The sequence below is a fragment of the Neoroseomonas alkaliterrae genome (genome assembly GCF_014199195.1).
Lineage (GTDB): Bacteria > Pseudomonadota > Alphaproteobacteria > Acetobacterales > Acetobacteraceae > Neoroseomonas > Neoroseomonas alkaliterrae.
The window spans coordinates 608,510-692,816 of the sequence record NZ_JACIJE010000001.1 but is presented as its reverse complement, the minus strand read 5'-3'; the positions used below and the strand labels follow the sequence as shown (position 1 = coordinate 692,816).

General features: G+C 74.0%; 87 protein-coding genes and 1 other RNA gene (1 of these 88 only partly in view). 47 read left to right on the top strand and 41 right to left on the bottom strand.

The genetic code is table 11. The annotated features are described in order from the left end of the window. Positions 1-92 precede the first annotated feature (92 nt). Positions 93-1,358, bottom strand: coding sequence for an MgtC/SapB family protein (locus FHS88_RS03350; RefSeq protein ID WP_184481246.1), 1,266 nt, complete (start codon positions 1,356-1,358; stop codon positions 93-95). 79 nt (positions 1,359-1,437) lie between these two features. Here FHS88_RS03350 and FHS88_RS03345 point away from each other — a divergent pair, with 79 nt between their 5' ends. The 8 genes from FHS88_RS03345 (at position 1,438) to FHS88_RS03310 (ending at position 8,282) form a co-directional block, all read left to right on the top strand. After that, complete coding sequence (locus FHS88_RS03345; RefSeq protein WP_184481244.1) at positions 1,438-2,262, top strand: HesA/MoeB/ThiF family protein; 825 nt, start codon at positions 1,438-1,440, stop codon at positions 2,260-2,262. Beyond that, positions 2,259-2,963 carry a 3-oxoacyl-ACP reductase FabG gene (gene fabG, locus FHS88_RS03340; RefSeq protein WP_184481242.1) on the top strand — a complete coding sequence of 235 codons (705 nt, stop codon included), beginning with the start codon at positions 2,259-2,261 and terminating at the stop codon, positions 2,961-2,963. Before FHS88_RS03345 ends, fabG begins: the two co-directional genes overlap by 4 nt. 70 nt (positions 2,964-3,033) lie before the next feature. Then, positions 3,034-3,759, top strand: a complete 726-nt coding sequence (locus FHS88_RS03335; protein WP_184481240.1) for a cyclic nucleotide-binding domain-containing protein — start codon at positions 3,034-3,036, stop codon at positions 3,757-3,759. Between the two features lie 31 nt (positions 3,760-3,790). Then, complete coding sequence (locus FHS88_RS03330; protein WP_184481238.1) at positions 3,791-4,339, top strand: carboxymuconolactone decarboxylase family protein; 549 nt, start codon at positions 3,791-3,793, stop codon at positions 4,337-4,339. 42 nt (positions 4,340-4,381) lie between these two features. After that, positions 4,382-4,798: a DUF4149 domain-containing protein gene (locus tag FHS88_RS03325; protein WP_184481236.1), complete on the top strand. Its 417-nt coding sequence runs from the start codon at positions 4,382-4,384 to the stop codon at positions 4,796-4,798. Positions 4,799-4,892: 94 nt separating this feature from the next. Beyond that, positions 4,893-6,122, top strand: a complete 1,230-nt coding sequence (locus FHS88_RS03320) for an MFS transporter (protein WP_211842723.1) — start codon at positions 4,893-4,895, stop codon at positions 6,120-6,122. A 67-nt stretch (positions 6,123-6,189) separates the two neighbouring features. Continuing rightward, positions 6,190-7,281: a TRAP transporter substrate-binding protein gene (locus tag FHS88_RS03315; protein ID WP_184481234.1), complete on the top strand. Its 1,092-nt coding sequence runs from the start codon at positions 6,190-6,192 to the stop codon at positions 7,279-7,281. Positions 7,282-7,478: 197 nt separating this feature from the next. After that, a complete protein-coding gene (locus FHS88_RS03310; RefSeq protein WP_184481232.1) occupies positions 7,479-8,282 on the top strand; it encodes an undecaprenyl-diphosphate phosphatase in 804 nt (267 codons plus the stop codon). A gap of 12 nt (positions 8,283-8,294) precedes the next feature. Here the strand turns inward: FHS88_RS03310 and FHS88_RS03305 are convergent, their stop codons facing one another. Next, positions 8,295-8,579, bottom strand: a complete 285-nt coding sequence (locus FHS88_RS03305; protein ID WP_184481230.1) for a hypothetical protein — start codon at positions 8,577-8,579, stop codon at positions 8,295-8,297. A 311-nt stretch (positions 8,580-8,890) separates the two neighbouring features. Here FHS88_RS03305 and FHS88_RS03300 point away from each other — a divergent pair, with 311 nt between their 5' ends. From FHS88_RS03300 to FHS88_RS03285, 4 genes are all read left to right on the top strand, one after another. Continuing rightward, positions 8,891-9,556 (top strand): peptidase associated/transthyretin-like domain-containing protein, encoded by a 666-nt coding sequence (locus FHS88_RS03300; RefSeq protein ID WP_184481228.1) that lies wholly within the window; start codon positions 8,891-8,893, stop codon positions 9,554-9,556. A gap of 109 nt (positions 9,557-9,665) precedes the next feature. Continuing rightward, positions 9,666-10,625 (top strand): Bug family tripartite tricarboxylate transporter substrate binding protein, encoded by a 960-nt coding sequence (locus FHS88_RS03295; RefSeq protein WP_184481226.1) that lies wholly within the window; start codon positions 9,666-9,668, stop codon positions 10,623-10,625. Between the two features lie 192 nt (positions 10,626-10,817). Further along, on the top strand, positions 10,818-11,540 hold the full coding sequence (gene phbB / locus FHS88_RS03290) for an acetoacetyl-CoA reductase (protein WP_184481224.1): 723 nt from the start codon (positions 10,818-10,820) through the stop codon (positions 11,538-11,540). Between the two features lie 50 nt (positions 11,541-11,590). Next, positions 11,591-12,229: a YciI family protein gene (locus FHS88_RS03285; protein ID WP_184481222.1), complete on the top strand. Its 639-nt coding sequence runs from the start codon at positions 11,591-11,593 to the stop codon at positions 12,227-12,229. A 201-nt stretch (positions 12,230-12,430) separates the two neighbouring features. Here the strand turns inward: FHS88_RS03285 and FHS88_RS03280 are convergent, their stop codons facing one another. The 4 genes from FHS88_RS03280 to FHS88_RS03265 all read right to left on the bottom strand — a co-directional run bounded on the left by FHS88_RS03280 (position 12,431) and on the right by FHS88_RS03265 (position 16,561). Continuing rightward, positions 12,431-13,201 carry an SDR family NAD(P)-dependent oxidoreductase gene (locus FHS88_RS03280; protein WP_184481220.1) on the bottom strand — a complete coding sequence of 257 codons (771 nt, stop codon included), beginning with the start codon at positions 13,199-13,201 and terminating at the stop codon, positions 12,431-12,433. Further along, positions 13,201-14,157: a D-2-hydroxyacid dehydrogenase gene (locus FHS88_RS03275; RefSeq protein WP_184481218.1), complete on the bottom strand. Its 957-nt coding sequence runs from the start codon at positions 14,155-14,157 to the stop codon at positions 13,201-13,203. The genes FHS88_RS03280 and FHS88_RS03275 overlap by 1 nt, the downstream gene beginning before the upstream one ends. A gap of 54 nt (positions 14,158-14,211) precedes the next feature. Continuing rightward, positions 14,212-14,976, bottom strand: a complete 765-nt coding sequence (locus tag FHS88_RS03270) for a Crp/Fnr family transcriptional regulator (RefSeq protein WP_246419220.1) — start codon at positions 14,974-14,976, stop codon at positions 14,212-14,214. Between the two features lie 79 nt (positions 14,977-15,055). Next, positions 15,056-16,561 (bottom strand): S8/S53 family peptidase, encoded by a 1,506-nt coding sequence (locus FHS88_RS03265; RefSeq protein ID WP_184481216.1) that lies wholly within the window; start codon positions 16,559-16,561, stop codon positions 15,056-15,058. A 103-nt stretch (positions 16,562-16,664) separates the two neighbouring features. Between FHS88_RS03265 and FHS88_RS03260 the strand changes: the two genes are divergently transcribed. Together FHS88_RS03260 and FHS88_RS03255 are read left to right on the top strand one after the other, a co-directional pair. Further along, positions 16,665-18,461: an adenylate/guanylate cyclase domain-containing protein gene (locus FHS88_RS03260; RefSeq protein WP_184481214.1), complete on the top strand. Its 1,797-nt coding sequence runs from the start codon at positions 16,665-16,667 to the stop codon at positions 18,459-18,461. 25 nt (positions 18,462-18,486) lie between these two features. After that, on the top strand, positions 18,487-19,500 hold the full coding sequence (locus FHS88_RS03255; RefSeq protein WP_184481212.1) for a phosphatase PAP2 family protein: 1,014 nt from the start codon (positions 18,487-18,489) through the stop codon (positions 19,498-19,500). A 157-nt stretch (positions 19,501-19,657) separates the two neighbouring features. On the opposite strand, the gene FHS88_RS03250 is transcribed toward FHS88_RS03255, so the two are convergent. From FHS88_RS03250 to FHS88_RS03235, 4 genes are read right to left on the bottom strand one after another with little or no spacing between them, the layout of a single operon-like run. Further along, a complete protein-coding gene (locus FHS88_RS03250) occupies positions 19,658-21,028 on the bottom strand; it encodes an MmgE/PrpD family protein (RefSeq protein WP_184481210.1) in 1,371 nt (456 codons plus the stop codon). A 10-nt stretch (positions 21,029-21,038) separates the two neighbouring features. Further along, positions 21,039-22,013, bottom strand: a complete 975-nt coding sequence (locus FHS88_RS03245; protein WP_184481208.1) for a hydroxyacid dehydrogenase — start codon at positions 22,011-22,013, stop codon at positions 21,039-21,041. 10 nt (positions 22,014-22,023) lie between these two features. After that, the gene (locus tag FHS88_RS03240; RefSeq protein WP_184481206.1) at positions 22,024-22,626 is read right to left on the bottom strand and encodes a thiamine pyrophosphate-dependent enzyme; all 603 of its coding nucleotides are present in this window, start codon (positions 22,624-22,626) and stop codon (positions 22,024-22,026) included. Positions 22,627-22,630: 4 nt separating this feature from the next. After that, positions 22,631-23,182, bottom strand: a complete 552-nt coding sequence (locus tag FHS88_RS03235) for a thiamine pyrophosphate-binding protein (RefSeq protein WP_184481204.1) — start codon at positions 23,180-23,182, stop codon at positions 22,631-22,633. A 146-nt stretch (positions 23,183-23,328) separates the two neighbouring features. Here FHS88_RS03235 and arfB point away from each other — a divergent pair, with 146 nt between their 5' ends. Further along, positions 23,329-23,754, top strand: a complete 426-nt coding sequence (arfB, locus tag FHS88_RS03230) for an alternative ribosome rescue aminoacyl-tRNA hydrolase ArfB (RefSeq protein WP_184481346.1) — start codon at positions 23,329-23,331, stop codon at positions 23,752-23,754. Between the two features lie 34 nt (positions 23,755-23,788). Here arfB and FHS88_RS03225 read toward each other — a convergent pair whose 3' ends face one another. Both FHS88_RS03225 and FHS88_RS03220 read right to left on the bottom strand, forming a co-directional pair. Further along, on the bottom strand, positions 23,789-24,949 hold the full coding sequence (locus FHS88_RS03225; RefSeq protein WP_184481202.1) for an MFS transporter: 1,161 nt from the start codon (positions 24,947-24,949) through the stop codon (positions 23,789-23,791). After that, complete coding sequence (locus FHS88_RS03220; RefSeq protein WP_184481200.1) at positions 24,946-25,692, bottom strand: dienelactone hydrolase family protein; 747 nt, start codon at positions 25,690-25,692, stop codon at positions 24,946-24,948. Before FHS88_RS03220 ends, FHS88_RS03225 begins: the two co-directional genes overlap by 4 nt. 94 nt (positions 25,693-25,786) lie before the next feature. Between FHS88_RS03220 and FHS88_RS03215 the strand changes: the two genes are divergently transcribed. Continuing rightward, positions 25,787-26,386, top strand: coding sequence for a glutathione S-transferase N-terminal domain-containing protein (locus FHS88_RS03215; protein WP_184481198.1), 600 nt, complete (start codon positions 25,787-25,789; stop codon positions 26,384-26,386). 25 nt (positions 26,387-26,411) lie between these two features. Here the strand turns inward: FHS88_RS03215 and FHS88_RS03210 are convergent, their stop codons facing one another. Both FHS88_RS03210 and FHS88_RS03205 read right to left on the bottom strand, forming a co-directional pair. Further along, positions 26,412-27,137, bottom strand: a complete 726-nt coding sequence (locus tag FHS88_RS03210) for a transporter substrate-binding domain-containing protein (protein ID WP_184481196.1) — start codon at positions 27,135-27,137, stop codon at positions 26,412-26,414. A 68-nt stretch (positions 27,138-27,205) separates the two neighbouring features. Continuing rightward, entirely contained in the window at positions 27,206-28,177 is a 972-nt protein-coding gene (locus FHS88_RS03205; RefSeq protein ID WP_211842420.1) for a tripartite tricarboxylate transporter substrate-binding protein, read from the bottom strand. Positions 28,178-28,317: 140 nt separating this feature from the next. On the opposite strand from FHS88_RS03205, the gene FHS88_RS03200 reads away from it, so the two are divergent. From FHS88_RS03200 to FHS88_RS03180, 5 genes are all read left to right on the top strand, one after another. After that, entirely contained in the window at positions 28,318-29,121 is an 804-nt protein-coding gene (locus tag FHS88_RS03200) for an IclR family transcriptional regulator (protein WP_184481194.1), read from the top strand. 26 nt (positions 29,122-29,147) lie between these two features. Continuing rightward, a complete protein-coding gene (locus FHS88_RS03195) occupies positions 29,148-30,956 on the top strand; it encodes a thiamine pyrophosphate-binding protein (RefSeq protein ID WP_184481192.1) in 1,809 nt (602 codons plus the stop codon). A gap of 82 nt (positions 30,957-31,038) precedes the next feature. Beyond that, complete coding sequence (locus tag FHS88_RS03190; protein WP_184481190.1) at positions 31,039-31,365, top strand: NIPSNAP family protein; 327 nt, start codon at positions 31,039-31,041, stop codon at positions 31,363-31,365. 12 nt (positions 31,366-31,377) lie between these two features. Then, positions 31,378-32,157 carry an enoyl-CoA hydratase/isomerase family protein gene (locus FHS88_RS03185; RefSeq protein WP_184481188.1) on the top strand — a complete coding sequence of 260 codons (780 nt, stop codon included), beginning with the start codon at positions 31,378-31,380 and terminating at the stop codon, positions 32,155-32,157. Continuing rightward, positions 32,157-33,494, top strand: coding sequence for an NAD(P)/FAD-dependent oxidoreductase (locus FHS88_RS03180; protein ID WP_184481187.1), 1,338 nt, complete (start codon positions 32,157-32,159; stop codon positions 33,492-33,494). Before FHS88_RS03185 ends, FHS88_RS03180 begins: the two co-directional genes overlap by 1 nt. A 140-nt stretch (positions 33,495-33,634) precedes the next feature. Here FHS88_RS03180 and FHS88_RS03175 read toward each other — a convergent pair whose 3' ends face one another. The 7 genes from FHS88_RS03175 to FHS88_RS03145 form a co-directional block, all read right to left on the bottom strand. Continuing rightward, on the bottom strand, positions 33,635-34,144 hold the full coding sequence (locus tag FHS88_RS03175; RefSeq protein ID WP_184481185.1) for a hypothetical protein: 510 nt from the start codon (positions 34,142-34,144) through the stop codon (positions 33,635-33,637). A gap of 125 nt (positions 34,145-34,269) precedes the next feature. Next, complete coding sequence (locus FHS88_RS03170) at positions 34,270-35,049, bottom strand: enoyl-CoA hydratase-related protein (protein WP_184481184.1); 780 nt, start codon at positions 35,047-35,049, stop codon at positions 34,270-34,272. Next, complete coding sequence (locus tag FHS88_RS03165; protein ID WP_184481182.1) at positions 35,046-36,173, bottom strand: CaiB/BaiF CoA transferase family protein; 1,128 nt, start codon at positions 36,171-36,173, stop codon at positions 35,046-35,048. Before FHS88_RS03165 ends, FHS88_RS03170 begins: the two co-directional genes overlap by 4 nt. A 35-nt stretch (positions 36,174-36,208) precedes the next feature. Next, a complete protein-coding gene (locus tag FHS88_RS03160) occupies positions 36,209-36,985 on the bottom strand; it encodes a DUF1698 domain-containing protein (RefSeq protein ID WP_184481180.1) in 777 nt (258 codons plus the stop codon). Then, entirely contained in the window at positions 36,982-37,971 is a 990-nt protein-coding gene (gene lpxK, locus FHS88_RS03155; RefSeq protein ID WP_184481178.1) for a tetraacyldisaccharide 4'-kinase, read from the bottom strand. Before lpxK ends, FHS88_RS03160 begins: the two co-directional genes overlap by 4 nt. After that, positions 37,971-39,341: a 3-deoxy-D-manno-octulosonic acid transferase gene (locus FHS88_RS03150; RefSeq protein ID WP_184481176.1), complete on the bottom strand. Its 1,371-nt coding sequence runs from the start codon at positions 39,339-39,341 to the stop codon at positions 37,971-37,973. Before FHS88_RS03150 ends, lpxK begins: the two co-directional genes overlap by 1 nt. Then, positions 39,338-40,015: a lysophospholipid acyltransferase family protein gene (locus FHS88_RS03145; RefSeq protein WP_184481174.1), complete on the bottom strand. Its 678-nt coding sequence runs from the start codon at positions 40,013-40,015 to the stop codon at positions 39,338-39,340. The genes FHS88_RS03150 and FHS88_RS03145 overlap by 4 nt, the downstream gene beginning before the upstream one ends. Before the next feature lie 152 nt (positions 40,016-40,167). Between FHS88_RS03145 and FHS88_RS03140 the strand changes: the two genes are divergently transcribed. The 3 genes from FHS88_RS03140 (at position 40,168) to trxA (ending at position 44,912) form a co-directional block, all read left to right on the top strand. Next, positions 40,168-41,334, top strand: a complete 1,167-nt coding sequence (locus FHS88_RS03140) for an efflux RND transporter periplasmic adaptor subunit (RefSeq protein ID WP_184481172.1) — start codon at positions 40,168-40,170, stop codon at positions 41,332-41,334. 4 nt (positions 41,335-41,338) lie between these two features. Then, positions 41,339-44,500 carry an efflux RND transporter permease subunit gene (locus FHS88_RS03135; protein ID WP_184481170.1) on the top strand — a complete coding sequence of 1,054 codons (3,162 nt, stop codon included), beginning with the start codon at positions 41,339-41,341 and terminating at the stop codon, positions 44,498-44,500. Between the two features lie 79 nt (positions 44,501-44,579). Next, a complete protein-coding gene (gene trxA, locus FHS88_RS03130; RefSeq protein WP_184481168.1) occupies positions 44,580-44,912 on the top strand; it encodes a thioredoxin TrxA in 333 nt (110 codons plus the stop codon). A 31-nt stretch (positions 44,913-44,943) separates the two neighbouring features. On the opposite strand, the gene FHS88_RS03125 is transcribed toward trxA, so the two are convergent. Then, positions 44,944-46,008, bottom strand: coding sequence for a glycosyltransferase family 4 protein (locus tag FHS88_RS03125; protein ID WP_246419211.1), 1,065 nt, complete (start codon positions 46,006-46,008; stop codon positions 44,944-44,946). A gap of 6 nt (positions 46,009-46,014) precedes the next feature. After that, positions 46,015-46,824 carry a UDP-2,3-diacylglucosamine diphosphatase gene (locus tag FHS88_RS03120; protein ID WP_184481166.1) on the bottom strand — a complete coding sequence of 270 codons (810 nt, stop codon included), beginning with the start codon at positions 46,822-46,824 and terminating at the stop codon, positions 46,015-46,017. A 216-nt stretch (positions 46,825-47,040) separates the two neighbouring features. On the opposite strand from FHS88_RS03120, the gene FHS88_RS03115 reads away from it, so the two are divergent. Further along, positions 47,041-47,922, top strand: a complete 882-nt coding sequence (locus FHS88_RS03115) for a diacylglycerol/lipid kinase family protein (RefSeq protein WP_246419208.1) — start codon at positions 47,041-47,043, stop codon at positions 47,920-47,922. A gap of 39 nt (positions 47,923-47,961) precedes the next feature. On the opposite strand, the gene FHS88_RS03110 is transcribed toward FHS88_RS03115, so the two are convergent. Then, complete coding sequence (locus tag FHS88_RS03110; protein ID WP_184481164.1) at positions 47,962-48,927, bottom strand: Tim44 domain-containing protein; 966 nt, start codon at positions 48,925-48,927, stop codon at positions 47,962-47,964. A gap of 150 nt (positions 48,928-49,077) precedes the next feature. Here FHS88_RS03110 and FHS88_RS03105 point away from each other — a divergent pair, with 150 nt between their 5' ends. The 6 genes from FHS88_RS03105 (at position 49,078) to FHS88_RS03080 (ending at position 54,740) form a co-directional block, all read left to right on the top strand. Further along, a complete protein-coding gene (locus FHS88_RS03105) occupies positions 49,078-50,277 on the top strand; it encodes a hypothetical protein (RefSeq protein WP_184481162.1) in 1,200 nt (399 codons plus the stop codon). Next, positions 50,274-51,455 (top strand): hypothetical protein, encoded by a 1,182-nt coding sequence (locus FHS88_RS03100; protein WP_184481160.1) that lies wholly within the window; start codon positions 50,274-50,276, stop codon positions 51,453-51,455. Before FHS88_RS03105 ends, FHS88_RS03100 begins: the two co-directional genes overlap by 4 nt. Before the next feature lie 93 nt (positions 51,456-51,548). After that, positions 51,549-52,298 (top strand): ABC transporter ATP-binding protein, encoded by a 750-nt coding sequence (locus tag FHS88_RS03095; protein ID WP_246419204.1) that lies wholly within the window; start codon positions 51,549-51,551, stop codon positions 52,296-52,298. After that, positions 52,295-53,122 carry an ABC transporter permease gene (locus tag FHS88_RS03090; RefSeq protein ID WP_184481156.1) on the top strand — a complete coding sequence of 276 codons (828 nt, stop codon included), beginning with the start codon at positions 52,295-52,297 and terminating at the stop codon, positions 53,120-53,122. The genes FHS88_RS03095 and FHS88_RS03090 overlap by 4 nt, the downstream gene beginning before the upstream one ends. A 56-nt stretch (positions 53,123-53,178) precedes the next feature. Continuing rightward, the gene (locus tag FHS88_RS03085; protein WP_184481154.1) at positions 53,179-53,817 is read left to right on the top strand and encodes a histidine phosphatase family protein; all 639 of its coding nucleotides are present in this window, start codon (positions 53,179-53,181) and stop codon (positions 53,815-53,817) included. Between the two features lie 107 nt (positions 53,818-53,924). Beyond that, entirely contained in the window at positions 53,925-54,740 is an 816-nt protein-coding gene (locus FHS88_RS03080; RefSeq protein ID WP_184481153.1) for a lipid-binding SYLF domain-containing protein, read from the top strand. A gap of 230 nt (positions 54,741-54,970) precedes the next feature. Here the strand turns inward: FHS88_RS03080 and FHS88_RS03075 are convergent, their stop codons facing one another. The 3 genes from FHS88_RS03075 to FHS88_RS03065 are packed head-to-tail and all read right to left on the bottom strand — an operon-like array spanning position 54,971 to position 57,949. Continuing rightward, positions 54,971-55,732, bottom strand: coding sequence for a hypothetical protein (locus tag FHS88_RS03075; protein WP_184481151.1), 762 nt, complete (start codon positions 55,730-55,732; stop codon positions 54,971-54,973). Further along, a complete protein-coding gene (locus FHS88_RS03070; protein WP_184481149.1) occupies positions 55,729-56,544 on the bottom strand; it encodes a hypothetical protein in 816 nt (271 codons plus the stop codon). Before FHS88_RS03070 ends, FHS88_RS03075 begins: the two co-directional genes overlap by 4 nt. Continuing rightward, on the bottom strand, positions 56,531-57,949 hold the full coding sequence (locus FHS88_RS03065) for an FAD-dependent oxidoreductase (RefSeq protein ID WP_184481147.1): 1,419 nt from the start codon (positions 57,947-57,949) through the stop codon (positions 56,531-56,533). Before FHS88_RS03065 ends, FHS88_RS03070 begins: the two co-directional genes overlap by 14 nt. Positions 57,950-57,995: 46 nt before the next feature. On the opposite strand from FHS88_RS03065, the gene FHS88_RS20705 reads away from it, so the two are divergent. Genes FHS88_RS20705 through FHS88_RS03050 form a run of 3 tightly spaced genes read left to right on the top strand, consistent with a single transcriptional unit; the run spans position 57,996 to position 61,704 of the window. Further along, on the top strand, positions 57,996-59,720 hold the full coding sequence (locus FHS88_RS20705; protein ID WP_184481145.1) for a hypothetical protein: 1,725 nt from the start codon (positions 57,996-57,998) through the stop codon (positions 59,718-59,720). Then, entirely contained in the window at positions 59,720-60,592 is an 873-nt protein-coding gene (locus FHS88_RS03055) for a DUF2272 domain-containing protein (protein ID WP_184481143.1), read from the top strand. The genes FHS88_RS20705 and FHS88_RS03055 overlap by 1 nt, the downstream gene beginning before the upstream one ends. Further along, a complete protein-coding gene (locus FHS88_RS03050; protein WP_184481141.1) occupies positions 60,589-61,704 on the top strand; it encodes an oxidoreductase in 1,116 nt (371 codons plus the stop codon). The genes FHS88_RS03055 and FHS88_RS03050 overlap by 4 nt, the downstream gene beginning before the upstream one ends. Positions 61,705-61,809: 105 nt before the next feature. Here the strand turns inward: FHS88_RS03050 and phnE (FHS88_RS03045) are convergent, their stop codons facing one another. From phnE (FHS88_RS03045) to phnD (FHS88_RS03025), 5 genes are read right to left on the bottom strand one after another with little or no spacing between them, the layout of a single operon-like run. Beyond that, positions 61,810-62,622, bottom strand: coding sequence for a phosphonate ABC transporter, permease protein PhnE (phnE, locus tag FHS88_RS03045; RefSeq protein WP_456306770.1), 813 nt, complete (start codon positions 62,620-62,622; stop codon positions 61,810-61,812). 7 nt (positions 62,623-62,629) lie between these two features. Continuing rightward, positions 62,630-63,448, bottom strand: coding sequence for a phosphonate ABC transporter, permease protein PhnE (gene phnE / locus FHS88_RS03040; protein ID WP_184481137.1), 819 nt, complete (start codon positions 63,446-63,448; stop codon positions 62,630-62,632). Beyond that, a complete protein-coding gene (gene phnC / locus FHS88_RS03035; protein ID WP_211842638.1) occupies positions 63,445-64,242 on the bottom strand; it encodes a phosphonate ABC transporter ATP-binding protein in 798 nt (265 codons plus the stop codon). The genes phnE (FHS88_RS03040) and phnC overlap by 4 nt, the downstream gene beginning before the upstream one ends. 22 nt (positions 64,243-64,264) lie before the next feature. Further along, positions 64,265-65,242: a phosphate/phosphite/phosphonate ABC transporter substrate-binding protein gene (phnD, locus tag FHS88_RS03030; protein WP_184481134.1), complete on the bottom strand. Its 978-nt coding sequence runs from the start codon at positions 65,240-65,242 to the stop codon at positions 64,265-64,267. 24 nt (positions 65,243-65,266) lie between these two features. Then, positions 65,267-66,247, bottom strand: coding sequence for a phosphate/phosphite/phosphonate ABC transporter substrate-binding protein (gene phnD, locus FHS88_RS03025; RefSeq protein ID WP_184481132.1), 981 nt, complete (start codon positions 66,245-66,247; stop codon positions 65,267-65,269). A 197-nt stretch (positions 66,248-66,444) separates the two neighbouring features. Here phnD (FHS88_RS03025) and FHS88_RS03020 point away from each other — a divergent pair, with 197 nt between their 5' ends. Continuing rightward, positions 66,445-66,675 (top strand): hypothetical protein, encoded by a 231-nt coding sequence (locus tag FHS88_RS03020; RefSeq protein WP_184481130.1) that lies wholly within the window; start codon positions 66,445-66,447, stop codon positions 66,673-66,675. Positions 66,676-66,695: 20 nt separating this feature from the next. On the opposite strand, the gene FHS88_RS03015 is transcribed toward FHS88_RS03020, so the two are convergent. Further along, positions 66,696-67,847 carry an MFS transporter gene (locus FHS88_RS03015; RefSeq protein ID WP_184481128.1) on the bottom strand — a complete coding sequence of 384 codons (1,152 nt, stop codon included), beginning with the start codon at positions 67,845-67,847 and terminating at the stop codon, positions 66,696-66,698. 109 nt (positions 67,848-67,956) lie between these two features. On the opposite strand from FHS88_RS03015, the gene FHS88_RS03010 reads away from it, so the two are divergent. Continuing rightward, positions 67,957-69,174, top strand: a complete 1,218-nt coding sequence (locus tag FHS88_RS03010; RefSeq protein ID WP_184481126.1) for a type VI secretion system contractile sheath domain-containing protein — start codon at positions 67,957-67,959, stop codon at positions 69,172-69,174. A gap of 112 nt (positions 69,175-69,286) precedes the next feature. Here the strand turns inward: FHS88_RS03010 and FHS88_RS03005 are convergent, their stop codons facing one another. Continuing rightward, entirely contained in the window at positions 69,287-69,700 is a 414-nt protein-coding gene (locus FHS88_RS03005; protein WP_184481124.1) for a DUF4214 domain-containing protein, read from the bottom strand. A 54-nt stretch (positions 69,701-69,754) separates the two neighbouring features. After that, positions 69,755-70,195 carry a nucleoside deaminase gene (locus FHS88_RS03000; protein ID WP_184481122.1) on the bottom strand — a complete coding sequence of 147 codons (441 nt, stop codon included), beginning with the start codon at positions 70,193-70,195 and terminating at the stop codon, positions 69,755-69,757. Between the two features lie 102 nt (positions 70,196-70,297). On the opposite strand from FHS88_RS03000, the gene FHS88_RS02995 reads away from it, so the two are divergent. Together FHS88_RS02995 and FHS88_RS02990 are read left to right on the top strand one after the other, a co-directional pair. Beyond that, positions 70,298-70,819, top strand: a complete 522-nt coding sequence (locus tag FHS88_RS02995) for an MbcA/ParS/Xre antitoxin family protein (protein WP_184481120.1) — start codon at positions 70,298-70,300, stop codon at positions 70,817-70,819. Then, entirely contained in the window at positions 70,816-71,493 is a 678-nt protein-coding gene (locus FHS88_RS02990; protein ID WP_184481118.1) for an RES domain-containing protein, read from the top strand. The genes FHS88_RS02995 and FHS88_RS02990 overlap by 4 nt, the downstream gene beginning before the upstream one ends. 187 nt (positions 71,494-71,680) lie before the next feature. Here the strand turns inward: FHS88_RS02990 and FHS88_RS02985 are convergent, their stop codons facing one another. Next, the gene (locus FHS88_RS02985) at positions 71,681-71,857 is read right to left on the bottom strand and encodes a hypothetical protein (protein WP_184481116.1); all 177 of its coding nucleotides are present in this window, start codon (positions 71,855-71,857) and stop codon (positions 71,681-71,683) included. Between the two features lie 139 nt (positions 71,858-71,996). Here FHS88_RS02985 and FHS88_RS02980 point away from each other — a divergent pair, with 139 nt between their 5' ends. After that, positions 71,997-73,397, top strand: a complete 1,401-nt coding sequence (locus FHS88_RS02980; RefSeq protein WP_184481114.1) for a L,D-transpeptidase scaffold domain-containing protein — start codon at positions 71,997-71,999, stop codon at positions 73,395-73,397. A gap of 118 nt (positions 73,398-73,515) precedes the next feature. Here FHS88_RS02980 and FHS88_RS02975 read toward each other — a convergent pair whose 3' ends face one another. Beyond that, positions 73,516-74,205: a substrate-binding domain-containing protein gene (locus FHS88_RS02975; RefSeq protein WP_184481112.1), complete on the bottom strand. Its 690-nt coding sequence runs from the start codon at positions 74,203-74,205 to the stop codon at positions 73,516-73,518. Positions 74,206-74,387: 182 nt separating this feature from the next. Between FHS88_RS02975 and FHS88_RS02970 the strand changes: the two genes are divergently transcribed. Then, a complete protein-coding gene (locus FHS88_RS02970) occupies positions 74,388-76,061 on the top strand; it encodes a M3 family oligoendopeptidase (RefSeq protein WP_184481110.1) in 1,674 nt (557 codons plus the stop codon). On the opposite strand, the gene FHS88_RS02965 is transcribed toward FHS88_RS02970, so the two are convergent. Further along, on the bottom strand, positions 76,062-77,036 hold the full coding sequence (locus FHS88_RS02965) for a Bug family tripartite tricarboxylate transporter substrate binding protein (protein ID WP_184481108.1): 975 nt from the start codon (positions 77,034-77,036) through the stop codon (positions 76,062-76,064). It abuts the gene before it with no gap. 169 nt (positions 77,037-77,205) lie between these two features. On the opposite strand from FHS88_RS02965, the gene FHS88_RS02960 reads away from it, so the two are divergent. The 4 genes from FHS88_RS02960 to FHS88_RS02945 all read left to right on the top strand — a co-directional run bounded on the left by FHS88_RS02960 (position 77,206) and on the right by FHS88_RS02945 (position 81,014). After that, positions 77,206-77,778: a TetR/AcrR family transcriptional regulator gene (locus FHS88_RS02960; RefSeq protein ID WP_184481107.1), complete on the top strand. Its 573-nt coding sequence runs from the start codon at positions 77,206-77,208 to the stop codon at positions 77,776-77,778. After that, positions 77,775-78,815, top strand: a complete 1,041-nt coding sequence (locus FHS88_RS02955; protein WP_184481105.1) for an efflux RND transporter periplasmic adaptor subunit — start codon at positions 77,775-77,777, stop codon at positions 78,813-78,815. The genes FHS88_RS02960 and FHS88_RS02955 overlap by 4 nt, the downstream gene beginning before the upstream one ends. Next, a complete protein-coding gene (gene devC, locus FHS88_RS02950) occupies positions 78,812-80,080 on the top strand; it encodes an ABC transporter permease DevC (RefSeq protein WP_184481103.1) in 1,269 nt (422 codons plus the stop codon). Before FHS88_RS02955 ends, devC begins: the two co-directional genes overlap by 4 nt. 247 nt (positions 80,081-80,327) lie before the next feature. Then, positions 80,328-81,014, top strand: coding sequence for an ATP-binding cassette domain-containing protein (locus FHS88_RS02945; RefSeq protein WP_184481101.1), 687 nt, complete (start codon positions 80,328-80,330; stop codon positions 81,012-81,014). A gap of 68 nt (positions 81,015-81,082) precedes the next feature. Here the strand turns inward: FHS88_RS02945 and nth are convergent, their stop codons facing one another. Then, complete coding sequence (gene nth, locus FHS88_RS02940; protein WP_246419389.1) at positions 81,083-81,727, bottom strand: endonuclease III; 645 nt, start codon at positions 81,725-81,727, stop codon at positions 81,083-81,085. A gap of 111 nt (positions 81,728-81,838) precedes the next feature. On the opposite strand from nth, the gene FHS88_RS02935 reads away from it, so the two are divergent. Next, complete coding sequence (locus FHS88_RS02935; protein WP_184481099.1) at positions 81,839-82,348, top strand: DUF2244 domain-containing protein; 510 nt, start codon at positions 81,839-81,841, stop codon at positions 82,346-82,348. 190 nt (positions 82,349-82,538) lie between these two features. Here the strand turns inward: FHS88_RS02935 and FHS88_RS02930 are convergent, their stop codons facing one another. Next, complete coding sequence (locus tag FHS88_RS02930; RefSeq protein WP_184481097.1) at positions 82,539-82,841, bottom strand: hypothetical protein; 303 nt, start codon at positions 82,839-82,841, stop codon at positions 82,539-82,541. After that, a complete protein-coding gene (nudC, locus tag FHS88_RS02925; protein ID WP_184481095.1) occupies positions 82,838-83,761 on the bottom strand; it encodes an NAD(+) diphosphatase in 924 nt (307 codons plus the stop codon). Before nudC ends, FHS88_RS02930 begins: the two co-directional genes overlap by 4 nt. A 122-nt stretch (positions 83,762-83,883) precedes the next feature. Here nudC and ffs point away from each other — a divergent pair. Together ffs and FHS88_RS02915 are read left to right on the top strand one after the other, a co-directional pair. Further along, positions 83,884-83,976, top strand: an RNA gene (ffs, locus tag FHS88_RS02920) — signal recognition particle sRNA small type. Between the two features lie 51 nt (positions 83,977-84,027). After that, a protein-coding gene (locus FHS88_RS02915; RefSeq protein ID WP_184481093.1) for a DNA polymerase III subunit gamma/tau crosses the window boundary here: on the top strand, positions 84,028-84,307 show its 5' end (the start). 1,640 nt of this gene lie beyond the right edge of the window; the window shows 280 of its 1,920 coding nt (coding positions 1-280); it begins with the start codon at positions 84,028-84,030; its stop codon lies beyond the right edge, outside the window.

Genomic DNA, 84,307 nt, shown 5'->3' with positions numbered 1-84,307 from the left:
GGATCAACGCCAATCTCCATGCCAGAGATCAGCTTGGAATCACGTCCGGCCCCGGCTGGGAATCCCCCCAAGCGCCAGTTTGTCCACGCGGCCTAGCGCTCCGCCGCCGCGATGCCCGCCAGCGCGGCGAGCAGCGCCAGCGCCGAGCCGAGCCCCACCGGCCAGGCATGGCCCCGGCTGCCCAGCACCGCCGCATAGGCGGCCTTGGCGACGATGTTGCTCGCCACCGCGACCGCCACCGCGCGCGCCGCGAGCCGCGGGCTGATCACCTCCGGCGCCAGCAGCGGCACCGAGAGGGTGATGGCGTCCACATCCGTCAGCCCCGTCACCGCCGCGATCGCCACCACCGCCGCGCCGCCCAGCCGCTCGGCCCCGAGCCGCGCCAGCGTGCCGACCAGCGCGAGCAGCCCCGCCATGCGCAGCACGGTGCCGATCTCGAAGGGATTGGCGGGCGCCTTCGCCGCCTCCGCCGCGGTCGCCCGGCGGCCCGCGAGCACCAGTGCCGTCAGCGCCATGGCGAGCGCCGCGGCGAGCAGCGCCGGCGCCACCGCCCGCCCGGTGGCCGGGGCGACGACGAGCGCGAGCACCGTCGTGCGCAGGCAGGAGACGGCGCCCGAGACCAGCGTGCCCGCCGCCAGCGCGCGCGCCGGCCCGCCGCGCCGCGACGCCGCCGCATTGGCCAGCGTGACGGCGGTGGAGGCCACCAGTCCGCCCGCGGCGCCGGCCAGCAGCAGCCCCGCCCGCTCCCCGCCCAGCTTCACCGCGAGGTAGCCGAGGAAGGAGACGCCGGCGAGCAGGATGGCGAGCATCCAGACCTGGTGCGGGTTGACGCCGGCGAGCCACGGGATCGGCTCGTCCGGCACCAGCGGCAGCGCGACCAGCGTCATGGACAGCAGCAGGATGGCCGAGCGCAGCTCCGCCCAGGTGATGCGCGCCATCAGCCCGTGCAGCGATTCGCGCGCCGCCAGCACCGCGGTCATCGCCACCGCCGCCGCGCCGGCCGCCGCCATCTGCCCCTGCACGGCGAGCGCGCCCAGCGCGAAGGTCGCCACCGCCGCGACCACCGAGGTGGCGCTGAAGCGGTTCTCGGCATCGGCCTCGCGCAGGGCGAAGGGCAGCAGCACCGTCACCATGGCGAGCATCCCGGCGGCGAGCAGCACCGCCCCGCCGACCGGCCCCGCCGCCAGCGCGAGCGCGCCCAGCACGCCCCCCGCTAGGCCCACCAGCGCGAAGGTCCGCACGCCGGCGGTGCGCCGGCCCGGCGCGTCCTCGCGCTCCCGCCAGTGGCGCTCGGCGCCCACCAGCAGGCCGATCGCCAGCGCCACCGCCAGCCGGCGGATCAGGTCGTCCCCGTCCATCGGCGGCATTTCGCGCCGGTTGCGGCGGGGCCGCAAGGCGTGGCTTGCCTCCCGCCGCGCCCGGCCCCCATATCGGCCCATGGATCTCGACTTCACCGAGGCGGAGCTGCACCGCTACTCGCGCCACATCCTGCTCAAGGAGGTCGGCGCCACCGGCCAGGCGAAGCTGCGCGCGGCGCGCGTGCTCGTCATCGGCGCGGGCGGGCTCGGCTCGCCGCTCGCGCTCTACCTCGCCGCCGCGGGTGTCGGCACCATTGGCCTCGTGGACGACGACGCGCTGGACCTGTCGAACCTGCAGCGGCAGGTCGCGCACAGCACCGACCGCATCGGCCGCAACAAGGCCGAGAGCGCGGCCGAGACGCTGCGCGCGCTGAACCCCGAGGTCCGCATCGAGGTCCATGCCCGCCGCCTCGACGCCGAGGCCGCCGAGGCGCTGATCCCGCGCTACGACATCGTCTGCGACGGCACGGACAATTTCGCCACGCGCTTCCTGCTCGGCGACGCCTGCCACCTGCTCGCCCGCCCGCTGGTCAGCGCCGCCGTGCTGCGCTTCGAGGGGCAGCTCTCGGTCTTCGCCGGCCATGAGGGCGCGCACCCCTGCCACCGCTGCCTGCACCCCGAACCGCCGCCGCCCGGCCTCGTGCCCACCTGCTCCGAGGCCGGCGTGCTGGGGGCGGTGACGGGCGTGATGGGCACGCTGCAGGCGACCGAGGTGCTGAAACTCATCCTCGGCATCGGGGAGAGCCTGAAGGGCCGCCTGCTGCTGTGGGATGCGCTCGATGCGCGCTTCCGCACCGTGCGCCTGAAGCGCGACCCGGCCTGCGCGCTGTGCGGGCCGGGCGCGACCATCCGCGATCTTTCCGCCCATCGCGGCCTCGCCGGGCCGGTCTGCACCGCGGCATGAGGCGCGCGCTCGTCACCGGCGGCGCCAGCCCGATCGGCGCGGCCATCTGCCGCGCGCTGGCGCGCGAGGGCTGCGCCGTGATCGTGCATGCCCACGCCAATGCCGCCGCCGCCGCCACGCTCGCCGCCGAGATCGGCGGCACCGCGACCACCTTCGATATCGCCGATGCCGAGGCCACCGCGCGCGCCTGCGAGGCGCTGCTCGAACCGGGGCCCATCCAGGTGCTGGTGCACAATGCCGGCACGCACGAGGACGTGCCGATGGCGGCGATGAGCGAGGCGCAATGGCGCCGCGTCCTCGCCGTCTCGCTCGACGGCTTCTTCCACGTCGCGCGGCCGCTGCTGCTGCCGATGATGGGCACGCGCAACGGGCGCATCCTCGCCATGTCCTCCGTCTCGGCGCTGATGGGCAACCGCGGCCAGGCCAACTACGCCGCGGCCAAGGCCGGGCTGATCGGCGCGGTGCGCGCGCTCAGCCTCGAATGCGCGCCGCGCGGCGTGACGGTCAATGCGGTGGCGCCGGGGCTGATCGAGAGCCCGGCCATCGCCGCCGCCGTCCCGCCCGAGCGCGTGCGGGAGATCGTGCCCGCGCGCCGCCTCGGCCGGCCCGAGGAGGTGGCGGAGCTGGTCGCCTTCCTGTGTTCCGACCGCGCCGCCTACATCACGGGCCAGACCGTCTCGATCAACGGCGGCATGGCGTGAAACCGGCCTGCGGGGCCGCGTTGATCTGAATCAACGCCCCCGGCGGGGCGCTTCGCCAGCATTGCTCGATGTGGACGAGACGGCGATGCAGGCGACACGCGGCTCTGGCGGTGTGAAGGTCACCGGCCCGCTGCTGGCCGCCGCGAGCGCGGAGGCGCGCGTGCGGCTGCTGATGAACGCCCACGCCCTCGCCGTGCCGCGCGGCAGGCTCATCATCGCCCAGGATGCGGAAGCGGACCGCCTCTTCATCCTGCTGCAGGGCTCGGTCGGGCTCGGCTTCGCCGACGAGGACGGCGCCGCGACGATGGTCGAGATCCTCGCCCCCGGGGAGGCCTTCCCGCTCTCCGCCGCGCTGCTGCGCCTGCCGCACCCGGTCAGCGCGACGGCGCTCGCGCCCTGCCGGCTGGTCGCCATCCCCGCCGAGGACCTGCGCGAGGCCGCGGCCGCCGATCCCGCCCTTATGCACACGGCGATCGAGCAGATGACGCGCCAGTGGCGGCTGCTGGCGGACCAGGTGGTGGACCTCAAGACGCGGGACGCGACGCAGCGCGCCGCCCGCTTCCTGCTGCGCCGCCTGTCCGCGCCGCGCGGCGCGGTCGAGATCCCCGAGCCCCGCGGCGCCATCGCCGCGCGCCTCGGCATGACGCCCGAAAGCCTCTCGCGCGCCCTGCACGGGCTGGAGGCCGCCGGGCTGCTGCGGCTGCATGCGCGGCGCGTGGACGTGCCCGACCGCGCGGCCCTGCTGCGCGCCGCCCAGCCGCGCGCCGGGGCTTCGCAGGGCGCGCGGCGCGTGTAGCCTGCCCCCGGAACCCCGGGGGAGAGACGCCATGGCCCGCGTGCCCGACATGACGGCGGACAGGCTGAAGGACGCCGACCGCGACCTGCTCGGACGCGACATCGCGCTGCACCGCGCACTCGCCAACAGCCCGAACGCCGCGCGCGCCTTCTCCGGCCTCGGGCAGTTCATCCGGCACAAATCGGTGCTCGACCCCCGCCTGCGCGAGCTCGCCATCCTGCAGGTCGGCTGGCTGGCGCGCTCGCCCTATGAATGGTCGCACCATGTGAAGATCGGCATGGAATTCGGCGTGAGCGAGGCGGACATCCGCGCCCTGATCGCCGAGAGCGAGGGGCGCGCGAACGGCCTGGAGCCGCTGGCGAAACTCGTGCTGCGCGCCGCGCGCGAATGCCATGACGGGCCGGGCGTGAGCGAGGCCACCTTCGAGGCGCTGCGCGCGCATCTCGACGAGGAGCGGCTGGTGGACCTGGTGCTGACCATCGCCTTCTACTGCGCGGTGGTGCGCGTGCTCGCCTCGCTCGACATCCGGGTGGAGCCGGAATACCAGCCCTATCTCGACCGCTTCCCCCTGCCCGCGTGAGGCGCGGCTTGCACGGCGGGCGCGCGGGGCCACCTCGCGCGCATGGTCGTCCTCTCCGCCGTCGCCCTGATCTGCACCGCCATGCTGTTCGGCGGCATGGCCTTCTTCGCCGCCTGCGTCGCGCCGGTCGCCTTCTCGCGGCTGCCGCCGGAATGGGCCGGGCGCTTCGTGCGCGGCCTGTTCCCGGTCTACTATCTCTGGCTGATGGGCACGGCGGCCGCGGCCTCCTTCGCGCTCCTGCCGCTGCGCCCGGCCGATGCGCTGGCCCTCGCCGCGGTGGCGGGGGCCGCCGTCTGGCTGCGCCAGTCCCTGATGCCGCGCATCAACGCGCTGTCGGACGCCGCGCAGGCCGGCGATGCCGGGGCGAAGGCGGGGTTCGAGCGCGCCCACAGGCTCTCGGTGCGGGTGAACATGGGGCAGATGCTGATCGCCCTCGTCGTGCTGGCGCGCTTCGCGTGAAGGGGGTGGCCGCGCGCCCCGCGCATGGCCCCGCGCGCGGCGCGCATGCGGATCGAACTCGACGCGCGGGTGCTTCGCGGGCGACCCTTCGGCCATGAATGCCGCCCTCCGTGCCGGGCTCCCGATGCTGATCGGGGTTTCGGTGATGCTCTCCCTGGCCATGGGCGTGCGCCAGAGCCTCGGCCTGTTCATGGCGCCCGCGACGCAGGAGATCGGCATCGCGGTGGCAGAGTTCACCTTCGCCATCGCGGTGCAGAATCTCGGCTGGGGCTTCCTCACGCCGTTCACCGGCGCGGCGGCGGCGCGCTGGGGCTTCCGGCCGGTGCTGGTGGCCGGCGTGCTGGCCTATGTGCTGGGCCTCGCGGTGATGGCGCTGGCGCAGGGCGCGTTTGCGCTGCTGGTCGGCGCGGGGCTGCTGATCGGCTTCGCGCTGGCCTGCACGGGCAGCGGCATGGCGCTCGCGGTCGCCGCGCGGCCGGTGCCGCCGGCGCTGCGCTCGACCGCGCTCGGCATCGTCTCGGCGGCGGGGTCGGTGGGGGCGCTGATCGCCGCGCCGATCGGCCAGGTGCTGGCCGAGGGCTGGGGCTGGCGCGCGGGCGTCTGGGGCTTCCTGCTGCTCGCGCTCGCCATGCTGCCCGCGGCCTGGGTCGCGGGGCGGGTGGACCGGATGCCGGCGCCCCCGCTCGCGCAGGGGGAATCCCCGCGCATGGGCGCCGCACTGGGCCGCGCCATGACGCATGTCCCGTTCCTGGTGATGGCGGCGGCCTATTTCGTCTGCGGGCTGCAGCTCGTGTTCCTCACCACCCACCTGCCCTCCTACCTCGCGCTGTGCGGGCAGGACCCGATGCTCTCGGCCAAGGCGCTCGGGCTGATCGGCGGGTTCAACGTGCTCGGCTCGCTGTTCTTCGGCTGGGCGGGCGGGCGCTGGAACAAGGGGGTGCTGCTGGGCGGCATCTACCTCACCCGCTCCCTGGTGCTCGGCCTCTATTTCGCCTGGCCGCCGACCGAGGCCTCGACCCTCGTCTTCGCCGCCATCATGGGCTTCCTCTGGCTCGGCGTCGCGCCGCTGGTCGCGGGCATGGTCGCGGAGATGTTCGGCCTGCGCTACCTGGCGATGATCCAGGGCGTCGCCTTCATGTCGCACCAGCTCGGCTCCTTCCTCGGCGCCTTCGGCGGCGGGGTGCTGTTCGACCTCAACGGGGACTACGTGCTGGCCTGGCAGCTCGGGGTGGGGATGGGTCTCTTCGCCGGGGCGGTGCAGGTGGCCTATGCGGTGCGGACCACGGGCCCGCCGGCGCCCGACCCGCGCCCCGCCGCGGCATGACGCTTTTCCCGCGCGCCGCGATCCCGTATGTCCGGCGTCACCGCATTCGTCCTGGGAGGGACCCCGCATGAACCGTCGCGCCCTGATGGGGGCCGCGGCCGCCGCCGCCCCCGCCGCCCTCGCCGCGCCTGCGCTGGCGCAGACCCAGAACCCGGAGGTGCGCTGGCGCCTCACCTCCTCCTTCCCGCGCAGCCTCGACGTGCTGTTCGGCACGGCGGAGGGGATCACGCGGCGCGTCGCCCAGCTCACCGACGGGCGCTTCCGCATCACCGCCTTCCCGGGCGGGGAGATCGCACCGCCGCTCGCCGCGCTCGACGCCGTGCAGTCCGGCTCGGTCGAATGCGCGCATACCGCCTCCTACTACTATGTCGGCAAGGAGCCGGGCTTCGCCTTCTTCACCGCCATGCCCTTCGGCCTCAACAACCGCCAGTACACGGCCTGGTGGCGTCATGGCGGCGGCAAGGACCTCGGCGCCGAGCTGTTCCGCGAGTACAACTGCGTCGGCTTCACCGCGGGCGACACCGGCGCGCAGATGGGCGGCTGGTTCCGCAGCGAGGTGCGCGACCTCGCCGCGCTCAACGGCCTCAAGTTCCGCATCGCCGGCTTCGCGGGGCAGGTGTTCCAGCGCCTCGGCGCCGCGCCGACGCAGGTCGCCGCGGCCGACATCTACCCCTCGCTCGAGCGCGGCACGCTCGATGCCGTCGAGTTCGTCGGCCCGCATGACGACGAGAAGCTCGGCTTCGTGCGCGTGGCGCGCTTCTACTACGCGCCGGGCTTCTGGGAGCCGGGCGCGCGCCTGCACCTGCTGATCAACCAGCGCGCCTTCGATGCGCTGCCCGATGCCTACAAGCACGCCCTCGAGGTCGCCTGCAACGAGGCCGATTCCGAGATGCTCGCGCGCTACGACCACCTCAACCCGCAGGCGCTGCGGCGGCTGGTGGCCGCCGGCGCGCAGCTGCGCTTCTGGCCGCGCGACATCATGCAGGCTGCCTGGCGCGCCGCGCACGAGGTCTATGAGGAGACGAGCGGCCGGAACGCGCGCTTCAAGAAGATCTGGGACGCCTATCGCCCCTACCGGGACGAGCAGTACCAGTGGTTCCGCGTGGCCGAGAACTCCTTCGACAACTTCGCCTTCCCCGCCGCCGCCGCGGCGCGCTGAGCGCGGCGGCCCGGCAACCCTCCGGCCGCGCCGCGCGCGCGGCCGGATGCTGCACCGGGCCGGCACGGCGGCATCCATCTTCCGGGCCTCTCCGTCCCGCCGCGCCGGGTTGCACCTGTCGCGAATGTCATCGGCGCTGCCCGATTCGCGCCATGAGGCGCGGGGCATAAGCGCCCTCCCCCTCTCTGGATCAGGCCATGGATCTCGGTTCGCTGTTCTCCGCCCTGCTCATGGGCATCGTCGAGGGAATCACCGAGTTCCTGCCGATCTCCTCGACCGGCCACCTGATCCTCCTCGGCGAGCTGATCGGCTTCGAGGGACCGCCGGGCAAGACCTTCGAGATCTCGATCCAGCTCGGCGCCATCCTCGCGGTGGTGGTGATCTACCGCCGCCTGCTGCTCGATCTCGCCCTCAACATGTGGCGGCCGGGGCTGCAACGCTACTACGTGCTGAACCTCTTCCTCGCCTTCCTGCCGGCCGCCGTGATCGGCGCGACGCTGCACGGCACCATCACGGGGCTGCTGTTCAACCCCTGGGTGGTCTGCGCCGCGCTGATCCTGGGCGGCGCCGCCATCATCGCCATCGAGCGCGCGCGGCCCGAGCCCTCCATCCGCTCGGTGCCCGAGATCGGGCCGCTCGCCGCGCTGCTGATCGGCTGCGGCCAGGCGCTGGCGATGATCCCCGGCACCTCGCGCTCGGGTGCGACCATCATCACCGCGCTGCTGGTGGGCGTGGAGCGGCGGGCGGCGGCCGAGTTCTCCTTCGTGCTGGCCATCCCGACCATGTTCGCCGCGACCGCCTATTCGCTCTTCAAGGCGCGCAACGACCTCGACTTTTCCGCGGTCGGGCAGATTGGCGTCGGCTTCGTCACCGCCTTCGTCGTCGCCTATTTCACGGTGCGCTGGCTGCTCGGCGTGATCGGGCGCATCGGCTTCACGCCCTTCGGCTGGTACCGGATCGGGCTCGGGCTCGTGATGCTGGTGGTGCTGGCGCTCGGCTGAGCGCCGCCCCCCTCACGCCGCGCGCAGCACGCCGGCCGCGCCGTCCTGATGCGTGACGCGCAGTTCGGTCACGCCGACGACCTGCGCGAGATTGCCGGCGACGAGATGCACCATCCCCGCCGGCATGGCGTCGAGCGCGATCTCGACGCGCATCGCCTCCCCCTCGCGCCGCGCGGCGAGGCGGTCGGGCACCAGGTCGCGCTTGGCGAAGGGTTGCAGCAGCCGCGGCAGCAGGCCGGGCGAGGGTTCGGCGGAGACGGCGAAGCACGTGGCGACGCAGCGTTCGGTTTCGGACATGGACGGGTTCTCGGCAGGCCAGGAAAGGGCGGAGGCGTTCGCGGCCGGAGGCCCGCCCGCCCGTGGCGGGGCCTCAGACGGCCGTGCCGGTAATTCGGCCCGCGAAGGCCCTGCGCTGCGTCATGGCAAAACCTATAGATCGGACGGATGCCTTGCGCCAGCGGTCCCGTGCGGCAGCGCATGGGTGATCCGACCAGAAAGTGATCCGAGTTAACAAAATCGGAATGGACCGGTCTGTCTTTACACATTAACGGTCGGGCAACACATTCGTTCCGGGCCAGTCCGCCCGGAGCCCAGGAGAACGCCCGCCCATGACGCCCCATGCCACCGCCATGCGCCGCTTCGCGGCCGCGCCCGCCCTCTTTGGCCTGCTGCTGCTCGGCGCCTGCGGCACGCGCCATATCGAGGTGGACAACCGCGCCCTGGATGGGCAGCCCAAGCCGGCGGCGTGGAACGGCACCATCACCGTCTCCTCCGATCCGGCCGGCGCGCGCTGCATCGTGACGCGCGACGGGACCGAGGTCGCCCGCATCGCCGCCACCCCCGGCAATGTGCAGCTCGCCCGCGGCAACAGCCCGGCGCAGGTCACTTGCTCGGCGCCGGGCCGCATGGACACCACCGTCACCCTGCGCCCGCTGCGCGACTTCGGCCTGCATCACCACCAGCCCACCGGGCCCTTCGGCGCGATCAACCACCGCGAGGACATCGCCACCGGCCGCGTCCGCCGCTTCGAGAACGTGACCGTCGCGCTGCCACCGGCGAGCTTCGCCTCCGCCGCCGAGCGCGACGCCTGGTTCGCCCAGCGCGCGCAGGCGATCCGCGCCGGATGGGCCGAGCCGATCGCCCGCGCGACGCGCTCGCAGGAGGCGATGATCGACTCCGCCGCCACGCTGCGCGGCTACGAGGCCGAGGACCTCGCCGCGCTCGATCGCCAGCGCGCCGCCGCGGTCGTCGCGCCGTCCGCCCGCCGCCGCTGATGCCGCGGAGGCCGGCCTTCGGGCCGGCCCGCCGCAGGCGGAGCGCTTCCCCGCGCCGGCGGCGCCGCGATACTGTCGCGCAATCGTTCCCCGCCCCGGAGCCCCGCACATGCTGCGCCGCCGCGCCGTCCTCGCCAGCCCCGCGCTGCTCGCAACACCTGCGCTCGCGCAGCCTTATCCGGGGCCGGTGCGCATCATCGTGCCCTTCGCTCCCGGCGGCACCACCGACATCATCACCCGGCTGATCGCCGACGAGATGGCCCGGCGCCTTTCCACCACCATCGTGGTCGAGAACCGGCCCGGCGCGGGCGCGACTCTCGGCACGGGCCTCGTCGCGCGCGCCGCGCCGGACGGGCAGACGCTGCTCGTCTCCACCATCTCGGGCATGGCGGTCGGGCACACGCTCTATCGCGACCGCATCCAGTGGGATGCCGACCGCGACTTCGCGCACATCGCCATCATGCTCGGCACGCCCTACCTGCTGCTGGTGCATCCGGCGCAGCCGATCCGCACGGTGGCCGACTTCATCGCCGCGGCGAAGCGCCCGCCCGGCCTCGCTTACGCCACCAGCGGCATCGGCTCGGTGCCGCATCTGATCGGCCTGCGCCTCGCCCAGGCCGCCGGGTTCGAGCTGCAGCACATCCCCTATCGCGGCGGCGCGCAGGCGGCGACCGACGCGATCGCCGGCGTGGTGCCCTCGGTGATGGACAGCCTGACCGCGGCCTCGGCCTATATCCGCGCCGGCTCGCTGCGCGTCATCGCCTTCACGACGCGCGAGCGCGTGCCCGACTTCCCCGAGGTGCCGACCTTCGTCGAATCCGGCTTCCCCGACATCGTCGCCGATGGCTGGGCCGGCATCGCCGCGCCGGCCGGCACGCCGCGCCCGCTGCAGGAACGCCTCGCGGGCGCGATCCGCGAGGCGATCGCCGCGCCCGCCGTGGCGCGCCGCTATGCCGAGACCTCGACGCTGCCCGGCACGCGCTTCCTCGACGATGCGCAGGCCTTCGTGCGCAGCGAGATCGCCGCCTGTGCGCCGGTGGTCCGCGCCTCGGGGGCGACGCCGGGCTGACACGCCGCGGAAGGCGGGGCGGCGCGCCGCGCGCGGCGGCACCGCGGCGAGAGCGGCCGCCGACGCGCTTCTTTCGCCCCGCATGGATTTCCGCTGGCGCGCCGCGCCGCGACGGGTTTTGATCATCCGCAAGGATCGCCGGTCCGCAGGCATGCGAGGGACCGCGCATCCGCAAACGGGAGGAGAGCAGGCATGGCACGCGTCGCACTTGTCACCGGGGGCCAGCGCGGCATCGGCGCGGCGATCAGCGAGGCGCTGCAGGCCGCGGGGCGCAAGGTCGTCGCCTCCTATGCCGGCAACGACCAGGCGGCCAAGGCCTTCACCGACCGCACCGGCATCCCCTGCTACAAGTTCGACGTGGCCGACTTCGACGCCTGCGCCGAGGCCGTGAAGCGCATCGAGGCCGAGGTCGGGCCGATCGAGATCCTGGTCAACAACGCCGGCATCACCCGCGACGCCACGATGAAGCGCCTGACGCGCGAGATGTGGGATGCGGTGATCGATACCAACCTCGGCTCCTGCTACAACATGTGCAAGCTGACATGGGACGGCATGACGGCGCGCAAGTTCGGCCGCATCGTCAACATCGGCTCGATCAACGGGCAGGCGGGGCAGTACGGCCAAGTGAACTACGCCGCCGCGAAGTCTGGCATCCATGGCTTCACCAAGGCGCTGGCGCTGGAAGGCGCGCGCAGCCAGGTCACCGTCAACGCCATCGCGCCCGGCTATGTGGACACCGAGATGGTGCGCGCCGTTCCGCCCGACGTGCTCGAGAAGATCATCGCGCGCATTCCCGTGGGGCGGCTCGGCCGCGCGCAGGACATCGCGCGCGGCGTGGTGTTCCTGACCGCCGATGACGCCGACTTCATCACCGGCTCGACGCTCTCCATCAATGGTGGGCAGCATATGTATTGAGGCGCCGGCCGGCTGACGCGGCCGGCGCCGCCATCGGGGGGGGGAACCGCATGGGCTACGCCGTCATCGCCTGGGACGGGCCGGATCCGGCGCGCCGTGCGGCCTCGCGCGAGCGGCACCTCGCCGTCATCACGCGCTGGGCCGAGGAGGGGCGGCTCGCGCTCGGCGTGCCGCTCTTCACCCCGGACTGGCGGCCCGCAGGCTCGCTGATGGTCCTCGAGGTGCCGGACCGGGCGGGGCTCGATGCCTACCTCGCCGAGGAGCCCTTCGCCACCGAGGGCGTCTGGGCGCGGTGGGAGGCCCACCCCTTCCGCCTCGCGCCACTGCCCTACCGCCCGCTGCCGCAGCCCGGCGAGGCGGTTTCGCCGACCCGCACCCACACCGTCATCATCGCGCGCGACGGCACGGATGCGGGAGCGCCCGCCCGCCGCATGGCCGTGCGTGAGGCGCATCTGGCGCGCGCCCGCCCGGCGGCGGCGGACGGCACGCTGGCGATGGGCGGGGCCGTGCTGGACGAATCCGGCACGATGCGCGGCTCGATCGCCGTGACGCGCCACGCGACCGACGACGCGGCGCGCGCCTGGATGGCCGAGGACCCGTATGTGACCGGCGGCGTCTGGCAGGAGGTCACGCTGCACGGCACGCGCTTCGCGCCGCTGCCCTATCGCGCGCTGCCGGGCGCGGGATGAGCCGCGCCGCGAGGCTGAGGCAGGCGCGCTGCAGAGAAGGGCCGGTAGGTCGCGGACACCCCGCGAGCCCCACGCGCGACGCCGGCAGACGCAAGGTCCAAGTGTGGACCGTGTGCAGTGGCGACCCACCGCGCCGGACAGCGTGATCCACATCGGCGCCTCCTCGGCGGCGCGGCATGGACCGGTTCCGAAGCGGCATCCCTAGAACAGCGAATACCCGCCGTCGATCACGAGGCAATCGCCCGAATGGTAGGCCGAGGCGTCGCTCGCGAGATACACCGCGATCCCGCCGAAATCCGCCCCGGTCCCCCAGCGCCGCGCCGGGATGCGCGGCAGCACGGCAGCGGCGAAACGCTCATCGGCCACGCTGCCGGCGGTCATTGCCGTCTCGATCCAGCCGGGCAGGACGGCGTTCGCGCGGATGCCGTGGCGTGCGAGTTCCACCGCCAGCGCGCGGATCATCGCCACCATCGCGCCCTTGGTCGCGGCATACTGCGCGTTGCGCGCGGCGCCCTCGATCGCGGCGAGGGACGCCGTGCCCACCAGCACGCCGCCGCCGCCGCGCTCGACCATGTGCCGCGCCGCCGCGCGCAGCGTGTGGAAGGCGCCGTCCAGGTTGACCCGCGTCACGCGGTGCCATTCGGCGCTGTCGAGCTCGGTGAAGCGCATCTTGCGCCCATAGGTGCCGGCATTGGCGAAGCAGGCATCCACGCGCCCCAGCGTGGCGAGCGTGCCGGCGAAGGCCGCCTCCACAGCGGCCTCATCGCCCACGTCGCAGATCTCGGCATGCGCGCGCACGCCGGTGGCCGAGAGCGCCGCCAGGGCCTCGGCGTTCTTCGCCGCGTTGGTGCCCCAGATCGCGACATCCGCGCCCGCCTCCGCCAGCGCCCGCGCCATACCGAGGCCGATGCCGGAATTGCCGCCGGTCACCAGCGCGACCTTGCCGGTCAGGTCGAAGGGTCTGTAGGCCATCAGTAGCCCGCCTTCCGGTCCACGAGCTGGGTCAGCGGCGCGCCCTCGACGAAGCGGCGCAGGTTCTCGACCAGCAGCGCCGCGACCATGGAATCGCGCTGCGGATGCAGCCCGCCGATATGCGGCAGCACCATGATCCTCTCCTCCTCCCAGAAGGGATGCCCGGCGGGCAGCGGCTCGGTGCGGAACACGTCGATGATCGCGCCGGCGATGGTGCCCGCGCGCACCGCCGCGACCAGATCCTCGTCCCTGATCAGCGCGCCGCGCCCGAAATTCAGCAGCCAGGCGGACTTCTTCATCCGCGCCAGCCGCGCGGCGTCGATGAAGTTCTCGGTCTCCGGCGTGGCTGGCAGCAGCAGCACCACGAAGTCGCTCTCCGCCAGCACCGCATCGGTCTCGGCGGGCGCGAAGACGCGCTCGACATGCGGCACCGCGCCCGGGCTGCGCTTCGTGCCGATCACCCGCATCTCCAGCGCCTGCGCCTTGCGCGCGAGCTCGGCGCCGATCGCGCCGAGGCCGAGGATGCCGAGCGTGCTGCCCGCGAGCGTGGCCGAGACGCGCCGCGTCCAGCGCCGCGCGGCATTGTCGGCGGCGATGGCGGCATAGGGCTTGGTGATGTGGAACAGCGCGCCGAGGATGTTCTCCGGCATCTGCACGCGGTGCGTGCCGCGCGCGCAGGCCAGCGCGACATCGGGCGCGAGATCGGGCCGCGACAGCCAGTGCTCGACGCCCGCCGTCAGCGCCTGCACGAAGCGCAGCTTCGGCATGCGCGCGAGGATCCCCGGCGGCGGGCCCCAGGAGAGCAGCGCTTCCGCCTCGGCCAGCAGCGCGTCATCCGGCGTCACGGCGCGCGGCACGGTCTCGACGCGCAGGCGCGCGGCGAGGCCCGCCTCCTCGATCGCGCGCGCATAGGGCTCGGCCCCGTCGGTCCACAGCAGCAGCAGCGGCTTGCTCATCGGCATCCCTCCATCCTGCCGCGAGCCTGCGGCAGGCGGGGATGCGCGTCCAGATCAGGCGGCCGGGGCGCGCAGCTCCGCCGCGACCGCGCGCTGCATCTCGTCGGCGCGCAGGATGCGGATGGCGCGGCGGTCCCGCGAGAGCCAGCCTTCGCGCGTCATGTCGGACAACTCGCGCGAGACCACCTCGCGCCTTGCGCCGATGCGCGCCGCGAGCTCGTGGTGGGGCGGCGGCGGCGAGACCACCCGCTCCCCCGGTGCGCCGGCGCGCGGGCGGGAGAGGCGCAGCAGCTCGGAGAAGAGGCGCAGCCGCACCGGCAGCGCCTCGCGTTCCAGCGTGCGTTCGGTCTGCAGCCGCAGCTTGGCGGCGAGCGTGCGCAGCAGCGCATGGCAGGCCGCGGGCGTGGCGAAGACGAAGTCGAGGAAGGCCCGCGCCGGGATGATGCAGAGCCGCGACCGCGCCACCGCCGTGACATTGGCCGCGCGCGGCATGCCGTCGATCGCGGAGAGCTCGCCGAAGAACTCGCCCGCGCCGAACTCGTTGAGCAGCACCTCCCGCCCCGAGGCGGCGCGGAGCTGCACCCGAACCGCGCCCGCGGCGACGAAGAAGATGTCGGTGGAGGGCTCGTCCTCGTCCACCACCACCTGCCCGGGCTCGACCACCCGCCAGCGCGCTGCGGCGGCGAGCCTCTCCAGCGCGGCCGGGGCGGCGCCGCGGAAGAAGGGCAGGTCGGTCAGCGACGGCGCGCGTCCGTTCTCGGTCATGGCCGGGCGCAGCCAGACAAGGTGCGGATGGACGGGATCCGGGATCGCACGCATCGCAAGCCTCCGCCGGCACCCTGATGGCGCCTTCCGGCGAAGCCTGCGACGAGACGCAGCGCCAAGGGAGTGACCCGCATCACCCGGCGCGCGCCTCCGTCGCGCGGGCCGGGGCCGGCGCGGCGTGGGTCTGCGCGAGGCTCTTCACGACCGCCCGGCAATCGAGGATCCCTTCGCCAGTGCGGTCGGACCAGGTGGTGCTGCCGTCGAGCTGCCAGGCCGTCGCGCGCAGCCTGTCGAACAGCGCCCGCGGCGCGACGACGGTGGAGTTCCATCGCGTCCGCAGCGCGGCGACGACGCCCGCGGCGACGCCGCAGGCCGAGGAGGAGCCGCCCGCGATCAGCCCCGGGCTGTCGAGCACGCGGAACTGCGCCGGCGCCGCCACGTCGGGCTTCAGCCGCGGCTGCGGATCGTGGCCGAAGCGGCCCGGCCCCTGCGAGGAATAGCCGACCCACATCCCGTCCGCCCGCACGCCGCCGACCGTCAGCACATCCTCGAGCAGGTGCACGCCGCGGATGCCGCGGCCGGGGCCGATCACGCTCTCGGCGCAGCGCCGGTCGGGGCAGAATGCGCCGCAATTGCCCGCCGCGAAGACGATGTCGGCGAAGGGCGTCATGGTGTCGAGCGCGAGGGCGAGCCAGTGGTAGCGGTTGTGCGAATACTCGCCCTCCACCGCCTCGCCTCGCGGGTCGTAGATGGACCAGGCGTTCACCAGCACCCAGCGCCCGCGCCAGCGCGCGGGGTTGATCGCGGCGAGGATGCCGATCTCGATGCGCATGCGCAGGATCAGGCCGAACATGTCCGACAGGAAGGTCGGCAGGTTCGAGCCGATGCGCGGCGGGATGATGGGGCAGTCGAAGATCATCGCGCGCGGCGCCAGAGCGAGCACGCGCCGGGCGATCATCGTGCCGTGGGTGTTGTCCGGCGCGGCCTGGCCCGGCAGCGGCAGGCCGGGGGTCCACCACCCGCCCATGAAGGCGGTGCCCGGGGGCAGGCGCGACGCGCTCACGCCCTGGTCGATGATCACCACCTTCACGCCGGAGCCGTCGTACTCCGCCCCGGCGATCGCGTCGGCCCGGATCAGCCGGTGGGCGTCGGGCTCGGTGCCGAAATCCTCGCCCTCGCCCCGCCCGGGGCACCAGTGCAGCGCCGCGCCGAGCGGGATGTCCCCCTCGGCCACCTCCACGCCGGGCGCGCCGGGGCGTTCGCTCGTGCCGAAGGTCTTGCGCAGCGCCTCGCTCAGCCGGCGCGCGATGCCCTCCTCGTCGCAGAGGATGCCGAAGGCCGCATCGGCATCCCTCGGGGCGGGCTGCGCCAGCGCCTTCTTCTCCTCGGGGAAGTCGCCCTCGAGGTCGAGCCCCCAGTCGCGCAGCGGCAGCCGGGTGACCGCAAAAGGCAGCCGCCCCCCCTCCCTGGGCTCGGCGAGGCCCGCGAGCCGCCCTATCGCCCGCGTGACGGCGCCGAGATCGCCCTTGGCATAGGCCTCCTGCAGCTCGGGGCTGGCGCGCTCCAGCCCCTTGCGCACCACGAAGGCGCGGCGGACCGGCTGCGGCGCGGGCTTTTCGGGGGGCGGATCTGCTGGCATGCGGCGGCGCTCCGGTCGTGCTGCACCCGTATCCTTGCACTTGCCGCAGGTTTCGTGAAATCTCCGTGAGACAACTCACGCGCGCAGCCGGAACCCTGGGGCGATGTCCGCCGACAATCTCGCTTGGGCCATGAACGCGGAGGGCGATGTGGGCGAACGTCGCTTCGCCGCCTTCGCCTTCGCCGATGTGGTCGGCTACACGATCCTCATGGCCACCGAGGAGGCGCGGACGCACCGCCGCTGGATGGCCGTGCTCGACGGCGTGCTGCGTCCGCTGGCCGGATCGCATGGCGGGCGCATCGTGAAGTCCACCGGCGACGGCGTGCTTGCCGAGTTCCGCACCCCCCAGGGCGCGCTCGGCTGGGCCCTGCAGGTCCAGCGGCGCCTCGCCGAGGCCGATGCCGCCGATCCCGAGGCCCCCACGCTCGCGCTGCGGATCGCCGCGCATATGGGCGAGGTGACGGCGACCCCGCACGACATCTACGGCCAGGGGGTGAATGTCGCCGCCCGCCTGCAGGAGCACGCCCCGGCCGGCGGGCTGCTGCTCTCCGCCGCGATGGTGGAGGCGCTCGGTCCCGCCCTCCCGCGCCCGCCGCGCGACCTCGGCCTGATCACCCTCAAGCACCTGCCGGAGCCCGAGCGCGCCTTCATCCTCGACCCCGAGACGCCGCCCGCGCGCCTGCCGAGCCCGCCCGACGTCTCGCCGCTGCCCTCGCTCGCGGTGCTGCCCTTCCGCAACCTCGGCGGCGACCCGCAGGACGACTACTTCGCCGACGGCGTGGTGGAGGACATCGTCGTCTCGCTCGGCAACCTGCGCGAACTGATGGTGGTCGCGCGCTCCTCCACGCTGTCCTGGCGCGGGCGCGACGCCGACCCGCGCGAGGTCTCGCGCGCCCTCGGCGTGCGCTACGTCGTCTCGGGCAGCGTGCGGCGCGCCGGGCGCGAGATGCGGGTGCAGGTGGAACTCTCCGACGCGCAGACCGGATCGCGCCTGTGGGGCGACCGCGCCGAGGCGACGGGCGGCGGGCTCTTCACCCTGCAGGACCGCATCGTGGAACGCATCGTCGCCGGCGTCGCGCCGCATGTGCGCGCGGCGGAGCTGCAGCGGGCGATGCGCAAGCGGCCCGAGAGCTTCACCGCCTACGACCTGACGCTGCGCGGCCTCGCGCTGATCCAGGATCTCGAACGCGACCGCTTCGCCGAGGCGCGGGCGCTGTTCGAGCGCGCCATGGCGCACGACCCCGGCTTCTCACTGCCGGTCGCCTGGGCGGCGCGCTGGCACAGCATCAATGTCGGGCAGGGCTGGTCGCCCGAGCCGCGCGCCGACATGGAGCGCGCCGCCGCGCTCTCGGCCCGGGCCATCGAGCTCGACCGGCAGAACAGCCTCGCGCTCGCCACGCACGGGCATGTCCGGTCCTACCTGTTCCACGACTACGACACCGCCCTGGTGTTCTTCGAGCGCGCGCTCTCGGCCTGCCCGAACAGCGCGCTGGCCTGGCTGCTCTCCTCCGCCACGCTCTCCTATGTCGGCCGCACCGAGGAGGCGATCCGCAACGCCGAGCACGGGCTCAGGCTCTCGCCCTTCGACCAGAATCTCTTCTCCTACTACAACCTGCTCGCCATCGCGCATTACTGCCACGGCAACCTCGCCGAGGCGCTGCGCTGGTGCCGCCTCTCGGATGCCGAGACGCCGCACTTCACCTCGAACCTGAGGGTGATGATCGCCGCGCTCTCGGCCGCCGGCATGGCGAGTGAGGCAGGTCACGCCGCGGCGAGGCTGATGCGCCTCGAGCCCGGATTCAGCCTTGCGGAGTATGCCGCGACGCGCATGCCATACCGCGACCCGGCCATCCGCGCCCGCATGCTGGCGGACCTGCGCGCGGCCGGGCTGCCCGAGTGACATCGAGGACGACAGGGAGAGGATCATGAGCGGCATCGGCACGGCGGATTCCTCCGACAGCTCCGATTCGTCGGACAGCAGCGACAGCTCCGACAGCTCCTCCTCGAGCGCGGGCTTCCGCAGCCGCTCGAGCGCGCGCCCGATCGGCATCACGCCGGAGATCTTCAAGGAGACCGGCGAGAGCTGGTTCCGCGGCAACCGCTGGCCGCCGCAGGACCTGCAGGCGATGAAGGGCTGGATCGTCCCGCCGCCGCTGCCTGCCTTCCGCATGGCCGAATGGAGCCCGCCGCATTTCGCCGTGGCGGTGATGACGGAGTTCGCCACGCAGACCGTGCCCGCCTCCTGGACCAGCATCGCCATCCCGCCGCCGCCGGACGCGGCGCAGACCGCCGTCGAGCTCGCCGAGCTGATGGAGATCGCGGAATTCCGGGCCGCCGCGATGGCCGAGGCGATGCTCCAGCGCGACGACATCATCGGCTATTTCCGCGGCGTGCTCACCTTCAAGGCGAGCTCGCATCCCTGGACCTTCCGGCTCTGCCATGCCGCGGTGCGGGTGGGGCAGTTCCTCGTCATGCACCACAAGCGGCTGCACGGGCGGGCGCGGCCCTCGGTCGTCGCGCCGGCGCTGATGCCGCCGATCGACCCGCCCGGCCACCCCGCCTACCCGAGCGGGCACGCCACCCAGGCCTATCTGCTCGCGATGGTGCTGGCCGAGATCATGCCCGGCATCGCCTGGGGCGAGGGCAAGGGTGGCGCGAAGATGCCCGTCACCGCGGCCGACATCGCGCAGGTCGCGGGCAGCATCACGACCAAGGTGCGGACGGTGGGCAATGTCGAGGGCCGGATCCGCCACACTCCGCTGTGGCGCATGGCCGAGCGTGTGGCGCGGCTGCGCGAGGTGATCGGCGTGCACTACCCCTCGGACAGCGAGGCGGGGCTGCGGATCGCCGTGCAGGCGTTGCCGATCCTGCTCGCCTGCCCGCTGGTCGGCACGCCGGGCACCGGCGCGCTGGCGCGCGCGCGGCTGGAATGGGCCTGACGAGCGGCGCGCAGAGGCTGACCCTTCCTCCGCCCGGCTTCAGGCCCGTTGTGCCGCGCGGGCGCCCCGCACGCGATGCCGGCTCGCCGCAGGTCGAAGCGCTCGCCGGCCGGCATGACGCGCCGGAGAGGCGGCCGCCCCACCGGCCGAGCCGGTATCACTCCGCCGCGCGCGCCTGGTTGACGACCAGCGGCACCACGCCCGGCAGCGCCTGGCCTTCCCAGAGCTGCGCCAGCAGCGCCTTGGCCTGGGCCGGGCCGATCATGTCCGAGGTGAGCTCGAGGAACTTGTCCGACAGGTCCTGGTCGGTCAGCGGCGCATCGGGGTCGCCCTTGCGCGTGTGCTGGTGGCGGAAGAGCACGCGGCCATCCTTCAGCCGGATCTCCACCTTGGCCGAGCGCTTGGACGGGAAGGCCGCGGCGCATTCCGGGTCGAGCGCGACCGTGACCTTGCCCATCAGCGCGCGGATCGCGGGATCGGTCAGGCGCTCGGGCGCGAAGGCCGCGAGGCGCACGCCGCCGTGGAGCAGCATCGTCGCCACCGTGAACTGGGTGGAGAAGCGGCATTCCTGCTCGGTCCGCGCATCGGGCCGGTCGCAGACATCCTTCGTCGCCTTGTAGCCGCCGACCGCGACCGAGACGACGTCATCGGCCTTGAAGCCGTGTTCGAGCTGCAGGTCGCGCACGGCGTCGAGCGCGGCGAAGATGTGCCCGCAGCAGCCGTGGTTCTTCACCGTCATGTCGGTGACGGCGTAAGGCTTGCCGATGCCGGCCAGGGCCTTGTCCCACTTGCCGGTGTCCTCGCTGGTGGCAGCCGCGAAGCCGGCAGGCCCGTGCAGCACGTCGAGCGCGCCCGTCATCCCCCGCGCCGCCGCCATGGCCGCGAGTGCGCCCGCTTCCGCCGCGTGGCCCGGATGCAGCGGCTTCGACATGCCCTCGCCGCGGAAGGCCTGCTGCAGTCCGCTCGCCATGGTGGCGGCGGTGGCGATGGCGTGCGCGGTGCGCTCGGCGTCGCAGTCGAGCAGCACGGCGACGGCGGCGGCGGCGCCGAAGGTGCCGACCGTGCCGGTGGTGTGCCAGAAATCGTAGTGCGAGGGCTGCACCGCCACGCCGATGCGGCAGGACACCTCGTAGCCCGCGACGATGGCGCGCAGGAGCTGCTCCATCGTCGCCCCGCGCGACTGCGCGGCGGCAAGCGCGGCGGCAATGGTCGGGCAGCCCGGGTGATAGACGGCATAGCGGTAGATGTCGTCGAACTCGACCGTGTGGGAGGCCGTGCCGTTCACCAGCGCCGCATGGCGCAGCGGCACGCGCCGCCCGGTCACGTAGCAGACGGCGCCGCCGCCGCCGCGCGTCTCGTCCTCCAGCGCGGCGGCGATCAGCGTCGCGGGCGGGCGCGAGCAGCCGGGCAGCGTGGCCGCGAACCAGTCCACCAGCACGCGGCGCGCGTGATGCGCCACGTCCGCCGGCATCTCCCGCGCGCGCCAGGAGGCCGCGTGGTCGGCGAGCACCAGAAGCGGGTTCGTCATGGCGTGCTGCTCACGCGTTGCCGCGGAGCACCTCCTTGTTGATGACGACGTCGGGATCGAGCTGGCCCCTGAAATGGGCGAAGATGCTCTCGGCGCAGGACAGGCCCATGCGGCGTGTGGATTGCTCGGTCGCGGCCGCCGAATGGGGCGAGACGACGACATTGGGGAAGTCGAGGAAGGGCAGCCTCGTCGTGACCGGCTCCTCCTGGAACACGTCGAGGCCCGCCGCGCCCAGATGTCCGGTCTTCAGCGCATTGGTCAGCGCCGCCTCGTCCACCAGCGTGCCGCGCGCGGTGTTGATGAACGCCGCGCCGGGCTTCATGGCGGCGAAGAAGGCGGCGTTGACCATGCCCCGCGTCTCGGGGTTGGAGGGGCAATGCGTGGTCACGATGTCGGCCTGCGCCAGGCCCTCGTGCAGCACCTTCACCGGCTTGAATCCCGCGCCCTTGATGGTGTTCTGCGGGATGTAGGGATCGTGCACCAGCACGTCCATGCCGAAGGCCGCGCAGAGCCGCGCCACCCGCCCGCCGATCCGCCCGAATCCCACCACCAGCACGGTCTGGCCCGCGAGGTCGAAGGTCTTCAAGGACGGCTTCGGCCCCCAGTCGAGCGCCTTGGTGTTGCGGTCGTAGTCCAGCGTGCGCCGCGCCGTCGTCAGCATCAGCATCAGCGCGTGCTCGGCGACCGAGACGGCATTGGCGTCCGGCGTCACGGTCAGCGGGATGCCGCGCTCGGTCAGCGCCTCCACGTCCACCGCGTCGTAGCCCACACCATGGCGGCAGCAGATGGACAGCCGCGGCGCCCTGGCGAGGAAGTCGCGGTCGATGCGCGTGGCGCGGACGATGATGGCATCCGCGGTCTTCATCGGCTCGGCCAGCGTCTCCGGCGTGACGGGATCGAGCATGGTGATGGTGTAGCCCGGCTCGGCGCGCAGCCGCGCCATGGCGTCCGGGTGCAGCGGGCGGAGGCAGACGACATGCGGCATGGCGCGCCCCTCAGAGCTGGTGGTGCGCCGCGGGGCCGAGGATGGCTTCCCGCATGCGGTTCTGGATGATCGAGCCGTCGCGCGGCGGCAGCACCAGCTTCTTGCTGGCGGCGTCGATCTTCGCCACCGCGAAGAACGGGCCGTTGCCGGCATGGATCGCCGCCTTGAGCGCCGGCACCTCCTCGGGCTTCGTCACCAGCATGGTGTGCGGGAAGCCCGCGCCCCGCGCCATCGCCACCAGGTCCACGCCGTATTTCGTGGCGGTCTCCTGCATGCCGGTCTCGCCGTAATGCTCGTTGTCCTGCACCACGATCGAGAGGTTGCGCGGCTTCTTCACCGCGATGGTCGCGAGCGCGCCGAGGCCCATCAGCATCTCCCCGTCGCCGGTGATGACGAGCACCTTGCGCGCGGGCTGCGCGAGCGCGAGGCCGAGGCCGATCATCGCCGCCGCCCCCATGCCGCCCCACAGCGGCAGGTTGAGCGGGTGGTCGCCGACGGCGGTGATGTCCCAGGCCGGCGCGCCGAGGCCCGCGATCACCGCCATCTCGCCGCGGTCCTCGAGCAGGGCGCGCGTCAGCTCGCGACGGTCGAGCTTTCCGGATTCCGCGAGCATCGTCTCAGTCCTTGCCGAAGGTCTTCGCCCCGATCACGCGCTGGCCGATCAGCGTCGCGGTCGGGCGGAAGGTGTTGAAGGCCATGCGGATCGTCGCATCCACGGTGGGTGCGATGTCCTCGGGGCGGTCGGCGCGGCGCACGATGGTGCCCATCGCCTCCAGCACCGCCTGCGTCGCCTCGCCCATCGGCACCTGGGCCGGGTTGAACTCCCCGAAATCGCCGCGCATCGTCACCAGCATCGGCATCGGGCAGCGATGGATGTGCGAGAGCGAGAGCATGTTGATGCAATTGCCCACGCCCGAGGACTGCATCAGCAGCACGCCCTTCTGTCCGCCCAGCCAGGCGCCCTGCAGCAGCGCGAGGCCCTCCTCCTCGGTGGTCAGCGTGGTCACCGCGATCGCGTTGTCCGCGAGGCAGCGGCGGATCAGGCGGGAATGGCCCGCATCGGGCACCAGCGCCACCTGGCGGATCTCATGCTTCTTCAGCAGGTCGTAGATCTGGTCTGGCCAGTCGGCGGCCGCGTCCGGCGCCTTGTCGATCGCGTTGGGATCCATCCGTTTCCTCGAAACTCGGCTTCCCGCGCATCCTAGGCCGGGGCGGGAGGCTGGCAAGCCGGGGCCGCCCCGCGCCATGATGGTGCGGCCATGCCCTTCGCGCAGACCATCCTCCGCAGGCGCCTCGCACGCGGCCGGTGCGCGCGATGATCCGCGTCACGCCCCGCATCCTGCTCGACGAGTCCGAGATCACGGAGGATTTCCTCCGCGCCTCCGGCCCCGGCGGGCAGAACGTCAACAAGCTCGAGACCGCGGTGCAGCTGCGCTTCGCCGCCATAGCCTCGCCCCGCCTGCCCGATGCGGTGAAGGCGCGGCTGGCCGCGCTCGCCGGGCGGCGCATGACGAAGGACGGGGTGCTGGTCATCACCGCCCAGCGCCACCGCACGCGCGAGCGCAACCGCGAGGACGCGCTCGAACGCCTGCTGGCGCTGATCCGCGAGGCCGCCGCGCCGCCGCCGCCGCCGCGCAAGGCGACGACACCGACGGCGGGTTCGCGGAAGCGCCGCCTGGAGTCCAAGACCCGCCGCGGCGCCACCAAGCGCCTGCGCGCGAGCCGGCCGGAAGAGGAATGAGGCGGCGCCGACGCGCATGGCCGAAGCGGCGCCGCTACCGGCGCCCGGTGAGCGCCAGCACCGCGCCCATCAACGCCATCGCCGCCGCGAAGGGGCCGAAGCCCCAGAACCCGACGCCCGCCATGATCCAGCCGCCGAGCGATGCCGCGCCGAGCCAGCCGATGCTCGCCGAGGTCACGTTCAGCCCCAGCACGGTTCCCCGCACATGGTCCGGCACATTGGCGAGCGCCGCCATCAGCGGCGGCCGCGCCACCGCGCTCACCAGCGCGTAGAGGAAGCCGAAGGCCACCGTCCCGAGGAGCCCCGGCGTCCAGCCGAACAGCAGGATCGCCGCCGCGCCTGCCGCCAGCATCGCCCAGGCGAAGCTGCGCGAGCGGTCGGGCAGCCGGTCCGCCACCTGGCCGCCGAGCACGGTGCCGAGGATGTTGCCGATGGCGAAGACCGCGAGCGGCAATGCCACGCCAGCCGGGCTCAGCCCGTAGGTCACCTGCAGGAAGGTCGCGAAATACACGACCGTCAGCCCGTAGCAGATGCGCTCGGCCACACCCATCGCGAGCAGGCGCAGCACCGGCGGCGTCATGGCGCCGCGCAGGCTGGCGCGCGGACCGCCGCCGCCGGCATCGGGCGCCGGCCTCAGCGTGGTGGCGAACAGCCCGAGCGCCGCCAGCACGGCGACGCCGGCCACCACCTGGTGCACGCCGCGCCAGGACAGCCAGGTGCCCATCCAGGCCGCCAGCGGCACGCCGACGAGCAGCGCGAGCGACTGCCCCGCCATGATCCAGCCCAGGGCGCGCCCGCGCTGCTGGTTGACCGTGCGCGCCGAGGCCTCGGCCATGATCACGCCTGTGAAGGCGCCCGCGCAGGCGCCCGCCGCGGTCGCCCAGAGCGCCGCGCCGGGATAGCTGCCCGCCAGCGAGAGCAGCACCAGGCAGGCGGCGAGCCCGAGCGGCGCCCCGACCAGGAAGGGCCTGCGCCCGAAGCGGTCCGAGCCCGCACCGGCCGCGAGCGAGGACACGCCCCAGGCGATCGAGGTCGCGGCCATCAGGTTCGCCACCAGCGGCAGGCTGACCGAGAGGTCGCGCGCCATGTCGAGCAGGAAGGGCGCGCGCGTCGTGCCGGAGGAGGAGGCCGCGAACATCGCGAGGCAGCCTGCCGCCAGCATCGCCCAGGGCATGGGCGGCAGGCGCGGCGTCACGCGGCGGAGAGCCTGCGGCGGTAGAGCGCGATCAGCCTCTCCCAATGCCGCTCCGCCGCATCGCGGTCGTAGCACCAGCGCGAGGGGAAGGCGAAGCCGTGATGCACGCCCGCATGGATCTCGATCTCCCCCGGCGCGCCCGCGGCCTCGAAATGCCGGCGCAGCTCCTCGACCATCGGCAGCGGCGCGAGGTCGTCGTGCTCGGCGCAGGCGATGTAGAGTTCGGCGCGGCCGCGGGCGAAGGTGAGGTGCGGGCTCTCCTCCGCATCGGAGACCAGCCAGGTGCCGTAGAAGGACGCCGCCGCCGCGATGCGGCCCGGATACCGTGCCGCCGCCGCAAGCGCATAGGGCCCCGACATGCAGTAGCCATGCACGCCGATCGGCCCCTGCGCCGCGATGCCCGCGCGGTCGAGGAAGCCGATCATGTCCGCGACATCCTCCATCACCGGCGGGATGGTCATCTTCGTGCGGATGGCGCGCATGCGGGCGCGTTCGGGGTCGCCCTCGATCATCACGCCGGGGCCGAACAGCGTGTCGCGCCCGGCGCGATAGTAGAGGTTCGGCAGCAGCACGCAGTAGCCCGTGGCGGCGAGGCGGCGCGCCATGTTGCGCAGCTCCTCGCGGATGCCGGGCGCGTCCATCAGCATCAGCACGGCGGGCGCGGGCGCGCCGCGCTCGGGCCGGACGATGAAGGTCTCCATCGCGCCGGCGCGGGTGGGGATGTCCTCGGTGGTCTCGATCATGCGGCGCGTCCTCCGCCGCCCAGGCTAGACGCCGGATGGACGGATGACGATGGGCGGTGGAGACTGCGCGCAGCAGACCCGGAGGGAACGCGGCATGAAGCTCGCCTATTCGCCCAACAGCCCGTATGTGCGGAAGTGCTGGGCGCTCGCCATCCAGCGCGGCATCGAGGACCGCATCGAGCTGTGGACGGTGCCGACGACGGACCCGGCGCTCGCCGCGGTGAACCCGCTTTCCAAGGTGCCGACGCTGATCACCGACGAGGGCCAGGCCATCTACGACAGCCCGGTGATCTGCGAATACCTCGACAGCATCGGCTCCGGCCCGCGCCTGTTCCCCGAGAGCGGCCCGGCGCGCTGGAAGGCGCTGACCCAGGCCGCGCTGGCCGACGGCATCCTCGACGCCACCCAGCCGCGGCGGCGCGAGGTCGCGCTGCCGCAGGACGAGGGGCGCATCACCTACATCAAGCTCCAGCAGGGCAAGGTGGCGCGCGCGCTCGACGCGCTGGAGGCCGATGCCGACAGCCTCGGGGATCTCGGCACGATCGGCGAGATCGCGATTGCCTGCGCGCTCGGCTATCTCGACTTCCGCTATCCGCACGAGCCCTGGCGCCCCGGCCATCCGAAGCTCGAGGCGTGGTACGCGCGCGTCGCGCAACTGCCGCCCATGTCGCGCACCGTCCCGCCCGGCCCCTGAGCCGGCGGGCGCGGCCGCGCCGGCCTCATGCCGCCGGCGCGACCGAAAGCCCCTTCACGCCGTGCTTCCCGATCAGCCGCGCGACGAGCCCCGTGCGCTTGGCCTCCTCCACGAAGTCGCGCAGGAAGGCCGCCGCGCGGGTGTTGCGCTTCGCCGTCCCGATCGCCTGCTGCACGGTCATGAAGGACCCCTCCAGGATGCGCGAGCCCGGCAGCGCCGCGTGGTCGGCGATCAGCCGCGGCCGCAGCCCCGCCAGCGCCTCGAGCCCCTGCTCGCGGAACAGCGCGAAGGCGCCGTCTATGCTTTGCGCGTGCACCAGCGCCGCGTGGCGGATGTTGCGTTCGAGCCAAAGGTCATAGGCCGCGCGCGCGGTGCTCGCGATCCGCACGCCCGGCCGGTCCACCTGATCGAGCGCGGTGATGGGCGAGCCCGCGGGCACCAGGAAGGTGGCCTCGATCTCCGCATAGGCGGCGGTGAAGGCGATGGTCTCGGCTCGCTGCGGCTCGGCGCCGATCAGCCCGATGTCCCAGGCATCCGTGCCGCAGGCATCGGCCAGGATGCCCGGCCGCGCATAGGGCACGAGGCGCAGCGGCACGCCGAGCCTTTCGGCCACCGCACGCGCCATGTCGGGCGCCACGCCCACGGGGCTGCCATGCTCGTCGCGCCCGGTGACGAGCAGGAAGTTCGACAGGTTGATGCCGGCGCGCAGCACGCCGTGCGGCGCGATCTCGGCGATGATGTCGCTGGTCATGGAAGGCCCGCCCCCGTGCGATGGCCGGCGAGGATGCCGGCGCGCGCCGGGGGCGGCAAGGCGGCGCGCTACTGCGGCTCGATGCCCGCGGCGCGGATGACGGTCGCCCAGCGGTCCACCTCGCTGCGCACGAGGCGGGCCAGCGCCTCGGGCCCCTGCGCCTCGGGCGCGGCGGGGATGGAGCCGAGACCCTCGATGCGCTGGCGGATGGCGGGGTCGTTGATCGCGGCGCGCAGCGCCTGGTCGAGCCGCGCGACCACCGGCGCCGGCGTCCCGCGCGGCGCGAAGACCGCGTTCCAGCCCTGGAAGATGTAGTCGGGCACCCCGGCCTCGACGGCCGAAGGCACGCCGGGCGCATTCGGGTTGCGGGCCGCAGCGGCGGTCAGCAGCCCGCGCATGGTGCCCGCGGTGACCTGCGGCACGGCGGCGGGCGCGAGCACGCAGGCGCTGTCCACCTGCTGCGCCACCACGTCGTTCACCGCCGGCCCCTCGCCGCGATAGGGGATGTTGTTGAACTGCACGCCCGTCAGGTGCTGGAACAGCGCGCAGGCGAGGTGGTTGGTCGAGCCGATGCCGGCATGGCCGTTGGTGATCCGCCCCGGATTGGCGCGCGCCATGGCGAGGAATTCCTGCATGGTCTGCGCCGGATGGTCGCGCCGCACCACGAAGAAGAGCGGCGTGCCGGCGATCAGCCCGATCGGCTGCAGTTCGCGCGGGTCGTAGGCGATGTTGCGGTAGATCGAGGGCGCGGCGGAATGGCTGCCGAGGCTGCCGACGGTCAGCGTGTGGCCGTCCGGCGCGGCCTGCGCGCCGCGCGCCCCGCCGATGGTTCCGCCCGCGCCGGAGACGTTCTCGACCAGCACCGAGCGCCCGAGGGTGCGCGTCATGTGCTCGGCGACGATGCGCGCGAGCACGTCGGTCGCGCCGCCCGGCGCGAAGACCACGATCATGGTGACGCTGCGGCTGGGGAAGTCCTGCGCGCGGGCGGGCAGGCCGCAGGCCAGCAGCAACGCCGCCGCGGCGGCGAGAATCCGTTTCACCTTCGCTTCCTCCCAGGATCGGGCCTCGTGGCCCTTCTGCGTTGCGTGCAGCGAAACCCTTTTCGCATGGCGACGTCAAGCGTATAGATGAGGCACCAAGTTTCGCATGACGGATCGCCGGGGCGAAGGAAGGGAAGGGCATGGAGGAGGATTCGGCGCCGCGCGGGGGCAGGGACCCCTATCTGCTCGCCTCCCTGCATCGCGGCCTCGAGGTCCTGGACTGCTTCGCCGAGCGCGAGGCGTGGTCGCTGTCGGACCTCGCCGCGCATCTCGGCCAGAGCAAGGCGACCGTGTTCCGCGTGCTGCACACGCTCGAGCAGTTCGGCTACCTCGCGAAGGATCCGGCGACGGGGCGCTACGCGCTCGGGCTGCGGCTGCACGCGCTCGGCTCCTCGGCCATGCGCCACGAGCAGCTCCGCTGGCAGGCGCTGCCGCCGCTGCAGGATCTCGCGCACAGCACCGGGGAGACGGTGCATGTCGGCATCCTGCACGACGGCGTGGTCGTCACCGTGCAGATCGTCGAGGGCACGCACGCCGTGCGGATGCATTCGGCGGTGGGCAAGCGCAGCCCGGCCCATGCCAGCGCGCTCGGCAAGGTGCTGCTCGCCTACCTCCCGGATGCGGAGGTGGACGCCATCGTGCGCGAGCGAGGCCTCGCCCGCTACACCGCCAACACCATCACCGATGCGCGCGCCCTGCGGGAGGCGCTGCACCGCGTCCGCCTGGACGGCTTCGCGCGTGACGAGGAGGAGATCGAGATCGGCCTGCGCTGCCTCGCCGCGCCGATCACCGACAGCACCGGCCGCCCGACGGCGGCGCTGGCCATCTCCGCGCCCGCCGCGCGACTCGACGCCGCGCATGCCGAGGCACTCCTGCCGCGCGTGAAATCCGCCGCGGCACGCATCTCCCGCATGATCGGCAGCCCGTCCGCGGCCGCCGCCTGACGCACGACACGAACGGGGAAACGGCCATGGACGGCACCGCCAAGGCCGCGCTGATGAACGGCGCGGACATCATCGTCGAGCATCTCGTGAAGAAGAAGGTGCCCTACCTCTTCGGCCTGTGCGGCCACGGGATCACGGGCTTCATGGATGCGGCCTTCAAGGCGCAGAACCGCATCCGCACCGTCTCCACGCATCACGAGCAGACCGCCGGCCACATGGCCGACGCCTATTTCAAGGTGCGCGGGGAGCCGGTGGCGACCTTCACCTCCTGCGGGCCGGGCTCGGCCAACCTCGTCGTCGCGCTGGCCGCGGCGATGATGGATTCCTCGGCCTTCCTGGCCATCACCGGCAATGTCCCGACAAGCCAGTTCAACCGCGGGCCGTTCCAGGAGACGGGGCGGCACTTCCAGGGCGACTTCCCCTCCGTGGTGCGGCCCTATGTGAAGCGTTCCTTCCAGCCGACGCGCGCGGAGATGGTGCCGCTCGCCGTCACGCAGGCCTGGGACATGCTGACCGCGGGCAGGCCCGGCCCGGTCAATCTCGACGTGCCGCTCAACGTCTTCGTCGAGGAGACGGCGGTGCGCGCCCATGGCGGCGCGGAAAGCCGCATCGCCAATGCCACGCCGGGCGATCCCGCCATGCTCTCGGCCGCGCTCGAGGTGCTGCTCGCCGCGCGGCAGCCCGTGATCATCGCGGGGCAGGGCGTGCTGCTCGGCCAGGCCTCGGAGGCGCTCGTCGCCTTCGCGGAACTGACCGGCATTCCCGTGGTCACCAGCCCCAACGGCAAGGGGGCCATCCCCGACCGCCATCCCCTCGCCTTCGGCGCCATCGGCCGCAACGGCGCCTATGCGGCGAACGACGCGACGCGCAACGCCGATGTCATCCTCGCCATCGGCTTCTCCTTCGACGACCGCGCGACCTCCGCCTGGCTCGACGGCTACACGCTCTCCATCCCGCCCACGCGGCTGATCCAGATCGACCTCGACCCCGCCGAGATCGGCCGCAACTACCCGGCCGAGTTCGGCATCCTCGGCGATGCGGGGGCGAGCCTGCGCTTCCTGGCCGAGGCCGCGCGCCCGCGGCTCTCGCCTGCGCGCAGCATCGCGCCCTGGCTCGCGCGGCTCGAGAAGGGCCGGCAGGTCTGGCGCGAATACCAGGCCGGCCTCGCGGAGTCCGACCAGATGCCGCTGCGCCCCGAGCGGCTGATGCGCGCCCTCTCGCGCGCCATACCGGAGGATGCGGTGGTCGCCTCCGATGTCGGCGTGCACCACAACTGGATCATCCAGCTCATGGACGTGATGCGCCCGCGCCAGCTCATCCATTCCTGGGGATTCGCGGCGATGGGCTTCGCGACCTCGGGCATCCTCGGCGCGAAACTCGCCGCACCCGATCGCCCCTGCGTCGCGGTGGTGGGCGACGGCTCCTTCCTGATGACGCCGCATGCGCTCGCCACCGCGGTGGAATACGACATCCCCGTGGTCTGGGTGGTGTGGAACAACAACGGCTTCTGCTCGATCCGCGACATCCAGCACGGCATGTTCGGCGGGCGGGAACTCGCCACCGCCTTCGAGATCCAGCGCAGCGGCGAACTCTACAGCCCCGATTTCGCGATGATGGCGAAGTCCTATGGCGTGCCGTCCCACCGCGTGACGCATCCCGGCGAGGTCGAGGACGCCATCCAGACGGCGATCAGGGCGAACCGCCCCTACCTCGTGGAAGTGCCGGTGGACCGGGACATCCGCCCGATCGGCACCGGGTCGTGGGATCTGCCGCCGCTGCCCAATCCGGAGCCGAACTTCCTCAAGGCGCTGCAGGCGCGCGGCCTCTCGCTCTGACCGCCGCCCCCTGGCGCGCGGGATGACCGCGCGCCATGCTGGCCGCCGACGCACCCGAAGCGAGAACCAGGGGGATTCGCCCATGATCCACGAACTGCGCCACTACCGCTGCGTGCCCGGCAGGCTGCCCGCGCTGCTGCGGCGGTTCGAGACGACGACGCTGCGGATCTGGGAGAGGCACGGCATCCGCCAGGCCGGCTTCTGGACCACCGTGATCGGCGAGAACAACCAGGACCTGCACTACCTGCTCGCCTGGGAATCGCTCGCCGAGCGCGAGAGGAAATGGGCCGCCTTCCTGGCCGACCCCGAATGGATCGCCGCCCGCGCCGAGACCGAGAAGGACGGGCCCATCGTCGCGCAGGTCGCCAACATGATCCTGCAGCCCACCGCCTTCTCGGCCGTGAAGTAGCCGCCTGCCGCGATGAGCCCGCCGCCCGCAACGCTCCGCCTCGAGGTGGCGGAGATGGTCGCGACACTCACCCTCGACCGCCCGCCGGTCAACGCCATCGACCGCGCGATGAAGGAGGAGGTCATCGCCGCCTTCGACGCGCTGCACGACCGCGAGGATGTCCGCGCGATCGTCCTGACCGGCGCGGGCCGCGCCTTCAGCGCCGGGGCCGACCTCAAGGAACGCCCCGGCATCGCGGGCGAGCCGGGCGCCTATCCGCGGCACAACCGCCTCACCCGCGCGGTGTTCGAGGCGATCATGGACTGCGGCAAGCCGGTGATCGCGGCGGTGAACGGCGCGGCGATCGGCGCGGGCGCCGTGCTCGCCCTCTCGGCCGACATCATCCTGGTGGCCGAGGACGCGTTCCTCTCCATGACCGAGGTGGATGTCGGCCTCGCCGGCGGCGTGCGCCATGTGCGGCGCCATTTCGGCGAATCCGACGCGCGGCTGATGATCTACACCGCGCGCCGCATCCCGGGGCCGGAGCTGCTGCGCATGAACGTCGCCTCCCTGTGCCTGCCGCGCGACGCCCTGCTGGCCGAGGCGCAGCGCATCGGCCGCGAGATCGCGGGCAAGGTGCCGCTCGCGGTGCAGGCCGCCAAGCGCAGCTTCCAGGTGACGGAATACTTGCCGCTGCACGAGGGCTATGTCTTCGAGCAGGGCCAGACCGCCGCCCTTTCCCGCACCGAGGACACGCAGGAGGCCTGGCGCGCCTTCGCCGAGAAGCGCAAGCCGGTGTTCCGGGGCCGGTGATGGCGGGCACGCGCCTGCTCGACCCCGTCGAGAGCGACCCCGGCCTGCCCGATTCCGCCGATGTCGTGGTGGTCGGCGCGGGCATCATCGGCGTCTCCGCCGCCTATCATCTGGCGAAGGCCGGGCATTCCGTCGCGCTGCTCGAGAAGGGCGTCGTCGCCGGCGAGCAGTCGAGTCGCAACTGGGGCTGGTGCCGCCTGTTCAACCGCGACGAGCGCGAGATCCCGCTGATGCAGGCAAGCCTCGAACTCTGGGGGCGGCTGCCGGAGGAGATCGGCGCCGACATGGGCTTCCGCCGCAGCGGCCTGACCTATGTCACCAAGGACGCGAAGGAACTCGCTTCCTGGCAGGCCTGGCTCGACATGGCGGCGCCCTACCAGGTGCCGATGCGCGTGATCGACGCGGCGGAGGCGAAGCGCCGCACCCCGGGCAACGAGCAGGACTGGATCGGCGGCATCCACTCCCCGCGCGACGGCCGCGCCGAGCCCGCCATGGCCGCGCCCGCGCTGGCGAAGGCGGCGCGCGCGCACGGCGCGACGCTGCACCAGGGCTGCGCTGTGCGCGGCCTCGACACCACGGGCGGGCGCGTGAGCGGCGTCATCACCGAGAAGGGGCGCATCCGCACCCAGGCGGTGATCCTCGCCGCCGGGGCCTGGGCCTCGATGTTCCTGCGCCGCCACGGCATCGACATGCCGCAATCCTCGGTGCACTCGACGGTCTTCGCGACCACGCCCGCGAAGCAGGTCTCACCGGGGCCGCTGCGCACGCCGGACTTCATCCTCACGCCGCTGCTCGACGGCGGATACCTCGTCGCCGCGCGCGCCCGCGGCCGCCTCGAACTCACGCCGGCGGGCATCCGCTACGCCCGCCAGTTCCTGCCGAGCCTGAGGAAGAACTGGAACATCGTCGAACTCCGCCTCGGCCGCTCCTTCTTCGAAGGGCCCGATGCGTGGCACGGCCGCTGGTCCTTCGACCGCCCGACCGTCTTCGAACGGATGCGCGTGCTCGACCCCAAACCCAAGACCAGCATCGTCGAGCCCGCGCTGCGCGAGATCGTCGCCGCCTATCCCGAACTCGCGGGCATCACGGCGGCGCGGATCTGGGCGGGCTGGATCGACTCGACGCCGGACGCGGTGCCGGTGATCGCGCGGCTCGATGCGCTGCCGGGCCTCGTGGTCGCGGCGGGCTTCAGCGGGCACGGCTTCGGCATCGGGCCGGCGGCGGGGCGGCTCGCGGCGGATCTCGCCACCGGCAGCCCGCCGATCGTGGACCCCGAACCCTTCCGCCTCTCGCGCTTCCACGACGGCTCGCCGATCCGCGCGCCGGCGGGGATCTGATGTCCTGCGGCAGAGGTTGATCCTTCGTCCGCAGGACGTCAGGGCCTGGTTCCGCGCGCGGCCGCCCCAGCAGCCCCGCGCGCCATACCGGCGGGCGAAACGCCGTACCTGTCCCACGCTGGCATGAGGCGCGTCGCCGCTCAGCCCTTGCCGCCGCGCGCTTCGCAGGCGGCGCAGGTGAGAAGGCCGCGCGCCTCGCGCTCCGGCTCGACGGCATAGCCGCAGCGCAGGCAGTTCGCGCCGTCATCGGCGGTGTCGAAGGGGTCGGCGACGCGGCGCGCCGCGTCGCGCGCCTGGCGCGGGCCGTTGCCGCGCGGCCGTGTCTTCGTCGCCGGGTGCACGGCCTTGGCAGGGGCGGGCTGCCATCCCGGCATGACATGCGCCGTCGGCGCGGGCGCGGCGGGCGGCGCGGGCGGCTCCGGGGGCGCGGCCGCCGCGCGGGCGGGGAAACCTTCGGACCAGGTCGCGGCGCGCACTCGGCCGCCGGACCGCCCCGCATCGGCGCGCTCGGCGCCCGAGCGGACATGCACCACCTCGACAACGCGGCTGCCAGCCGTGCCGCGGCGCGGCACGTTCACCGTCTCGCGCCGTTCCTCGGGTGTGGGCTTCTTCGCGCCAAGCCTGGCGAAGACACGGTCGATCTCGGACATCGAACCTCGGTGCGCTGCGGCGGCGCAGCGATGCTGCGCCCGACCGCCTGGACCGGCCGCTTCCGCCGCCGGATGGTGCAGGGGGTCCGCGGACCGCCCTGACATCCGATGCTGCTACCGCATCCCTAGCGATTCTGCCAGTTCGGCTTGCGCTTCTCCGCGAAGGCCCTGGGGCCTTCGATGAAATCCTGGCTGTCGCGGTTGCGCTGCTGCGCCGGATACATGGTGCCGATCGCCTTCTGCAGCGTCGGCTCGTCGAGCCCGGCATAGACGCATTGCTTCGACGCCCGCACCGCGAGCGGCGAGCATTCCAGGATCATCGCCGCCCAGCGCTTCGCCCCCTCCAGCGCCTGCCCTTCCGGCACCACCTCGTTGACGAAGCCGAGCGCCTTGCCCTCCGCCGCGCTCACGCGCCGGCCGGTCAGGATCATGCCAAGCGCCTGCTTCTGCCCGATCATGCGCGGCAGCCGGTGCACCCCGCCCGCCCCCGCGACGAGGCCGACGCGAGGCTCGGGCAGCGCGAAGACGGCGTTCTCCGCCGCGATGATCAGGTCGCAGGCGAGCGCGATCTCGAAGCCGCCGCCCATCGCGACGCCGTTGACCGCCGCGATCAGCGGCTTGTCGAGGTCGAAGCGCGAAGTCAGCCCCGCGAAGCCCGAGGGCGGCGTCGGCCCCCGCTTGCCCGCGGCCTGCACCTTGAGGTCGTTGCCCGCCGAGAAGGCGCGGTCCCCCGCCCCGGTGACGATCGCCACCCACAGCTCGGGATTCGCCGCGAAATCGTCCCACACCTTCTCGAGCTCGAAATGCGCCTCGCTGTGCAGGGCGTTCATCACCTCCGGCCGGTTCAGCGTGACGATGCGCAGCCGGCCCTCGTCCTCGACGCGGCAGTATTTCAGGTCGGTCATCGGCCCAGCACCTCCTTGTTGTGTTCGCCCAGTCGCGGCGCCCCGCGGGCGGAGCGCGGCCGCACCCCGTCGAAGCTGATCGGCAGCCCCACCACCTTCGGTCCGCCCGGCAGTTGCTGCAGGATGCCGACGGCGGCGAACTGCTCGCTCGCCACCACCTCGCCGATGTCGTTCACCGGCGCGCAGGGCACGCCCGCCTCCTCCAGCGCCGCGATCCAGGCATCGCGCGGCCGCGTCCGCAGCACCGCGGCGATCAGCGGCAGCAGCACCGCCTTGTTGCGCACGCGCTGCGCCCCCTTCGCGAAGCGCTCGTCGGAGGCCCATTCCGGATGCCCCAGCACCTGCGCGCAGCGCGCCCAGAGCCGATCGTTGCCGGCGGCGAGGCAGAGCGGACGGTCGGCCGTCTCGAACACCTGGTAGGGCACGATCACAGCCCCGCCCGTGCCGTGCCGCTTCGGCACCTCGCCGGTCGCGACATGGTTGTTCACCTGGCCTTCGACCCAGTGCACCGCGGTCTCGAACAGGGACGTGTCCACCACCCCGCCGCGGCCCGTGATCTCGCGCCGCCGCAGCAGGCCCAGCGCCCCGATCACGGTGAACATCCCCGTCGCCTTGTCGTTGATGGAGGCGCCGCAGAAGGTCGGCGGATCCTCCGGCCGGCCCGTCACGCTCATCATGCCGCCAAAGGCCTGCAGCAGCGGGTCGAAGCCGGGCTTCATCCTCATCGGGCCGCGGTCGCCGAAGGCCCAGATCGAACAATAGACGAGGCGCGGATGCCGCGCCGTCATCGCCGCGGGCCCGATGCCGATCTCCTCCACCACGCCGGGGCGGAGGTTCTGGATCAGGATGTCGGCGCTCTCGCAGAGCCGGTGCAGCGCCTCGATGTCGCGCGCATCCTTGAGGTCGAGCGTCACGCTGCGCTTGTTGCGGTTCTGCCCATGGAAATAGAGCGAGGTCACGCCGTCGGGGCCGAAGGGCGGCCCCCAGCCGCGCGCGTCGTCGCCGCCATCGGGCTTCTCGACCTTGATCACATCGGCACCCATGTCGGCCATGATCGCGCCCGCGAGCGGCCCGGCCAGCGCCTGGCCGACCTCGATCACGCGCACCCCTTCAAGCGGCAGCATCCACGCTCCCCCCGTCCTCTGTTCCGCGCGCGAGGTTACGTCCCCTTCGCCGCCGCGGCGAGACGCGCCCGCTCCTCCGGCCGCGCGAGGTCGTACCACCCCTGGTGCCCGCCGGGGCGCGCGATGGCCGGCGCCTCCGTCCTGAACGCATGCACCATCCCGCGCCTGCGGCCATAGAGCGGATGGTCGCGGTAGAGCACCCGCGCGAAGCCGATCTCGCGCAGCAGCTCGTGCAGCAGGAGAGGGTTCGGCCCCCACCAGTTGGTCGGGTCGTTGGCGAGCGTCGCGCCGGGGTAGAAGATCATCGCCGGGCGGTCGAGCTCGGCCGCATCGAGATGCGTCTCGATCACCAGCACCTCGCTCGCCATGGCGCGGATGCGCATCAGCGGCGCGATCGGGTTGATCAGGTGGTAGAAGACGCCGAGCAGCAGGATCACGTCATGGGCGCCGTGCTCCTTGCGGTTCAGGCGCATCACGTCCTCGTCCAGCAGCTCGATCGCAAGGCCCAGTTCGCGCCGCGCCAGCTCGATCGTCTCCCGCCCGCGGTAGTCGGGATGCCGCCAGGTGTAGGAATCGCTCGCCACCACGCGCGCCGCGCCGCGGCGCTTCGCCTCGAAGGAGAAGGCGCCGTTCCACGCCCCGATGTCGAGCACACTGCGCCCGGAAAGGTCGAGCGGGCCCAGCAGCGCCTCGGCCTCGGCCGCGATCACCGCCGCCGATTTCGCCCCCGGCGTGGCGATGCCCGGGCGCAGCTCGATCGTGTGGAACCAGGGAAAGGCCGCGATGGCGGCGCGCAGCTCCGGATCGGTCACGCGGGGACGGGCACCCGCAGGGCCAGCGGCTCGAGCAGCGTCTCGATCGCCACCGGCTCCTCCCATTCGAGGCGGATGGTCACCACCGTCACGCGGTTGCGGAAGGCGGGGGGGATGCGGACGAAATCCTTGCGCGTGGTCACCGGCGTGGCGCGCAGGCTCTCGGCCTCGGCCAGCAGGTCGCGCAGGTCGCCCTCGTCATAGGGGTAGTGGTCGGCATAGGCCTGCCGCCCGGCGAGGAAGGCGCCCGCTTCCTGCAGCGTGGTGAAGAACTTGCGCGGATTGGCGATGCCGCAGAAGGCGAAGACCGGCTGGCCGGCCAGCAGCTCCGCCTCGGGCCCCGGCTTGAGGCTCGCCCGCAGCACCGGCAGCTCCGGCGGCAGTTGCGCGAGCGCGCCGGTCTCGTCCTCGCCGATCAGCACGGCGGCGCGGCAACGCGCGGCGGCGTTGGCGACCGGCTCGCGCAGCGGGCCCGCCGGGATGATGCGCCCGTTGCCGAAGCCGTAGGACCCGTCGATCACCAGCAGCGAGAGGTCCTTCGCCAGGGTCGGGTTCTGCAGCCCGTCATCCATGACGATGGCCTGGGCCCCGGCGGCGATCGCCTCCCGCGCGCCGGCGGCGCGGTCCGCGGCGACCCAGGTCGGCCGCTCTGCGGCGAGCAGCAGCGCCTCGTCGCCGACCGCGGTGCTGTCGTGCCTCGCGGTGTCCACCCGCACCGGGCCCTTGAGTTTCCCGCCATAGCCGCGCAGCAGGAAATGCGCCCCGATGCCCCGGTTGCCGAGCCGCCGGCCGATATCGAGCGCGACCGTCGTCTTGCCCGCCCCGCCCGCGGTCGCATTGCCGCAGCAGATGACCGGGACGGGCGCCTGCCAGCCCGGGCGCGCCATGCGCCGCGCCGTCGCGGCCGCGTAGATGGCGGAGACGGGCGAGAGCAGGATGGGCGCGATGCCCCCGCTGCCGCCGCTCCAGAACTCGGGAGCGCGCATCAATTCCCTTCGTCAACAATCCTCGTTGCCGGCGGGCCGGCCAGCGCCGGCCCCGCCAGGTTCCGGCCCTCCGGCAGGGCCGTCGCATCGGTCGGCGGAAGCAGCGGCAGCAGCGCCGCGGCGATCCGCTCCGGCAGGCCGGCCTCCTCGGCCGCCACCGCGAAGGCGGCCTCGGCCTGAGCCCGCCCCCGCTCGGGAGTCGATAGCATGGCCGAAACCGCCTCGGCCAGCGCGGCGGCCGGGTCCGTTCCGGGCACGATCCGGGTGAGCCCGCCCGCCGCCGCCATGCGCTCCACGATCTCGGCGAAGTTCCACACATGCGGGCCGAGCAGCACCGGGCAGCGCAGCCGCGCGGGCTCCAGCGGATTCTGGCCGCCATGCGCGACGAGCGACCCGCCGACGAAGGCGCAGGCCGCCAGGCGATAGAACAGCCCGAGCTCCCCCAGCGTGTCGGCCACCAGGACCGCCGTGTCCGGCCCCGGATCCTCGCCCGCCGCGCGCCGCGCCACGCCGAGGCCCTGCGCCAGCGCGGCGACCTCCGGCCCGCGCTCGGGGTGGCGGGGCACGATCACGCTCAGCAGCCCGGGATGGGCGGCGGCAAGGCGGCGATGCGCCGCGAGCACGACCGCCTCCTCGCCCGGATGCGTGCTCGCCGCGACCCAGGCCGGCCGGCCGCCGAACACGCCCCGCAGCCGCTCCATTTCCGCCGCATCGGCCGGCAGCGGCGGCGCGGCGTATTTCAGGTTGCCGAGGCACCGCGCCGGGGCGCCGAGGGCGCGGAAGCGCGCCGCGTCGGCCTCGGTCTGCGCCAGCACCAGCGCGAAGGGCGCGAGCACCTCCCGCGCAAGGCCGGGCGCGCGGCGCCACCAGCGCAGGGAGCGGTCGGACATGCGCGCATTCACCAGCGCCAGCGGCACGCCGCGCGCCGCCGTCGCGGCGATCAGGTTGGGCCACAGCTCCGATTCCGCGAAGACCGCCGCATCGGGCCGCCAGCCATCGAGGAAGCGCGCCACCCAGGCCGGCACGTCGAGCGGCACGAAGCGATGCGCCACGCGCGGCGCCAGCGCCTCCGGCAGCCGGCGCTCCAGCAGCTCGGCCGAGGTCCGCGTGCCGGTCGTCATCAGGAAGTGCAGCCCCGGCGCGGCGCGGCCCAGCGCCTCGAGCAGCGGCAGGAGGGAGAGCATCTCCCCCACGCTCGCCGCATGCAGCCAGAGCAGCGTGCCGCCGGGCCGCGCCGCGCCCTCCCCGAAGCGTTCGGCGATGCGCCCCGGCACCTCCTTGCCGCGCCGGGCGCGGCGGCGGAGATAGGCCGGCAGGGCCGGCGCGGCGGCCGATGCCGCGAGGCGCCAGACGGCGGCGAGCAGGCTCATGCGCGAACCAGCGCGTCGGCGCGCTCGCAGGCCTCGGTCAGCGCGGCGGCGATGGCCGGCAGCGCCGCCTCGGCCCCGTCCCGCGGCACCGGCACGGGCGCGCCCATCACCGCCACGCCTCGCGCGAAGGGCAGCGGGAAGCGCATCCGGTCCCACGAGCCGGCCAGCCGCATCCGCGACGAGGCAATGCCGCAGGGCAGCACCGGCACCCCGGACAGGGCGGCGAGCTGCGCGACACCCGGCGCGGCGACGCGCGCCGGCCCGCGCGGCCCGTCCGGCGTGATCACCGCGACCCCGCCGCCGGCCAGGATCCGCAGGAGCCCCCGCAACCCCGCGGCACCGCCCTTCGATGTAGAGGCATGGACCACCTCGATCCCGAAGGGCCGGACGGCGGTTGCGATCAGCCGCCCGTCGCGGTGGCGCGATATCAGCACCTGCGCCCGCCGCCCCGCCCGCTGCGGCACCCGCCGCGCCAGCAGCCGCCAGCCCAGCGCCGCGAGCGGCAGCCGCTCGTGCCAGAAGGCGAGGATCATCGGCCGGTCGGCATGGGCGCGCGCATGCTCCTCCCCCACCAGGGTCCAGCGCGTCGTGGCCCAGACCAGGCTGAGATAGAGCGCGATCAGGCGCGCCAGCGCGCCCTGCACGACGGGGTGGCGGATCAGGCGCTTCGCCATGGGCGCATGCGGCGGCGGAGTGTCACGGCCCGCGCCCTAGCACGGGCCCGCGCGGCGCCCAAACCCGCCGCCCCGCTCGGGCATTGTGGCGCCCCCTGCCGCCATGCAACCCTTCCCCGCCTTGTGGGGGTGGTGATCGCATGATGCGCGGCGTGAGGAGGCGGCGCGGGGCGCCGCTGGTGCTGGCGGCGGCGCTCGGCGTGCTGGCCTCCTGCAAGGACCAGGCGCCGGCGCAGCAGCCGGCCGGGGCGCCGCCCGCGGTCATCGTCGCCCGCGTCGAGCGCCAGCCCATCGCGCCCACCGCCGAGTTCATCGGCCGGGCCGAGGCGATCGACAAGCTCGAGGTCCGCGCCCGCGTCACCGGCTTCCTCTACGCCCGCCATTTCAACGAGGGCGACCGGGTGAAGGCCGGGGATCTGCTCTTCACCATCGAGCAGCCCCCCTTCGCCGCCGAGGTCGCGCTGCGGCAGGCCAATGTCCAGCGCGCCGAGGCCGAGCTGCGCAACGCCTCCCTGCAGGTCGAGCGCGGGCGGGAGCTGGTGCGCACAAACAACATCCCGCAGGCCGAACTCGACGCGCGCATCGCCGCCGAGGGCGAGGCGCAGGGCGCGCTCGCCGCCGCCCGCGCGCAGCTCGAGCAGGCGCGCATCCAGTACGGCTACACCGAGATCCGGGCGGTCTTCGACGGCCGCGCCGGGCGCTCGCCGCTCAGCCCGGGCAATGTGGTGGGGCCGGATTCCGGCGTGCTCGTGACCGTGGTGCGCGACGACCCGATCCGCGTCAGCTTCCCGGTCACGCAGCGCGAGCTGCTGCGCGTGCGCCGCGCCGCGGCCGAGGGCGGACCATCCGCGGCCGCCACCACCGAAGTGCTGGTGCGCCTGCCGGACGGCTCGCTGCTGGAGACCGCCGGGCGGCTCGAATTCGTGGACGTGGCGGCGAACCGCTCGACCGATTCGGTCACCGTCGTCGCCTCGGTGCCGAACCCGCAGCGGCTGCTGACCGACGGCCAGGCGGTCACGGTGGTGCTGCGCGAGGCCCGGCCGCAGCAGGCCATCGTCATCCCGCAGGCGGCGGTGCAGATCGACCAGCAGGGACCCTTCGTCCTGGTGGTGGGGGAGGGGAACCGCGTCGAGATCAGGCGCGTGCGGCTCGCCCAGGGGCCGGCGGGGCAGAATGTGGTGAGCGAGGGGCTCGAACCCGGGCAGCTGATCATCGTCGAGGGATCCCAGCGCGCCCGCCCCGGCCAGCCCGTGACACCGCGCCCGCGCGAGGCGCCGCCGCCCGGCGCCGCGCCGGCGAACCCCGCGCGCGGCGGCTGAGCCCATGATCAGCAAGGTCTTCGTGGACCGGCCGCGCCTTGCGGTCGTCATCGCCATCGTCATGACCATCGCGGGGCTGGTCTCCCTGCGGCAGATCCCGGTGGCGCAGTTCCCCGACATCGTGCCGCCGCAGGTCTCGGTCACGGCCTATTTCCCCGGCGCCTCGGCCGAGGTGGTGGAAGCGACCATCGCCCAGCCGATCGAGAGCCAGGTCAACGGCGTGGACAACATGATCTACATGCGGTCCACCTCGGGCAATGACGGGTCCTACAACCTCACCGTCTCCTTCCGCGTGGGCACGGACCCGGACCAGAACACCACCAACGTGAACAACCGCGTGCAGCTGGCGCTGGCGCAACTGCCCGAGGAGGTGCAGCGCCAGGGCCTGACGGTGCGCAAGCGCTCCTCGGCCATGCTGCAGGTGATCACGCTGCGCTCGCCGGCCGGAGCGCTGGACACGCTGTTCCTGTCGAACTACGCGACGATCAACATCCTCGACGTGCTCAAGCGCGTGCCGGGCGTTGGCGATGTGGCGATGTTCGGCACGCGCGACTACGCCATGCGCATCTGGTTCGAGACGGACCGCCTCACCGCGCTGGGCCTCACGCCGGCGGACATCGTGGGCGCGATCCGCGCGCAGAACCAGGTCGCGCCATTGGGGCGCATCGGCGCGCAGCCGGCGAGCGACGACACCTCCTACCAGCTCAACATCCGCACCACCGGCCGGCTCCAGAGCGTGGAGGAGTTCGGCGCGATCCTGGTGCGCGCCAATGCCGACGGGTCGGTGCTGCGCGTGCGCGACGTCGCGCGGATCGAGCTCGGCGCCTGGAACCAGGACCAGGCGATGACGTTGAACGGCCAGCCGGCGGTGGGCATCCAGATCTACCTCGCGCCCGGCGCCAATGCGGTCGGCACGGCGGATGCGGTGGCGCGCACCATGCGCGACCTCGCCTCCCGCTTCCCGCCGGGGATGGAATACGGCGTCACCTACGACACCACCACCTTCGTCAAGCTGACGATCGAGGTGGTGATCCACACGCTGATCGAGGCCTTCGTCCTCGTCGTGCTGGTGGTCTTCCTGTTCCTCGGCTCGGTCCGCGCCACGCTGATCCCGCTCATCGCCGTGCCGGTCAGCCTGATCGCGACCTTCGTGGTGATGAACGCGATGGGCTATTCGGCCAACACCGTCTCGCTGCTGGCCATGGTGCTCGCCATCGGCATCGTTGTGGACGACGCCATCGTTGTGGTCGAGGCGGTCGAGGCGAAGATGGAGGAGGACCATTCGCTCTCGGTCGCCGAGGCCACCAAGGCGGCGATGGAGGGCATCACGGCGCCGATCATCGCCATCACGCTCGTGCTGCTCTCGGTCTTCGTGCCGCTCGCCTTCATCCCCGGCATCTCGGGCGAGCTGTTCCGCCAGTTCGCCGTCGTCGTCTCGGTGGGGATGTTCTTCTCCGCGGTCAATGCGCTGACGCTCTCGCCCGCGCTCTGCGCCGTGCTGCTCTCGGCCCATCACGGGCCGCGCAGGGGCATCATGGGCCGCATCTCGCGCGGCATAGACCGGGTGCGGGACGGCTACGCGGCGGTGGTCGCGCGGCTGGTGCGCAAGGCCTTCGTCTCGATCCTGCTGCTTGCCGTGTTCATGGCCGGCATCGTCGGCGTCGGCTCCCGCACGCCCACCGGCTTCCTGCCGCAGGAGGACCAGGGCGCCTTCTTCGGGGAGGTGGCGCTGCCCGACGGCGCCTCGCTCAACCGCACGCGCGAGATCGCCGAGCAGGTGGGTGCCACCATCCGCGGCATCCCCGGCGTCCAGGACGTGATGGTGATCAGCGGCTATTCGCTGCTCGGCGGCCTCGCGCAGTCCAACGCCGCCATCATCATCGCGACGCTGAAGCCCTTCGCCGAGCGCACCACGCCCGAACTCGGCGTCAATGCGCTGATCGCGCAGACCATCGCCCGCACCAACGACGTGCCGGCCCGCGTCATCCCCTTCAACCTGCCGCCGATCGCGGGCCTCGGCACCGCCGGAGGCTTCGAGTTCCAGCTGCAGAACCTCGAGGGCCGGCCGATCCCGGAAATGGCGGCGGTGATGCGCGCCCTCGTGCTCGCGGCCAACCAGGACCCGGCGCTGACGCGCGTCTTCTCGACCTTCGCGGCGAACACGCCCTCGGTCTTCCTCGAGATCGACCGCGACCGGGCGCAGGTGCTCGGCGTCTCGCTGAACGACATCTTCCAGGCGCTCTCGGCCGCCATGGGCGGCGCCTATGTCAACGACTTCAACCTGTTCGGTCGCACCTGGAAGGTCAGCCTGCAGGCCGAGCAGGGCGACCGCGCCGGCATCCCCGACATCTACCGCGTGCATGTGCGCAACCGCGACGGGGAGATGGTGCCGCTGCGCGCGCTGGCCGAGGCGCGCATCGAGTTCGGCCCGCAATCCATCATCCGCTACAACAATGTCCGCAGCCTGACGATCAACGGCGAGCCCGCGCCGGGCCGCTCCTCGGGCGATGCGCTGGCGGCGATGGAGCGCGTCGCCAACGCCACGCTGCCGGCCGGCTACGCCTTCGAATGGACCGGCACCGCCTTCCAGGAGAAGGCGGCGGCAGGGCAGACCGGCACCATCCTCGCGCTGGCCGTGCTCTTCGCCTTCCTGTTCCTCGTCGGCCTCTACGAATCCTGGACCATCCCGGTGCCGGTGCTGCTCTCCGTCACGGTCGGCGTGCTGGGGGCGATGGTCTCGATCGGGCCGGCGGGGCTGGCGCTCGACCTCTACGCCCAGGTCGGCATCGTGGTGCTGATCGCGCTCGCGGCGAAGAACGGCATCCTGATCATCGAATTCGCCAAGGAACAGCGCGAGCGCCACGGCAAGTCCATCCGGGAGGCCGCGGCGCTGGGCGCCAGGCTGCGTTTCCGCGCGGTGATGATGACCTCCTTCGCCTTCATCCTCGGGCTGCTCCCGCTGGTGGTCGCCGAAGGCGCCTCCGAGATCAGCCGCCGCGCCGTCGGCACGCCGGTCTTCTGGGGCATGATCGCGGCCGCGACCCTCGGCGTCTTCATGATCCCGATGCTCTACGTGGTGTTCCAGACCCTGCGCGAGCGGATCAAGGCGACCCTCTTCGGGCGCCGCCCCGCCGGGGCGGGCGAGGCCGCCGCCCCCCATGCTTGACCCGTGCGCGCCGCCGCCCGATGTCTGATGCAACCGCGGGGGCCTTCCGCCCCCGCCCGCGTAATGGAGACCCCCCCCGATGGGTGAGCTGACCAAATCCGTGTCCGACGACACCTTCCGCCAGGACGTGCTGGAAGCCCCCGGCCCGGTGCTCGTGGATTTCTGGGCCGAATGGTGCGGCCCCTGCCGCATGGTCGCTCCGATCCTCGACGAGATCGCCAGCGAATACGCCGGCAAGCTGACGGTGGCGAAGGTGAACGTGGACGACAACCCGATGACGCCGAACGAATACGCGGTGCGCGGCATCCCCACGCTGATCCTGTTCAAGGACGGCAAGCCGATCGAGACGAAGGTCGGCGCCCTGCCCAAGGGGGCGCTGAAGGCCTGGATCTCCGGCGCCATCGGCGAGTGATCCTGGCGGGGGGCGGCGCCGCCGCCCTCTCTCACCCGGCGCCGACAGGCACCAGAGTCGCGCGGAACTGTGCCGCGCAGGCCTCCCACGACCAGGCTTCCGCATGCGCCCGGCAGGCCGCCCGGTCGCAGTCGAGCGCCCGCAGGCAGGCCGCGCGCAGGTCCTCGTCCAGCGCGCCGACGCGCGGGTCGGTGATGACATCGAGCGGCCCGGTCACCGGAAAGGCCGCGACCGGCGTGCCCGAGGCGAGCGCCTCCAGCAGCACCAGCCCGAAGGTGTCGGTGCGCGAGGGGAAGACGAAGACATCCGCCCCGGCATAGGAGCGCGCGAGCAGCCCGTTGTCGCGGTAGCCGGTGAAATGCGCCTCGGGGAATCGCGCCTGCAGCCCCGCCCGCGCCGGCCCGTCGCCAACCACCACCTTGGTCCCCGGCAGGTCGAGCGAGAGGAAGGCGGCGATGTTCTTCTCCACCGCCACCCGGCCGGCATAGAGGAACACGGGCCGCGGCAGGCCCTCCCACGCCTCGCGCGGCTCGGGGCGGAAGCGCGAGAGATCGACGCCGCGGGTCCAGGCCCTGACCTTGGTGAATCCCCGCGCCGCCAGTTCCTCGCGCAGCGAGCGCGTGGCCGCGAAGGTGCCCGCGCCCGCCTCGTGGAAACGCCGCATCACCGCCCAGGACCAGCCGAGCGGGATGCGCGTGCGCGCGTGCAGGTATTCGGGGAAGCGCGTGTGGAAGGCGGTGGTGAAGGGCCAGCCGCGCCTGAGGCAGATCGCGCGCATCGCCCAGCCGAGCGGGCCTTCGGTCGCGATGTGCACGACCTCCGGCGCGAAGGCCTCGACCAGCCGGGCAAGCCTGCGGCGCGGCGCGAGCGCGAGGCGGATCTCGGGATAGCCCGGCATCGGCAGGCTCGCGAAGCGGTCCGGCCCGATCACCTCGACCGTGTCGCCGCCCGCGCGCAGATGCTCCACCACCATCGAGAGCGTCCGCACCACGCCGTTCACCTGCGGGAACCAGGCGTCGGAGACGATCAGGATGCGCAGGGGCCCGCGCCGCGCGCCGATGCAATCCGCGGCGAGCGCCGCCATGCCGTCGTCCATGGCGCGTCAGGCGGCCGGCAGCGCCTGCGCCGCGCGGCGCGGCGGCCGCGCGAAGGAGAGGCGGTTCTCGGCCACCCAGTCCACCAGCTCGAACCGCCCGTCCGCGTGCTCGACCAGCGCCGTGCAGGATTCCACCCAGTCGCCGTCGTTCATGTAGAGCACGCCCTGCACGCTGCGCATCTCGGCATGGTGGATGTGGCCGCAGATCACGCCGTCGAGGCCGCGGCGCCGCGCCTCGCCGGCGAGCGCGGTCTCGAAGCGGTCGATCGCCTTCACCGCCTCCTTCACCTGGCGCTTGAGCCACTGGCTGAGCGACCAGTAGGGGTAGCCGAGCCGCCGCCGCGCCGCGTTGAACCAGCGGTTCAGCGTCAGCGCCCAGTCGTAGGCCCAGTCGCCGAGATGCGCGAGCAGCTTGGCGTAGCGGATCACCCCGTCGAACTCGTCGCCATGGATCACCAGGAAGCGGCGGCCGTCGGCGGCGAGGTGCACCGCCTCGCGCTGCAGCCTCACCCCCGCCATCTCGAGCCCGAGCCAGTCGCGGAAGATCTCGTCGTGATTGCCGGGGATGTAGGTCACCTCGGTGCCGTGGCGCGCCATGCGCAGCACGAGGCGGATCACCTCGTCGTGGTCGGGATCCCAGTACCAGGACTTCCTGAGCCGCCAGCCATCCACGATGTCGCCCACGAGGTAGAGGCGCTCGCACTCCACCTTCCGCAGGAAGTCCGCCAGGAAGTCGCAGCGCGCCCCCCGGGTGCCGAGATGGACGTCCGAGAGGAAGATGCTGCGGTAGCGGCGGCGCGGGCTGGCCTCGTGCATGCGGCGCGGTCTCCGTGCGCGGCCGGCCTGCGCGGTTTGCCCCGCGCGGGCCCGGCGGCGTGCTGCAGGTGCGCGGGCGATAGCGCGGGCGGGGCGGCCCGCGCGTGAATCTTGGATGAAGGATGCGGCGCAAGGCCTTGCATGCGGCCCTTGTCATCGTGACGTCGCAGGGCCGTCGCGGCATCGTCATCGCCGCGCTGCCAGAAGCCCTGCCCCATGCCGACGCGCATGCTGATCGTCTTCAACCCCGCCGCGGGCGCGCGCCGCCGCCGCCGGCTGCTGGCCGCGCTCGACCTGCTGCGCGGCCTCGGCATGCGGCCCGAGATCGCCGAGACCGCCCATCGCGGCCATGCCTCGGCGCTGGCGCGGGAGGCGGCGGCGAGCGGCATGCGCATCATCGTCGCCGCCGGCGGGGACGGCACCATCGCCGAGGTCGCGGCCGGCATGGCGGGGTCCGATTCGGCGCTCGGCGTGCTGCCGCTCGGCACGGCGAATGTGCTGGCGCTCGAACTCGGCCTGCCGCGTGCGCCGGAGCGTGCCGCCGCCGTGCTCGCCATGGGCCGCACCGCGCTGCTGCATCCGGGCCTCGCGCGCTGGCCGGACGGGCGCGCGCTGCTGTTCGTGCAGATGCTCGGTGCGGGCTTCGACGCGGCGGTGGTGCATCACCTGCCCGGCGGCCTCAAGCGCGCCATCGGCAAGGGCGCCTATGTGCTGCAGACGCTGCGCGAGATGCCGCGCTACCGCTTCCCGCCCATCCGCGTGGAGGCCGACGGCGAGGGGCTGGAGGCGGCCAGCGTGATCGTGACCAAGGGGCGCCTCTATGCCGGGCGCTTCCTGCTGGCCCCCGGGGCTGATCCGCGCGAGCCGGGCTTCCACCTCGCCCTTTTCCGCGACGGCGGCGCGCTGGCGGCGCTGCGCTACGGCGCGGCGCTGCCGCTCGGCCTGCTGCCGCGCCTGCCCTCGGTCAGCCTGCGCCGGGTGCGCGAGGTGCGCCTCGCGGGCGAGGGCGTGCCGGTCCAGGCCGATGGCGACGCGGCGGGCATGCTGCCCTCCTTCATCGGCCCCGCGCCGCGGCCGCTGCGCATCGTTGTGCCCTGAAGGCGCGCCGCCCGCGCGGGCGGCGCGCCGGCAGGCCGGTCAGCCCGTCTGCTGGATGGCCGAGAGCATCCAGCGCCCGGCCGGCGCCTTGCGCACGAAGGTCCAGAGCTCGGTCGCCGTCTCGCGCTCGGTCGTGCTGCCTTCCACCACCTGGCCGGTGGCGTTGTCGAAGGTCGCGTCGAGCAGCGAGAACCGCATCGCGACGGTGGCGTATTCCTCGTCGCCCTCGCGCCAGGCCTCGGCGAGGTCGCCCTGCTCGAAGCGCAGGTCACGCACCTCGTTGCGCCAGTTGCGCGCCTCGAGGTCGCGCAGGTCCTGCGCGAAGTAGGAGACCATCTCCGGCGTCGCCATCTGGCGCAGCGCCGCGAGGTCGCGGCGCGACCACGCCTCGTTCACCTCCACCAGCAGCCGCTCGAAGGCCTTGTAGTCGGAGGGGCCGATCTCGACCGTGCCGCCTGCGGGCGCGGCGGCCTTCAGCCCGCCGCCCGCGCCCATCGGCTTGAGCCCCTGGGGCGGCGCCTGTGGCGGGGCCTGGAAGGCGAGGCCCTGCTGCGGCCCCTCGGCGACCGCGGGGCGCCGCCCGCGGATCAGGCGCATGACGAACATCACCGCGAGCACGATGAGCCCGATCTGCAGCAGCATGCCGAGGAAGGCGCCGAGCCCCGCGCCGCCGCCGAACAGCCCGTAGCCGAGCAGCGCGCCGATCAGCCCGCCGGCCAGCAGCGCCCCGCCGAAGGAGCCGAGGAAGCCGCGGCTCTGCCCCGCCGCCGCCGCGCCCGGCGCCATGGCGCCGGGCCGCGCCGCGGCGGTGCCGGGCTGGGTCGCCGTGCGATCGAAGCGCTGGGCCGCGCCGGGCGCGGTGTTGGTGGGCGGGGGCGCCTGGTAGGTGCGCTCGCCCCGGCTGCCCGAGGATGCGCGCCCGCCGGCGCGCGCTTCGGCCAGCGCTGGCGCCAGCGCGAGCAGCACGACGGCGAGTGCGGAAAGGATGGTGGCCTGGCGTCGCATGGGTCCGGCTTCTCCTGCGGGTTGTTGCGTTCAATATACGGGCGGGGCGCGCCGATTTCGATTCCCCCGCGCACACGCTTCCTTCACCAGCCCCGCGCATCCTCCCGCCTTGCCCGCGGCGCCAGGCCGCCGCTCCGCAGGATGCAGGGGATGCCGCAGCAGGAGACCGCCGCCGAGATCGGCGCCACGCCCGGCCCGGGCGCGGAGGCGATCCGCCGCGCCCTGCGCGGCCCCCCCGGACGTGCCGCGCTGCGCCTGCCCTGCCCGCCCGCCGGCGGGCCGCGCCGCGTCGCCATCGCCCTGCTCGAGGAAGCCGGGCGCAGCCGCGGCGGCGCCGTGCTCGAATCGGCCGGGGGCGACCTCCTGCTCACCGAGGCCGAGGCGGCGGAGGCCGACCGCATCGCCGCCATCCTCGCCGGCCTGCTCGGCGCCCGCCCCGACCGCTACGACCTGCCGGCCGAGGCGGCGGCGCTGCTCGCCCTGCCGGCCGCGGCTCCGGCCGCCGCGCCGCTCCACCCGCCCACCGCCGCGGGGATCGAGGCCGCGGCCGATGCGCCGCCGCTCGGCTCGCTGCTGCGCCGCGACGGCGTGCTGCATCTCGCCCCCGGCGCCCCGCGCCGCCTCGCGCTGCTGCGTCTCGCCCCCGATCGCGCGGCGCTCGCCGCCGCCCTCGGCGCCGCGGCATCCGATGCGGATCTGCTGCGCCATGCCGAGGCCCGGCTCGCCGCCCGCACGCTCCGCGCGGTGGCCGAGCCCGCCACGCGCGACGCGCTGCTCGGCGGCCCGCCGGCGGTGCCGCTGCTGCTCGACCTGCCGGCCGCCCTGCTGCCGGAGCCCGCACCCGCCGCCGCCGAGGACGCGCCCCCCGCGCCCGTGCTCTACGCCGCGCTCACCCTGGCCGAGGCGCTGGCCGAGGGCCTTTCCGCGCGCGCGGCGGCGCTGCGCGGCGCCGGCTGGGGCCTCGCGGTGCGCGGGCTCGATGCCGCCGCCCTCGGCCTGTTGGCGCCTGCGGCCCTGCCCGCCGACCTGCTGCTGCTGCGCTGGTCCCCCGCCCTTGCCGAGCGCGCCGCCATGGCCGCGCTGCGCCGCCTCGACCCCGCGCGGCTGGTGCTGACCCGCTGCGATGGGGAAGCGGCGCTGGAATGGGGGCTCTCGCTCGGCCTCTCGCGCTTCGCGGGCCCCTGGATCGCCGCGCTGATGGCCGCGACGCGCATGGCAGCCTGCGACCACGCGGCCGGCTGCCGCCGCGCCGAGTGCATCGCCCGCGCCGCCGCCGCCGCCCCGGCGGGCCGGGCGGGCTGCCTCTCGCCGGCGCTGCTGGCCGGCTTCTCGCCTGTCGAGGCGCCGTGAACCTCGCGGAGGTTCCGGTCCTTGGCGCCCTCGGCCCGCCGGTCGGCGGCGGCGCCGCCGTGGCCCTGGCCGGGCTGGTGCGGGAGGCGGTCGCGGCCGGCGTGGAACGGCGCGTGCTGCTGTTCCAGCCCGCCCGCCTCTCCCCCGCGCGCCGCCGCGCGCCCCAGGCGGCGATGCTGCGCGACGCGTGGGAGGGGCTGCGCCGTTCCTCCCGCACGCGCGTCTTCGACCTGCCGCGCGGCGCGCTGGTCGCGCTGGAGGCGCCGCCCGGCCACCACCTCGCGGAGGCGCGCGAAACGCTCGCCGCCATGCTCGACCCGGCCGAGGCGGGGGCGGCGGTGGCGCTGCTGCGCCTGCCCGAGGAAGCCGCCGCCGTTCTCGCCGCGGTCGAGGACGCGCTCGGCCTGACCGCCGCCGCGCGCGCCGCCGCCCCCGCGCCGGCGGGCCGCGCCCCGGATGGCGAGGCGATCGCCGCGGCCGAGCGCGCGCTGGCCGCCGCCGATCTCGGCGCCTTCCTCCGCCACCGCCGCGTCTGCCGCCTGGTGCCGGGCGGCGGCGCGCCGGAGCCGCTGTGGGAGGATCTGCGCCTGTCCCTGCCCGATCTGCGCGATGCGCTGCTGCCGGGCTGCGACCTCGCCGCCGCGCCCGCGCTGTGGCGGCGGCTCCGCCGCACCCTCGACCGCCGGCTGCTCGCGGGCCTCGCGCGGGCGGAGGCGATGCGCGGGCGCGGGCCGCTTTCGGTCGCGCTGGCCCTCGATTCGGTGACCTCGCCCGAGTTCCTGCGGCTCGATGCGCTGTGGCCGGCGGCGCTGCGCGGCGCGCTGACGGTCGCCATCGCGCCGCAGGAGGCGGCGGCCGATCCCGCGGGCTTCGCCTTCGCGCGCGCCTTCCTCGCCGCGCGGGGGCACCGGCTGATGCTGGATGCCGAGGGCCCCGCCGCGGTGCTCGCGATACCCGCATCGCGCGCGGGGGCGGGGCTCGCGCGGCTGCGCTGGTCGGGCGCGCTGCCGCCGCTCGGCTCGCCGGCGGCCGAGGCGCTTCGCGCGGCGCTGCCCGCGGCGCCGGAGGCGGTGGTGCTCGCGGGCGTGGACCGCCCCGCCGCCATCGCCTGGGGCTGGGAGATGGGCATCACCCTGTTCCAGGGCCGCCTGATCGAGAGCCGGCGGCCGCCCGGCTGAGGGCCGTGCCGCCCCGCCGGCCCCGCGCGCGAAGGGCCGCGCCCCCGGCCGGCACGACTTGGCGCGGCCGCGCCGCCGGCCGATATGGATGCCATGGACATCCCGGCACTGCGCGTCGAGGGCCTCAGCAAGGCCTACCGCCCCGGCGACCGCCCGGCGGTGGACGGCCTCACCTTCACCCTGCCGCGCGGCGCGACCTGGGGGCTGCTCGGGGGCAACGGCGCGGGCAAGTCCACCACCATCGCCATGCTGCTCGGCCTGCTGACGCCGAGCGCGGGGCGCGTCATCGCCCTCGGCCACGACATGGCGACCGACCGCTTCGCGGCGCTGGCGCGGATGAACTTCTCCTCCCCCTACATCGCGCTGCCGCACCGGCTGACCACGGTCGAGAACCTGCGCGTCTACGCCCATCTCTACGGCGTGCCGCAGGCCGAGCGGCGCATCGCCGCGCTGGTCGAGGAATTCGCCCTGGGCGACTTCGCCAGCCGCCCCGCCGGGCAGTTGAGCGCGGGGCAGAAGACGCGCGTCGCGCTCGCCAAGGCGCTGATCAACCGCCCCGCGCTGCTGCTGCTCGACGAACCGACCGCGAGCCTCGACCCCGACACCGGGGATTGGGTGCGCGGCGCGCTCGAACGCTACCGGGCCGAGACCGGCGCGGCGATCCTGCTCGCCAGCCACAACATGGGCGAGGTCGAGCGCCTCTGCGCCCATGTCCTGATGCTCAAGGGCGGGCGCGTCGTGGACGAGGGCAGCCCCGCCGCGCTGCTCGCCAGATACGGGCGCGACGACCTCGAGGAGGTGTTCCTCGACATCGCCCGCGGGCGCGAACGGGTGCCGGCATGAGCGCGGGCCGCGAGGCCGCGCCGCAGGGTTCCGCGGCGCGGCGCATCTGGGGGCTGATGTATCGCCACCTCGCGCTCTACCGCCGCTCCTGGCCGCGGCTGTTCGAGCTGATGTACTGGCCGGTGCTGCAGATGGTCGTCTGGGGCTTCGTCACCGCCTATCTCGCGGGGCTGCAGTCCGGCCCGGCGAGCATCGCGGCCGGCGTGCTGCTCGGCGGCGTGCTGCTGTGGGAGGTGACGCTGCGCGCGCAGATGGGCTTCGCGCTGTCCTTCCTCGAGGAGGTGTGGTCGCGCAATCTCGGCCATCTCTTCGTCTCCCCGCTCCGGCCGTGGGAACTGCTCGCGGGGTTCGCCGCGATGAGCGTGCTGCGCACGCTGGTCGGCGTGGGCGCGGCGATGCTGCTCGCCTTCCTGCTCTACGGCTTCGGCATCTGGCGGCTGGGGCCGGTGCTGGTGCTCCATCTCGCGGCGCTGATGGCGATGGGCTGGGCGGTGGCGCTCGGCGTGACGGCGCTGATCCTGCGCCACGGCGCGGGGGCGGAGGCGCTGGCCTGGGGCGTGATGTTCGGCATCGCTCCCTTCGCCGCGGTGTTCTACCCGGTCGCGGTGCTGCCCGGCTGGCTGCAGCCGGTCGCGCTCGCCATCCCCGCGGCGCATGTGTTCGAGGGGATGCGAGCGGCCCTGCTGCACGGCGTGGTGGCCTGGGACCACCTGGCCTGGGCGGTGCTGCTGAACGGCGTGTGGCTCGCGGGGGCGGCGTGGATCTTCCTCGCGCAGTTCCAGGTGGCGCGGGAGCGCGGGGCGCTGCTGAACATCGGGGAGTGACGCGCCGGCGCGCCGCCCGCTGGCCAGCGCCCCCGTTCCGCCCTACAGCAGCGCGCGTGAGCCCGACCCGCTTCTTCCTCGTCCGCCATGCGCTGGTGGAGCCCTCCGCCCGCGCCGTGCTCTACGGTTCCATGGATGTCGCGCTGTGCGACCTCGCGCTGCGGCAGGAGGCGGCGGCCTATCGCTGGCTTGCCCATCGCCTGCCGCAGCCGGCGCGCTGGTTCGTCACCCACCTCTCGCGCACGCGGGCCACGGCGGCCGCCATCTTCGCCGCGGGCTACCCGGAAACGGACCTCGAGGCCGAGCCGGACCTCGCCGAGCAGCATCTCGGCCAGTGGCAGGGCATCCCGCACGAGGCGCTGCCCGCCCTGCTGCGCCACAAGCCGCATCCCTTCTGGCCCCATGCGGGCGAGGAGAAGCCTCCGGGCGGGGAATCCTTCCGCGAGGTGCAGGCCCGCGTCGCCGCCGTGATGGAGCGCATGGCGACGCTGCTCGAAGGGCAGGACGTGGTGATCGTCGCCCATGGCGGCTCCATCCGCGCCGCGCTGGCGCATGCGATGGGCCTCACCCCCGACCAGGCGCTGGTGTTTTCCATCAAGAACCTCTCGCTCACCCGCATCGAGAAGCACGGCCCCGACTGGCGCGTGGCCGCGGTGAACGAGGAGCCCTGGACGCCACCCCCGGCCGAGGCCTGACGGCGCGGGGCGGGCGGCGATCACGGCTTCGCCATGGCGAAACCTTTGTCATGCCCTGGTTAAGGGTCTAGAACAGCGCACAGTCAAAGGCTTGGGGGAAGAGTCTCATGTACCGTCTTGCCATCCTTGCCCTCGCATGCCTTGGCCTGGTGCTCGCCCCGCAGAAGGCCCGCGCCCAGGCCGAGGAACAGGCCCTGGTGGACCGCGCCACCCTCTCGCTGGCCGAGGTCTTCGACCTCGGGGACATGAGCGCCGATGCGCGCTCCCTGCTCGGCCGCGCGCGCGCGGTGATGATCTGCCCGCGCGTCATCCGCGGCGGCTTCGTCATCGCGGGCCAGGGCGGGGACTGCGTGCTGGTCTCGCGCGACGGCAGCGGCTCGTGGTCCTCGCCGGCCTTCTACACCATGGGCGGCGGCTCGATCGGCCTGCAGGTCGGCGTGCAGGACGCGCAGGTCGTCATGCTGATCATGAACGACAAGGCGCTCGATGCCGTGCTCGACAGCCAGTTCCGCATCGGCGCGGATGCCGGCGTCGCGCTCGGCACGCTCGGGCGCGGCATCGCGGGCTCGACCACGGCGGCGGTCGGCGCGGACATCGTGACCATCGCGCGCGCGCGGGGGCTTTTCGCGGGCATCTCGCTCGACGGCAACCTGCTCTCGGCCCGCAGCCAGTCCATGCGCGCCTATTTCGGCCGCGACGTCTCCCCGCGCCAGGTCGTGGTGGGGATGGAGGCGCACAACCCGGCCAGCGACCCGCTGCGCGCGGCGCTGATGCGGCTCTCGGCCGGCAATGGCGGCTCGGCGCCGGCGGCGCAGCCGCAGGGCTCGGCCCCCCCGCGCGAGGTGATCACCCCGGCGCCGGGCGGCGGCACGGCCCCGCGCGTGCAGCAGGAGAGCCTGCCGGCGCCACCGCGCAGCCGCTGAAGGCGGGCGGCGCGCGCCGGCCCCTGCGTGCCGGCACGGCCATGCGGGTGATCGGCCTGCGCGTTCCGCGCTCCCCCGCCGTGCGGCACGGATGGTGAGGGCGAGGGCGCGCCTTCACCACACATCGCGCCAGCGCCGCATCCCGTGCATCAAGGCCGGCCATGGCCTCCGGTTTCGCCCTCCGCCGCCCCGCCTCGCATGCCGAAGGGGGCCGCTCCGGCCGGGCCGGGCTATTCCAGCGTCACCCGTGTGGGCGTCACCACCACGCCGTTCGACCGCCCGGCGGCGTTGAAGGTCTCGATCCGCGTCACGTAGGACTGCGCCACCACCATCCCCGTGGGCACGTCCACCGCGATGCGCGCGAAGATCGCCACCCGCGTCTCGGACTCCCGCAGCCGGCCCGCCAGCGCCACGCCGCAGCGCGCCACCAGCACCGGCCGCTGCGCGAGTTGCGCGGTCCCCTCCGGCTCGCAGTCCATCCCGCGCGGCGACCCTTCGATCGGGATGGCGAATGTGCCGCGCGGCGCGACCGTCCGGCGCGGCAGGCTGACCGCGGCGAACTGCGCGCGCCAATAGGCCACCAGCCCGTCGCGCCCGGCATCCGGGGGCGGCGCGGAGCCGTCCGAACGCACCGCGCGGAACTCCGCGACCACGCCGTCCACCGTGCGCAAGGCCGAGACGCGCAGCCCCGAGCGCGGTTGCACCAGGGTCAGGCGCATCCCCGCGCCCTCGGGCCGCGCCTCGCCAACCGCGAGGCAGTCGCGCTGCGGCGGGCGGCCCGGCTGCGTCACCTGTTCGCGGCAGAGGTTCCGCCACGGCCCCCAGGCCGAGCCGCCGATCGCGACCGGCGCGCCGGACGGCCTCACCTGCCCTTCGATCGGCAGCGCCGGCGCGGCCGAGCGCCATTCGGCGCCACCCCCCTGCGCCCGGGCCCCCGGGCCGAGCAGCGCGAGCAGGGCCACCGCCGCCCCTCCGGCGCGCCGCCCGCTCATTCCAGCCTCTGCGCCGAGAAGCCGCGCTGCACCAGCGGCTCCTGTCCCGGCCGGGCGGTCACGATATGCGTCGCATAGCTGTGGCGCACCACCATCCCGGTGCCGGTGTCGATGGCGAAATGCCCGCCGAGCCCGACCGTCGTCGTGCCCGGCGCCTGGTCGAACCGCGCGCGGCCGGCGCAGGAGGCGACCAGCGCCTCGCGCCCGTTGATGGTGGCGAGCCCCCGCGGCGTGCAGGCGAGGCCCCGCTCGCCTTCCAGGTAGCGGATGTCCGGCGCCACCCCTTCGAGCGGCAGCGGCATGATGAAGACGGCGGCGGGCCGCACCTCGGTGCGCTCCATCGCATTCGCCGCGACCGCGGTGCGCAGGACCTGCGCGAGATGCGCCGCGACCTCCGGCGGCGGGCGGTCGAGCTCCGGCGGGATGTGCAGCTCGGCCTCTCCCACCTGGCCGCGCCCGTCGCGCGTGAGGGTGAAGCTGACGGGGTGGCGGCCGGCCCGCGGCTCGATCCGCAGCGTCAGGCGCCAGACGCCCCCGGCCTGTTCGTCCGCCTCCACCACATCGAGGCAGCTCGCCGAGGTGAGCGGGCCCGGGCGGTCATCCCGCGCCGCGGCGCGCCTGTCCACGCACATCCGCCGGAACGGGCCCCAGCCCGCCCCGCCGAGCGTCACCGGCGCATCCATCGCGGCGACAGGCCCGCCGAGGTCAAGCGCCGGGGCGCGCCGCACCAGCGCCGCCGTCTCCTCCGCGCGCGCATCCGCAAGCGGCAGCAGCAGGCCGAGGCCGAACAGCCAGGCCCTAGGCAGGCGCATCGGCGCTCTCGCGCAGATGCGCCCCCTGCCGGCGCAGCGCGGCCTGCAGCGCCGCCACATCCACCGCGCGCGGCTCCACCCCGGCATCGGCGGCGAGCGCCGCCGCCGCGCCCGAGGCCTGGCCGGTCAGCCAGCATTGCGGGATCTCGCGCAGGAAGGAATGCGAGGTCGCGTCGCAGGCCAGATGCCGCCCCGGCGCGAGCAGCCCGTCCAGCCGCTCGGGCACCAGCGCGCCATAGGGCACCGACACATTGGCGAATTTCGGCGCGAGCGAGGGCGAGACGCCGATCTCGTCCGCATGCACCCGCCCGTCCCAGCCTTCGCGGGTCACCGCCGCCACGCCGCGCAGCCGCCGCGCGTGGCGCACGCCGATCTGCGGCGCGCTCAGCATCAGCGTCGCGTTCTCGAAGCCCGGCGCGTCGCGGCGGTAGATCCGAAGATGCTCGAGCATCAGGCGGTGGCTGCGGATCTCCACCTCGGTCAGGTCGTCCACCTGCGTCGCGTCGTAGCCCGACAGCCGCGGCCCCATGAACAGCGCCACGTCGTCGCGCCAGGAGGCGAAGGCCTTGTCGAACAGGCCGATCTCGGCCTTGGCGCGGGCCATGAAGTCGGAGAACTCCGCCGGCTTCTCCGCCCGCCAGGCGAGGTAGCGCGGCATGTCCACATGGGCGAAGAGCCAGGCGGTGTTGATGCAGTGGTGGATGTCGCGCTCGTCGGTGTCGCTGTCGGATGCCGCGCCGGCGCGGTGGAACAGGTCGCCATCCCCCGTCGCGTCCACCACCACCTTCGCGAGCACCGCGCGGCGGCCCTGCTTGCTCTCGAACACCGCGCCGCGCACCGCGCCATCCTGCAGCACCGGCTCCGCGCCCCAGGCGTGGAAGATCACCTCCGCCCCGGCCTCGAGCACCATCTCGAGCGCGGTCGCCTTCATCCATTCAGGGTCGCAGGTGGGCGAATGGGTCACGATGCCGTGGAAGGCGGCCGAGCGCACCGCCCACCAGGCGGCCGTCGCGGCATCGCGCGAACCCCAGGCCGAGGGCGGCGGACCGGCCACCGCATCCTTCGGCAGCCGGTCGAGATACTCCTCCGCGAAGCCGCGGATGACCTTGCGGCCCTCCCAGTCGGTCATGCGGTCGATCCAGATCACCAGGCCGCCGGTCGAAAGCCCGCCGAGATGGTTGTAACGCTCGAGCAGGATGGTCCGCGCCCCGAGCCGCGCGGCCGCCACCGCCGCCGCCGTGCCGGCGGGGCCGCCACCCACCACCAGCACGTCGCATTCCGCGTGCACCGGCACCTCGCGCGCCGCCTCGCGCACCGTCCTGCCGGTCGGCGCCCGCCGCGGCCCGCGCGCGGTCGCGAAGACCTCGGACTGGAAGAAGAGGCGCCCGCCTTCCCTGCTTTCCATGCCCCACCCTATCCCGCCCCCGCATGCGGCGGCTAGAACGCGCGCCATGACATTCGCCGGAGCGGACGCGGTGCGGGAGGGTCTGTTGCGCGGTCTCGCGCGCTTCGTCGCCCCCGCGCGGGCGGGCGAGGACCTGGTTCCCGCCTTCGCCGAGCGCCCCGGCGGGCGGGACTTCGACCTCGCCGCCAATGCCGCCGCGGCCGAGGCCCTGGCCCAGCCCATGCTCGGCGGCGGCGAGGGCGCGGCCGCGCTGCTGCTCGCCCATGCCGCGGGCGACGCGCCGCCGCCGCGCCTGCTCGCCCCCGCCCGCCTCGTGGTCGAGGACGCGACCCCCGCCCGCTTCCGCCTGTCCACGCCGCACCACCGCTTCGACGGCGACCTCACCCGCGGCGAGATCCGCCAGCACCTGCACGGGGAGGAGGGGCCGCCCGCGCTGCTGCACAGCGGGAACATCGTCGAGTTCGCCTGGAACGGCGCCTCGCACGGCGTGGATGTCGAGGAGAGGATCGTGGACGCCGGCATCGAGCGCGACGGCGCCGGCGCGCTGCTCTGGCACGAGAGCGCCATCGCCGCGCCCGACGATCCCGCCCGCCTCCTCGCGCGGCTGCGCTACGCCTATGCCGTGCATCCCGCCACGCCGGAGGTGACGCTGACCGTCACCCTCGCGCCGCTGCCCGGCATCGTGCTGGAGGATGCCCGCATCACCACCGCCTGCGATGCCATGAGCCCCGGCGGCACCGTCACCTATGGCCGCGTGGTGCTCGGCGAGGAGGAGGCACCGCGCGAGGTCACCATCCCCGCGGGCGGCGATGTCCCGGTGCAGGAGGGGCCGGTGCCCTACTACCGCGCCTGCCAGCTCCGCACCCCCTCCCGCGCCCTGCGCCTGATCGTCCGCCCCGAGGGGCCGGCCACGATGCAGGGCATCCGCTCCACCGCCCCCGCGCCGGGCCGGCTGCACTGGCTGCTCACGCGCTATGCCGCGCCGCGCGCCGAGGCCGCGGCGCCGCTTGTGGCTCGCGAGCGGCGGCTGCTGCTGCGCGGCCTCGATTCCCCCATCGCCGCGCCGCGCGGCGCCGATGCGGCGCAGCCCGCCTGCCCCGCGCGCCTCGCCGCCGCGCTGGCCGCCCGCGCCGCGCTCGCGCCCCCCGCCGGGCGCGAGGCCCTCGCCGCCGCGGCGCGCCGCCTGCTCGCCGCCATCGGGGCGGAGGAGAGCGCGCCCGCGCCGCTCGCCTGGGCCGTCATCGCCGCCGCCCGCCTCGCGCCGCTGGCCGGCGGCCCCGCGGCCGGGCCGTTCCTGGACCGCCTGCTCGCCACCGCCCGCGACGGGGTGTTCCGCGAGCCGGGGGAGGCGCCGCCGCGCATGGCCGACCACGCCGCCGCGCTGCTCGCCCTGGTCCATGCCCTCGCGCTTGGGCAGCGGGTGGCCGCGCCGCTGCGCGCGGGCCTCGCCGCGCTGCGCCTCGTCACCCTGCCCGGCGCGCGCGACGGCATCGAGGTGCCGCATGGGCCGGCCGAGACGACCGAGGATCTCGGCCTGCTGCTCCGCGCCCTGCGCGCCGCCCAGGCGGCGCAGGCGGCGGGGGCACTCGCGCTGCCGGCGGAGGAGGGCCGGCGCCTCGGCTTCCTCGCCGACCTCGCCCGCCGCTTCCTCGAAGCGCGGCTGCGCCCGGACGGCGACGCCATCCTCGCCGCGGGCGGCCCGGCCGCGCAGGCCGCCGCGCTCGCCGCCCTGGTCCCGCCCGAGGGCCTGCTGCGCTGGAACGCCGCGTGATGCGGGGCATTGCCCGTCCCGCGCGGCGCGCCGCGCGCCCGGCGGCGGGCATCAGGCCGCTGGCGCTGCTGCTGCCGGCGCTGCTGCTCGCCGCCTGCGTCGCCCCGCCCCCGCCGCCGCCCGTGCCGCCGCTCGCCTACCCGCCCGCGGCGCGCGAGCGGATGCTGCGCATCGCCCAGGCCGAATGGGAGGATTGGGGCCGTCTCCGCGCCGAGGCGATGCCCCGCGACCGGTTGCCCATCCCCGGCACGCTGGAATCGGATGCCGCCAACTTCCCCCGCGTGCTCGCCTATTGGCGCGCCCTGCCGGAGGCCGAGGGGGCGGCCGCCATCGCGCGCAACCGCGCCCGCTACGCCGCGGGCAGCACCGATCTCTGGCGCGAGCCCGCCTGGTCCGCCGCCTTCATCTCCTTCGTGATGCGCGCGGCCGGGGTGGATGCGCGGGAGTTCCCGCCCTCGGCCGCGCATGCCTTCTACCTCGACGCGCTGATCGCCGACGCCGAGCGCTTCCCCGCCACCGCGCCCTTCATCCCGCACGAGCCCGGCGCGCGCGCCCCGCGCGTGGGTGACCTCGTCTGCGCCGACCGCTCCGCGAGCCCCATCCGCTCCTGGCGCCAGCGCGCGGCCGATGGCGGGCGTTTCCGCCCGACGCATTGCGACATCGTGGTGCGCGTGGGCCCCGGCTTCGTCGAGGCGATCGGCGGCAATGTCCTCGACGCCGTGACGCTCTCGCGCTTTCCGACGGACGCCGCCGGCCGGCTGCTTCCCCGCCCCCGCGGCGAGCCCACATGGTTCGCCGTACTCGAGAACCGGCTGGGCTGCCTGCCCCCCTGGTCCTCTCCATCCTGCAACACCGAGGGTCCTTCAACGTGACCGATCTCTTCTCGCCCCTGACGCTGCGCGGCGTCACCTTCAGGAACCGCATCGGCGTCTCGCCCATGTGCATGTATTCGTGCCGCGACGACGGGGTGCCGACCGACTGGCATCTCGCCCATCTCGTGCAGCGTTCGGTCGGCGGCGCCGGCCTCGTCATCACCGAGGCCTCCGCGGTCGTGCCCGAGGGCCGCATCACCCCGGGCGATGTGGGCATCTGGTCGGAGGCGCATGTCGCGCCCCATGCGCGCATCGTGGAGGCCATCCACGCCACCGGCGGCGTCGCGGGCATCCAGATCGCCCATGCCGGCCGCAAGGCCTCGCGCCAGCCGCCCTGGGGCCGCGGACCGGCCGAGCCCTCCTGGACCTGCCTCGCGCCCTCGGCCGAGGCCTTCGACGATTTCGCCGTCCCCCACGCCATGACCGAGGCCGAGATCGGCGCCACCATCGCCGCCTTCGCCGATGCCGCGCGGCGCTCGGTGCAGGCGGGCTACCGCTTCATCGAGATCCATGGCGCGCATGGCTACCTGACGCACCAGTTCCTCAGCCCGCTCTCCAACCGCCGCAACGATTCCTGGGGCGGCGACTTCGAGGGCCGCACCCGCTTCGCTCGCGAGGTCACGGCCGCGGTGCGCGCCGCCATCCCCGCCGACCTGCCGCTCGCCATCCGCATCTCCCACACCGACTGGGTCGAGGGCGGCTGGACGACGGAGGAGAGCGTGGAACTCGCCCGCCGCCTCAAGGCGCTCGGGGTGGATCTCGTGGATGTCTCCTCGGGCGGGCTGGATGCGGGGCAGAAGATCCCGCTCGGCCCGGGCTACCAGGTGCCGGGGGCGGAGGCGGTGAAGCGCGGCGCCGGCATCCCCGTCGCCGCGGTCGGCCTGATCACCGAGCCGCAGCAGGCGCAGGACATCCTGACGGCGGGCCAGGCGGACCTGATCCTGCTCGCCCGCGCGGTGCTGCGCGATCCCTACTGGCCGATGCGCGCGGCCGCGGCGCTCGGCCGCGTCGAGGCGCTGGCGATCCCGCCGCAATACGAGCGCGGCTGGAACACGCTCGGGAAGTGGCGGATGGACACGGCCATCGCCGCGCCGATGCGCGCGCTCGGGTAAGGCGCGGCGGGGAGGGGCGCGGCCCCTCTCCGCTTCCCAACCCGCGAAAGCCGAAAGGGGCCGCGGGCGCCCTTCGCCGCGCCGGCATCGTCCGGCGCGGGCGGCTCAGATCACCGCATGCCGCACCCGCGCGGACACCCATTCGCTGACCACGACGGTGCCGAGGATCAGGATGAAGATCATCGTCACCTGCGGCCAGGCGAGGGTGTTGATCGAGGCCTGCAGCTGCATCCCGATCCCGCCCGCGCCGACGAGGCCGAGCACCGTCGCCTCGCGGATGTTGATGTCCCAGCGGAACACGCTGATTCCCGCGAAGGCCGGCATGATCTGCGGCACGATGGCCCAGGCGAGCACCTGCGGGTTCGAGGCCCCGGTGGCGGTGACGGCCTCGACCTGGGTGCGGTCGATCTCCTCGATCGCCTCGTAGGTCAGCTTGGCGATGAAGCCGACCGAGCGCAGCCCGATGGCGAGGATCCCCGCCAGCATCCCGGGGCCGAAGACGATGACCAGGATCAGCGCCCAGATCAGCGAGTTGATCGAGCGGGAGGAGACGATCAGGAACAGCATCACCGGCCGCACGAACAGCACCGACGGCGTGGTGTTGTGCGCGGCGAGGAAGGCCATAGGGAAGCCGATCGCGATGGCGAGCAGCGTGCCGAGGGTGGCGATGTTGATGGTGTCCCACATCGGCTTCCACAGCACATCCGCGTAGGTCCAGGCCGGCGGGAACATCCGCTGCACGAGGTCGGCGCCCTGCGTGGGCGCATCCCAGACGAAGGCCCAGATGGTGCGGCCCGAGATGAACTCGAAGCAGGCGACGGTCAGCGCGAGGCCCGCGAGCCACGCGCCCCAGACGGCGAAGTCGCCCGCCGTGGTGCGGCGGCGCCACTCGGGCAGGTCGTCGGCGGTTCTGCTCACCGGCATCTCACTGCACCTTCCGCCGGATCCAGGAGGAGGAGTATTCGGCCGCGAGCACGATCGCGATGATGACGATCAGGATCGCCGCGGCGGTGTCGAACTCGTAGCGGTCGAAGGCGGTGTTCAGCGTGTCCCCGATGCCGCCCGCGCCCACGAGGCCGAGCACCGCGCTCTCGCGGAAGTTGATGTCGAGGCGGTAGGCCGAAAGCCCGATCAGCCGCGGCTTGACCTGCGGCAGGATCCCCCAGGCCAGGAGCTGGAACCAGGAGGCGCCGGTCGCGCGCACCGCCTCGGCCTGTTCCTCGGCGATGTCCTCGATGTCCTCGGCGATCAGCTTCGCCATGAAGCCGATGGTCGCGAAGGAGAGCGTCAGCATCCCCGCGAGCGGCCCGAAGCCCACCATCGCCACGAAGACGATGGCGATGATGATCTCCTGGAAGGTGCGGCTGATGGCGATGATGGCGCGGCAGAAGAGGTAGATGGGCAGCGGCGCCAGGTTGCGCGCCGCCCCCACCGCCACGGGGATGGACAGCGCCACGCCGATGACGGTGGAGACGACCGTCATGGTCAGGCTCTCCATCAGGCCTTCCATGATGTCGTGCCGCTTGGTCACGAAATCGGGCGGGAAGAAGCCGGCGATGAAGCGCGCGCCGCGCTCGAGCCCCTCGGCCGCGCGGGCCCAGTTGACCTCGAGCGTGCCGACCGCGAGCAGCGCGTAGAGCAGCGCCCCGCCATAGATGGCGTAGCGCAGCAGCGGCGAGGCGATCAGCGGCGGCGGCCGCCAGGCGCGCGCGGCGGCGGCGGCGTCGAAGGCCGTCGCACTCATGCCGGGACGGCCTCTTCCTCGTCCTCCTCGACGGCGCGGATGGTCTGGGACCAGTCCTCCTCGCCGTAGATGGTGGTCAGCACCTCGGGCGTGAGTTCGGTGGCCGGGCCGTCGAAGACGATCTCGCCCGCGCGCAGGCCGACGATGCGGCGCGCGAACTGCTGCGCCAGCGCCACGTCGTGGATGTTGATGATGGCGGCGAGCCCCCGCTCCTCGCACAGTTCGAGGATCAGCCGCATGATCTGGCGCGAGGTCTTGGGATCGAGGCTCGCGGTCGGCTCGTCCACCAGCAGCAGTTGCGGGTCCTGCATCAGCGCCCGCACGATGCCCACGCGCTGCCGCTGCCCGCCCGAGAGCGCATCGGCGCGCTTGTCCACCATGTGGTCGAGGCCGACGCGGTGGAGCAGGCGGAAGGCCTCCTCCACGTCGCGGCGGGGAAAGCGGCGGAACCAGGAGGACCAGAAGCCGACATAGCCGAGCCGGCCGGAGAGCACGTTCTCCATGACCGTCAGGCGCTCGACCAGCGCGTATTCCTGGAAGATCATGCCCATGCGCCGCCGCGCGCGCCTGAGCGCGGCGGCGCCGAGGCCGGTGATCTCCGTCCCGTCGAGCACGACGCTGCCCGAGGTCGGCTCCACGAGCCGGTTCACGCAGCGGATCAGCGTGGACTTGCCCGCCCCGGAAGGGCCGATCAGCGCCATCACCTGGCCCTTCGGCACTTCGAGGTTCACGCCCTTCAGCGCGAGATCCCCTGTCGGGTAGCGCTTGGTCAGCCCCGAGAGAGTGAGCAGCATCGTGCGCGCGGCCCCCTTCACGTCACTGGCAACGGTACTGGACGCCGAGCGCCGCATCCACCTGGCGCACCACCTCCCAGTGCTCGCGGTAGGTGATGGGCAGGAACTTCTGCATCGGCGGCACCGCGTTGCCGAACTCGCGCGCGAGCGCCGAGCCCTCCCAGGGGAAGGTGAAGAAGGCCTCGCGGATGCGTTCCTGCAGCGCGGGCGTGAGGTTGTGCGCGAGGCCGTAGCCGGTGGTGGGGAAGGTCGCGCTCTTGTAGATGGTGCGGAACTGGTCGGCGCGCACGACGTTGCGCGCGATCATGCGCGCCATCACCTCGTTGGCGATGGCCGCCGCGTCGTAGTCGCGGTTGGCGACACCGATCACGCTGTTCTGGTGGCTGCCCGAGAAGGCGGTGCGGAAGTCGCGGTCGGCCAGCATGTTGAACTGGTCGCGCAGCAGCACCTGCGGGGCGCGGAAGCCCGAGTTCGAGGTCTGCGAGGTGAAGGCGAGCGTGCGCCCGCGCAGATCCTCCATGCGCTGGATCGGGCCGTCCGCGCGCACGATCACTTCCATCTCGTAGCCGAACTGCCCGTCATTGCTCGCCATCACGGCGAAGGGCACGAAGCCCGCGCAGTTCACCGCGAGCGGCGTGCCGCCGGTGTTGAAGCCGGCGATGTGCAGCCGCCCAGCGCGCATCGCCTCGATCTGCGCGGCGTTGTTCTGCACCGCGAAGAACTGCGTGCGCTTGCCGGTCAGGCGCGAGAGATGCGCGAGGAACCCGTCGAAGACCGAGCGGTACATCGCCGGGTCCTCGACCGGGGTGTAGGCGAAGACCAGCACGGCGGGGTCCACCTGCTGGCGCGGGTCGGTCGGCGTGTCGGCGACGAGGTCGCCATCGCGGTCGCAGAAGCGCGCATCGAGCGCGCCGCGCGGGCAGTCCTGGGGCGCCTGCGCGAAGGCGGGGACGGAGAGGCCGAGGCCGCAGGCCGCGGCGAGGATCAGGCGGCGAAGCATCGCTGTCGTTCCTTACTTCGCGGTTCAGCGGCAGGTGTAGCGGACGTTCATGGCCTCATCGATCTGCCGCACCACGTTCCAGTGCTGGCGGTAGGTGATGGGCATGAAGCTCTGGGCCGGCGGGACGTTCTTCTCGAACTCACGCAGCAGGGCCGTGCCTTCCCAGTTGAAGGTCTCGAAGGCGCGGCGGACATTGGCCGCGAGCGCCGGCGCGAGGTTGTGCGCATGCCCGTAGGCGGTGGTCGGGAAGGGCTCGGAGCGGTAGATCGTGCGCAGCCGAGCAGGGTCCACCGCGTTGCGCGCGACCATGCGGGTCAGCACCGAGTTCGCGATGGCCGCGGCGTCGTAGTCGCGGTTCGCGACGCCGATGATCGAGTTGTCGTGCCGGCCGGAGAAGGCGGCGCGGAAGTCGCGGTCGGCGACCAGGCCGAACTGCCGCTCGAGCAGCGCCGAGGGCGCCTTGAAGCCGGAATTCGAGGTCTGCGCCGTGAAGGCGACGAGCCGCCCGCGCAGATCCTCCATGCGCTGGATCGGGCCGTCAGCCTGCACGATGATGTCCATGGTGTAGCCGTATTCGCCGGTGCGGCTGGCCATCATGGTGATGGGCACGAAGCCCGCGCAGTTGACCGCGAGCGGCGTCGAGCCGGTGTTGAAGCCCGCCACGTGCAGGCGGCCGGCGCGCATCGCCTCGATCTGCGCGGCATTGGACTGCACGGCGAAGAACTGCACGCGCTTGCCGGTGGTCCGCGCGAGATGGTCGAGGAACTCCTGCCACACCGCGCGATAGACCGCCGGATCCTCGACCGGCGTGTAGGCGAAGATCAGCACCGGAGGGTCCACCTGCTGGCGCGGGTCGGTCGGGGTATCGGCGACGAGGTCACCGTCGCGGTCGCAATAGCGGGCATCGAGCGTGCCGCGCGGGCAATCCTGCGCCTGCTGCGCCGTCGCCGCGGCGGGCGCGCCCATCAGCGCCAGCGCCAGCAATCCAAAGAGGCGTCGAATCATCTCCGGCTTTCTCCCTGTTCCGAGATCGGGGGTCTCGGCTGCGGATTAGACAAGCACGGCGGCTGTGTCTGTGACAGCCCGATGAAACATGCTGCGCTGCGGCACCCCCTGGCCAATCGGGCCGGTTCGCGCCTATCTGCCCCCGCGCCGGGCCAGCCGGCCTTTGGTTCAACAGCAAAACGGGCAGAGCCGATCCGATGACCCCCCAGGGCCCCGTCCACCTGCGCTGGCGCGCTTCCGGCGCCGCGCCCGAGATCGAGACCTTCCCCGACCTCGACGCCGCGCTCGACGCGGTGGAGGAGCGGTGGGAGGAACTCCAGCACCAGGCGCCGCAGATCCTCGACCACCGCAAGATCCTGCTGATCAGCACCGAGCAGCTGAAGGCGGCGATCATCGAGGAGGGCGAGGAGGAACCCGGCGCGGCCTGACCGCGCCCCCGGCCGCCGCCTCAGCGCGCCGGCATCCGCGCCAGCCAGGCCGCGAGCCAGGCCGTGAGCACCGCCGCCCCGGCGAAGACCGCGCCGTAGCCCGCGGCGTGCAGCACCGCGCCGAAGGCGAGCGCCCCGAGGCTCTGCCCGAGGAACAGCGCCATCGCGAAGGCCGAGACGGCGGTCGCGCGCGCCTCCGGGAGCGCCTCGCTCGCGCGGGCCTGCAGCACGCCGTGGAACATGTAGAAGGCGCAGCCCATCGGCACCTGCAGCAGCGCCACCGCCCACCAGCCCGGCGCGGCGGCCGTGCCGGCGAGCGCGACCGCCAGCCCCGCCCCGCCCGCGGCGACAAGCCCCCTCTCCCCGAGCCACGCCACCAGCCGCTTCGCGAGGCGCGTGTAGAGGAAGGCGCCCAGCCCGAATCCCGCCACCACCAGCCCCGCCCTCCCCGGCGAGAGCCCGAAGCGTTCGATCAGGAAGGCGCCCACGAAGGGAAAGGCGCCGCCGAACAGCGCCGCGCCGTCGAGCGCCGCCGCCGCCATCAGCCGCCGCCCCGCCGGCGCGCGCAGCAGCACGAGATACTGCCCGAGGCCGAGCCCGCGCCCGCGTCCCGCCGCCGCCTCCGCCGGCGCGCGGCGGACCATCAGCCCCCCGACCAGCAGCGCCATCGCCGCGAGCAGCAGGAAGGAGGCGCGCCAGCCCGCCACCTCCGCCACCACGCCCGAGAGCGGCCCGACCAGGAGCTGCGCCATCACCATGCCGGTGAGGAACCGCCCGATCGTCGCCTGCCGCTCGGCATAGGGCACGGCGTCGCCGATCCAGGCGATGGCGAGCGGAATCACCGCCCCCGCCACAAGGCCGGTGGCGGTGCGCAGCACGATCATCGAGGACAGGTCCCAGGCCGCCGCCGAAGCCGCCAGCCCGAGACCGTAGAGCAGCAGCGCGATCGCCGCGACGCGCAGCTTGCCGTAGCGGTCCCCGAGCGGCCCGGTAATGAGCTGCCCCGCCCCGTAGGCCAGGCTGAAGCCGGCCACGACCGGCGCCACCGCCGCCACGCCCACGCGGAAATCGGCGGCGAGCAGCGGCAGCAGGGGGTCCATCAGCCGCATGCCGCCGCCCGCGGCGAAACCGGCCAGGGCGAGCAGCGGGAGAAGGGTGAGGTCGGCGCGCACGTGCCGCCCATGCAGCCCCGCGGCGCGCCGCCGTCAAGCCGGCGCCGGTCCCGGCTGCGCCGGGCGCGGGAAACGGGCTAGCCTGCCCCGCGCCGCATCGGAGGCCGCCATGACCGGGACGCCCGAGGATCCGCTCGCCGCCGTGCTCGCCGCGACCGAGGCGGCACGCCCCGCCCCCGCGCGCGGCGGGGAGGCCGAGGCGCTGCGCAGGCTCGACGCGATGATCGCGCTGACCCTCGCGGCGATCCGCAACCACCCGCGCTTCGTCGCGCTGGAGGCCGCCTGGCGCTCGCTGCACCGCCTCGTCGGGCAGCAGCGGGAGGCGCCGTGCCTCGTCAGGATCCTGCCGCTGACGAAGCGGGAACTGGTGCGCGACCAGCGCGCCGTGCAGGACCCGGAGGATTCGGACCTCTGCGCCCTGCTCTGGCACGAGGGGATGGGCTCCGGCACGCCCTTCGGCCTGCTGCTCGCCGACATGGACTTCGCCGCCGAGGCGGAGGACGTGCAGGCGCTGCGCGGCCTCGCCGCGGCGGGTGCGGCGGGCTTCGTCCCGGTCATCGCCCATGCCGCGCCGGCGCTGCTCGACCTGCCCGGCTGGGGCGCGCTGCCGGGGCGCAAGGACCTCGCCCGCGCGCATGACGGCCCGCGCCACATCGCCTGGCGGTCCCTGCGCGAGAGCGAGGAGGCGCGCTTCCTCTGCCTCGTCGCGCCGCGGGTGCTGGCCTCGGCGGGGGAGGGCGCGCCGCGCTGGGCCGGCGGCGGCTGGGTGCTGGCCGCGCGCATCGCCGCCGCCTTCCGCCGCGAGGGCTGGGCCCCCGGTATCGAGGGCGGCGAGGAGGGCACCGAAACCGGCCTGCCGCCCCTCGGCAGCCTGCCGACCGAATGCGACCCCGCCGAGGGCCAGGAGGTAAGCCTCGCCGCGCTCGGGCTGACGCTGCTGGTGCCGCGCGGGCCGGATCGCGCCGCGGTGCTGCTGGCGCCGAGCCTGCACCGCCCGCCGCGCTTCCACGCGCCCGGCGCGACGGCGGATGCCGCGCTGGCCGCGCGGCTGCCCTGGGTGCTCGGCGCCGGGCGGTTCCTGCATGCGCTCGCCCTGCGCGGGCGGCAGGAATTGCGGCGCGGGCGGGGAGCGGCCGCGGCGGCGCGGGCGCTGAACGCCTGGCTCGCGGGCTTCTGCGGCGAGGACGGGCCGCTGGCCGAAGCCGCTGCGGACCTGCCCGAGGCCAAGGGCCATCCGGGCGTGCATCTGCTCTCGGCCCGGCTCAGGCCGCGCCTGCCGCAGGGCACGCCGGTCGCGGCGCACCGCGTCATGCTGAACCTGCCATGAGGGACGGCCCGGCCCGCGCGGCGGGTCCGGGCCTGGACGATCGGGGGGCCTGCCGCTCCGCTTCCCGCATCGCGCGGGGCTGGCGGGGCGGCCGCGCGCCTCGGGCGCCGCGCTACCCCTGGCGCGTGGCCAGCGCCTCGATGGCGCGCGCCTGCTGCGCGGCCAGCGCGGCGAGCGTCTCGGCCAGCAGCCGCTGCGCCTCGGCCAGCGCCGCGGGGTCCATGGACGGCGCGGCCTCCCGCAGCGCCGCGAGGGCGGCGGCGATGTCGCCGCCTGCGGAGGCGCGTGCGGGCGCCGGGCCGCCGCCCTCCGTCCAGCGCAGCACGACGCCGAGGTTGCGCGCCTCCGGGCTGCCGGCGATCTCCTCGATGATCTGGCGGCGGCTGTCGGGCCGGCTCTCCAGCTTGCCGAGGTGGTGGCGATACCCCTCCTCGTCCGGCCAGCGGTTCAGGATCACCGTGTAGAGATTCACCACGAATTCGTGGTCGCTGCCGTCGAGCAGCTCGTTGCCGATGACCTCACGCATGGGGCGCCCCTGGCTGGTGTCGGGCCGGGATGAAGGGGGAGAGCGCGCGCCCGGTCAACGCCGCGCCGCGAAGAAGGCGCGCAGCAGCGCCGCGCACTCCGATTCGCGCAGCCCGCCCACCACCTCCGGCGCATGGTGGCAGGAGGGGGCGGCAAGCACCCGCGCCCCGTGCTCGATGCCGCCGCCCTTCGGGTCATAGGCGCCGAAGACGATCCGCTTGACCCGGAAGAAGGAGGCCGCCTGGGCGCACATCGGGCACGGCTCCAGCGTGACGGTCAGCGTGCAGCCGGGCAGGCGGGGGGAGCCGAGGCGGCGCGCGGCCTCGCGCAGCGCCAGGATCTCGGCATGGGCGGTGGGGTCGTTCCTGGCCTCGACCTCGTTGCCCGCGGCGGCGAGCACCGCGCCGGAGGCATCGGTGACGACGGCGCCGACCGGCACCTCGCCGCGCGCGGCGGCGGCCTCGGCTTCGCGCAGGGCGCGCTCGATGGGCGTCATGCGCAGCGATTCGCAGGCGCGCGGGGCGGGCGCAAGCATGGCGCCACGCCGCGCTTGAAAAGTCCGGATCCGGACGTCATGTTCCGAAGCGGAGGTGGTTCCATGATCCCTCGCCCGTCGCCGGATCAGGTGCCCGTCAGCCCGCCGCCGCTCGATGCGGCGCGCTTCGCCCCGGCCAACCGCCGGCGCCTCAGCGGGCCCGCCATGCGCAGCTTCGCCGCTATCGCCGACCTCTGGGGGCTCGGCGAGCAGGACCGGCTGCTGGTTCTCGGCCTGCCCTCCCGCTCCACCTATTACGGCTGGCTCCGCGGGGCGCGGGCGGGCGGCGCCTTCACCCTGCCCGCCGACACGCTGCTGCGCATCTCGGCGGTGCTCGGCATCCACAAGGCGCTGAGCATCCTGTTCGCGACCGAGGCCGAGGGCGTGCGCTGGCTGCGCGAGCCCCATGCCGCCCCGCCCTTCGGCGGCCAGCCGCCGCTCGCGCTGATCCTCGGCGGCACGCAGGACGGGCTGATGCTGGTGCGCCGTTTCCTCGACGCCGCGCGCGGCGGCCTGTTCATGCCGCCGGGCCCGGCGGACGCCGAGATCCCGCCGCTGGCCGACGAGGACATCGTGCTGGCGTGAGCGGGGAGCGCGGCACCGCGGCGCCGTCGCCCGCCTGGCGGCTCATCCCCTCGCGCTTCCCGCCCGTCTCCGCCTTCGAGCGCGTGGCGAGCGCGGAGGACCTCGCGGCGGTGATGGAGCTCGAGGGCTGGACGAATGACCGCCTGGTCGCGGAGCGCCTGGCGCGGCTGCCGCGCGAGGACTGGGTCTTCGGCCGGCCGAATGCCAGCGTGGTCATGGCCGCCTTCCTGCACGCCGCCCCGGGCGGCGGCCGCTTCAACGGCCCCGGGCTCGGCGCCTGGTATGCGGCAGCGGCCCTGACCACGGCGATCGCCGAGGTGGCGCACCACCTCCGCCGCGAGGCGGTGGCGCGCGCCATGACCGAGGCCCGCCGCACCTTCCGCTGCTACACCTGCCGCCTGGCCGGGGCGGATCATGTCGATCTCCGCGGCGCGCGGGACAGCCGGCCCGACCTCTACGCGCCGGCGAGCTACGCCGCCTCGCAGGCCTTCGGGGAAACGGTGCGGGCCTCAGGGCGGTCAGGCATCGTCTATGACAGCCTGCGCCATCGCGGCGGGACCAATGTCGTCGCCTACAGGCCCCGGCAGATCCTGGATGTGACCCAGGCCGACCATTACGACCTGATCGTGCCGGTCTCCGGCAAGGTCATCGCCCGGCGGCTGAGACAGGGCTGACAAGCAGAGCAAGGTTGGTGCGGCGCTTGGCCGCCCGGCTCGATGGGATCGGTCTCGCATCGAGGCGTCCGCGCGCCCCGGCGCGCAAGACGACGTTACCCGCGCGGTGACGGCGGGCTGCTCGTCCGCGACGCGGACGACGCGCAGGGCTGGCGGCGGCGGGGCATGCCCCGCCGCCTGATCAGGGTCAGCCGCGCGCGGGGGGCACCGGGGCCGGGGCCGGCGCGACCGGGGCGGGCGCCGGCGGCGGCGGCTCCGGCGCGCAGGCCGTCGCGGCGAGCAGCAGGAGGGGGGCCAGCAGGGCGAACACGGCGGACGGCCGGCGCAGCCCGGGGCGGGAGGTCATCTTGGAACCAGCGCGCATCTTGATCATCTCCATCGTGTCTTGCATCGCCATACAGGGACGTCGGTCGTGCATGGACACATGCAAAGTGAAGCGAGATTCTCACATGTGTGTCAAACGGCCTTTCGCCAAGGCCGCGGGGTTTCAAGGAGAGGACGTGGTGAGCGGGCGGGGTGACGCGACGGGGGCGGAAGGCCGGGGGGTGGGCGCGCCGGACGCATCCCCCGCGCCGCGGCGCCGTGCGCTGCTGCAAGGCGCCGCCGCGCTGGGCGCGACGCTCGGGCTCGGCGCCTGCGCCGGGGCGCCTCCGCCGCGCCCGGCGCCCGCAGTGCTGGCGCCGCGCAACGATGGCGAACTGGCCCATATCCTGGAAGGCGCGCGGGAGATCCGCGTCGGCGGCAAGGCGCTCGACCTCGACGCGCTGCGGCGCTTCTACGGGCGGCGGGGCTACCGGCCGGTCTGGGCCAGCCGCGAGGCGGAGGCCCAGGCCGTGGTCGAGACGGTGCTGCGCGCCGGCGCCCACGGGCTCGACCCCGAGGCCTTCCACGCCCCGCAGCTCCGCAGGATCGAGACCTTCTCGCCCTTGCGGCGCGAGATCCTGCTGACCGGCGCCGCGCTCTCCTATGCCGACGCGCTGGCGCATGGCGCCGTGCCCCCCGGGCGGCGGAAGCCCTTCGAGGCGCTGCAGCCCGGCACGGTGGACGTGGCCGAGGCGCTGCACGACGCGCTCTGGCGCCCCGACCCGGCCGAGGGGATCGAGGCGCTGGCGCCGCAGACGCCGACCTACCTCGCGCTGCGGGCGATGCTGCTCGCCCCGCGCCGCCCAGCGGTGGGGCGCGCGGCGGCCGCGGCGGCGGCGGAGCGGATCCGCAGCCTCAAGGTGAACATGGAGCGGGAGCGCTGGCTGCCGCGCCGCCTGCCGCCCGAGCGCGTGTGGGTGAACATCCCGAACCAGCGGCTGGTGTTCTATCGCGGCGGGGAGCCGGTCTTCACCACGCGCGTCGTGGTCGGCGAGGTGAACGAGCGCAACCAGAGCCCGGAATTCGACGCGCTGATCGAGGCGAGCTTCTTCAACCCGCCCTGGATCGTGCCGCGGGACATCGTCGAGGCGGAGATCCTGCCGCGCATCGCGCGCGACCCCGACTACCTCGCGCGCAACAACATGGTCATGCGCCCCAATGGCGAGGTCGAGCAGCTGCCCGGGCCCACGGCGGGGCTCGGCTACATCCTGTTCGACATGCCGAACCCCTTCGATGTCTATCTGCACGACACGCCGGACCGCTTCGTCTTCAGCCGCGGCAACCGGCAGATGAGCCGCGGGTGCATCCGCGTCGAGAACCCGCGCGAGCTGGCGGCGCTGCTCATGCGCCAGCCGATCGAGGCGATCGACGAGAAGATCGCGGATGGCAGCACGATCCGCACCAGGCTGCCGCGCCCGGTGCCGGTCTTCGTCACCTACCACACCGCCTTCCTCGACGATGACGGGACGATCCAGTTCCGCCCGGACTTCTACGCGCGCGACGCCGGGCTGATGCAGCGGCTCGGCACGGCGGAGGCGTGATGCCGGCGGGCGGCGCTGGCGTGGCGACCACGCGCGGGACCATGGGCTGATACCGAGCGGGCAAAGGACAACCCTTTGCCCGGCTGGCATCGGAAGCGCCCTCGCCGCGCCGCGCCTGTCATCGCCATCGCGGGAGCCCTTCCGCGCCGTGGGGCGCCTCCAGCCCCTTCGCCGCGAGCCGCTCCGGCGTGCACAGCCGCGCCACCGCATCGAGCAGCGCGGCGCCCTCCGCCGCGCCCAGGAAGGCGGCGCCCGCGAAGACGGCGATGGTCTGCGCGCCCTCGGGCAGCGGCCCGACCACCTCGATGCCGGGCACCTCCATCAGTTCGCTGACCTGCTGGATGGCGATCGCGGCCTCCCCGGCGACGAGCCGTTCCGCCGTGAAGCCCTGCGGGATCACCAGGGCCTTGGCGTTCACCTCGGCCGCGATGCCCAGGCGCTCGATCAGCCCGGCGAAGAAGATGCCGGATGCGCCGGCGCGCGAGTAGCAGAGCGAGGGCACCTCCAGCAGCAGGCGGCGCAGGGCCTCGACGCTGCCGATATCCGGGTGCGTCGCCCCGGCCTTCACCGCGAGGCCGATGCGCGAATGCGCGAGCGGCCGCGCCGTTCGGCCATCGAGCACCGCATCGGCGACGAGGGCGGCGACGGATTCGGCCGTCAGCACTGCGGCGTCGGCGCGCTCGCCCTCGCGGATGCGCGCCTCCAGCGCCTTGGTGGGGGCGGGGTCCATCCGCACCGGAGCGCCCAGCGCGGCCTCGAGCGCGGAGGCGGATTCGCGCAGCAGCCCCGCGAGGGCGAGCGTGGACATCAGGCGTGGCATGGCGGGCTCCGCGGTCTTCGCGGCGGCACTCTGCCGCGCGGCGGCGCGTCGCGCCATCGGCGCGCCTGACAAAGTGCGCCATCGGCGCGCCCGACACCGCGCGGCATGCGCGCGCTTGACGCTGCGCGCGCGGTCGCGCGAGGTGGGCGCATCACCGGATAGATGCCGCCATGACCCTTCGCTTCGCCGACATCGCAGCGCCGCGCCCGGACAGGGAGTCGCTCGCGGCCGCGCATGCGGCGGTGGCGGCGCGGCTCGATGCCGGCGACCGCGCGGGCGCGCTCGCGGCCTGGGACGCCGCGCGGCGCGACTGGGAGACGTGGTCGGCGCTGGTGCATCTGCGCTTCGCACAGGACACGACGGACCCCGCCGCGGTGGCCGATCGCGAATACGCCGATGCGCTCGCGCCCGAGGCCGCGACGCACGAGACGGCGCTGAAGCGGCGGCTGCTGGCCGAACCGGACCGCGCGGGGCTCGCGGCGCTCGCCGGCGCGCATGCGCTCGCGCTGTGGCAGACCGACATCACCGCCTTCGACCCCGTCATCGCCGCCGACACCGAGGAGGAGAGCCGCCTCGCCGCCCGCTACACGAAGCTGCTGGCCCGCGCGCGCGTGACGGTGCGCGGGCGGGAGGTGAATCTCGCGGGCCTCGCGCCCTTCGCCGAGGATCCCGACCGCGCGCTGCGCCACGAGGCCGAGGCCGCGCGCTGGGCCTGGTTCGCCGCCCATGGCGAGGAGCTGGACGCGATCTACGACGCGCTGGTGCGGCTGCGCACGGGCATGGCGCGCAAGCTGGGCGACGCCACCTTCACGCCGATGGCCTATCGCCGGATGCGGCGGCTCGACTACGGCCCGGCGGAGGTCGCGCGCTATCGCGAGGCGGTGGCGCGGCACGTCACGCCGCTGGTCGCGCGCATCCTCGAACGGCGCCGCGCCACGCATGGCTGGGACCGGCTGATGTTCTGGGACGAGGCGCTGATCGACCCCGCCGGCAACCCGAGGCCCGCCGGCGATCACGAGACGCTGGTGGCGGCCGCGCAGGAGATGTTCGCGCGCATGGATTCGCGCCTCGCCTCCTTCTACGCCACGATGCGGCAGGGCGGTTTCCTCGACCTGAAGAACCGGCCGGGCAAGGCGGGCGGCGGCTTCTGCACCGCCTTCCCGAATGCGGGCGCGCCCTTCATCTTCGCCAACTTCAACGGCACGCACGGCGACATCGGCGTCTTCACGCACGAGATGGGCCACGCCTTCCAGTGCTGGGAAAGCCGCCACCTTCCCGGCGTGGACTATCTCTGGCCGACCATGGAGGCTGCCGAGATCCACTCCATGGCCCTCGAATACCTCACGCACCCGCATATGGGGCTGCTGGTGGGCGAGGATGCGGCCGAGCGCTACCGGCGGATGCACCTGACGAACGCGCTCGCCTTCCTGCCCTATGGCGTCTGCGTGGACCATTTCCAGCACGAGGTCCACGCCAACCCCGAGGCGAGCCCCGCCGAACGCCACGCCATGTGGCAGAGGCTCGAGCGGCTCTACATGCCCTGGACGGACTACGGCGACCTTGCGTATCCCGCGAAGGGCGGCCGCTGGCAGGCGAAGCAGCACATCTACACCTCGCCCTTCTACTACATCGACTACACGCTGGCGCTGTGCGTCGCGCTGCAGTTCTGGGTGTGGTCGCGGCGCGACGCGCGCGCGGCGCTCGACGCCTATGTCGCGCTGTGCGGGCGCGGCGGGTCCATGCCCTTCCAGGGGCTGGTCGCCTCGGCGGGGCTCGTCTCGCCCTTCGCCGAGGGCGCGCTGGAGGCGGCGGTGGCCGAGGCGGCCGGAATGCTCGGGCTGTAGTCAGCCCGGGCGGATGTCGTTCTCCCGCACCACCTGGCCCCAGCGCGCCCAGTCCTCCTCCAGCACGCGGGCATAGGCGGCGCGGTCGCCGCCGGCCGGCACCGCGCCGAAGCCGCGGATCCGCTCGATGATGTCGGGCTCGCGGATGACGGCGTTGAGCTCGGCGTTCAGCCGGTCGAGCAGCGGCTCCGGCGTGCCGCGCGGCGCGAGCAGCCCGCCCCAGAAACTCACGGCATAGCCCGGCACCGTCTCGGCGAAGCTGGGCACGTCGGGCCAGGCGGCGACGCGCTCGGCGCTCGTCACCGCGATGGCGCGCAGCGTGCCCGCCTGGAGTTGCGCGCGCGGGGTGAAGAGCCCGTCATGCGCCACGTCCACCTCGCCCCGCATCAGCGCGGTGATGGAGGGCTGGTTGCCGGTATAGGGCACGAAGGTGACCTCGATGCCGGTCCGCCGCATCAGCAGGATCATCGCGAGGTGGTTGATCGCGCCGGTGCCGGGATGCGAGACGGTCAGCCGCCCCTGCCGCTCGCGCGCGAGCGCGAGGAACTCGGGCACCGTGCGCGCCGGGAAATCCGGCCTGCTGATCAGCGCGAGCGGCGCGTTCTGCGCGAGGAAGACGGGCGCGAAGGCCTGCAGCGGATCGAGCGCGGTGGTCCGGTTGACCAGGATGGCAAGCAGCGTCGAGGGCGAGGTGTAGAAGAAGGTCGTGCCGTCCGGCGCGGCGCGCGCGACGTGGTCGGCGGCGACGATGGTGCTGCCGCCGGGCCGGTTCTCGACGATGATGCTGGCCCCGCCGAGGCGCTCGGAGAGTTTCTGCGCGAGCAGCCGCGCCATGATGTCGTTCGCGCCGCCGGCGGCGAAACCCACCACGAAGCGCATGGTCCGGCCCTGCCAGGGCTGGGCCTGCGCGCCCGTGGCGGCGAGCAGGGCGGGCGCGGCCAGCAGCGCGGCGCGGCGGCCGATGGCGTCGGACATGGCGTTCCTCCGGGTTGTTCCGTCGCCAGACTAGAGCACGTTCCAGCCGCCTGGAGTCCGCCGATCCCGCGGGCCTGCCCCCGCACGCCGCCATCTGCCCGCCCGCGAGGGTCCGGCGCGCCACCGGAACATTGACTGTACCGTCCGGACGGTACATATGCGCGCCGCCATGGACGCCCCCGCCCCGCCCCCCGATGTCCGCACCCGCATCCTCGACGCGGCCGAGCGCATCGTGCAGGCGCGTGGCGTGAACGGCCTGACGCTCGAATCCGCGGCGCGCGAGGCCGGCGTCTCCAAGGGCGGGCTGCTCTACCACTTCGCCTCCAAGGAGGCGCTGATCGGCGGGATGCTCGACCGCCTCGCGGCCTTCATGGCGGAGAGTTTCGACGGCTGCGTGGCCCGCCAGCCCGAGGGGCGCGGCCGGGTCGCCCGCGCCATGATCGCCTGGGCCTTCGGCGAGGAGGAGACCTCGCCCGGCAGCGAGCCGCTGGACCGCACCGCCGCCGTCTGCCTCGCGGCCTTCCACCACGACCCGGCGCTGCTCGACCCGATGCGCGCGGTGACGTCGCGCATCAAGGCGCAACTGCTGGCCGACGGCACCCCGGCAGGCGCGGCGCTGGCGATCCTGACCTCCACGGACGGGCTGTTCATGGCCCATGTCTTCGGCCTCTACCACCACACCGAGGCCGAGCGCGCGGCGCTGCGCGCGACGCTCGAGGCGCTGCTGGAGGCCGCGCCGTGACGCGCCGGCTGCGCCTGTCGCTCGGCCTCATGGTGCTCGGCGTGCTGGGCGGCGGCTATGCCGCCCTGACCCATGGCGGCGCCGAGCGCGCGCCCGCTCCGGCGGCCGCGCAGCCCGCCGGGCCGGTCGGCGTCGGCGCGCTCGGCCGCGTCGAGCCCGCCTCGCGCATCCGCACCCTCAACCAGCCTGGCGGGATGGCGGTGACGCGCCTCGACCGCCTCCTCGTGACCGAGGGCGAGACGGTGGCCGAGGGCGCGCTGCTCGCCGAATTCGCCGATGCGCCGCAGAAGGATGCCGCGGTGGCGCAGGCGCGCGCGGCGGTGGCCGAGGCACGCGCCAGCCTCGCGCGCATCCGAGCCGCCGCGCGGCCCTCCGAGATCGCGGCGCAGCGCGCGCGCATCGCCGCCCTCGCCGCGCAGGAGGATCTCGCGCAGCGCGAGGCCGAGCGCGCCGACCGCCTGGTGCCGACCGGCGCCGGCGCCGTGGCCGCGGCCGACCGCGCGCGCGCCACCGCCCTCCGCCTCGCCGCCGAGCGCCGCCAGGCGGAGGCGGAACTCGACAGCCTGCTCACCTCGCGCCCCGAGGACATCGCGCTCGCCGAGGCGCGGCTCGCCGCGGCGGAGGCCGCGCTCGCCAAGGCCGAGGCGGATGCCGCCCTCTCGCGCGTGCGCGCGCCCTTCGCCGGCACCATCCTGCGCATCATGGCCCGGCCCGGCGACCAGGTCGGCAGCGAGGGGCTTCTCGAGATCGCGGACCTGACGCGCATGGACGTGGTGGCCGATGTCTACGAGACCGACCTGCCCCGCCTGCGCCCCGGCGCCCAGGCCGAGGTGCTGGTGCCGGGCGAGGGCCGCCGCTTCGCCGCGACGGTGCGCGAGATCGGCTGGACCGTGCGCCGCCAGACCCAGGCCAACACCGATCCCGTCGCGGCGGTGGATAGCCGGACGGTCGAGGTGCGTTTGTCCCTCGACGAGGCGGGCAGCGAGGCGCTGCGCCGGCGCTCCAACATGCAGGTGCAGGTGGCGATCCGGCCATGAACGCGGTGACGAAGGCGGGGCTGCTGCCCTGGGCGCCCGAGAACACGGGCGAGGCAACCCCGGCGCAGGAACCGCCGCCGCGGCGCAGCGGGCCGGGCCCGCTCGCCTGGGCGCTGCTGCCCGCCCGCCTCGCCTGGCGGCAGTTGCGGGCCGAGCGCGCGCGCCTGTTCTCGGCCATGGCCGGGGTGATGTTCGCCGCGGTGCTGGTGTTCATGCAGCTCGGCTTCCGCTCGGCGCTGTTCGACAGCGCGACGCGCCTGCTCGCGGCGATGGAGGCGGAACTCTTCCTGATGAACCCGCTGACCACCGCCTCCTTCCGACCCGAGCCGCTGCCGCGCGCGCGCGCCCACCAGGCGCTCGCGCTGCCCGAGGTGGCGCAGGCGGTGCCCGTCTATCTCGCGCAATCCACCTGGCGGAACCCGGAGGACGGATCCCGCCGCGCCATCCAGATGATCGGCTTCGACGTCGAGGCCGGGGCAATGAGCTTCGAAGGGCTCGCCGCCTTCGCGCCCGCCCTGCGGCGCGTGGACGCGGTCGGCTTCGACCTCCGCTCGCGCCCCGAATTCGGGGATGTCGCGCGCCTCTTCGCCGAGCGCGGCCCCTTCGAGGTGCAGGTCGGCAACCGCATGGTGGAGGTGGTGGGCCTCGTCTCCATCGGCCCCTCCTTCGGGGCCGACGGCAACCTCGTGATGAGCGAGGTGAACTTCCGCCGCATGGTGCGCGAACGCCAGGCGAGCAACACCGACCTCGTCGCCATCCGCCTGCACCCCGGCGCCGACATCGCCGCCGCCCAGGCCCGCCTGCGCGAGATCCTGCCGCCCGACGTGACGGTGCTGACGCACGCCGAACTCGTCGCCCACGAACGCCACTACTGGGAGACGGCGACGCCCATCGGCTTCATCTTCGCCTTCGGCTCGGTGATGGGGCTGATCGTGGGCATGGTGATCGTCTACCAGATCCTGTTCAGCGACATCGCCAACCACCTGCGCGAATACGCGACGCTGAAGGCGATCGGCTACTCCAACGGCTACCTCTCCCGCGTGGTGATGGCCGCGGCGCTGATCCTCGCCGTGATCGGCTTCCTGCCAGGGGCGGCACTCTGCGTCTGGCTCTACGACGTGGTGGCAGGGGCGACCTTCCTGCCGCTCTCCATGACCCTCGAACGCGCCGCCATGGTCTTCGCGCTGATCTTCGGCATGTGCGCCGCCGCAGGCCTGCTCGCCATGCGCAAACTGCGCGACGCCAGCCCGGCGGACATGTTCTGATGCGGGTCGGCGCGCGCGGCTTCCGGGGAGGGCACTGCCCTCCCCGGACCCCACCCGCCAAGGGCCGAAAGGCCCTTGGAACCCGATACTTGGGCGGCAGGACGGAGGGGCACCGCGCGCGCGCTGTGCCATGCGGTCGTTCCACGCCCCTCCGTCCCGCCGCCCAATCCGTGGTTTCCAGAGGCCCTTCGGCCTCCGGTGGGGGGAGGTCCGGAGGGGGGCGAAGCCCCTCTCCGCGAGCCGCGCCATGACCGACCCCATCCGCATTTCCGGCCTCGGCTATGCGTATGGCGAGGGTGAGTTGCGGCGGCCTGTCCTGCGGGACGTGGCGTTGCATGTGCGTGCGGGCGAGGTGGTGTTGCTGACCGGCCCTTCGGGTTCGGGCAAGACCACGCTGCTGACGCTGATCGGTGCCTTGCGGGCGATGCAGGAGGGATCCTGCCGCGTGCTCGGGCGGGAGTTGATGGGCGCGTCCGAGCGCGAGCGCGTGCGGCTGCGTCGTTCGATCGGCTTCATCTTCCAGAACCACAACCTGCTCGGCTTCCTCACCGCGCGGCAGAATGTCGCGATGGCGCTCGAGATCGAGGCGGCGATGCCCGAGCGCGAGAGGCTGCGCCGGGCGGGCGAGATGCTCGCCGCTGTCGGGCTCGAGGGGCACGAGGACAAGCCGCCGGCGCGACTTTCGGGCGGGCAGCGGCAGCGCGTGGCGATCGCGCGCGCGCTGGTCGCGTGCCCCGGCCTCGTGCTGGCGGACGAGCCGACGGCCGCGCTCGACAAGGTCTCGGGCGCGGAGGTCGCGCATCTGCTGCGCGACATGGCGAAGTCCCGCGGCACGCCGATCCTGATGGTCACGCACGACCCGCGCATCCTCGACATCGCCGACCGGGTGGTGGCGATGGAGGATGGCCGCATCGTGGAGGAGGCGGGGGCCTGATACCCTGCGGACAAAGGATCGGCCTTCGTCCGCAAGGATTCGGTTCCGAGCGCGGCCGCCTGCCTGCATCACGCGGGCGGGGCTAGCACCTTGTCGCGGTAGTTGCAGAAGGCGCGCGCGACGCAGCGCCAGCATTCCGGCGCGCGCGCCTTGCACACGTAGCGCCCGTGCAGGATCAGCCAGTGATGCGCGTCGCGCAGCAGCTCGGGCGGGCAGCGCTTGACGAGGCGCTCCTCCACCTCGCGCGGCGTCTTGCCGGGCGCGAGGCCGCAGCGGTTGCCCAGGCGGAAGATGTGCGTGTCCACCGCCATGGTGGACTGCCCGAAGGCGACGTTGAGCACGACATTGGCGGTCTTGCGGCCGACGCCGGGCAGGGCTTCCAGCGCCTCGCGGTCGGCCGGCACGGCGCCGCCGTGCTTCTCGACCAGTTCGCGCGAGAGGGCCGCGACGTTCCGCGCCTTGGCCTGCCACAGCCCGATGGAGCGGATGTAGGGGCCGATGCCCTCGGCCCCCAGCGCGGCCATGGCGGCGGGCGTGGGCGCGGCGGCGAAGAGGGCGGGGGTGCAGCGGTTCACCGCCGCATCCGTCGTCTGCGCGGAAAGGACCACGGCGACCAGCAGGGTGAAGGGGTCGTGGTAGATCAGCTCGGTCTGCGGCGCCGGGTTGGCGGTGGCGAGGGCGCGGATGAAGGCCTCGGCCTGGGCGGGCGGCATCAGCCGGGCGCGGCGCGGGGTGCGGGCCGAGCCGTGGTCGGGCCTGGGCGGGCGGGTCTTGGCGGATGGCATGGCTGGTCTCGGCGCGATCCTGGCCTATGTTCGGCGGCGATGGCAGCCCCAGCCGAGCCCGTCCTGTTCCAGGCCGTCTGCACCCCGCCGCGGTCGCTCACGCCCCGCGCCTTCCGGGTGCTGGCGGGGCTGCTCGGCCTGGCCGGGGGGGTGGTCGCGCTGCTGTTCCTGGTGCTCGGGGCTTGGCCGGTGCTGCCGATCCTGGGCCTCGAGGTCGGCTTCGTGCTGGCGCTGGTGGCGCTGCATGCGCGGCGCTCGGCCCGGACGGTCGAGGTGGTGATGCTGACGCCGGGGCGCCTCAGCATCACGCGCACCGATGCGCGCGGGCGGCGGGAGGAGATCGGCCTCGACCCCTACTGGGCGCGCGCGGTGCACCAGGAGAATCCGGCCCATGCCGGCGTGCTGCTGCTGGAAAGCCGCGGCCGCAGCGTGGAGATCGGCCGCCACCTGACGGCGGAGGAGAAGGCGGCGCTGCGCCGCGCGCTGGCCGAGGCGCTGGCCGCCGCGCGCCGGCCGGATTTCGACAATCCGCAACTGCGCGCGGGCTGATGCCGCCGGGCGCAAGGCCCGGGGATGCGACCGCGGGAAGGAAGGCTGGTCCCGGGCGGAGGGCGGCCGAAGCCGCGCGCGCCGCGCCTGATTCCAGCGGGGGAAAGGTCAAACCCTTCACACGCTGGTATGGCGCGGGGCTGGTGGGGCGGCCGCGCGCGGAACCAGATCCTGCTTTGCCCGCAGGGTATCAGAAGGTGCGGCGGCGCAGCGGCTCGACGCCGCCGGCCGGCGCCGCGCCGCGCCGCAGCATGCAGGCGTTCCAGGCGCGCGGCAGCGCGTCCATCAGTTCCTGGCGCACCCGCGCATCCTGCGTGGGATTGACCCCGCCCGTCTGGGCGCTGGCGATGCGGCGCACCTCGGGGTCGCGGGCCGCCTCCTCGCGGCAGGCGCGCCCGTCCGGGCTGTCGTCGCGCGGCAGGCTGTCCCACACCCCGCCCTGTTCGCAGGCGGCGAGGGCGATGGCGGCGAGGAGGGCGAGGGAGCGGATCATGCGTGCAGCCAGTCCTCGATCAGCCGGCGCGCGATCGAATCGGCGCGCGGCAGGGAGAAGCCGAGCGCCTGGTGGTCGCGGATCTGGGCCCGCGTGAACCAGCGCGCATCCTTGAGTTCCTCGGGGTCTATCCGGATCTCCTCCGACAGCGCCTCGGCGTGAAAGCCGAGCATGATGGAGGAGGGGAAGGGCCAGGGCTGGGAGGAGTGATACTGCACACGCCCGACGGCGATGCCGGCTTCCTCCATCACCTCCCGCCGCACCGCCTCCTCCAGGCTCTCGCCCGGTTCCACGAAGCCGGCCAGCGTCGAATACATGGTCACGTTGGGGAAGCGGTGCGAATGGCCGAGCAGGCAGGCGTCCTCGCGCACCACCAGCATGATCACGGCGGGGTCGGTGCGCGGGAAGTGCTGCGCGCCGCAACCCTGGCAGACCATGACATGCCCGGCGGAGCGCGGCTCGCAGCGGCTGCCGCAGACGCCGCAGAAGCGGTGCTTCACGCGCCAGTGCATCAGGCCGCGGGCATGGGCGAGCACCGCCGCCTCGCCCGGCGGCAGCAGCCCCGCGACCTGGCGGAGGTCGGTGAAGGCGCCCATGCCCTCGGGCAGCAGCGGCAGCGGGTCGTCGGCGTGGGAGCAATCCACCGCGAAGACCGGGCGGCCCTCCCACAGGCCGAGGAAGGCCCAGGGGCCGTCGGCCATGCGCACCGCCTCGGCGGCCTCGCCGGTCAGCAGCACGGCTTCCGGGTGCCCCTCCGCGACGCCCTTCATCAGGCTGCGCGCCCGCCAGACGGGGACGAAGAGCGTGTCCGGGTGGGTCAGCGCGGCGGCGATGAAGCCGGCATCCTCCCGCCGGTCGGCGGCGCGGTCGAGCGGGCTGCAGGTATAGGCGTTGGGACGGCTGGCGGGGATGGACAGCATGGGCCGCGGACCCTGCCACGCGGCCCCGCGCCCGTCCATCGGGGGTGCCCGCGGCCCGCGCCGCGCCGGGTGCCACCCCCCATTGGCGCGCGGGGTGCCGCGCATGATATGATGCCCTTGGAAGGTCGGCGGCGGACGGGCTCCCCGCCAACCCGGTCAGGTCCGGAAGGAAGCAGCCGTAACGGGTTCTCGCCCGGGTCGCTTGCCGGCCTTCCACCCCGTCTCGCCACCCCGGCCCGGAGCGGCCGCGCCGCCCCAGGGACAGCATGGCTTCCGACCTTCTCGGCTCCCCCGCATCGCACGAGACCGACGCGGCGCCCGAGGACGGCCTGCCCGAGCCCCCGCCGCCCGAAGGCCCGGGCCTGTTCGGGGAGCCCGCGCCGGCCGCCGCCCCGCCGCCCGCGCCCAAGGCGGTCGCCGCGCCGTCCGGCCCCTACCGGGTCCTGGCGCGCAAATACCGCCCGACGCATTTCGACGACCTGATCGGCCAGGAAGCCCTGGTCCGCACCCTGCGCAACGCCTTCGCGCAGGGCCGCGTGCATCACG

What these genes read in the sequence shown, in the direction of transcription:
- FHS88_RS03265 (WP_184481216.1), bottom strand. Translation starts at nt 16,561, where the DNA reads ATGCCAGCAGATCCGCCCCCCGAAAAGCCCGCGCCGCAGCCGGTCCGC.
- FHS88_RS03170 (WP_184481184.1), bottom strand. Translation starts at nt 35,049, where the DNA reads ATGACCGACCTGAAATACTGCCGCGTCGAGGACGAGGGCCGGCTGCGC.
- phnD (WP_184481132.1), bottom strand. Translation starts at nt 66,247, where the DNA reads ATGATTCGACGCCTCTTTGGATTGCTGGCGCTGGCGCTGATGGGCGCG.
- FHS88_RS03125 (WP_246419211.1), bottom strand. Translation starts at nt 46,008, where the DNA reads ATGGACGACGGCATGGCGGCGCTCGCCGCGGATTGCATCGGCGCGCGG.
- fabG (WP_184481242.1), top strand. Translation starts at nt 2,259, where the DNA reads ATGAGGCGCGCGCTCGTCACCGGCGGCGCCAGCCCGATCGGCGCGGCC.
- FHS88_RS03300 (WP_184481228.1), top strand. Translation starts at nt 8,891, where the DNA reads ATGACGCCCCATGCCACCGCCATGCGCCGCTTCGCGGCCGCGCCCGCC.
- FHS88_RS03330 (WP_184481238.1), top strand. Translation starts at nt 3,791, where the DNA reads ATGGCCCGCGTGCCCGACATGACGGCGGACAGGCTGAAGGACGCCGAC.
- FHS88_RS03235 (WP_184481204.1), bottom strand. Translation starts at nt 23,182, where the DNA reads ATGGATCCCAACGCGATCGACAAGGCGCCGGACGCGGCCGCCGACTGG.
- FHS88_RS02930 (WP_184481097.1), bottom strand. Translation starts at nt 82,841, where the DNA reads ATGATCCGCTCCCTCGCCCTCCTCGCCGCCATCGCCCTCGCCGCCTGC.
- FHS88_RS02965 (WP_184481108.1), bottom strand. Translation starts at nt 77,036, where the DNA reads ATGTCCGACGCCATCGGCCGCCGCGCCGCGCTGCTGGCCGCGCCCGCC.
- FHS88_RS03120 (WP_184481166.1), bottom strand. Translation starts at nt 46,824, where the DNA reads ATGCACGAGGCCAGCCCGCGCCGCCGCTACCGCAGCATCTTCCTCTCG.
- nudC (WP_184481095.1), bottom strand. Translation starts at nt 83,761, where the DNA reads ATGCTGTCCATCCCCGCCAGCCGTCCCAACGCCTATACCTGCAGCCCG.
- FHS88_RS02960 (WP_184481107.1), top strand. Translation starts at nt 77,206, where the DNA reads ATGGACGCCCCCGCCCCGCCCCCCGATGTCCGCACCCGCATCCTCGAC.
- FHS88_RS03000 (WP_184481122.1), bottom strand. Translation starts at nt 70,195, where the DNA reads ATGACGCCCATCGAGCGCGCCCTGCGCGAAGCCGAGGCCGCCGCCGCG.
- FHS88_RS03185 (WP_184481188.1), top strand. Translation starts at nt 31,378, where the DNA reads ATGAGCCCGCCGCCCGCAACGCTCCGCCTCGAGGTGGCGGAGATGGTC.
- FHS88_RS03055 (WP_184481143.1), top strand. Translation starts at nt 59,720, where the DNA reads ATGCGGGGCATTGCCCGTCCCGCGCGGCGCGCCGCGCGCCCGGCGGCG.
- FHS88_RS03345 (WP_184481244.1), top strand. Translation starts at nt 1,438, where the DNA reads ATGGATCTCGACTTCACCGAGGCGGAGCTGCACCGCTACTCGCGCCAC.
- FHS88_RS03275 (WP_184481218.1), bottom strand. Translation starts at nt 14,157, where the DNA reads ATGAGCAAGCCGCTGCTGCTGCTGTGGACCGACGGGGCCGAGCCCTAT.
- FHS88_RS02970 (WP_184481110.1), top strand. Translation starts at nt 74,388, where the DNA reads ATGACCCTTCGCTTCGCCGACATCGCAGCGCCGCGCCCGGACAGGGAG.
- FHS88_RS03315 (WP_184481234.1), top strand. Translation starts at nt 6,190, where the DNA reads ATGAACCGTCGCGCCCTGATGGGGGCCGCGGCCGCCGCCGCCCCCGCC.
- FHS88_RS03240 (WP_184481206.1), bottom strand. Translation starts at nt 22,626, where the DNA reads ATGCTCGCGGAATCCGGAAAGCTCGACCGTCGCGAGCTGACGCGCGCC.
- FHS88_RS03245 (WP_184481208.1), bottom strand. Translation starts at nt 22,013, where the DNA reads ATGCCGCATGTCGTCTGCCTCCGCCCGCTGCACCCGGACGCCATGGCG.
- FHS88_RS03350 (WP_184481246.1), bottom strand. Translation starts at nt 1,358, where the DNA reads ATGGACGGGGACGACCTGATCCGCCGGCTGGCGGTGGCGCTGGCGATC.
- FHS88_RS03320 (WP_211842723.1), top strand. Translation starts at nt 4,893, where the DNA reads ATGAATGCCGCCCTCCGTGCCGGGCTCCCGATGCTGATCGGGGTTTCG.
- phbB (WP_184481224.1), top strand. Translation starts at nt 10,818, where the DNA reads ATGGCACGCGTCGCACTTGTCACCGGGGGCCAGCGCGGCATCGGCGCG.
- FHS88_RS03110 (WP_184481164.1), bottom strand. Translation starts at nt 48,927, where the DNA reads ATGCGACGCCAGGCCACCATCCTTTCCGCACTCGCCGTCGTGCTGCTC.
- FHS88_RS03220 (WP_184481200.1), bottom strand. Translation starts at nt 25,692, where the DNA reads ATGATCGAGACCACCGAGGACATCCCCACCCGCGCCGGCGCGATGGAG.
- FHS88_RS02985 (WP_184481116.1), bottom strand. Translation starts at nt 71,857, where the DNA reads ATGCGCGCTGGTTCCAAGATGACCTCCCGCCCCGGGCTGCGCCGGCCG.
- FHS88_RS03260 (WP_184481214.1), top strand. Translation starts at nt 16,665, where the DNA reads ATGTCCGCCGACAATCTCGCTTGGGCCATGAACGCGGAGGGCGATGTG.
- FHS88_RS03325 (WP_184481236.1), top strand. Translation starts at nt 4,382, where the DNA reads ATGGTCGTCCTCTCCGCCGTCGCCCTGATCTGCACCGCCATGCTGTTC.
- phnE (WP_184481137.1), bottom strand. Translation starts at nt 63,448, where the DNA reads ATGAGTGCGACGGCCTTCGACGCCGCCGCCGCCGCGCGCGCCTGGCGG.
- FHS88_RS03250 (WP_184481210.1), bottom strand. Translation starts at nt 21,028, where the DNA reads ATGACGAACCCGCTTCTGGTGCTCGCCGACCACGCGGCCTCCTGGCGC.
- nth (WP_246419389.1), bottom strand. Translation starts at nt 81,727, where the DNA reads ATGCCGCCCGCCCAGGCCGAGGCCTTCATCCGCGCCCTCGCCACCGCC.
- FHS88_RS03295 (WP_184481226.1), top strand. Translation starts at nt 9,666, where the DNA reads ATGCTGCGCCGCCGCGCCGTCCTCGCCAGCCCCGCGCTGCTCGCAACA.
- FHS88_RS03195 (WP_184481192.1), top strand. Translation starts at nt 29,148, where the DNA reads ATGGACGGCACCGCCAAGGCCGCGCTGATGAACGGCGCGGACATCATC.
- FHS88_RS03065 (WP_184481147.1), bottom strand. Translation starts at nt 57,949, where the DNA reads ATGGAAAGCAGGGAAGGCGGGCGCCTCTTCTTCCAGTCCGAGGTCTTC.
- FHS88_RS03305 (WP_184481230.1), bottom strand. Translation starts at nt 8,579, where the DNA reads ATGTCCGAAACCGAACGCTGCGTCGCCACGTGCTTCGCCGTCTCCGCC.
- FHS88_RS02975 (WP_184481112.1), bottom strand. Translation starts at nt 74,205, where the DNA reads ATGTCCACGCTCGCCCTCGCGGGGCTGCTGCGCGAATCCGCCTCCGCG.
- FHS88_RS03310 (WP_184481232.1), top strand. Translation starts at nt 7,479, where the DNA reads ATGGATCTCGGTTCGCTGTTCTCCGCCCTGCTCATGGGCATCGTCGAG.
- FHS88_RS03255 (WP_184481212.1), top strand. Translation starts at nt 18,487, where the DNA reads ATGAGCGGCATCGGCACGGCGGATTCCTCCGACAGCTCCGATTCGTCG.
- FHS88_RS03090 (WP_184481156.1), top strand. Translation starts at nt 52,295, where the DNA reads ATGAGCGCGGGCCGCGAGGCCGCGCCGCAGGGTTCCGCGGCGCGGCGC.
- FHS88_RS03145 (WP_184481174.1), bottom strand. Translation starts at nt 40,015, where the DNA reads ATGGCGAAGCGCCTGATCCGCCACCCCGTCGTGCAGGGCGCGCTGGCG.
- FHS88_RS03075 (WP_184481151.1), bottom strand. Translation starts at nt 55,732, where the DNA reads ATGAGCGGGCGGCGCGCCGGAGGGGCGGCGGTGGCCCTGCTCGCGCTG.
- FHS88_RS03210 (WP_184481196.1), bottom strand. Translation starts at nt 27,137, where the DNA reads ATGACCAGCGACATCATCGCCGAGATCGCGCCGCACGGCGTGCTGCGC.
- FHS88_RS03070 (WP_184481149.1), bottom strand. Translation starts at nt 56,544, where the DNA reads ATGCGCCTGCCTAGGGCCTGGCTGTTCGGCCTCGGCCTGCTGCTGCCG.
- FHS88_RS03105 (WP_184481162.1), top strand. Translation starts at nt 49,078, where the DNA reads ATGCCGCAGCAGGAGACCGCCGCCGAGATCGGCGCCACGCCCGGCCCG.
- FHS88_RS03005 (WP_184481124.1), bottom strand. Translation starts at nt 69,700, where the DNA reads ATGCGTGAGGTCATCGGCAACGAGCTGCTCGACGGCAGCGACCACGAA.
- FHS88_RS03115 (WP_246419208.1), top strand. Translation starts at nt 47,041, where the DNA reads ATGCCGACGCGCATGCTGATCGTCTTCAACCCCGCCGCGGGCGCGCGC.
- FHS88_RS03270 (WP_246419220.1), bottom strand. Translation starts at nt 14,976, where the DNA reads ATGCGTGCGATCCCGGATCCCGTCCATCCGCACCTTGTCTGGCTGCGC.
- FHS88_RS03095 (WP_246419204.1), top strand. Translation starts at nt 51,549, where the DNA reads ATGGACATCCCGGCACTGCGCGTCGAGGGCCTCAGCAAGGCCTACCGC.
- FHS88_RS03010 (WP_184481126.1), top strand. Translation starts at nt 67,957, where the DNA reads ATGACCGGGACGCCCGAGGATCCGCTCGCCGCCGTGCTCGCCGCGACC.
- FHS88_RS03080 (WP_184481153.1), top strand. Translation starts at nt 53,925, where the DNA reads ATGTACCGTCTTGCCATCCTTGCCCTCGCATGCCTTGGCCTGGTGCTC.
- phnD (WP_184481134.1), bottom strand. Translation starts at nt 65,242, where the DNA reads ATGCTTCGCCGCCTGATCCTCGCCGCGGCCTGCGGCCTCGGCCTCTCC.
- FHS88_RS03280 (WP_184481220.1), bottom strand. Translation starts at nt 13,201, where the DNA reads ATGGCCTACAGACCCTTCGACCTGACCGGCAAGGTCGCGCTGGTGACC.
- FHS88_RS03200 (WP_184481194.1), top strand. Translation starts at nt 28,318, where the DNA reads ATGGAGGAGGATTCGGCGCCGCGCGGGGGCAGGGACCCCTATCTGCTC.
- FHS88_RS03150 (WP_184481176.1), bottom strand. Translation starts at nt 39,341, where the DNA reads ATGAGCCTGCTCGCCGCCGTCTGGCGCCTCGCGGCATCGGCCGCCGCG.
- FHS88_RS03285 (WP_184481222.1), top strand. Translation starts at nt 11,591, where the DNA reads ATGGGCTACGCCGTCATCGCCTGGGACGGGCCGGATCCGGCGCGCCGT.
- devC (WP_184481103.1), top strand. Translation starts at nt 78,812, where the DNA reads ATGAACGCGGTGACGAAGGCGGGGCTGCTGCCCTGGGCGCCCGAGAAC.
- FHS88_RS03020 (WP_184481130.1), top strand. Translation starts at nt 66,445, where the DNA reads ATGACCCCCCAGGGCCCCGTCCACCTGCGCTGGCGCGCTTCCGGCGCC.
- arfB (WP_184481346.1), top strand. Translation starts at nt 23,329, where the DNA reads ATGATCCGCGTCACGCCCCGCATCCTGCTCGACGAGTCCGAGATCACG.
- FHS88_RS03135 (WP_184481170.1), top strand. Translation starts at nt 41,339, where the DNA reads ATGATCAGCAAGGTCTTCGTGGACCGGCCGCGCCTTGCGGTCGTCATC.
- FHS88_RS02995 (WP_184481120.1), top strand. Translation starts at nt 70,298, where the DNA reads ATGATCCCTCGCCCGTCGCCGGATCAGGTGCCCGTCAGCCCGCCGCCG.
- lpxK (WP_184481178.1), bottom strand. Translation starts at nt 37,971, where the DNA reads ATGCGCGCTCCCGAGTTCTGGAGCGGCGGCAGCGGGGGCATCGCGCCC.
- FHS88_RS03190 (WP_184481190.1), top strand. Translation starts at nt 31,039, where the DNA reads ATGATCCACGAACTGCGCCACTACCGCTGCGTGCCCGGCAGGCTGCCC.
- FHS88_RS02935 (WP_184481099.1), top strand. Translation starts at nt 81,839, where the DNA reads ATGGCAGCCCCAGCCGAGCCCGTCCTGTTCCAGGCCGTCTGCACCCCG.
- FHS88_RS03165 (WP_184481182.1), bottom strand. Translation starts at nt 36,173, where the DNA reads ATGCTGCCGCTTGAAGGGGTGCGCGTGATCGAGGTCGGCCAGGCGCTG.
- FHS88_RS03215 (WP_184481198.1), top strand. Translation starts at nt 25,787, where the DNA reads ATGAAGCTCGCCTATTCGCCCAACAGCCCGTATGTGCGGAAGTGCTGG.
- FHS88_RS20705 (WP_184481145.1), top strand. Translation starts at nt 57,996, where the DNA reads ATGACATTCGCCGGAGCGGACGCGGTGCGGGAGGGTCTGTTGCGCGGT.
- trxA (WP_184481168.1), top strand. Translation starts at nt 44,580, where the DNA reads ATGGGTGAGCTGACCAAATCCGTGTCCGACGACACCTTCCGCCAGGAC.
- FHS88_RS03180 (WP_184481187.1), top strand. Translation starts at nt 32,157, where the DNA reads ATGGCGGGCACGCGCCTGCTCGACCCCGTCGAGAGCGACCCCGGCCTG.
- phnC (WP_211842638.1), bottom strand. Translation starts at nt 64,242, where the DNA reads ATGCTGCTCACTCTCTCGGGGCTGACCAAGCGCTACCCGACAGGGGAT.
- FHS88_RS02945 (WP_184481101.1), top strand. Translation starts at nt 80,328, where the DNA reads ATGACCGACCCCATCCGCATTTCCGGCCTCGGCTATGCGTATGGCGAG.
- FHS88_RS03175 (WP_184481185.1), bottom strand. Translation starts at nt 34,144, where the DNA reads ATGTCCGAGATCGACCGTGTCTTCGCCAGGCTTGGCGCGAAGAAGCCC.